This window comes from Thauera sp. WH-1 (assembly GCF_047806685.1).
Lineage (GTDB): Bacteria > Pseudomonadota > Gammaproteobacteria > Burkholderiales > Rhodocyclaceae > Thauera.
This window is the reverse complement of sequence record NZ_JBLQGP010000009.1, coordinates 57,100-156,143: the sequence shown is the minus strand read 5'-3', so window position 1 is coordinate 156,143 and position 99,044 is coordinate 57,100. Positions and strand designations below refer to the sequence as shown.

The following is a 99,044-nucleotide window of genomic DNA, read 5'->3' as shown; positions in this document are numbered from 1 at the left end:
GCGCTTCACTTCGTTCGCTGTGATCAACTTACGGCGGGACTTGCACCCGCAGGAGTGCGCCCATGCTGGGCGCACAAAAAAAACGGCGCCGAAGCGCCGCATCCCAAGTGGGAGAGTGGGGGGAAAGCGGATCGTGCTTACATGCTGCGACGGTACTGGCCACCGACCTTGTACAGCGCGTCGGTGATCTGGCCGAGCGAGCAGTAGCGAACCGCATCGACCAGCACCTCGAACACGTTGGTGTTGTCGATCACGGCCTGCTGCAGCTTCGCCTGCCACTTCGGCGCCTCGGCCTTGTTGCGGGCGTGGAAGTCGGCCAGCCGCTTCAACTGGCCCTGCTTTTCTTCCTCGGTCGAACGCGCCAGCTCGATCTCCTGCTGGGCCTGACCCTTCGGGTTAAGGAAGGTGTTTACGCCGATGATCGGGTAGGAGCCGTCGTGCTTCTTGTGCTCGTAGTAGAGCGACTCCTCCTGGATCTTGCCGCGCTGGTAGCCCGTCTCCATCGCGCCGAGCACGCCGCCGCGGCTGGCGATGGCCTCGAACTCCTTGAGCACGGCCTCTTCGACGAGGTCGGTGAGCTCCTCGATGATGAAGGCGCCCTGGTTCGGGTTCTCGTTCTTGGCCAGGCCCCACTCGCGGTTGATGATGAGCTGGATCGCCATCGCACGGCGCACGGATTCTTCGGTCGGCGTGGTGATCGCCTCATCAAAAGCGTTGGTGTGCAGGCTGTTGCAGTTGTCGTAGATCGCGATCAGCGCCTGCAGGGTCGTACGAATATCGTTGAAGTCCATTTCCTGCGCGTGCAGCGAGCGGCCCGAGGTCTGCACGTGGTACTTCAGCTTCTGGCTGCGCTCGTTGGCGCCGTACTTGTTCTTCATCGCCACCGCCCAGATGCGGCGGGCGACGCGGCCGATCACCGAGTACTCGGGGTCCATGCCGTTGCTGAAGAAGAAGGAGAGGTTGGGCGCGAAGTCGTCGATGTGCATGCCGCGCGCGAGGTACGACTCGACGTAGGTGAAGCCGTTGGACAGCGTGAAGGCGAGCTGGCTGATCGGGTTCGCGCCGGCCTCGGCGATGTGGTAGCCGGAGATCGACACCGAGTAGAAGTTCTGCACCTTGTTATGGACGAAGTACTCCTGGATGTCGCCCATCATCTTGAGCGCGAACTCGGTGCTGAAGATGCAGGTGTTCTGGCCCTGGTCTTCCTTCAGGATGTCGGCCTGCACCGTGCCGCGCACGGTCGACAGCGTCCACGCCTTGATCTTGGCGTACTCGTCCTCGGTCGGGTCGCGGCCGTTGTCGGCCTTGAACTTGGCGATCTGCTGGTCGAGCGCGGTGTTGAAGAAGAAGGCGAGGATGATCGGCGCCGGGCCGTTGATCGTCATCGACACCGAGGTGGTCGGCGCGCACAGGTCGAAGCCGTCGTACAGCACCTTCATGTCGTCGAGCGTGGCGATCGACACGCCGGAGTTGCCGATCTTGCCGTAGATGTCGGGGCGCAGGTCGGGGTCGCAGCCGTACAGGGTCACCGAGTCGAAGGCGGTCGACAGGCGGTGCGCCGGCATGCCCTCGGACACCTTCTTGAAGCGGCGGTTGGTGCGGAACGCATCGCCCTCGCCGGCGAACATGCGAGTGGGGTCCTCGCCCTCGCGCTTGAACGCGAACACGCCGGCGGTGTAGGGGAAGGAGCCGGGAACGTTCTCCTTCATCAGGAACTTGAGGGTCTCGCCCTCGTCCTCGAAGTTGGGCAGCGCCACCTTGCGGATCTTGCTGCCGGCCAGCGAGGTGTGCGTGAGCTGGGTGCGGATCTCCTTGTCGCGGATCTTCACCACGTACTCGTCGGCGGCGTAGAGCGCCTTCTCGGTCGGCCACTGCTCGAGCAGCTTCCTGGCCTGCGGGGTGAGCTCGCCGTCCTTCCAGTTGATCAGCTCGTCGAACGAGCCGGCGTCCTTGCCGCACTGCTCGAACAGACCCTTGGCAATCTTCAGCGACTGGCGCTCGCGCGCCACACGCGCCTGCTGCTCGACGTGCTTGTGGTAGCCGCGGACGGTGTCGGCAATCTCGGCCAGGTAGCGGGTGCGGTCGGCGGGGACGATGGCGCGGCCTTCGGACGAGGCCTTCACGCTCACCACCGGCAGCTTGCTCTTGGCGACCTTGAGGCCCTTGCCCACCAGCGCCGGCAGCACGGCCTGGTACAGCGCAGTGACACCGTCGTCGTTGAAGCGCGCGGCCATGGTGCCGAACACCGGCATCTCTTCGGGACGCTGGCTGAACAACTCGCGGTTGCGCTGGTACTGCTTGGCGACGTCGCGCAGCGCGTCCTGTGCGCCCTTGCGGTCGAACTTGTTGATGGCGACGAAGTCGGCGAAGTCGAGCATGTCGATCTTCTCGAGCTGGCTGGCGGCGCCGAACTCGGGGGTCATCACGTACAGCGACAGGTCGACGTAGGGCACGATCGCGGCGTTGCCCTGGCCAATGCCCGAGGTCTCGACGATGACGAGATCGAAGCCCGCCAGCTTGCACGCGGCGATGACTTCGGGCAGCGCGGCCGACACTTCCGAACCGGTGTCGCGGGTGGCGAGCGAGCGCATGTAGATGTTGTCGTGCTCGATCGCGTTCATGCGGATGCGGTCGCCGAGCAGCGCGCCGCCGGTGCGCTTGCGCGAGGGGTCGATCGACACGATGGCGAGCTTGAGCTTGTCGTCCTGATCGAGGCGGAAGCGGCGCACCAGCTCGTCGGTCAGCGAGGACTTGCCCGCGCCGCCGGTGCCGGTGATGCCCAAGGTCGGCACCTTGGTCTTGGCCGCGGCCTCGAGCAGCGCCTTCTTGACCTCGTCGCCGTAGCCGCCGTTCTCGAGCGCGGTGATGATCTTCGCCAGCGCACGGCGATCACCGGCGGCGAGCGCCTTCAGCACCGCGTCGGCCTTCTGCGGCGCGGACTTTGTGACATCGACGTCGCAGCGCTCGACCACGCTGTTGATCATGCCCTGCAGGCCCATCTTGGCGCCGTCCTCGGGCGAGAAGATGTGGGTGACGCCGTACTCGTGCAGTTCCTTGATCTCGGCCGGCACGATCACGCCGCCACCACCGCCGAAGACCTTGATGTGCTCGCCGCCGTTGGCCTTGAGCAGATCGATCATGTACTTGAAGAACTCGACGTGCCCGCCCTGGTAGCTGGTGATGGCGATGCCCTGCACGTCTTCCTGTAGTGCGGCATTGACGATCTCGCCCACCGAACGGTTGTGGCCGAGGTGGATGACCTCGGAGCCGGTCGACTGCAGGATGCGGCGCATGATGTTGATCGAGGCATCGTGGCCGTCGAACAGCGCGGCGGCGGTGACGAAGCGCACCTTGTTCTTCGGCTTGTAGGGCGAAAGCTTGTGCGCAACGCTCAGATCGGTCATGTCGGTCTCCCCCTGGGATGATGAATTTCAATATCTGAATGGTAGAAGCCACGCGACTGCATTGCCATTGCTCCGACGGACTTCAATCATGCAAAATCCGCCAATCACCCACTTCCTCTTTGCCTGCCCACCCGTCCCCACGCCATGCCAACCCGCGAGCCTGCCAACAGCACCGAAAACCGCCGCGACACGCGCAATCGCGCATCGGTCGCCATGGGTTTCGTCACCGGCATGCTGTCGGGCATGCACCGCCAGGGGCGCAACCCGGCGCCACTGCTCGCCGCCACCGGCATCGACCTTGCAGACACCGCCAGCCGCATTCCCTTGCACCGCTACGCGGCGCTCTACAACCGGGTCATCGCCGAACTGGACGACGAGGGTTTCGGACTGTTCAGCCGCAGCATGCCGCCGGGTTGCTTCGAATTCCTGTGCCGCGGCATGCTCGGCGCCCCCACCCTGGCCGAGGCGCTCGGCCGTGCCGGGCGCTTCATGCGCATCGTGCTGCCCGACCTGGAGGTCGCCGTCAGCAGCGCCGCCGACCGCGCCGAACTGCGCATCACCGAGCGCCTGCCGCTCGGCCACGGGCGCGACGATCCCGCGCGCGTGTTTGCCTTCGAGTGGCTGCTGCGCCTGCTGCACGGCGTCGCCAGCTGGTTCGTCGGCCGCGGCCTCGCGCTCGACGCGGTGGACTTCCCCTACCGCCGCCCGCCGCACGCGGACGACTATGCCCTCGTCTACACCGAGCATTCGCGCTTCGCAGCGGAGACCGACGCGCAGGCCGAAGGCGATACGCGCAGCCCCCTCGTTGCCCGCTTCCAGGCCAACCTGCTCGATCTGCCGATCCGGCGTGACGAAGCCGCGCTCGCGGCCTTCCTCGACGGCGCCCCGGGCAAGATCTCGATGCTCTACCGCCGCGACCGCGAGATGGTGTTTCGGGTGCGCGACCTGCTGCGCGACGCCCTGCCACGCAACCTCACGGTCGACGAGGTCGCACGCAGCCTGCACCTGTCCTCGCGCTCGCTGCATCGCCGGCTCGAGGAAGAAGGCTCCGGCTTTCGCATCATCAAGGACGCCATGCGGCGCGACATCGCCCTGTCCCGCCTCGCCAAGACGCGCCAGCCGATCACCCGCATCGCCGCCGAGCTGGGCTATGCCGACACCTCGACCTTCTATCGTGCCTTCGTGGCGTGGACCGGCGTCTCACCCGAACACTTCCGCCGCCGCCTCACCGGCGGGGATACGCCGGCCGCGACCGGCATGACTTGAGTGCGCGCAGGACAATGCACACGGCGCCTGCACGCACTTTGTGCAAACATCACCATATCCCGCCACGCACATGCCGACTGGCCGCCCCAAGACGATGACGACACCCGCGAGCCCAACGCCGGAACTCCCCACGCTCACGCCCGAACTGCGGCGTCGGCACGACCTGCTGCTGGCCGGGCTGGACCTGCTCGATCAGGCCATCGCGGTGTTCGACACCACGCCCAAGCTGGTCACCTGGAACAAGGCCATGGTGCGCCTGCTCGACTTCCCGGAGTCGATGATGCGGGTCGGCACCCCGTTCGAGGATTTCGCCCGCTTCAACGCCGAGCGCGGCGAATACGGACCCGGCGACATCGACACCCTGGTGCGCGAGCGCGTCGCCGCGGCGCGCAGCTTCCAGCCCCACTACGCCGAACGTGCGCGCCCCAACGGCCGCCTGCTCGCCATCCGCGGCGTCCCCATCCCCAACCTCGGTTTCGTCTCGCTATGGACCGACGTCACCGAGCAGCGGCGCTATGAGGCGGTCATCGAGCAGCAGAACGCCCAGCTCGAGGAGCGCGTGCGCGAGCGCACCGCCGAGCTCGAGGCGGCCAACGCCCGGCTCGGGCAGGCCAACATCGAGATCGACGATATCGCCGCCGCCCTGCGCCGCAGTGAGAACCGCCTGCAGCTCATCATCGACTCCATCCCCGCGCTGGTCGCCTACGTCGGCAGCGACGACATCTACCGCTTCGCCAACAAGGGTTACGCCGACTGGTTCGGCTTCGCCAAGGACGAGATCGTCGGACGCAGCATCCTCGACGTGTTCGGCCCGGACAGCTACGCCCAGATCCTGCCGCATCTCGAGCGCGCGCGCGCCGGCGAGCGCGTCAGCTACGAGTACGCCCGCCACCTCGCCGATGGGCGCACCGTGCATGCACGCAGCGTCGTCGTACCCGAGACGGACAGCGCCGGTCGCACGGTGGGTTTCTTCGTCATGTCGATCGACATCACCGAGCAGAAGGCCAGCCAGGCCGCCCTGATCCAGGCGCAGAAGATGGAGGCGGTCGGCCAGCTCACCGGTGGTCTCGCCCACGACTTCAACAACCTGCTCACCATCATCATCGGCAACCTGTCGACGCTGCAGAGCCGCATCGGCGGCGGCTCGAGCGCCGAGTTCGTCACCCCTTCGCTGCAGGCCGCCCGTCGCGGCGCCGAACTCATCCGCCGCCTGCTCACCTTCTCCCGTCGCCAGTCGCTCGAGCCGACGGCCGTCGAGGTCAGCGCCCTGGTACACAACATGACCCACCTGCTGGTGCGCACGCTGGGCGAAACCATTCGCGTGCGCCTGCGCCTGCCCAGCAATCCGCTGTACGCGCTGGTCGACCCGCACCAGCTCGAGAACGCCATCCTCAATCTCGCCATCAATGCCCGCGACGCCATGCCCGAGGGCGGCGAGCTGACCATCACCGTCAAGGCGCGCAGTCTGGAAGCCAAGGTCGCCGCCGTCGGCGAACTCGCCCCCGGCAACTATGTGCAGATCGACGTCAGCGACACCGGCAAAGGCATCGATGCCGCCCTGCTGCAGCGCGTCTTCGAGCCCTTCTTCACCACGAAGCCTTTCGGCAGCGGCAGCGGTCTGGGCCTGTCGATGGTGTATGGCTTCGTGCGCCAGTCCGGTGGCAACATCCGCATCCGCAGCACGCCGGGCGAAGGCACCCACGTGCGCTTCGTGCTGCCGACGACGAACGCCCCGCAAGCCATGGCGCAAGCCGCTGCCGCGGCCGCACAGCCGCAGCCGGTGCTGGACGGCCCGGTGCTGCTGGTCGAGGACGAGCCGGAGGTGCGCAAGGTGGTCCGCATGCAGCTCACCGCCTGCGGCTACCCGGTGATCGAGGCCAGCAACGGCGTGGAGGCCCTGCAATTGCTGGAGAACGTGGACGACATCGCCCTCCTCGTCAGCGACACGGTGATGCCCGGCGGCATCGGCGGGCGCGAGCTCGCCGATGCCGCCCGCCTGCGGCGCCCCACGCTGCCGATCCTGCTCGTCACCGGCTACGCCAGCGAAAGCGCCGCCACCGGCACCGCCGCGGCCGACGTGCCCACGCTGCGCAAACCCTTCGACCAGGCGACGCTGCAGGCCTGTCTGGCAAACCTGCTCGCCCCACCTAAACCGGAGACCGGCCCACGATGACAACGACGCCCGCCGAGGCCACCCCGCCCGCGATCTTCGTCCTTGAGGACGACCCCGAGATCGCCCGTCTGATCTGCATGAGCCTGGCCGAGTACGGCTTCCGCTGCGAACACCTGAGCACCGGGCGCCAGTTCCTGACGCGCGCCCGCCAGGCCGCCCCCGACCTGTGCATCATCGACCTCGGCCTGCCCGACATGGACGGCATGCAGGTCGTGCGCGAGCTGCAGGACGGCAGCCCCTGCGCGGTGCTCATCCTCACCGGACGCAACGACGTCACCGACCGCGTGCTCGGGCTGGAACTCGGCGCCGACGACTACATCGTGAAGCCCTTCGAGCCGCGCGAACTCGTCGCCCGCGTGCGCTCCATCCTGCGCCGCTACCAGCGCTCCGCCGCCCCCGAGGCGAGCGCCGAGCGGAACCTGGCACGCTTTGCCGGCTGGACCTTCGACGCCAGCCGGCACGCGCTGACCGCCGCGGACGGGCGCGAGATCGGCCTTTCCGCGGCCGAAGCCAGCCTGCTCGGCACCTTGCTGCGGCGCCCGAACAAGATCCTGTCGCGCGAGCAATTGCTGGGCGAACGCGACGTCGACCCCTTCGACCGCAGCATCGACGTGCGCATCTCGCGGCTGCGGCGCAAGCTCGACGACGACCCGCAGAGCCCACGACTGATCAAGACCGTGTACGGCGCCGGCTACCTGTTCGCCGCCCAGGTGAGCTGGGAATGAGCACGCGCCACCGCGGGCTCACCCCGCGCACTGCATCTGTCGCTATAATTATGGATTATTAATCCACTAACGCGGAGAACCGCCATGTCGCAGCGCCCCTTCAAGATCCTCGGCATCCAGCAGATCGCCATCGGCGGTCCGAGCAAGGACAAGCTCAAGACCCTGTGGGTCGACATGCTCGGCCTGGAGGTCACCGGCAACTTCGTGTCCGAGCGCGAGAACGTCGACGAGGACATCTGCGCCATGGGCGCCGGCCCGTTCAAGGTCGAGGTGGACCTCATGCAGCCGCTCGACCCGGAAAAGAAGCCGGCGGTGCACACCACACCGCTAAACCACGTCGGCCTGTGGGTGGACGACCTGCCAAAGGCGGTCGAGTGGCTCAGCGCCAATGGCGTGCGCTTCGCCCCGGGCGGCATTCGCCGCGGTGCGGCGGGCTTCGACATCACCTTCCTGCACCCGAAGGGCAACGAGGACTTCCCCATTGGGGGCGAAGGCGTGCTGATCGAACTGGTTCAGGCGCCGGCCGAAGTGGTCGATGCCTTCGCCCGCCTGGTCGGCTGAGGCGCGATCGCCCTGTGCCTACAGGGCGGACGCCGAGAAGGTGTCGCAGGCGCCGAGTTCGCCCTGCTGCAAGCCGATGCGGAACCAGCGCACGCGCTGCGCGGCGCTGCCATGCGTGAAGCCGTCGGGCACCGCGTAGCCCTGCGCCTGCTTCTGGATGCGGTCGTCACCGATCGCACTCGCGGCCGCAAGCCCTTCCTCGACATCGCCCGCTTCGAGCACCTGGCGGCTGCGCTGGGCGTGATGGGCCCACACGCCGGCAAGGCAATCGGCCTGCAGTTCGAGGCGCACCGAGAGCTGGTTGGCCTCGCGCTCGGACACGCGCTGGCGTGCTTGCTGCACCTTGTCCGAAATGCCGAGCAAATTCTGCACATGGTGGCCGACCTCGTGCGCAATCACATAGGCCTGGGCAAAGTCACCCGGCGCGCCAAAGCGGTGGTGAAGCTCGTCGAAGAAGGACAGATCGAGGAAGACCTTGCCGTCGGCGGGACAGTAGAAGGGTCCCATCTGCGCCTGGCCCACACCGCAGGCGCTGCGCGTGGCACCGGTGAAGAGCACCAGTTGCGGCTCCTGGTAGCGCGCGCCCCCGGCACGGAAGATCGGCCCCCAGGTGTCCTCGGTATCGGCCAGGACCATGGACACGAAGCGCGCCGCCTCATCCTCGGCCGCAGGACGTGGCCCGCCCGGCGCGCGGGATTCGATCGCCGGCGGCGCCATCACGCCGCTGTTGAGCACCACGCTCGGGTCGATGCCGAAATACATCGCCACCAGCACCAGCACGACCGTACCGATCCCGATCCGTCCGCCACGTCCGCCCAGCCGCGGCCCGCTCTGCCCGCGCCGGTCCTCGACGTTCCGGCTTTGCCTGCCGTTGCGAAAATCCATGGGACCGCCTCCCTGCGCCGATCGATGATCCAATCTTAGCAGCCGCACTCAAGAAAAAGAGCCCGCTTGCGCGGGCTCTTTTTCTTGAGTGCGGCGGGCTGTTCAGGCTGCCGCGAGACGCTCCCGGCGGATGGCTTCGTAGTCATCCTGCCAGAACCACTTCTGCTCACCGAACGCCGGGACGAGCTGATCGAGCCAGGTGGCCTTGTCGTCGTACTTGGCGAAGAAGGGGCGCTGCACCCAATCGGGGTTCCGCCCCTGGATGAAGCGCAGCACGAAGACCTTCTCGCCCGCGATCTCGGTGATGCCCTGGATCTCCACCTTGCCGGGGCTGGCGCTCATGCTCGGGCCGCGCGCGGTGCGGGCGAGGCCGGAAACCTGCTGGATCGCCTGCTGGTAGATCTCCCACGCGCGCACCAAAGGCACCTCGAAGTAGTTGCGCGCGCCAGTATCGCGCTCGACGAACATGTAGTAGGGCACCAGGCCGAGCTTGACCTCCATCTTCCACAGCTTGGCCCACACCGCCGGGTCGTCGTTGATGTGAGCGATGAGCGGACCCTGGGCGCGGATGACGGCGCCGGTCGCGCGCACGCGGCGGATCGCCGCCTGGGCGGCCTCGGTGTCGAGCTCCTTCCAGTGGTTGTAATGCGCCATCAGGGCAACGTGCTTGCCCGACTCGACGAGTTGGCTGAGCAGGCGCATCAGGTCGTCGGCGTCCTCGGCACCGAGGAAGCGGTGCGGCCAGAAGGTGAGCGCCTTGGAGCCGATGCGGATGGTCTGGATGTGATCGAACTCGGGCTGCAGCAAGGGCTCGAGGTAGTCGCGCAGATGGCGGGTCTTCATCACCATCGGGTCGCCGCCGGTCACCAGCAGATCGGTGACTTCGGTGTGCTGGCGCAGGTAGCTGTGCAGCGCCGAGGCCTCGGACGAGGCGATGCGCAATTCCTTGTCGCCGACGAACTGCGCCCAACGGAAGCAGAAGGTGCAGTAGCTATGGCAGGTCTGGCCCTGACTGGGGAAGAACAGTACAGTTTCGCGGTACTTGTGCTGCATGCCGTCGAGGCGATGACCTTCGTCATCGAGCGGCATGTTCATCTGCATCTGGTCGGCCGGATGCGGATTGAGGGCGTGACGCACCGCGTCGATGGCGCGCTCGAGCTCGTCCTTCGGTGCGTCGCGGCGCAGCAGCTCGGCGATGCGCTCGTAGTGCTCGGGGGCAAGCATGCCGCGCTGCGGAAAAGTGAGCTGGAACAGCGGGTCTTCGGGCACCTTGTCCCAGTCGATGAGCTCATCGATCACGTACTGGTTGACGCGGAAGGGCAGCACCGACGACACCACCTTCATCTCGAAGCGCTGCTCGACCGAGAGCTTCGCGAGCTGCGGGATGCGTTCGAGGTCGCGCTGCGTGTAGACCTTGAAGGGCACCGGATCGAATAGCTCGGCGCCGGAATGGGCCTCCGCTGGGCGCGGGCTCAGGGGCTTGAGGGCATGCACTTGTGCGCTCATGGAACGTCCTCCTTGTGTGCGACTGCTTTATGTATGGCGGGCGACGACGTGTGCGCCGCCCACAGCCCTGCCCCGGATGTGCGTGCATCAGGTGTGGCAATCAGCAGGGGTAAGCTCGTAGGCCAGGCCGCGGGACGCGACGACTGGCAGTTTCATCGCCCGGCGCGCGAAGGCCGGGTTCATGCGGCCTTTGAGGCGCGCCCGCCGGCTGCGGGGCGATGGGTGCGGGGCCGCGTTCGCGGCCCGCTTTGCAGCTCGGCGAGGCGCATCATATGTCACCAAGTTGTTTTGCGCAAATACGACTGAACGAAGCGCGGGAAAGTTCCGGCGCGCAGTGCACAAAAAAAGGGCCTGCTTGCGCAGGCCCCCGCCGACAGGCACCCGGGCACATGGCCCGGGTCTCCCTCCCCATCGATCAAAACGGATAGCGGTTGATGATCACTCGAACTCGATGATGACTTCGTCCACCGACAGGCTGACGCCCGGCCTGGCGACGATCTTCTTGACCTTGCCGTCCTGCTCGGCCTTGAGCACGTTCTCCATCTTCATCGCCTCGATGATCGCCAGCTTCTCGCCGGCCTTGACCTCCTGGCCCTCGGCCACAGCCACCTCGCGCAGCAGGCCCGGCATCGGCGACAGCAGGAACTTCGACAGGTCGGGCGGCAGCTTCTCGGGCATCAGCGACAGCAGGTGGGCGGCGCGCACCGTCATCACCATCGGCTCGACCTGCAGGCCGAAGTGCGAGATGCGGTAGCGCAGGCCCCGACGCTCGATCTGCAGGCAGATCGGCGCGCCATTGACGGTGCCGGTAAACAGCAGGTCGCCGAACTTCCAGTCGGACACGATGTTGTAGCTGCGGCCCTCATGGGTGACGGCGAGACCGCCCGGGATGGGCTGGGTGTGCACCGCGTACTGTTTGCCGCCCATCACCACCACCCAGTCGGAGGCCACCTTGCGGCCGTGCCCGGCAAGCTGGCCCTCGATCTGCACCGCGCGCTCGATGTAGCGGCTACGGGCGAAGGTGGCCACCGCGGCGAGCAGCGCCGGGTCGTCGTGCGGCACCATCGAGGCGTCGAAGCCCTGCGGGTACTCCTCGGCGATGAAGCCGGTGTTAAAGTGGCCCGAGCAGAAGCGCGGGTGCTGCAACAGCGCGGCCTGGAAGGGGATGTTCGAGCTGATGCCGCGGATCACGAAGGCGTTGAGGGCGTCGCGCATGCGCTCGATGGCGTCCTGGCGGTCCTTGCCGTGCACGATGAGCTTGGCGATCATCGAGTCGTAGAACATCGAGATCTCGCCGCCTTCATACACGCCGGTGTCGACGCGCACGCCATTGCCTTCGGCCGGCGCCTGGAACTTCACCAGGCGGCCGGTGGAGGGCAGGAAGCCACGGAACGGGTCTTCGGCGTTGATACGGCATTCCATCGACCAGCCGTCGATCTTCACGTCGGCCTGGCTGAGCGGCAGCTTTTCGCCGTAGGCCACGCGAATCATCTGCTCGACGAGGTCCAGCCCGGTGATGAGCTCGGTCACCGGGTGCTCGACCTGCAGGCGGGTGTTCATCTCGAGGAAGTAGAACTCCTTGGTCGCGCCGGAGACCACGAACTCGACCGTGCCGGCCGATTCGTAGTTCACCGCACGCGCCAGGGCCACCGCCTGCTCGCCCATGGCCTTGCGCATCGCGGGGTCGACGAAGGGGCTGGGCGCCTCCTCGATGACCTTCTGGTGGCGGCGCTGGATGGAGCAGTCGCGCTCGTTCAGGTAGACGTAGTTGCCGTGCGAGTCGCCGAGCACCTGGATCTCGATGTGGCGCGGCTCCAGGACGTACTTCTCGATGAACACGCGGTCGTCGCCGAAGGCGTTGCGCGCCTCGTTGACGCAGGAGGCAAAGCCTTCATGCGCCTCCTTGTCGTTGAAGGCGACGCGTAAGCCCTTGCCGCCACCGCCGGCGGAGGCCTTGATCATGACCGGATAGCCGATCTTCCTGGCGATCTCGACCGCCTCGTCGGGGCCGGAGATGGCGTCGTTGTAGCCGGGAATGGTGTTGACGCCGGCTTCGATCGCGAGCTTCTTGGACTCGATCTTGTCGCCCATCTTGGCGACCGAGTAGTGCTTCGGGCCGATGAACTTGATGCCCTCTTCTTCCAGACGGCGCGAGAACTCGGCGTTCTCCGACAGGAAGCCGTAGCCCGGGTGGACCGCCTCGGCGCCGGTCTGCTTGCAGGCGGCAATGATCTTGTCCATCACCAGGTAGGACTCTTTGGACGGCGCCGGGCCGATGCACACGGCTTCGTCGGCCATATCGACGAAGAGCGCGTCCTTGTCCGCCTCGGAGTGCACGGCGACGGTGGCGATGCCCATCTTGCGGGCGGTCTTGATGACGCGGCAGGCAATTTCCCCGCGGTTTGCGATCAGGATCTTTTTGAACATGTATGTATTCCTCGTGCGCGGATCAGAGCGGGATGTTGCCGTGCTTGCGCCACGGGTTCTCGAGCTGCTTGTCCTTGAGCATCGACAGCGAGCGGCAGATCCGCTTGCGGGTCTCGTGCGGCATGATCACGTCGTCGATGAAGCCGCGCGCGCCGGCCACGAAGGGGTTGGCGAAGCGCTGCTTGTACATGGCTTCGCGCTCGGCGATCTTCTCGGGGTCGTTCTTTTCTTCGCGGAAGATGATCTCGACCGCACCCTTGGGGCCCATGACCGCGATCTCGGCGCTCGGCCAGGCGAAGTTCACGTCGCCGCGTAGGTGCTTGGACGACATCACGTCGTAGGCGCCGCCGTAGGCCTTGCGGGTGATGAGGGTGACCTTGGGCACGGTGCACTCGGCGTAGGCGTAGAGCAGCTTGGCGCCGTGCTTGATGATGCCACCATACTCCTGCGCGGTGCCGGGCATGAAGCCGGGGACGTCGACCAGGGTGACCACCGGGATGTTGAAGGCGTCGCAGAAGCGCACGAAGCGCGCGGCCTTGATCGAGCTCTTGATGTCGAGGCAGCCGGCCAGCACCAGCGGCTGGTTGGCGACGATGCCCACCGGCGAGCCTTCCATGCGCGCGAAGCCGATGATGATGTTCTTGGCGTAGTCGGGCTGCAGCTCGAAGAAGTCGCCGTCGTCGACCATCTTGACGATCAGCTCCTTCATGTCATACGGCTGGTTGGGGTTGCTCGGCACCAGGGTATCGAGCGAGTGGTCGAGGCGGTCCGCCGGGTCGACGCAGGGCACGACCGGCGGCTTGTCGCGGTTGCTGCCGGGAATGTAGCCCACCAGGCGGCGGGTCATCATCAGCGCTTCGACGTCGTTCTCGAAGGCGAGGTCGGCCACGCCCGACTTCGTCGTGTGGGTCACCGCTCCGCCGAGCTCCTCGGCGGTGACTTCCTCGTGCGTCACCGTCTTCACGACTTCGGGACCGGTCACGAACATGTAGGACGAGTCCTTGACCATGAAGATGAAGTCGGTCATCGACGGCGAATACACCGCACCGCCGGCGCACGGCCCCATGATCAGCGAGATCTGCGGCACCACGCCCGAGGCCAGCACGTTGCGCTGGAACACGTCGGCGTAACCGCCGAGCGAATCGACGCCTTCCTGGATGCGGGCGCCGCCCGAATCGTTGAGGCCGATGACCGGCGCGCCGACCTTCATCGCATGGTCCATGACCTTGCAGATCTTCTCGGCGTGGGTCTCGGACAGCGAGCCGCCGAACACGGTGAAGTCCTGCGAGAACACGAACACCAGACGACCGTTCACGGTGCCGTAGCCGGTGACGACGCCGTCGCCCGGGATATGATCGGCGTCCATGCCGAAGTCGTTGCAGCGGTGCTCCTTGAACATGTCCCACTCTTCGAAGCTGTCGTCGTCGAGCAGCAGCAGGATGCGTTCGCGGGCGCTCAGCTTGCCCTTGGCGTGCTGAGCGTCGATGCGCTTCTGGCCACCGCCGAGGCGGGCCTTTTCGCGCTTTTCCTCTAGCTGGCGGATGATGTCGTGCATTGATGACCTCCTGTCGGATCTCTGTATTGCGTCGGGCCGGCCGCTACGACGGCCCCTTGTTTGTCAGGCTTGCAGATGGCCGAGCAGCCGCAGCGCGGCGACGGAGGGGGTGGTGCTGCCCTCCTCCACCGCCCGCGACAGCGCCGGCAGTTCGTCCTTGACCCGGGGATGGCTGCGAAAGCGGCTGCGCAGCCCCGAGTCGATCATTTCCCACATCCAGGCCAGGGCCTGGTGGCGCCGCTTGGCGTCGAGCTCGCCGGACGCGGTGAGCGCCTGGCGGTAGTCGGTCACCGCCCTCCAGAATTCGGCGATGCCGTCCTTCTTCAGTGCCGACAGCGTCAGTACCGGCACCGTCCAGTTGGGGCTGGCCGGGCGCAGCATGTGCAGCGCGGTCTTGATCTGCGACTTCGCCCGCATCGCCGCTGCCGGGTCGATGTCGGCCTTGTTGATGACGATCAGGTCGGCGATCTCCATGATCCCCTTCTTGATCGCCTGCAGGTCATCGCCGGCATTGGGCAGTTGCAGCAGGCAGAAGATGTCGGTCATGCCGGCGACCGCGGTCTCGCTCTGCCCCACCCCCACCGTCTCGACGATGACCACGTCGAAGCCGGCGGCCTCGCACACCAGCAGGGTCTCGCGCGTCTTCTCCGCCACCCCGCCCAGGCTGCAGGCCGAGGGGCTGGGGCGGATGAAGGCGGCGGTGTTCTGGCTCAGCAGCTCCATGCGCGTCTTGTCGCCGAGGATGGAACCGCCGGTGACCGAAGACGACGGGTCGACCGCCAGCACCGCCACCCTCAGCCCCTGCTCGATGAGGTAGAGGCCGAGCGCTTCGATGAAGGTGGACTTGCCCACCCCCGGCACGCCGGAGATGCCCACCCGCATGGCCCCGCCGGTGTGCGGCAGCAGGGCTTCCAGCACGTGGCGGGCACGCTCCTTGTGATCCTCGCGCAGGGACTCGATGAGCGTGATCGTCTTCGCCAGCGGACGCAGCTGACGGCCGAGCACGCCCTCGACCAGCGCGCGGTCGGCGATGTCGAGCGCCGTCATCAGGCCTTGGCGCGAGCCGCGCGGATCTGCTTGAGCACTTCGCGCGCCGCGGCCGGAATCGGCGTGCCGGGCCCGAAGATGCCCTTGGCCCCCGCGGCGTAGAGCGCGTCGTAGTCCTGCGCCGGGATCACGCCGCCGACGAAGGTGATGATGTCGTCGGCGCCGAGGCGCTTGAGCTCATTCACGATCTGCGGCACCAGCGTCTTGTGGCCGGCGGCGAGGCTGGAGCAGCCCACCGCGTGCACGTCGTTCTCCACCGCGTGGCGCGCGGCCTCTTCCGGCGTCTGGAAGAGCGGGCCGATGTCGATGTCGAAGCCGAGGTCGGCGAAGGCCGAGGCGACGACCTTGGCGCCACGGTCGTGGCCGTCCTGGCCGAGCTTGGCGATCATGATGCGCGGACGGCGGCCTTCTTCGGCGACGAAGGCTTCGATGTCGGCCTTGAGGGCCTTCCAGTCTTCCTGTTCTTCCACAACGGCTCCATAGACGCCGGATACGGCTTGCGGGTTGGCGCGGTAACGGCCGAAGACCTTCTCCAGCGCATCCGACACCTCGCCGACCGTGGCACGCAGGCGGATGGCCTTGACCGACAGATCGAGCAGGTTGCCTTCGCCAGTCTCGGCGCACTTCGTCAGCGCATCCAGCGCAGCCTGCACTGCTGCCGCGTCACGGGTGGCACGGACCTGCTTGAGACGGGCGATCTGGGCTTCGCGCACGGCGTGGTTGTCGATATCGAGGATGTCGATCGGGTCTTCCTTGGCGAGCTTGTACTTGTTCACGCCGACGATGACGTCCTTGCCCGAATCGATGCGCGCCTGCTTGTCGGCGGCGCACTCCTCCACCTTCATCTTGGCCCAGCCCGACTCGACCGCCTTGGTCATGCCGCCCATGGACTCGATCTCTTCGATCAGCGCCCAGGCCTTGTCGGCCATGTCCTGGGTCAGCTTTTCCATCATGTAGGAGCCGGCCCAGGGGTCGACGACGTTACAGATGTGGGTCTCTTCCTGGATGATGATCTGGGTGTTGCGCGCGATGCGGGCGGAGAACTCGGTGGGCAGCGCGATCGCCTCGTCGAGCGCGTTGGTGTGCAACGACTGGGTGCCGCCGAACACCGCGGCCATGGCCTCGATGGTGGTGCGGACGACGTTGTTGTAGGGGTCCTGCTCGGTGAGCGACCAGCCCGAGGTCTGCGAGTGCGTGCGCAGCATCATCGACTTCTGGCTCTTGGGGTTGAACTGCTTCATCAGCCGCCACCACAGCAGACGCGCGGCGCGCATCTTGGCGATCTCGAGGTAGAAGTTCATGCCCACCGCCCAGAAGAAGGACAGGCGGCCGGCGAAGGTGTCGACGTCCATGCCGGAATTGATGCCGGTGCGGACGTACTCGAGGCCATCGGCAAGCGTGAAGGCGAGCTCGATGGCCTGGTTGGCGCCCGCTTCCTGGATGTGATAGCCGGAGATCGAGATGCTGTTGAACTTCGGCATGTGCTGCGCGGTGTAGCCGAAGATGTCGGCAATGATCTTCATCGACGGCGTGGGCGGATAGATGTAGGTGTTCCGCACCATGAATTCTTTGAGGATGTCGTTCTGGATCGTGCCCGAGAGCTTGTCCTGGCTGACACCCTGCTCTTCGGCGGCGACGATGTAGCCGGCGAGGATCGGCAGCACGGCGCCGTTCATGGTCATTGACACCGACACCTTGTCGAGCGGGATGCCGTCGAAGAGAATCTTCATGTCCTCGACCGAGTCGATCGCCACGCCGGCCTTGCCGACGTCACCCGTCACCCGCGGGTGGTCGGAGTCATAGCCACGGTGGGTCGCAAGGTCGAAGGCGACCGACACACCCTGGCCGCCGGCGGCGAGCGCCTTGCGGTAGAAGGCGTTGGAGGCCTCGGCGGTGGAGAACCCCGCGTACTGACGGATGGTCCACGGCTTGACCGCGTACATCGTGGGCTGCGGGCCGCGCAGGAAGGGCTCGAAGCCCGGCAGCGTGTCGGCATGCCTGAGGTCGGCGGTGTCGGCCTTGGTGTACAGCGGCTTGACGACCAGCCCCTCGGGCGTAATCCAGTTGAGCTTGCTGATGTCGCCGCCCGGGGAATGCTTGGCGGCGGCCTTGTTCCAGGCCTCGAGGTCGGGCTGCGGATAGATGGGCTCGTTGGCGTCGTTGGTCTGCGACATGAAAAACCTCTTTGCTTCGGCAGCTCACGGAGCCGCGGGTCGATGAGTGAATCCGGGCCAACCTGATGGGACCAGGACAGGAACAAGCCAGCGCGTGCGGGCACTGGACCCCATGCGCCAACGAGGCCGCTCATGGCATGCCACGAGCGGCCGTCGACGCTCCAACGGGCGACGTGCCCCCTCTGCTGCACCGGGTGCATGCCCGGCGCCTCCCATGCCACGTCGCACACTGGAAGTTGACTTGTTCAACAGAGGTAATAATACTTTATCCATAATTATGAACGCAATGGGCGCGCGCATCGTTTCCTTCTGCGCCTGCCCTGCCCGCCTCTCGCGCCGGAACCATCACACGACACCACATGAACGCGTCCCGAATCGCGCCGATGGCGCTCTACCAGGAAGTGGCCGAGCGCCTGCGCCAGCGCATCTTCTCGCATGAACTGCCCCCTGGCACCTGGGTGGACGAGCAGGCGCTGGCCGAGCAGTACGGGATTTCGCGCACGCCGCTACGCGAGGCGCTGAAAGTGCTCGCCTCCGAGGGCTTGGTGACGCTCAAGCCTCGCCGCGGCTGCTACGTGACCGAGATTTCCGAGCGCGACCTGGACGAGGTCTTCAGCGTCATGTCGATGCTCGAGGGCGAATGCGCACGCGCCTCGACCACACGCGCCACCGATGCCGACCTCACCCGGCTGCGCGCCATTCACGCCGACCTGGAGAAGGCGGCGGCGGCCAACGACATCGACGGCTTCTTCGAGGCCAACCAGGCCTTCCACCGCAGCCTGCAGGAAATCGCTGACAACCGCTGGCTGCTGCACGTGATCGAGGATCTGCGCAAGGTGATCAAGCTTTCGCGTCACCACTCGCTGTTCTCCGAAGGCCGACTGGAGCAATCGCTGGCCGAGCACCGGGACATCCTGCAAGCCTTGCTCGCGCGCGACGGCGAAGGCGCAGAACGCCTGATGCGCCACCACATCCTCAGCGGCCGCGCCGCCCTCGCCCGCATCGCCGACGCAAAGCTGGAAACAAGCGCCTGAGGCTGCCCGCCCTCACTCCTGAGCAGCGACGACGACCATGCCGCCCTCGCGCGTGACCAGCACCTGATCGATGCGGTGGTTGTCGATGTCGACCACCTCGAACTTGTAGCCGGCATACACCACGAAATCGGTGCGCTTGGGCACCTTGCGCAACCGGTACATCAGGAAGCCGGCGACCGTCTCGTAGTTCTGGAAACCCTCGAACACATCGATGTCGAGCGCCTGCATGACGTCCTCGATCGGCGTGACGCCGTCGATCAGCCAGGAGTTGTCGTCGCGACGCACGATGAGTTCCTCCTGGAAGGGGCTCACCAGGTCGCCCATCACCGTGCTCATGACGTCCTGCAGCGACAGCAGGCCGACGACCAGCGCGTACTCGTTGAGCACCAGGGCGAAGTCTTCCTTCGCGTCGCGAAAGCGTTCGAGCGCCTCGAACAGGGTCAGCGTGTCCGGCAGCATCAGCACCTTGCGCACGATCGGCTGGGTGCGCAGCGACAAATCCTTGCCATGCAGGATGCGCGGCAGGATGTCCTTCGCGTCCACATAGCCGATCACGCTGTCGATACCGTCCTCGCACACCGGGAACTTGCCATGCGGATGCTCCGCGATCTTGCGCCGGATGCTCTCTTCCGACTCGCTGAGCGTGAGGAAGACGATGCTCTCGCGCGAGGTCATGGCCGAGGGCACGATGCGCGAGTCGAGCTCGAACACATTGCTGATCAGGTGCTGCTCCTGGCGCAGCAACGCACCCGCCTGGGCGCCGGCATCAGCCATGGCGACGATGTCGGCGGGCGTGATGTCCTCGGTGCGCACGCTGGGAATCTTCAGCACGCGGAAGATGCGGTCGGCCAGGCCGTTGAATACCCACACCACCGGCGCCAGGATCCAGGTGCACACCTGCATCGGCTGCACCAGCGCCACCGCCACGCGCTCGGGCTGCACCAGCGCGAGGCGCTTGGGCATCAGGTCGGCGAACAGCACGAACAGCGCGGTGACGAAGCTGAAGGACAGCACGAAGCTCACCGTGCCCAGGCTCGGCCCGTCGTATAGCGGTCTCAGGAAGGCCGCGACATAGGGCGACAAGGCCTGTTCGCCGACGATGCCACCGAGGATGGCGACCGCATTGAGGCCAATCTGCACCACGGTGAAGAAGTTGCCCGGACTGTCCTGCAGCGCGAGCACGCGCTGGGCATTGGCGTGACCGCCTTCGGCCATCAAGCGCAGCTTGATCTTGCGCGACGCGGCGAGCGAGATCTCGGACATCGAGAAGAACGCACTCGCCGCGATCAGCACGAAAATGATGAACAACTCGTTGACCAGCACGATCACTCCTTTGGGAAAGGCCCCGCCGGAAGGCAAAACCACAGGGGATACGGCGCCGAGTCTATCACTTCGCCATGACACGCCCTGCGCCGCGGCGCCTCACAGGGCCGGCGCCATAAAGGCGAAACCCCGCGCGGCACCGGGCCGCAGCGGGGTTTCGGGGCAGCGCCGTCAGGACCTGCGTCCGCGGCCCTCGCGCGTCAGACGACGATCAGTGGGCAGACGCGGTGGCCGCGCCGACACCGGTCTGCGCACGCACGTACTGGTCCTCGAACGCTTCCTTCTCGTCCTTCGCAGCCTGGCTGCGGTCCAGCGTGGAGAACAGCCAGGTCATGAAGAAGGCGATCGGCATCGAGAACAGCGCCGGCTGGGTGTAGGGGAAGATGGCCGACTCGAAATGCAGCACATCGACCCACACCGACTTCGACAGCACGACGAACAGCACCGCGCTGATCAGACCGGAGTAGCCGCCCCACAGCGCGCCCCGGGTAGTGAGGCCCTGCCAGTACATCGACAGGATCAGCACCGGGAAGTTGGCCGAGGCGGCGACGCCGAAGGCCAGCGCCACCATGAACGCGATGTTCATGTTCTCGAAGGCGATGCCGAGCAGGATGGCGACGATGCCCAGCCCGATGGTGGCGAACTTCGACACCCGCAGCTCGGTGGCCTCGTTGGCCTTGCCCTTCATGATCACGCGCGAATAGATGTCGTGCGAGATCGCCGACGCACCGGCCAGCGCCAGGCCGGCCACCACCGCGAGGATGGTCGCGAAGGCCACCGCCGACAGGAAGCCGAGCAGCAGGTTGCCGCCGACCGCCTGCGCCAGGTGCATGGCGATCATGTTGCCGCCGCCGACCACCTTGCCGCCGATCTGGCCGCCCTCGAAGAACGCCGGGTTGGTGCCGACGATCAAGATCGCGCACAGACCCATGATGGCGATGACGTTGAAGAAGTAGGCAACGATGCCCGACGCGTACAGCACCGACTTGCGCGCTTCCTTGGCGTCGGTCACGGTGAAGAAGCGCATCAGGATGTGCGGCAGGCCGGCGGTACCGAACATCAGGCCGAGGCCGAGCGAGATGGCGGTCACCGGATCGGCCAGCAGGCTGCCCGGCGCAAGCAGGTTCACACCCAGACGATGCACTTCCATCGCGCGGTTGGTCAGCTCGTCGAAGCTGAAGCCGAACTGGCTGAAGGCCAGCAGACCCACGGTGGTGCCGCCGATCAGCAGCATGCAGGCCTTGATGATCTGCACCCAGGTGGTGGCGACCATGCCGCCGAAGGTGACATAGATCATCATCAGCGCGCCGACAACGAACAGCGCGACGGTGTAGTCGAGGCCGAACAGCAGCTTGATGAGCTGACCGGCACCGACCATCTGCGCGACCAGGTAGAAGCACACCACGGTCAGCGAGCTGACTGCCGCCATCGTGCGCACCTTGCCCTGGTTGAGGCGGTAGGCGGTGATGTCGGCGAAGGTGAACTTACCCAGGTTGCGCAGGCGCTCGGCCATCAGGAACAGGATGATCGGCCAGCCGACGAAGAAGGCGATCATGTAGATGTAGGCATCGACGCCCTGCATGTACATCATCGCGGTGAGGCCGAGCAGCGTGGCTGCCGACATGTAGTCACCGGCAATCGCCAGACCGTTCTGGAAGCCGGTGATGCCGCCGCCGGCGGTGTAGAAATCGGCGGTCGACTTGGTGCGGCTCGCTGCCCAGTAGGTGATGCCCAGGGTCAGCAGCACGAACACGAAGAACATGCCGATGGCGTGGAGGTTGAGCGGCTGCTTCTCCATCTGGCCCATGTCGCCCTTGGCCAGCGCGAGCGCGGGCAGAGACATGACCAGCAGGCCGGCGCCGAGGCGCGAAAGGAGCTTGGCGTCCATCATTTCTCCTCCTTCCAGGCGGCCTGGACGATTTCCTTGTTGATGTCGTCGAACTCGCCGTTGGCGCGCCGCACATAAACGAAGGTCAAGACCCAGAAGAAGATGAACTGGAACAAGCCGGCCGCAATGCCGAAGGTGAGGTTGCTGCCCTCAATCAGGCGGCTGCCGATGAGCCCGGGCGCGAAGGCGACGAGCAGCACGAAGCCGTAGAACATGATCAGGACGATCGCCGCGAGGATGCCCGCAAAGCGGGTCCGCTTGGCCACCAGCTCCTGGAAGCGTGGGTTGCGCCGGATGTGCGCATACATTGAGACAGACACTTCTCCCTCCTCATGGATAAGCAACGTAAAACCGCATTGCCCTCCACCCTCCTCTGGCCGAGCGCTCCGTCTGACGCGGGGTATCGGCAGCGCGGATGATATATCATCCATAAGAGTCCATACCACCCCGTATGGAAAAATTTAATCGCCGATAGCCCTGCTTGCCGATGAACTCGAGAATCGATTGTGAAATCAATGCCGGTGTCGCCACCGTGACCCTGCACAACCCCGCCAAGCTCAATGCGGTCAACGCCGCCATGTGGCGCGGCCTGTCCGCTGCGATGCAAGGCATCGCCGCCGCCGACGGCGTGCGCTGCGTGATCCTGCGCGGCGCCGGCGACGAGGCCTTTGCCGCCGGCGGCGACATCGAGGAATTCCGCACCGTGCGAGCGACGGTAGACGGCGCCCTGCACTATCACGACGACCTCGTCGCCAGCGCGCTCGACGCCATCCGCAACTGTGCCGTGCCGACCGTGGCGGCGATCCGCGGCGCCTGCGTCGGCGGCGGGCTGGAGATCGCCGGCTGCTGCGACATCCGCATCGGCGGCGAGTCCGCGCGCTTCGGGGCGCCGATCAACCGTCTGGGGTTCTCGATGTATCCGGGCGAGATGGCCGGCCTGCTCGCCTTGGTGGGGCCGGCGGTGGTGCTCGAGATCCTGCTCGAAGGCCGCATCCTGGGCGCACGGGAGGCGCTGCAGAAGGGTCTGCTGAGCCGGGTGGTGGACGACGAGCGGGTGTTCGAGGAGGCCGCTGCCACCGCGGCCCGCATCTGCGCCGGCGCACCGCTGGTGGCACGCTGGCACAAGCAGTGGGTGAGGCGCCTGATGGCGGGCGGCGCGCTGAGCGAGGAGGAAAAGCGCCAGGCCTTCGACTTCCTCGCGACCGAGGACTACCGCGAGGGGCTCAGCGCCTTTCTGGAGAAGCGCACGCCGGTGTTCAAGGGTCGCTAGCGCCACAGGTGACGCGGACCAAGTGCTTCCGCCCGGGTGTTGCGCCTCAGTCGGGCAGCGGCTCGGTATCCACGTACTCCTCCACCCCCATTCCGCGCAACTGATAGCCCGCCACGCCCATCTCCGAATCCACCCGGCCCACCGCCATTACGCCCTCCACCCACACCGGCAGCATGTTCCAGCCCGCGGGCACCGGCTTGTCCGGGATCACATGAATGAGCTGGTTGGCGGGTGGCGGCGGCACATGCACGCAGGCGCCGAAATAGGGCACGAGCAGGAACTCGCTGATCTGCTCGCCGCTGGTCTCGAGCGGCACCAGAAAACCCGGGATACGCACGCGCTCGCCCGCCAGGCGCTCGACCACGGGCGCGCGGTCCCATTCCTCGCGCATGCGCTGCAGCGCATCCATGGCACGCGGATCGTTGTCGCCGAGCTCGTCGAGCTTGAGGTCGGCGAAGAAGGCCTCCGGGTTCCAGTCTGCCGGGATCAGGTCGTCCCAACTGATCTCGCGGAACGCGCCGACCGCGCCACCGGCTGGTGCGGCGAGGCGATCGCCGACCTGATACTCGCCGCCACGGGCCGCCGGGGCCTGGGCGAAGGCCGGTGTCAGCGCCGCCGCCAGCAGCACGAAGGATGCGCCGATCGCGGCGCGCAACACGCTTGCATTGATCATTGAAGAATCCGTCTCGATAGGTTCGACATCCGCTCGCCCGGTCACACCCGGATGGTCATGCCGTCGGCGAGCGAATAGCGGTAGGCGCGCAGCGCCGGCACCAGGCTCGCCAGCACGCTGGCGGCGAACACCGCTGCCAGCAGGCGCCACTCTCCCGACGCCGGCCAGCCCAGGCTCAGTTGCAGGCCGTGATTGGCACTCAGCCAGGGCGCCAGCGCAGCGCTCGCACCATACAGCAGCGCGAGGCCGAGCGCGATCCCGCCCAGCGCCAGCAACACGCTCTCGAGCGCGAGCAGCGCGAACACCTGGCGCGGACTCGCCCCGAGGGCACGCAGGATGGCCAGCTCGCGGCGGCGCTCGCCCAGGCTCGCCACCACCACCGCGACCATGCCGGCCAGCCCCACCACGACCACCAGCGCCGACACCGCGAGCAGCGCCTGCTCGGCAATGCCGACCAGGCTCCAAAGCTCTTGCAGCGTGGCGCCGGGCAGGATGGCGGTCAGCGCCTCGTCACCATACGTGTTGATCTGGCGCTGCACGCGGAACACCGCGGTCCGGCTCTGTAGCCCGACCAGGGCCGCGGTGACCGACTTGGGCTGCAGATCGAACTTGCGCACGTGCTCGGGCGCGATGCTCAGGCCCGGGACGGGCGCGCCAGCGTGCCAGTCCAGGTGGATGGCCTCGATGCCCTCGAGACCGACCAGCAGCGCGCGATCAACCGGCGTGCCGCTGCGCGCGAGGATGCCGACGACGGTGAAGGGCTTGTCGTCGTGGTCGGCGAAGCGCGGCCCACCCTGCCCGCCGAGACTGCCATGGCTGAGGACGATCTGCTGTCCGATGCGGTAGCCGAAGCGAGCCGCCACCTCGGCGCCCAGCACGACCTCGAAGATGCCGCTGGTCTCCGCGGGGGCATCCGCGAACGAGCGGCCCTGCTCAAAACGCAGCGCACGCCGCTCGCCATGCCGGTAGTGCTCGAAGAAGCCCGCCGTGGTGCCGATGACACGATGGCCGCGGTGCGCGTCGCCGAGCGAGATCGGCACCAGCCACTGCACCTGCGGCAGCGCGGCAATGTGCTCGATGCTGGCCCACGACACGTTGTTGGTGGCGCTACCGAGGTGAAAGACCGAATACAGCAGCAGCTGCACCGGTCCGCTGCGCGCGCCCACCACCAGGTCGGTCCCGGAGATCGTCTGTGCAAAGCCGGCGCGGGCGTCGTTGCGCAGACGCTCCACGCCCAGCAACAAGGCCACGGCGAGCGCCACCGCGACCACCGTCAGCACCACCGACAGGCGGCGATTGGCGATGCTGCGCAAGCTCAGCGCCAGCACCGGCGTCATGACAGCTGCCCCGCCGGCAGCCGCGTGCGCGCTGGCCGCGTCTGCAGTGGCTGCGCAGCCGCGCGGTTGAGACGGTCGAGCTCGAGCACGCGGTCGAAATGGGCTGCCAGGCGCTGGTCGTGACTGACGAAGAGCAGCGCAGCGCCGGCTGCCGCGCACTCTTCGAGCAGCAGCTCGATGAAAGCCTGCTGGCGGTCGGCATCGAGCGCCGAGGTCGGCTCGTCGGCCACGACCAGGCCGGGGCGTCCGATCAGCGCGCGCGCCGCCGCCACGCGCTGCTGCTGGCCGACCGACAGCGCCGCCGCCGGGCGTTCGAGCAGCGCCGCATCGAGGTCGAGCCGCGCGGCCAGGCGCGCCACCTCGGCTGCGGGCGTGCTGCCGGCGGCGGCCACCCGGGCGCGCCGCTGCCGCGAGAAGCGGCACGCAAGCTGGATGTTGTCGCGCGCCGAAAGCCAGGGCAGCAGGTTGAAGAGCTGGAACACGAAGCCGACATGATCGGCGCGAAAGCGGTCCCGCGCCCCTGCCGACAACGCACCGAGCGCCTGACCGGCAACGCTGACCGAGCCCGCCTGCGGCAGGACCACGCCACCGACCAGCGACAGCAGGGTGGTCTTGCCACTGCCGCTGGGACCGCGCAGGAACACCCGCTCGCCAGCCGCGATCTCGAGCGCGTCGAGCGCAAGGCAGTCGGCGGGCGCGCCCGGCCAGCGATAGCGCACACCCTCGAGGCGTACGGCCGCCGCCGCAGGGGCGCTCACCGTCGTCGCGCCTGCAAGGCCCGAGGCGTCGCTCACAGCGACAGCACCGCTGCGCCGGGCTTGAGCACCGCCGCCCCCTGCCCGCCTTCCGCCGCGCGTACTGCTCGCAGTTCGCGCAGGCGTGGGAAGGCATCGAACAGCTCGACGCGGAGGGCGTCGAGTGCCGCGGGACGGGCACACTCGAAGCGGTAGGTGGCGATCAGGTCCGCATGGCCCTCACGCGCGCCAGCACCGTGGTCGTGGTCGTGGTCGTGGTCGTGGTCGTGGTCGTGGTCGTGGTCGTGGTCGTGGTCGTGGTCGGCAGGCTGTTCCTTTCCGGCCTGCCGCGGCCAGGGCGATTCGAGCACCGTCCCGGCGAGCACGCAGCCCGCCGCCGCAGGCAACACGAAGAGCTCGGCGCCCTGGCCGAGGCGGGCCTCCGCATCCGCCAGTGCGGCGCGCTGTGCGGCGGTGGCCGGCGCATGCTCGAAGCCGACCAGATTGTCGAGCGGCGTGCTCAGTTCGATGACAAGCTCAGGCCCCTCGATGGCGACACTCAAATGGGCGACGCCATGTTCATGGGCGCCGTGGGCGTGCTGGGCGTGGGCCGTCGACATCAAGGCACCGGCACAAGCGGCAAGCACCGCCAGGCGAGAAACGGCGGCAAGCGGGGGGTCCATCGTGATTCGAGTGATCATGCGCGTTCAGGGCTCATTGATTGACTGTAGGCCGGAGGGCGGCGGCGAGGTTTCGACGCCCGGCTGCGCCCGAGGTTCTTCTAATGCTACAATGTTGCATCAAAGAAGCGCCAGTCAGTTGCCTGCCTCCACTCGTCCCACGCTCATGTCCGCCCACGTCCCCAGCTCCGCCCGCGAACTGATCGCTGCCCATGGCGGCCGGGTCACACGCACCCGCGTCGCGGTCATCGAGGCCCTGCGCGCCTCCGGCCATCCGCTGTCGCATGACGAGATCGGCGCCGAGCTCGCCGCAGCCGCCATTCCGCACGACCGCGTGACCCTCTATCGTGCGCTCGAGTGGCTGGTCGAGCAGGGCATTGCGCAGCGTATCGCCGGCGGCGAGCGTGCCTGGCGTTTCGAGATCCGGCGCGAGGATGCCCATCGCCACGCCCACTTCCATTGCGACCGCTGCGGCCAGATCCTGTGCCTGGAAGACGTGCCCGCCACGGCCAGCCCCGCGCTGCCGGCCGGCTTCGAACTCGACCGCGCCGAGCTCGTTCTGCACGGCGCCTGCGCCGACTGCGGCCGCCGTGGCGTGGCGGAGGGCTCGCGATGAGTCGCCACGATCACGGGGTAGTCACGGCGCCCCAGCAGGCGCAACCGCAGGCTCACTCGCCCTCGCCGCCGCACGGCCAGGCCGCCGCTGCGTCGACCACCCGCCATCGTCACGCCGAGCGCGGCGGCGATCGCCCCTTGCCCGCGCGCAGCCTGCTCGGCGCCGGCCTGGGGACACGTCTCGGAGTCGCGGCGGCTGCGCTCGCGCTGCTGTGGGTGACCATTCTGTGGGCCTTGGGCTGACATGGATCTCGCGTTGCCCCCCATGATCCGCCTCGACAATCTGACCCTGGGCTATGACCGCCACCCGGCGGTGCACCACCTGTCGGGCGAGATTCCCGCCGGCGCGCTGGTGGCGGTGGTCGGCCCCAATGGCGCTGGCAAGTCCACCTTGCTGAAGGGTATCGCGGGCGAGTTGCGCCCGATCGGCGGCCGCATCGTCATGCCTGCGCTGCCTGCCGGCGGCGTGGCCTACATGCCGCAGCGCGGCGAGATCGACCATAGCTTCCCGGTGTCGGTGTTCGAAGTCGTCGCCATGGGCCTGTGGCACGAAATTGGCGCCTTCGGCGGCCTCGCGCGCGCGCAGCGCCAGCGTGTGCGCGAGGCCTTGTCCGCCGTCGGCCTGTCGGGCTTTGAGTCGCGACCGATCGGCTCCTTGTCGGGCGGCCAGTTGCAGCGGGCGCGCTTCGCACGGCTGATCCTGCAGGATGCGCCGCTGATCCTGCTCGACGAACCCTTCGCCGCCATCGACAGCCGCACCGTGGACGACCTCGTCGCCCTGATCCTGGGCTGGCACGCCGAAGGCCGCACGATCCTCACCGTGGTGCATGACCTCGAGCAGGTCCGCCGCCACTTCCCCACTGCGCTGCTGCTGTCGCGCGAGCCGGTCGCCTTCGGCCCCACGGCCCAGGTGCTGACGCCCGAACTGCTGGCGCGGGCCCGCCGCCTGTCCGAAGCCTTCGACGAGCACGCGCCCGAATGCCACATCGAGGACCTGGCCGTGCTGCCGCCACCGACCGGGCCCGGACACGACCACGGGCACGCGCATGCTCACGCCGCGCACGATCATCGCCAACGCTCGTAAAGGGCCTCACTCCGCCATCGCGCCCCTTCCCCGTGACCGAATTCCTCCTGACCCCCTTCACCGAGTTCGCCTTCATGCGCCGCGCGCTTGCCGGCTGCCTGGCGCTCGCGCTTGGGGCCACGCCGGTCGGCGTGTTCCTGCTGCTGCGCCGCATGAGCCTGATGGGCGACGCCATGAGCCACGCCATCCTGCCCGGCGCCGCACTCGGCTATCTGGCCTTCGGCCTGTCGCTGGGCGCGATGACCGTGGGCGGCATCATCGCCGGCCTGGTGGTGGTGCTGGCAGCCGGTCTCGTGACACGCGCCTCCATCCTCAAGGAGGACGCCAGCCTGGCGGCCTTTTACCTGCTGTCGCTGGCGGCCGGGGTGATGATCGTGTCGCTGCGCGGGCGCAACCTCGACCTGCTGCATGTGCTGTTCGGCTCGGTACTGGCGCTCGACGATGCCTCGCTGCTGCTCATCGCCAGCATCGCCAGCGTCACCGTGGTCTGCCTCGCCATCCTGTTTCGCCCGCTGGTGATGGAGTGCTTCGATCCCGCCTTTCTGCGCGGGGTCAGTCGCTGGTCGCCGGTGGCGCATTACGGCTTTCTGATGCTGGTGGTGATCAACCTGGTGAGCGGCTTCCACGCCCTCGGCACGCTGATGGCAGTGGGCATCATGATCCTGCCCTCGGCCGCCGCCCGCCTGTGGGCGAAGGGGCTGCCGCTACTGTTGCTGCTTGCGGTGCTGTTCGCCTTCGGCAGCGGCGTCGCCGGCCTGCTGCTGTCCTTCCATGCCGACGTCCCGGCCGGGCCTGCAATCGTGCTGGTGTGTGGCGTGGTGTATTTCGTATCACTGCTGGCCGCGCCGGGCGGCCTGCTCGCCGGACGGCTACCGGTACGCCACCACCTCGAATCCTGAAAGTTGAATCCTGCAATGACGATGATGACCAAGACCCGCTTCTCCGCCGTCGGCCGCAGCCTGCGCGCGCTGGCCACCGCCTGCACTGCCTTGCTGCTCGGCACCACCGCCCACGCCCAGGCGCTCGAGGTGACGACGAGCTTCAGCATCCTCGGCGATCTCGTGGCGCAGGTCGGCGGCGAACGCGTCGCGGTGCGCACCTTGGTGGGCGCGGACGAGGACGCACACGCCTTCCAGCCCCGACCGTCAGACGCACGGGAGATCGGCGGCGCGGCGCTGGTCGTGGTCAACGGACTGGGCTTCGACGACTGGATGGTGCGCCTGGCGCGTGCCGGCGGCTACAAGGGCCCGGTCGTGGTCGCGAGCGACGGCATCGCCACCCTGACGATGGCGAAGGACGACGGCCACGGTCATGGTCACAACCATGGCCATGGCGGCAAGGCAGTCGATCCACATGCCTGGCAGGACGTCACCAACGTGCGCCGCTACGTCGCCAACATCGCCGATGCGCTGGCGCAGGCCGATCCGCAAGGCGCCGCCCTCTATCGGCTCAACGCCGAGCGCTACGACGGCGAACTGAAGGCACTCGATGCCGAGATCCGCGCCGCCTTCGACGCGCTGCCCGCCGAGCGGCGCAAGGTGGTGAGCTCGCACGATGCATTCGGCTACTTTGGCCGTGCCTACGGCATCCGCTTCCTGTCCCCGGTCGGGGTGGCAAACAACGCCGAGCCCACCGCCCAGGGCGTCGCCCGCCTGATCCGTCAGATCAAGGCCGACAAGGTGCCAGCGGTGTTCATCGAGAACGTCGCCGACCCGCGCCTCATCGAACGCATCCGCAGCGAGAGCGGCGCCCAGGTTGGGGGCACGCTGTATTCGGATGCACTGTCGAAGGCAGACGGTCCAGCGTCCAGCTACATCCGGATGATGCGTAGCAACCTGGATGTGCTGCTCACTGCACTGACCGCGCCGGCAGACAGGTAAGTCCCGGCGCCGGCCGGGCGGCGCAGCCAGTGGGCGCCGTCAAACGCCCTCAAGCCGTGAGTCTCAGCCGAAAAGACTGTGCAGCATTTTCGCCGAGAGCAGCACCAGCACGCCGGCGAAGACCTTCTTCAGCGTCGCCACCGGCAAGCGATGGGCGAGCTTCGCGCCAAGCGGTGCGAAGAACATGCTGGTCGCGGCCACCACCACCAGGGCAGGCAGGTAGATGAAGCCCAGCGTGAGCGGCGGCATGTCGGGCGCCCCCCAGCCATTGACCAGATAGCCGACCGTACCCGCAATCGCGATCGGCAGCCCGATCGCGGCCGAGGTCCCGATCGCGTTCTGCATCTTCACGTTGCACCAGCTCATGAACGGCACCGACAGCGACCCGCCGCCGATCGCCACCAGCGCCGAGAACCCGCCGATGCCAAGGCCGGCTGCGCTCATCCCGACCGGCCCGGGTAGCTCGCGCGAGGGCTTGGGCTTGATGTTGAGCAACATCTGGGCCGACACGTAAGCCATGAAGAGCGAGAAGAAGATCGCCAGCGGCACCGTATCGACGCGCGAGGCGATGAAGGTGCCGCCGAAGGTGCCGAGCAGGATGCCGGGGGTGATCAGGCGCACCACGTCCCAGCGCACCGCACCGTGCCGATGGTGGGCCCGCAGACTCGACACCGAGGTCAACACGATCGCGGCCATCGACGTGCCGAGCGCCAGATGCATCACCTGGGCCTGCGGAAACCCCTGGGCGAGGAACAGGGAGGTCAGCATCGGCACCATGATGCCACCGCCACCCACACCGAGCAGACCCGCAAAAAAACCCACCGCGGCCCCGAGCAAGGGGTAGGCGAGCCACCAGACATTCACATCCATGCGCTTCTCTCTTGTTTTGAAACTGCCCCCGCTGACCGATCCAGGCCGGGCGGCGAAACCCTGAACTATCAACCACGCCGCCGCCTGCCCGCAAGCCGCCACGCGTGCGCGGCCCGCGAATCCGCCACTCCGCCGCGACCGAAGCATCTCGATGCAATCTTCCCGAGCGCATCACCACACCTGCCGCATGCGCCTCGCCTATAGTCTACGGCCGCCGCCGCGGCTGACGGCGGGCGTCCCGCAACCAATCGAGGAGAAAACAATGAAACGAATCCAGCGTCTGCTCGCCATCGTGCTCAGCGCCAGCGTCCTCAACGCCACTGCCCTCCACACCGCGCATGCCGCGTTGGTCCCCACCGAGGAAGCTGCCCGGCTGGCAAGCGTGACCCAGGCAGAATCCGGACATGCCCGCCTCAGCGCCGCGTTCGCGCGCGAGGATGTCCGTGCCGAACTGCTGCGCCAGGGTGTCGACCCGGCCCTCGCGCAGGCGCGCATCGCCGCCCTCACCGACGCCGAGGCGACCCGTCTGGCCGATCAGATCGACAGCGCGCCGGCCGGCGGCATCATCGGCGCCATCCTGCTGGTGTTCTTCGTGCTGCTGTTTACCGACATCCTGGGCCTGACCAAGGTCTTCCCCTTCACCCGCTCGATTCGCTGAGCGCCCCATGCCGGTCGGCGCTCTTGCAGTTGCCCTCATGCCGGGCGGCCACGCCCTGGTGCGCACGCGAAGGCGGCCCTGCGCGCCCCTCTTCGCCTTCGTCCTGCTGTTGGCCGCCCTGCTCGCAGGCGGCTGCGCCACGCCCTCGGCCAGGCTGCTGGCGCAGCCGAGCGCCGGGCTGCCGAGCCGCGTCGAACTCGCCGACACCCCCTTTTTTCCTGACGACAGTCATTTCTGCGGACCCGCGGCGCTTGCCACCAGCCTGTCGGCCGCCGGCCTGCCAACCCGGCCGGCGGATCTCGTCGACCATGTCTTCCTGCCCGGCCGCGAGGGCTCGTTGCAGATCGAAATGCTGGCCGGCGCGCGCCGCAGCGGTGCGGTCGCCACCCTCATCCCGGGCACGCTCGAGGCGCTATTGCGCGAGGTCGCCGCCGGTCATCCGGTGATCGTGCTGCAGAACCTCGGCCTGTCGTGGGCGCCGTCCTGGCACTATGCAGTGGCCGTCGGCTACGACCTCGATGCCGGCGAGATCCTGCTGCGCTCCGGACCGATGAAGCGTCAGGTCCTCGGCCTGCGCACCTTCGAACACACCTGGAAGCGCAGCGCGCACTGGGCCTTCGTCACCCTGCCCCCCGGCCGCTTGCCACTGAGCGTCACCGAGGCCGACGCGAGCGATGCCTTGATCGCCTTCGAGCGCTCGGCGCCCCCCAGGTCGGCAGCCCTGGCCTATCGCAGCGGCCTGCAGCGCTGGCCGCACAGCTATGCGCTGGAAATGGGACTGGGCAATGCCCTCCATGCGGCGGGCGACCTGCCCGGTGCCGAAGCGGCCTTTGGCCGCGCCGCCGACACCCATGATCAGGCGGCCGCGCACAACAATCGCGCACGCGTGCTCCTCGAACTCGGCCGCCCCGCCCAAGCACGGCAGGCGGCGGAACGAGGCCTGGCCGTCGCCGGCCCCCTGCGCGCCACGCTGCTCGACACCCTGCGGGCGATCGACACCGCCATGCCCGCGCACTGACCCGCGCCCGGCGCAAACGGGAGAAGGGTCAGGGAGGCGGAATGTGAAGAAGGCGCGGTGATCACTCACCGCGCCTTCTCTGTTGGCCCCCCGCCTGTGCCGTTTCCATCGGGCATCCTGAACCTAGGGTTCAGGGAGGTCGCATCCCTTCCGCTTCAGGATCACCCGACTAGGGGCATTCACACCAGCGGCATCAATGGTCAGCGACCGAGTCTCTCGACTATTGGTTCAAGGAATCTACGACTTCAACGAACACTGCAGGGGATTGATCTTGCGTGCCCGACAGACTGCCCGGATCGCCGGAGAACGTCTCCGAAAAAGCTCGATCAGGATTCAAAAGAGCTTTTCTTGCTGGCCGAGCACCCCGTCGAGGCGCGCTTTCATGAGCCCGATTCTACGCTTCATCCCCGGCATGTCAAACCCATTACCACGCTGGAACTGCAGGAATTCGTGGGCGATGTTGAGCGCGGTCATGACCGCCAGCTTCTCGCCGTTCGAATTGGTCTTCTGTCCCAGTTCACGGAACTTGTCGTCAAGATAGGCGACGGTTGCAAGCAGTTCATCGCGGTTTTCCGGCGCGCAGGAGACCCTGTACTCCTTGCCCAGCAGCATCACGTCCAGATGGTCCATCGACACGGTTTCAGGCCTCCGGCAGGCTTTCTAGCAAGCGCTCGACACGTTCGGCGGCGAGCCGAACCTTGTCGGAGAGCTGGCGGTTGTCGGCTTCGAGCCGCACGATGCGTCCACGCAGCCCGGCATTGTCGGCCTTGAGGCGTTCGTAGTGGCCGATCAGTTGCTCGAGCTGGGCTTCGAGTTGCGCGAGTTCGGTATCCATGGCGTCGATGGTAGTGAGCGACCGAAGACCGGTCAATCAGCGCTGGACCTGGGTCACGTCACGCACCGCGCCGGTGTCGGCCGAGGTCGTGAGCGCTGCGTAGGCCTGCAGCGCAGCCGACACCACACGCTCGCGGGTGACCGGCTTCCATGCGGCGGAGCCCTTCGCCTCCATCGCGGCACGGCGGCGCGCGAGCTCATCGTCGGAGATGGCCAGGTGGATGCGGCGATTGGGGATGTCAATCTCGATCGTATCGCCGTCCTCGACCAGTGCGATCGCGCCGCCCAGCGCCGCCTCGGGCGAGGCGTGGCCGATCGACAGGCCGGAGGTGCCGCCAGAGAAGCGACCGTCGGTGAGCAGCGCGCACTGCGCACCGAGGCCGCGACTCTTGAGGTAGGAGGTGGGATACAGCATCTCCTGCATTCCCGGACCACCCTTCGGGCCCTCGTAGCGGATCACCACCACGTCGCCCGCCTGCACCTGCTCGCCGAGGATGCCGTCGACCGCGTCTTCCTGACTCTCGTAGACCCGCGCCGAGCCGGAGAACTTCCAGATCGACTCGTCGACGCCGGCGGTCTTCACGATGCAGCCCTTCTCGGCGATGTTGCCGTAAAGCACGGCGAGGCCGCCGTCGGCGGTGAAGGCGTGGGCCTTGCTGCGGATGATGCCCTTCTCACGATCGGCATCGAGCTCCTTCCAGCGTCGGTCCTGACTGAAGGCGACCTGCGTCGGCACACCGCCGGGCGCGGCGCGATAGAAGGTGTGAACCGCCTCGTCATCGGTGCGCTTGATGTCCCACTTGTCGAGCGCCTCGGCCATCGAGGCGCTGTGCACGGTGGGCACGTCGGTGTGCAGCAGGCCGGCGCGGTCGAGCTCGCCGAGGATGGACATGATGCCGCCGGCACGATGCACGTCCTCGATATGCACGTCGGCAATGGCCGGCGCGACCTTACACAGGCAGGGCACGCGGCGGCTGATGCGGTCGATGTCCTTCATGGTGAAATCGACGCCGGCCTCGCGCGCCGCGGCGAGCAGATGGAGCACGGTGTTGGTCGAGCCGCCCATCGCAACGTCCAGGCTCATCGCGTTCTCGAAGGCCCGGAAGCTGGCAATCGAGCGCGGCAGCGCCGAGGCGTCGTCCTTTTCGTAGTAGCGGCGGGCGAGATCGACGATGCGGCGACCCGCCTCGCGGAACAGCCGCTCGCGGTCGGCATGGGTGGCAAGCGTCGTGCCGTTGCCAGGCAGCGACAGGCCGAGCGCCTCGGTGAGGCAGTTCATGGAGTTGGCGGTGAACATGCCCGAGCACGAACCGCAGGTCGGACAGGCCGAGCGCTCGATGGCCTCGACTTCCTCGTCCGAGCAGCTCTTGTCGGCGGCCTTGACCATGGCGTCGACCAGGTCGAGCGAGATGACCTTGGCCTCCCACTTGACCTTGCCGGCCTCCATCGGCCCGCCGGAGACGAAGATCGCCGGGATGTTCAGGCGCAGCGCGGCCATCAGCATGCCCGGAGTGATCTTGTCGCAGTTCGAGATGCACACCAGCGCGTCGGCGGTATGGGCGTTCACCATGTACTCGACGCTGTCGGCGATGAGCTCTCGCGAGGGCAGCGAGTACAGCATGCCGCCGTGACCCATGGCGATGCCGTCATCGACCGCGATGGTGTTGAACTCCTTGGCGACGCCGCCCGCGGCCTCGATCTCGCGCGCCACGAGCTGGCCGAGGTCCTTCAGGTGCACATGGCCGGGCACGAACTGCGTGAAGCTGTTGGCGATGGCGATGATCGGCTTGCTGAAGTCCTCGTCCTTCATGCCGGTAGCGCGCCACAGGGCGCGGGCGCCCGCCATGTTGCGGCCGGCGGTGGAGGTGCGGGAACGGTACTGGGGCATGAAGGCGCTCCGGAAAATCTGCAGAGAGGGCTGCGATTCTAACGCGCGCAACGAAGCATGCGTATCATCTTGGGTCTCGTCACCCGCCAGGAGCGCTCATGCAAGACTCGAACCCCGCTGCCGACAACGCCGGCGAACCCGGCTTCGACCTGGATGCGGCCGAGATTCGCGTGCTGGGTGTGCTGATCGAGAAGGCCTTCATCACGCCCGATGCCTACCCGCTATCGATCAACGCCATCACCACCGGCTGCAACCAGCTCACCGCGCGCGAGCCGGTGATGAGCCTGTCCGAGGCCGAGGTGCAGGCCGCCGTCGACAGCCTCATCGGACGCCGCCTGGTGTCGAAGCGCGACCAGGCCAGCGCACGCGTCCCGAAGTATGAACACCTGGTGCGTCTGCGCCATTCGCTGCCCCCGCCCGAGCAGGCGGTACTGGCCATCCTGCTGCTGCGCGGAGCACAGACCGCAGGCGAACTGCGTCAGCGCTGCGAGCGCCTGTACCGCTTCGACGACGTCGCGGCGGTCGACGCGGTGCTGGAGCACCTGGCCGAGAAATACCCGCCCCTGGTTGCCGCGCTGCCACGTGCTCCCGGCACCAAGGAGACGCGCCACGTGCACCTGCTCGGCGGCGAGGTGGCCGTGCAGGAGATGGCCGAAGCCCAGGCCGGCGGGGCGACCGGCGGCCGGGGACGAATCGCGGAACTCGAGGACGAGTTGCGCCGTCTGCGTGAGGACTTCGACGCGCTGCGGCGCGAATTCGACATCTTCCGCCAGCAGTTCGACTGACGGCGCCGGCGCCCCGGGCGCCCGACGCTACAGGCAATCCACCCCCGCCCCGCCCATGCTGATCCACCCGCAGTTCGACCCCATCGCCTTCTCGCTCGGCCCGCTCTCGGTGCGCTGGTACGGCCTGATGTACCTGATCGCCTTCGTGCTCTTCGTCGTGCTTGGCCGCCTGCACGCCAGGCGCCGGCCCGAGCTGGGCTGGAGCGCGCAGATGATCGACGACCTGCTGCTGTACGGGGTGATCGGGGTGATCGTCGGCGGACGCCTGGGCGAAGTGCTGTTCTTTCAACCCACTTACTACCTGCAGCACCCGGGCGAGATCCTCGCCGTGTGGAAGGGCGGCATGAGCTTTCATGGCGGCTTTCTGGGCGTCCTGGTGGCCATGTGGCTGTACGGCCGCCGCCACGGCAAGGGCTTCTGGCAGGTCACCGACTTCATCGCGCCCCTGGTACCAACCGGACTCGCAGCCGGGCGCATCGGCAACTTCATCAACGGCGAACTGTGGGGCCGGCCGGCCAGCACAGAGCTGCCGTGGGCGATGGTCTTCCCCTGGGTGGACGCGGCGCCGCGCCACCCCTCGCAGCTCTACCAGGCCGCGGGCGAGGGACTGCTGCTGTTCGTGATCCTGTGGCTGTATGCCGCCAGCCCGCGTCCGCTGCGCGCCGTGTCTGCGGTGTTTCTCATCGGCTACGGCAGTCTGCGATTTGTCGCCGAGTTCTTCCGAACGCCCGACCCGGGCATCTTCGGCACGCTCGCCCTCGGCCTGTCGACCGCGCAGTGGCTCTGCGTGCCGATGGTCGTTGCCGGCGTGTCGCTGCTCGCGATGACCCGCCACACCCCGTCTTCATCGAACTGAACGGGCCGGCTCAGAACATCAGCGACGGCGCACGGCCGACGAGCAGAGCGGGAATGTCCGCGGGCGCACTGATGGCATCCGCGCCGAGCGCGCGGGCTGCGCGCGCGGGCATGGAGTCGAGCGCCGGCACGGCGACGACGATGAAGCTGCCAGGCGCCATGCGCTTGAGAAGACCGACGAAGCGCGCCGGCTCGTCAGGCGCGACGCGCCAATCGAGCACCACCGCGTCGGGCAGGGCCTGGAAATAGAGTTGCAGCGCATGGCTCTCGCTCGATGTCTGTCCGACGATGTCCATACCCGTCAAATCGAGCGCCTGCCGCAACAGACGCACGTCCCCGCGCGCCTGCTCGTCGGGCACGACGAGCAGCACTCGCAGAGATGGGTTGGAGCGGCGCATCGTGAAGGTCACCGGAGAATAAGCTTATGCCGAAGATGACATAGCCATTTGGTATGCGCAAGCACAAAAGCGGAAAATTGTCACGATGTGCCCGACTTGGGCGCGAGCAATTCGCGGCTTGCACGTTATGATCGGTGCAATTATTCAGCACGGGTCAGGACATACGCTGACAAGACCCGGCAGGAGGAGAACATGACTGGCTCGGGACTCGTATCACGCGGCATCTCCAAGGTTCGCGAACTGGTGGCAAACGCCGCGCATTTCGGCAAGGCGCCAGAGGGCGATGACCTCGACCGTATCCGCACCCAGCTGACCGAGTGTGCAGAGGGGCGTGGCGGCGAGGTGTCGACGCGCCAACGCGCGGCACGCCTGGCCGAGACCTACCTGCGCCTTGACGACGCGGGGCGGCATGCCTTCCTCAAACTGATCGCGCACGAGTTCGGCCCCGATCCCGAGCGCGTGGCCGCGGCCCATCAGGACTACCAGGACGCGATCGGTACGCCGACGCAGTGGGATGCCGAGGCCCGCCTGCGGGCGGCGATGCGCTCGCGCCGCCTGCGCATCCTGACCCAGTTCAATGCCATCCCGCAGGGGGTCAAGTTCCTCGTCGACCTGCGCGCCGACCTGCTGCGCTTCCTGCCCGAAGACCCCTTGCTCAAACCGCTCGACCGCGAGCTCGAGGCGCGCCTGTCGGCCTGGTTCGACGTCGGCTTCCTCGAGCTGCAGCGCATTACCTGGAATTCGCCGGCGGCACTGCTGGAAAAATTGGTCGAGTACGAGGCGGTGCACGAGATCCGCTCGTGGAAGGACTTAAAGAATCGCCTCGACTCCGACCGCCGCTGCTACGCCTTCTTCCATCCGCGCATGCCCCTGGAGCCGCTGATCTTCGTCCAGGTCGCCCTGCTCGAAGAGCTCGCCGACGACGTCCAGCGCCTGCTCGACATCGAGGCGCCGCTGGCCGATGCGAGCAAGGCGACGACGGCGATCTTCTACTCGATCAGCGCCACCCAGGCCGGCCTGCGCGGCGTCAGCTTCGGCAACTTCCTGCTCAAGCGCGTGATCGACGATCTCAAGCGCGACTTCCCGCGCCTCAAGAGCTTCGCCACCCTGTCGCCCATCCCCGGGCTGGTGCGCTGGGTCCAACGCAATCCCGAAGAGCTCGCCGAAGCCATCACTGCGGCGGACTGGAAGCGCCTCGCGGCCTTCGGCGTCAGCGACACGGACATCAACGAGCCGCCGCTCGGCGGCCTGCTCAGCGACGACAATAGCTGGACCAAGGACGACAAGCTCGTGCAGGCCCTGCGCGAACCCCTGCTGCGACTGGCCGCCCGCTACCTGCTCGAGGCACGCCGCGGCGACCAGCCGATCGACACGGTGTCGCGCTTCCATCTCGGTAACGGTGCCCGCATCGAACGCCTCAACTGGCTTGCCGACACCTCCGAGAAGGGTCTGCGCCAGTCCTGGGGAATGATGGTGAACTACCTCTACGACCCTGACCGCCTCGAGACCAATCTCGAGGACTTCGCAAGCGAAGGGCGCATCGACGCCTCCTCGGCCGTCAAGCGCATGGCCAAACGCTGAGCGTCGCCCCCTGCCCATGCTGTTTCCACTGCACCACTCCTCGATCCGCATCCGCCTGCTGCTCGCCAGCACGGTGGTGCAGATCGTGCTGCTGAGCCTGCTGCTGGCCAACAGCGTGCGTCTGATGAACAACGCCGTATCGGCGAGCCTGGACACCACCATCGGCCAGAACGCCAGCATGCTCCATGCGATGAGCACGGCGTACGGCGACCAGCAGCGCTTCGACGCCATGCAGGATGTGCTCGGCGAACTGCTCGAGGGCGCCGAGGAAGGGCTGGTGTACGTGCGCATCGTGGGCGCCGACAATCAGACCCTGGTCAGCGCCGGGCTCGGCGAACTACAACAGCTCCCGGCACCGAGTGAGCACCGCCCCGGCTTAGTCGAACGGCTGCTGGGACACGAACTGGTCCATGTGCGCCGGCCCTTGCTGCTACCGCGCAACGAGGTCGGCTTCCTGCAGTTCGGGGTGTCGGTGGCGGTGCTCACCGATGCCCGCCGCGCGATCATGGAACAAGGCCTGGCGATCGCGCTGATCGAGATCGCGCTCACCTTCGTCCTGCTGTCCTCGCTCGGCTACCTGCTGACACGCAATCTTCGCCGCCTGCTCGACGGCAGCAAGGCGATCGCCGACGGCCAGCTCGAATATCGCGTCGCCGCCCGCGGCAACGACGAACTTGCGGTCATCGCCCGTCACTTCAACATCATGGCAGCGACCCTGCAGCAGCGCGTGCTCGAACTGCAGCAGACCGCACAACGCCTGCGCGCCAGCGAAGAACGCTACGCCATGGCCCTGCATGGCGCCAACGATGGCCTGTGGGACTGGGACATCCGGGCCGGCACGGCGTACTACTCCGAGCGTTTCTGCCAGATCCTCGGCCTGCCGCCGGAGGCGATGCCGACCGTACCCGAGGCCTTCCTCGAACTCGTCCACCCCGACGACCGCAACGCCTACCGCCAGCGCCTGGTCGCGCATCTCAAGGGCGAAAGTGCCCAGTTCATGGTTGAGCACCGCGTCCGCATCCCCAACGGCGAGTACCACTGGGTGCTGATGCGGGGCGTCGCCAGCCGCGACGACGACCTGCGGGCGATCCGCATGGCCGGTTCGCTCGGCGACATCAACCTGCGCAAGCGAGCCGAGCAGCAGCTCCTGCACGATGCCCTGCATGACGGCCTCACCGGCCTGCCCAACCGCGCCATGTTCATCGAGCACGTCGACCGCGCACTGGCGCAGCGGCGCCGCGGCAACGGACATCAGGTCGCCGTGCTCGCCATCAACCTCGAACGCTTCAGCCTGGTCAACGACAGCTATGGCCATGCCGCCGGCGACGAGTTGCTGCGCGCCGTTGCCGGCCACATTGCCTCGATCATGCGCGACGGAGACGTCTGCGCGCGGGTCGGCGGCGACCAGTTCGCCGTGCTGCTCAACGGCTTGAGCAACTCGACCGAGGCCCTGCGCATCTGCGAGGACCTGATTGCGCTCCCCGCCTTCGCCCCGAGCGCCACCGAGCAACTGCTGCACCCGCGCTGCCGGGTCGGCGTCGCCCTCAGCGACAATGACCGCGAGGACGCCGAGTCCATGCTGCGTGACGCCGACAACGCGCTCCACAAGGCGCGCCGCAGCGAGACTGCCGCGATCGAGTTCTTCCAGCCGTCGATGCACGCCCAGGCCCTGCGCGCCCTCAAGATCGAGACCGAATTGCGCAGCGCGCTCGCTCACGGCGGCCTCACGGTGTATTACCAGCCGATCATCAGCCTGTCCACGCGCCGGCCTGCCAGCTTCGAAGCCCTGGTCCGTTGGCCGCACCCGACGCTCGGCCTGTTGTCCCCGGCGGAGTTCATCCCCCTCGCCGAGACGCTGGACCTGATCCATCAGGTGGGCATGGCGGTGCTCGCAACCGCCTGCGCCGACATCCGCGACTGGCGCCAGCGCCTGCCCGATACGCCACCGCTGCCCATCAGCGTTAACCTCTCTGCACGCCAGCTCGCGCGCGACGGGCTCGCCGAGGAACTGCTCGCGGCCATGGATCGCGGCGGCGTGTCGCGCGGCGCGATCCGCTTCGAGGTCACCGAGAGCCTGCTCGCACGCCCCGACGGCCCGGCGATCCGCAACCTGCATGCGTTGCGCAATGCCAGCATCGACATCCTCATCGATGACTTCGGCACCGGCTTCTCGACGCTGAGCTACCTGCACACCATGCCCTGCAACCAGGTCAAACTCGACGGCTCCTTCGTGCATTCGATCACCCGCGACGAACGGCTGCGCGCGATTGTCCGCCACAGCATCGAGCTTGCTCACGATCTGGGCATGACGGTGGTGGCCGAATGCATCGAGGAAGAGGAGCAGCTCACCATCCTGCGCGAGATGGGCTGCGATTACGGCCAGGGCTACCTGTTCTCGCGTCCGCTCGACCGCGAGGCGACCTTTGCCAGCCTGCAAGCCCTTTCGGGAGACCTATGTTCATGAGCAAATGGCCGCTTGCAGCACTGGCCGTGCTGGCCCTTCCCGCGGCCGCCCAGCCCGCGCCGGACTGGCAGTTCTCGGGCTTCGCCACCCTGGGGGCGGTCTACACCCGCTCGGACGACCTGCAGTTTGCGCGTGTCGGCATCGACGCACCGGGCGGCAACCGGGTCGACACCGGTCCCGACTCGGTGCTCGGCCTGCAGGCCGGCCTGCGTTTCGGCGAGCGCAGCAATGCCGTGCTGCAGATCGTCACCCGCGAGACCCAGCGCGGCGACCATCGCCCAAGGCCGGCGCTCGCCTTCGTGAGCCACGCGCTCACGCCCGCTCTCACTGTCCGTGCCGGTCGCCTGCGCAGTCCCTTCTTCATGCTGTCGGACTCGGTCGACATCAACTACAGCCACGCCTGGGTACGCCCACCGGTCGAGGTCTACGGCCTGAACCCGTTTTCAGACCTGGATGGCATCGACCTGCTGCATCGCAAGACCTACGGCGACACCCACATCGAGTTCCACCCCTACCTCGGTCGCAGCAAGATCCCGGTGATCGGCGGCGGTGATGCGGAACTGTCGCGGCTGCTTGGCTTGAACGTGACCGTCGAGTTCGGCGAGTTCAGCCTGAGCCTTGGCCACGCCACCGCAGACCTTTCGGTGCGCCGCAGCTCGCAGGGGTTTCGCGACTTCGTGGCACCGCTGCCAATCGAGCTGCAGGATCGCCTCAGCGGCAGCGATGCCCGCGCCAGCTTCAGCTCGATCGGACTGCAATGGGACGACGGGCGCTGGCGCTTCAGCGCCGAACTGGCACGCAACACGGCCAAGGCCTTCTCCAACAGCGCCTCGGGTGCTTACGCCTCCCTCGGGCGGCGGATCGGCAACTTCATGCCTTATGTGACGCTCGCCCGTCAGCGCGAGGACGAGCCAGTCATCCGACCCGAGGAAGCGGGCATCCATGCGCCGCGCATTGCGCTCTTCAACCGCTCCCGCAATCAGTCCCAACGCAGCGCCACGGCCGGCCTGCGCTGGGACTTCACGAGCGAGGCGGCGTTCAAGGCCGAACTGAGCCATGTCCGTACCGACCGCGGCGCCTACGGTACCTTCATCGCACGCGGCGACCCCTTCGCACCGGGTCTGGACCATCGCGTGATCAACGTGCTGAGCGTGTCGGTCGATGTGGTTTTCTGATCTGCCCCGCGCTCGCCCCCTGCACGCCACGCTGTTGCTGGTGCTGCTGCTCGTCCTGTGCGTCCCGGTGTTCGCGCAGTCGGCGTCGATCGTGGTGGTGACCGCGGCCGACGGCCCGCTCACCGAGCTCGACCGCAGCACGACCGAGCAGCTGTATCTGGGCCGGCGCGGCAGCCTGTTCCAGGGCCAGGGCGTCCTCCTCGTTGACCTGCCGTCGGGTCCGGTCCGCGATGAGTTCTACCTGCGCCTGACGCGGAAGAACCCTAGCCAGATCCGCGCCTACTGGTCGCGCCTGGTCTTCACCGGCCGCGCGCAGCCGCCGCGGGAGGCCGCGAGCACGGACGACGCACGTCGCATCGTGCTGCAGACCCCCGGCGCCGTGGCCTACCTGCCCCGCGCCGAAGCCGACGATCCGGCACTGCGCATCCTGTTCAGCCTCGACTGATGCGGAGGGCGCGGCAGCGCAAGCTGCCCTGCGCTCGGCCCCGCCGATCATCGCGGCCGTTGCCGGCGGTGTCGATCACGATCTCTCACGCCCCCTGACTGGCCTTGCGAGAAGCGAACTCGTCGCCGCCGTTCTCGCGCCGACGCTGACGAAGAAGATTGACCGCATCCTCAGCCAATGCTCTAATACGAATTATTATCATTCGTGTAATTTCAGATCATGGCCCATGGTCGCACTGCAAGCGCCCCCGCACCGGCTCAGGTCGAGTACGGGCCCCCTTCGGGACAGCCGCCTCGACCCGGGGCGGACGCGCTAGTCCGCAGCGAAGCGCTGTTCGCAGGGCGCAGCACCCTGACGATCGAGCACGAAGGCACGCATTACGTCCTGCGCGCGACGCGCAGTGGCAAATTGATTCTCACCAAGTGATCCCGCTCCGCCACCGGGGCAAAAGTCAAAAGGAAGGCTAGACTATGTACGTATGCGTTTGCCGCGCGGTCACGGAGCGTCATATCGATCAGGCGGTGCAGGCCGGTGCGCGCAACTTGCGTGACCTGCGCACCGGGCTGGGAGTCACGGTGGACTGCGCCAGTTGCGCACGCCATGCCCACCACTGCCTGCGCGCCGCCGTACAGGGTCGCTGCTCATCCCAAGACCCGGTCGTGCCGCCGGCCCCAACGCTACTCCCTGTCAACCTCTCCCTGGAGGCAGCATGAAAGGCGACAAGAAGGTCATCCAGTACCTCAACAAACAACTCACCATCGAGCTGACCGCAATCAACCAGTACTTCCTGCATGCGCGCATGTACAAGAACTGGGGCTTCGACCACCTCGGCAAGCACGAGTACGACGAGTCGATCGAAGAGATGAAGCATGCCGACCTGCTGATCGAACGCGTGCTTTTCCTCGAGGGGCTGCCCAATCTGCAGAACCTGAACAAGCTCCTGATAGGCGAGAACGTTCCCGAGTGCCTGCACGGCGACCTCAAGCTCGAACAGGCCGGTCGCGAGAACCTGATCGAGGCCATTGCTTATTGCGAGTCCTGTAAGGACTACATCTCGCGCGAGATCTTCGAGCACATCCTCGACGACACCGAAGAGCACATCGATTATCTCGAGACCCAACTCGGCCTGATCGACAGCGTCGGTCTGCAGAACTACCTGCAGTCGCAGATGAAGCCCGCCTCCTCCTAACAGCCACCCCGATTCACCCGCCCCGTCAAGGGGCGCAGCCCCGCCCCCTGACGATGCCTCCTGCCGCACGTGCCGCGCAACTGATCGACTTGCCCAATCTTGCCCCCGCCGACGCCCCTGCTCCGGATGCGCCCCACAAGGCGCACGAAGCGTCCACGCGCGGCGGCGCAGCGGCAGCGGCAGCGGCAGCGGCAGCGGCAGCCCAGTCGACCACGCTTGGCGCCGGCAGTCGCATCGGCCTTGCGACCCTGGTTGCGGCCTTGCATCTGGGCGGACTCGCCACCCTCGCCTCCCTGAGCCAGGACCCCGTCATCCCGCCGCAACCCGAGCCGATCCAGGTCTCCTTGCTGGCCGCCGACCCGGTCCCGGCGCCGGTCATCGAAGCACCACAGCCCCCTGTCCCCGAACCGGCGCCCGCGCCCCCGCCACGCATGGCGCCGCCTCCGGAGCCGCCGCCCGAGGTGCGCCGGCCGCAGCCACCACCGCCCAAGCCGGTGGTGCGCAAACCGCCACCCCCGAAGCCGGTCGCAGAGCAACCGCCCCCCAGGACGGTCACCGAGTCCCCCACGGCCCTGCGCACAGCCGACGACAGCCCGCCCGCCGTCGCCGAACCCAGCCCCGCGCCGCCGGTCGCGCGCCAGGAGGCGACCCCTGCGCCCGCCGCGCCCGCGCCGGCCACCGCCGGCGCCCCGACCGCCGCGCCGATCACCGCCGCCCGCTTCGATGCCGCCTACCTCAACAACCCGGCGCCGGCCTATCCGATGGTGTCGCGCCGCATGCGCGAGGAGGGCCAGGTCATGCTGCGCGTGCAGGTATCGCCCGACGGCCGCCCCAATCGCATCGAGCTGCGCACCAGCTCCGGCTCCGAACGCCTCGATCGCGCCGCACAGGAGGCCGTGTCGCGCTGGCGCTTCGTGCCCGCCCGCCAGGGCGAGCGCGCCATCGAATCCTGGGTGCTGGTACCCATCGTCTTCAAACTCAAGGGAAACTGAACATGGACAGTTCGCAGGCCTTCGGCCTCGCCCACCTGTGGGCGCAATCCGACTTCATCATCCGCGCCGTGGGCCTGATCCTGCTGCTGATGTCGATCACCAGCTGGTACCTGATCCTGATGCGCGCGCTGCGCCAGCTGCGCGCGCGCCGCCACGCCGAGGCGGTCGAGGCCTTCTGGGCCGCCCCCGACCTGGACAGCGGCCTCAAGCGCCTCAATCACCAGGCCCCCGGCTCGCCCTTCGAGGCCCTCGCCGAGCAAGGCGCAGCCGCGGCGCAGCACGTGCGCCGCCACACCCGCAACGACACGCTCGGCGGCACCCTCGATGCAGACGAGGTGATCACGCGCGCCTTGCGCAAGTCGATCGCGCTGTCGACCGCAGCGCTCGAGTCAGGCCTCACCGTGCTCGCCTCGATCGGCTCCACCGCGCCCTTCGTGGGCCTGTTCGGCACGGTCTGGGGCATCTACCACGCCCTGGTCAACATCAGCGCCTCGGGCATGGCCACGCTGGACAAGGTCGCCGGACCGGTGGGCGAAGCGCTGATCATGACCGCCTTCGGCCTGTTCGTCGCCATTCCCGCGGTGCTCGCCTACAACGCGATCACGCGTGCCAACCGGGTGGAGCTGTCCGAGCTGGACGCCTTCGCTCATGACCTGCACGCGGCCTTCTCGACCGGCTCGCGCATTGCCTCCGCGACCGCACGCCACGACCATAGGGACAATGGCGCCAAGCTCGCGAGCGTGGGCGCCACGCCTGCCGCCAACCACGGAGCGGCATGATGGCCTTCGGCGGATTCAGCCAGGGCGACAACCGCCCGCTGCAGAGCGAGATCAACATGGTCCCGCTGATCGACGTCATGCTGGTGCTCTTGATCGTGTTCATGATCACCGCCCCGCTCCTGACGCACTCGGTCAAGATCGACCTGCCGCAGGCATCGAGTGCGCCGACCGAGCAGAAGCCGGAGACGATCGCGCTGTCGCTGGATGCCGAGGGCGGAATCTTCTGGAACAAGGACCAGATCGACGTGCTCACCCTGCCCGCACGCCTGGCCGCGGCCGCGGCACAAACGCCGCAGCCGGAACTGCACCTGCGCGCCGACCGCAACACGCGCTACGAGACGATCGCCGACGTCATGGCCAAGGCGCGCAGCGCAGGCATCGAGAAAATGGGCTTCGTGACGCTACCCGAGGGATGAGGGCCACCGCGCGGGCTCAGGCGCCGCAGTTGCGGACCCGGACGATCACATCGACCTCCTGCAGCTCCACCCCTTCGGGCAGGCGCGGCGCACCGATCACCTCGATCTCGTCGGCCGCGAGGTCGCGCACCTCGCCGGTATCCATGTTGTAGAGATGAAAGTGCGGCGTCGTCGTCGAGTCATAGACGATGCGCTGCGGGTCGACGAAGAGCTCACGCACGAGCTGCTTTTCGGAAAAGAGCCTGAGCGTGTTATAGACGGTGGCCCGCGACACCTCGGGCGCCGAACGCTTCACCTGCTCCCAGATCTGGTCGGCCGACATGTGCACCGGCGCAGAGAACAGCACGCGGGCAATCTCGATGCGCTGGTGGGTGACCGGCACGCCCGCCTTGCGCAGGCAAGCAATCGCGTCGGAGGGGCTGTACATGGCGGTCTCTCTGGTCAAAATCGGGCTTGCCGGGGTCTTGTACGTGCCTGCTGCGATCGCAGGCGGCCTGGAAATGCTGAACCTCTTCGCCCGTCAACGTCAACAGGCGCCCGCGGCTGATTGCACGGGCGCCTGTCGCCTTACCTGCCGTTTGTCCTTACTTGAAGGGATCCGGGCGCGGCGTGGCGTTGCTCGACGGCGGCAGGATCGGCATCGTGATCTGCGGCTGGTCACCGGTCAGCGTCTTCAGGAAAGCGACGATGTTGCCGATCTCGTCCTCGCTGTAGGTGTGGCCCAGTTGCAGGCGACCCATGATATCCACCGCCTGCTCCAGCGTGGCGGCTTCACCATCGTGGAAGTAAGGGTAGGTCATTTCCACGTTTCGCAGCGTGGGCACCTTGAAGTTGAAGCGGTCAGCATCCACGCCGGTCACCGCCGAGCGTCCCTCGGCCGGCGAGGTGGACTGGTAGGCCTCGACCACGCCCATGCGCTGGAAGGAGGTGCCGCCCGCAGCCGGGCCGTTGTGGCAGGCGACGCAGCCGCTTTCCTTGAACAGCGTGTAGCCGGCCAGTTCCTTGGCGTCGAGCGCCTTGTCGTCGCCCTTGAGCCACTGGTCGAAGCGCGCGTTCGGGGTGACCAGGGTCTCTTCGAAGGCGGCGATTGCGGCCGTCACCATGTCCATGTCGATCTGTTCCTTGCCGAACACGGTCTTGAACTCGCTGACATAGCCCGGGATCGACTGCAGCACGTCGAGCGCCAGCGTGTGCGGCATGTTCATCTCGACGTCAGCCTGGATCGGCCCCCCCGCCTGCTCCTGCAGGTTGGCGGCGCGGCCGTCCCAGAACTGGGCGATGGCGAGGCTGGAGTTCAGTACCGTCGGCGAGTTCACCGGGCCGGCCTTCCAGCCGTGACCGATGGAGGTCTTGAGGTTGTCAGTGCCGCCCCGCGACAGGTTGTGGCAGGTGTTGCACGAGATGATGCCGGACATCGACAGGCGGGGCTCGAACCACAGCTTCTTGCCCAGTTCGACCTTCGCTGGCTCGGTAACCTTGGCCGGTTCGATCGGCTTGATCGGCTCGTCACGGGCCGTTGCCGCCCACGCCCCACCGGCCACGGCCAGCGCCACCACCACTCCCACGGCTTTCAGCTTCAGCATCATGCTTCTCCTTGTTTGCACCATGAATTCCTCGCGCCAGGCACAGCACTGGCACATCGGGGGACACCCCGCTTAGAACTGTTCTAATCCACAGGACCGATTAGACGGGATTGAAGATGGTCGTATCTTGACTTTAATCAAGCTTTCATCCGATGAACGAAGTTGGAACTGCCGAGTCTTCCTGGCGCGAGGCATGCTTCAATCCGATACAAAGCCGAAGCAGGCCTGCCGCTATGCTTCCCCCGTCGAACACCTCTCCAGGCGGCCGCGCAGACGGTCGAGCCCCCACGTAACATGCCAAGCCCCCTCAGCCCCCACTCGAAACCTGCGCGCCCGCGCTGGCGTCTGCGCCTGTTACTGATCGCAGCCGCGGCCGCCGCCACCGGCGCCTGGTTCGCCTGGCCGCAGCTCTTCGGCGAGCGCGATCCGCTCGCCCCGTACCAGTTCGCCAACGTGCAGCGGGGTACGGTGGAAGACGTCGTCACCGCCACCGGCACGCTGCAGCCGCGCGACTACGTGGACGTCGGCGCCCAGGTCTCGGGCCAGCTCGAGAAAATCCATGTCGAGGTCGGCACCGAGGTGAAGGAAGGCGAGCTGCTCGCCGAGATCGACCCCACCGTCTACCTGGCGCGGGTGGACGCCTCGCGCGCCCAGTTGCGCAACCTGCGCGCGCAGCTGAAGGACCGCGAGGCCCAGCTCGCCCTCGCCCGCATCCAGTTGCGCCGGCAGCAGGCCTTGATGGCCGAGGACGCCACCACCAAGGAGAGCCTGCAGACGGCCGAAGCCTCGGCGAAGTCGGCCGAGGCCCAGCTCGAAGCCCTGCGCGCGCAGATCGAGCAGATCGAATCGACGCTGCGCGCCGACGAGGCCAACCTGCAGTACGCCCGCATCCTGTCGCCGATGACCGGCACCGTGGTGTCGATCACCGCGCGCCAGGGCCAGACGCTCAACACCAACCAGCAGGCGCCGGTGGTGATGCGCATCGCCGATCTCAGCACGATGACGGTGCAGACCCAGGTCTCCGAGGCCGACGTCAGCCGCCTCAAGCTCGGCATGGAGGCCTACTTCACCACCCTGGGCGGCGCCGGCAAGCGCTGGCATGGCACGCTCGAGAAGATCGAACCCACGCCCACCGTGACCAACAACGTCGTGCTCTACAACGCGCTGTTCGACGTGCCCAACCCCGACGGCCGGCTGATGACGCAGATGACGGCGCAGGTCTTTTTCATCGTCGCCCAGGCCAGGGACGCGCTGCTGATCCCGATGGGCGCGCTCAGCCAGGGCGCGCCGCGACCGCCGCAGACGGGCAGCGCCGGCCGCGGCCCGGGCCAGGGGCGTGGCCCTGCTGCGAGCGGGGTCCCCGCTGCGGGCGGCAAGGCCGCGGTTCGGGTCGTCGGCGAGCGTGGCGCACTCGAGGAGCGCGCGGTGGAGATCGGCGTCACCAATCGCGTCCAGGCGCAGGTGCTGAGCGGGCTGCAGGAAGGCGAGCGGGTGGTGTCCGGCCTCAGCACCGGCGGCGCCTCCGGCAGTCGTCCCCGGATGACGCCGCGGCTATGAAGGCCGAGCAGCTCCCCCCGCCGGCCGACATGGACGCGCCTGCGCAGGAGGCGGCGAGGCTGGCCGCTGCACCCCGCGAGGCACAGCCGGCGCCCGCCGCGGCGCCCCTGATCGCGCTCGCCGGCATCACGCGCAGCTTCATCACGGGTGAAGTCGAGACGCGGGTGCTGCACGGCATCGACCTCGAGATCTACCCCGGCGAGTTCGTCGCCATCGTCGGTGCCTCCGGCTCGGGCAAATCGACACTGATGAACATCCTCGGCTGCCTCGACCGCGCCAGCGGCGGCACCTACCGCTTCATGGGCGAGGACGTCGCCGGCTTCGACCGCGACGCGCTCGCGCGCCTGCGTCGCGAGGCCTTCGGCTTCGTGTTCCAGAGCTACAACCTGATCGGCGGCGCCACCGCGCGCGACAACGTCGAGGTGCCGGCGGTGTATTCCGGCATGCCGCCGGAAGAGCGCCACGCCCGCGCCGAGGAACTGCTCGCCACCCTCGGGCTGGCCGAGCGCATCCACCACCGCCCGAACCAGCTCTCCGGCGGCCAGCAGCAGCGCGTGTCGATCGCGCGCGCGCTGATGAACGGCGGCCGCATCATCCTCGCTGACGAGCCCACCGGCGCCCTCGACAGCAAGAGCGGCGCCGAGGTCATGAAGCTGCTGCGCGAACTCTCCGCCGCCGGCCACACCATCGTCCTGATCACCCACGAGCGCGAGGTCGCCGAGCAGGCTAGCCGCATCATCGAGATCCGCGACGGCCGCATCGTCGCCGACCCCGGTCCGCGCCCGCTGCAGGGCGAGGAGCCCGACTTCGCCCCCCACGTCGATCGCACCTCGCCGCTGTCCGACGTCATCGAGGCCACCCGCACCGCGCTGCGCGCGCTGCGCGCCAACCTGTTCCGCGCCATCCTGACCCTGCTCGGCATCGTCATCGGCGTCGCCTCGGTGATCGCCATGCTGGCGATCGGCGATGGTGCCAAGCAGAAGGTCATCGACCAGGTCAGCGCGATGGGCACCAACCTGCTCACCGTGCGCCCGGGCGCCCCCAATACGCGCGGGCGCGACGCCCCCGCGACCCTGGTGATCGAGGACGTGCAGGCGATCGCCGAGCTGCCCAACATCCTCGCCTCGGTGCCCGAGCAGGGCGCGACCATCACGCTTCGCGCCGGCAACGTCGACCACCGCAGCAGCGTCAACGCCACCTCGGCCGATTACGTGGTGGCGCGCACCTGGGCGCCGGCCAGCGGCACCTTCTTCAGCGCCGAGGACGAGGCGCGCTACGCCACCGTCGCGGTGCTGGGCCAGACCGTGGCCAATGCGCTGTTCCCGGCGGGCGACGCGGTGGGCGAGTTCGTGCTGGTGAACAACATCCCCTTCCAGGTCGTCGGCGTGATGTCGCCCAAGGGCGCCACGCCCTGGGGCCAGGACCAGGACGACATCGTCTTCGTGCCCTTCACCACCGGCAGCCTGCGCCTCACCGGGCAGCGCTTCCTGCGCAACGTCACGGTGGCGGTCGAGGACGTCAGCCAGATCGACGACACCCAGGCGGCGGTGCACAGCCTGCTGCTCGCCCGCCACGGCGTGGAGGACTTCCAGATCCGCAACATGGCATCGGTGATCGACACCGTGTCCGAGACGCAGAACACGCTCACCGTACTGCTCGGCACGGTGGCGGCCATCTCGCTGCTGGTGGGCGGCATCGGGGTCATGAACATCATGCTGGTGTCGGTGACCGAGCGCACGCGCGAGATCGGCATCCGCATGGCGACCGGCGCACGCACCAAGAACATCCTCCAGCAGTTCCTGATCGAGGCCCTGGTGGTGTCGGCGGTCGGCGGCCTGATCGGGGTCGCGGTCGGTCTCGGCAGTTCGGCGATCATCGAAGCCTTCGGCACCGCCGTGCAGTACTCGCTGACACCCGTCGTGCTCGCCTTCAGCTGCGCGTTCCTCACCGGCCTGGTGTTCGGCTACCTGCCCGCGCGCAAGGCCGCCCGCCTCGACCCGGTGGTCGCCCTCGCATCGGAATAAGGCTGTACATGCGCATTCAATCCGCCACACGCGCCCCCGCTTCCGTGAAGATAACCCGCACTGCCCACGAGAATCGCAGCCCGAACCGCCGCTTTCGCGGGCAAGCCAGCATGGTCGCCCCCCCCTTCCGGCGCACCCGCCTGCTGCCCGCCGTCCTGCTCCTCGCCATCACCGCCGGCTGTGCGTTCACCGAACCGGTCGTCCGCGCCGACCTCGACCTGCCGGCACAATGGGCCGAAACCGGCGGCGCGGCCACGCCGGCTGCGCCCATCCACGACGCCTGGTGGCAGGACTTCGGCTCGGCGCCGCTCGACGCCCTCGTCGCCGAGGCGCTGGTCGCAGCACCCGACCTGCGCATCCAGGCCGAGCGCGTCGTGCAGGCCGAACTCGCGCTGCGCCAGGCGGGGGCCTCGCTGTTTCCGACGCTCGACCTCAGCGCCGGCAGCGGCGCGCGCAATGTGGACAACAACGAAACGACCACGACCAGCCTCAGCATCGGCGCCAGCTACGAGCTCGACCTCTGGGGCCGCCTCGCCGCCGGCGTGGACGCCAGCCGCGCCGGCCTCGCCGCCACCCGCTTCGACCACGACGCGGCACGCCTGTCGATCAGTGCAAGCGTGGCGACAACCTGGTTCCAGACCCTGGCCTTGCAGGAGCGCGTGGACATCGCCCGCCAGAACCTCGCCATCGCCGAACGCGTGCTGCGCGTGGTGCAGGTGCGCTATGACAACGGCGCCGCGTCGGCGCTCGAACTGAGCCAGCAGCGCACCACGGTGCTGAACCAGCGCCAGGCAATCGAACCGCTCGAAGTGCAGTTGCGCCAGACGCGCAGCGCGCTCGCCATCCTGATCGGCCGCAACCCGCAGGCCGGCTTCCCCACCGAGGAGCGCCTCGCCGCTCTGCAGGTGCCGGGGGTCGACGCCGGTCTGCCCTCCGAGCTTCTGCTGCGCCGCCCCGACCTCGCCGCCAGCGAAGCCCGCCTCGCCGCTGCGGCCGCCAACATCGCCGCCGCGCGCGCCGCGCTGCTGCCCGGCATCAGCCTGTCGGCGGGCGCAGGCGTCGGCAGCGTAGCGCTGCTGTCGCTCGCCGACACCACGCGCACGCTGTCGATCTCGGCCAACGTGTTGCAGAGCATCTTCGATGGCGGCCGCCTTCGCGCCGACGTCGACATCCAGCGTTCGCGCCAGCGCGAGCTGCTCGAAACCCACCGCCGCGCCATCCTCGTCGCGCTCAAGGAAGTCGAGGACGCCCTCGCCGACGGTGCCCGCGACGCCAACCAGGAGGCCGCCCAGCGCGAGATCCTCGCCGAGGCCCAGCGCAGCCTGCGCCTGGCCGAATTGCGTTACCGCGAAGGCGCCGACAGCCTGCTCACCGTGCTCGTTGCCCAACGCACGCTGTTCTCGGCGCAAGACCAGCTCGCCGCGTTGCGGCTGGCGCGGCTTACGGATGCGGTGGCGCTGTACAAGGCGCTGGGGGGTGGGTGGGCGGCCGAAACACCGCCTTCCTGACGCAAGCACCGCGAGGCCCATGGACACCTGCCAGACGGACAAGTGTGAGGCATGGACAAGTTGTAATAATGAGAATAATTCGTACTTGCGTTGACATTGTCTGCTGCCTTTCCGAGAATGAGCGCCATCTGCAACAGCAGGTAACAAGCGCGGACGTTTCCGGCCGATCGGAACATCCGCAATCAGGGAAGTAGCGAGCCACTCCGCAGCGACGGATCAGCCAGCCAAGCAGCCCAACACGCTTGAACCGGAGATCCGTCCCAGGTCCGCGCGCAGCGCACGACGCCCATCCCTCCGATGGACGTCGCACGCTCGCCTGCGGGGAACCACCCAAGCGCACCGCCCTGCGCACGCTCGACACCTCTCCAGCAAGCCGGGCTGATCACTTCAAAACAACTCGCAATACGTGATCAGGAAGACCGATGTCCTCGAAGAACCCGCACGCCAAGCAGCCTGCCTCGCTGCGCAAGCGCCCCGCCGCAGCAGCCATGGCCCTCGGGCTGTCGACCGCCGTCCTGGTGCCGATGGCCGCCGTCGCGCAGGAGCAGAAGCCTGCCGCCGAATCCACCCTGCAGACGGTCAACGTCATCGACACCGCGCTGGAAGCCAACCCGAACGCCGAACCCGGCGTGCCCTACAAGGCGAAATATTCGGGTGACGAGCGCCACAAGCGCGCGCTCGCCGACACCGCCCAGAACATCCAGGTACTGACCAAGGCCCAGATCGAAGACTCTGGCTACACCGATCTGCGCGAGATCCTCGACGCCCAGCCCGGTATCACGCTGGGCACCGGCGAAAACGGCAACGCCTTCGGCGACCGCTACATCATCCGCGGCCAGGAAGCCCGCAGCGACGTGTTCGTCGACGGCCTGCGCGACCCCGGCATGACCATCCGCGAGAGCTTCGCCACCGAGCAGGTCGAGATCTCCAAGGGCCCGAACTCCAGCTTCGCCGGCCGCGGCACCTCGGGCGGCGCGGTCAACTCGGTGACCAAGCAGGCCACCACCGCCTACGACTACACCCGCCTGTCCACCGGCTTCGGCACCGACAAGCACACCCGCTTGACGGTCGACACGAACCAGGTCATCAATGAAGACCTCGCCGTGCGCGCGAACCTGCTCTACGGCTACGAGGAAGTACCCGATCGCGACCCGGCGGACCGCGATCGCAAGGGCATTGCGCTGTCCACCTTCTGGACCCCGACCGACAAGCTCGACCTGACCTTCGACTACTATGGTCTCGACGCCGAAGACAACCCCGACATGGGCGGCTTCCTGGTCGGCACCGTGCCGAATCGCAAGCCGGCCAAGAATGTGCCGGTGTATGCGCAGTCGCAGGACTTCCTCGAATCCGACGTGGACATCGTCACTGCCCGCCTGCGCTATCAGTTCTCCCCCGACACCCGCGTGACCAACCTGACGCGCTTCGGCCAGACCGACAACGGCTATGTGGTCACCGGCGCCCGCGCCGCAGTCCGCGGTGCCAACGACCCGAACGCAGGTGCAGACACCATCACGCTGAGTACGCATCAGGGATGGCAGGAGGTCGACTACTTCGTCAATCAAACCAACCTGCACCTTGACCGCGAGATCGGAGGCCTGAAGCACGAGTTCATCTTTGGCCTCGAATACTCAGACCACAGCGTGCTGAACGGCGTCTATGACGTTGCAAACTCCGGCCAGAACTGCATCACGGGCAATGCCGCCGCCAACAACGCCTGGTGCGCGATCGGGGGCAACGGCCTCGCGGTGAACGGGCTGAACAGCCTGATGAACCGCCAGATCACCAAGGGTGACTGGGACATCGACTGGAACGTGAAGACGGTCTCCCTATCCGCAATGGATACAGTGGACCTCACCGACAAGTGGACCGCCTTTGCCGGCCTGCGCTGGGACCGCTATGACTTCGACACCACCACCATTTCGCGGGGCACCACCACCAACTACGACTACTCCGACAGCCTCTGGAACGGCCATGTTGGCCTGACCTACAAGTTCCTGCCCTACGCGAACGTATACGTCAGCTACGCTACCGCCAGCGACATCAACGGCGGCGAATCCGACGTCGGTTCCAGCTGCGGCTACGGCGGCATCTGCGTGGATAACAACAACGGCGTCGACATTGCCGACAGCAAGCCTGAAAAGACCCAGAGCATCGAACTCGGGACGAAGTGGAACCTGATGGACGAAAAGCTGTTGCTGTCCGCTGCGCTGTTCCAGATCACCAAGTCCGACGTGATGGAATCGGCGCCGAGCGGTAGCGGCTATGAGTCCACCGGCGCGCTCAACACCGGCAAGAACCGCGTCCGCGGTCTCGAACTGGCGTTGACCGGCATGATCACCCCCAAGCTGACCGGCCAGGCGGGCGTGGCCTTAATGGACTCCGAGGTCCTGCGTTCGAATGTGGCGGACAACGAAGGCAAGGTGCTGAGCAACTTCGCTGACAACACAGCGTTCGTGCAACTCAAGTACCAGGCGACCGACAAGTTCTCGTTCGGCGGCGCGGTCAAGTACGAAGGCAAGAAGTACGCCGGTCAACCGGACTCGGCCGCCGGCTATAACGCGAACGGCGAGTATACGCAGCCGATCCCCTCCTACACCGTGCTCGACCTGTTCGCGAACTACCGCATCAACAAGAACATGGACGTGCGTCTGAACGTGGGCAACGTGACCGACAAGGACTACTACCTGGCCGGCTACCGTTCGGGTTCGTTCCTGTACATGGGTGACGCGCGCAATGCCCGCGTGACCCTGAACTATGACTTCTAAGTCCTAGTGCTTTTCCCGGCCGGGCCGCGCCTCAGCGCGCAGCCCGGCCGTTTTCGTTTTGAACAATCATGCCTGACTGACTTTCCGCGCACGTGGTCGGCAAGCCGACCTTCGAAAGACGGAGCAACCATGCACGCCCAACCCACGCCTTACCTCGATCCCCCGCGTTTCAGCATCTCGCGTCGCCGCGCCCTTCAGACACTGGCCGCAGGCACGGCAAGCATCCTCATGCCGCGCGCGGCCCAGGCCGGACCGAGCGGGACGCGCGCGGTCGTCGGCGCCGCCTGGCGGGGTCCGCGCGCGAGCGACCCGAACTTCGCCGGCACCCTCGTCGCTGACTGGGAAGCGCGCAAGCTCGGCTTCGGCTATATGGTGCCGCTACCGAGCCGGCCTCACGGACTGATGGCCGAGCCCGGCGGCGAGCTACTGGTGTGCAGTGCACGCCCCGGGACCTGGATGCTGCGTTGCGATACGCAGGGCAAGGTGATGCAGCAGATCGACGTGCAGGAAGAGGGCATGTGCCGACTCGGCGGCCATGTCATCGCATCGGCGGATGGCGAGCACCTGTACACCACCGAAACCGATTTCCGCAGCGGCAAGGGCAGGGTTGGCGTGCGCGACCGCCGCAGCCTGCGCAAGCTCGCCGAATGGGATACCCACGGTCTCGACCCGCACCAGCTGCTGCTCGACGCCCAGGGCCACCTGTTCGTCGCCAATGGCGGCATCCCGCGCACACTGAGCGACAAGAAGGTCGACCTCCACCGCATGGACGCCTCGCTCGTGCGCATCGACACCGCCAACGGCGCCCTGCTCGGCCAGTGGCGCATCGACGACCCAAGGCTGAGCCTGCGCCACATGGCCTGGAGCCGCCCGCCGCAGGGTGGCGACGCCCTGCTCGGCATCGCGATGCAGGCCGAACACGACCTCGAGGCCGACCGTCGTCGCGCCCCGATCCTGGCCGTGTTCGATGGCGAGCACCTGAGCGTCCCGACGCAGGAGAACGACGGCATCGGCTACGCTGGCGACATCGCCCCGGCGCTGCATGACGGCTTCGCGCTCTCCAGCCACCAGGCCGACGTCACCAACCTGTGGCACCCCGGTCTGCCCGAGAAGATGCGGCCCATCGTGCAGCTCAAGGCGTCGTATGCACTGGCCGGCTGGCACGGCCCGCAGGACGGCGGCGGCGTGCTGGTCGCCACCGCCTACGGACTGGGTCGCTGGCATCCGAGCGCCCCCGCCAACCTGCTCGCGTGGCCGGAGCCGATGGCGCTCGACAATCACTGGATCCTGATCGAGGAAGCCTGATCCACCGGGTGCCGGAGCCTGCCGTCGGCTGAGCCCCGGTCACTGCAGGGCATATCGAATGAACGACACCGCAACGCCGCGCCCACCCCTGTCGCGGATTCCGCCCGAGATCCTGTGCGCACAGGATTACGAATCGCTCGCTGCGCACTTCCTGCCGGCCCCGCACCACGCCTACATCGCCGGCGGGAGCGGATTCGAAGCCACGCTGCGCTCAAACCGCGACGCCTTCGAGCGCGTGCAGATCCTGCCACGGCTGCTGCGGGACCTGACCGCCGGGCACACGCGCCTCACGCTCCTCGGCCACGAACTGCGTCATCCGATCCTGCTTGCGCCGCTCGCCTTCCAGACCCTCGCCCACCCGCAAGGCGAACTCGACACCGCGCGCGCCGCCGCAGCGACCGACGCCGGCCTGGTCGTCAGCACGCTGTCGGCCTGGCCGCTCGAGGACATCGCCGCCTGCAGCCGGGGCGAAAAGTGGTTCCAGCTCTACTTCCAGCCGCTGCGCGACAGCACGCTCGACCTTGTCCGCCGCGCCGAGGCCGCAGGCTATGGCGCACTGGTCGTGACACTGGATGCGGTCGTGCAGAGTCCCAGCCTTCGCGCACAGAGGGCAGGTTTCCGCATGCCTGACGCCGTGCGTCCGGGCAACCTCCTCCATCATGCAACGCCGCCACCAGTCGAACTCGAACGCGGCCAGAGCCTCATCTTCCAGGGCCTGATGCGGGAGGCGCCGACCTGGGATGACCTGGACTGGCTGATGCGTCACACCCGCCTGCCGGTCATCGTCAAGGGCGTGCTGCGTGCCGACGACGCGCTGGCGCTGAAGGCGGCCGGGGTTGCGGGGATCATCGTCTCCAACCATGGCGGCCGCGCCCTCGACGGCGTGCCAGCCAGCCTCGACGCGCTGCCCGCCGTGCGCGCCGCGGTCGGTGCTGACTACCCCATCCTGCTCGACAGCGGTATCCGCGCCGGCAGCGACGTATTCAAGGCACTGGCGCGTGGCGCCGACGCGGTGCTGGTCGGGCGTCTGCAGGTCTTCGCGCTGGCCGTTGCCGGCGCGCTCGGTGTCGCCCACATGCTGAAGCTGCTGCGCGAAGAACTGGAGCTGTGCATGGCACTCGCCGGCTGCGCCACACTGCAGGAGATCACGGCGGACTGCGTCACCCACCGCCCCGCCTGAACCTCAGTCCAAACCCTGTCCTGTACGCGATTCACATCATGCTCATTTCAATCGAGAAGGTCCTCACCAAGGACGAAGTCCGCCAGTTCCGCCAGCACCTCGACCAGGCGCAGTGGGAAGACGGGCTGAAGACCGCCGGCACGCTCGCCAGCCAGGTCAAGCGCAACCTGCAACTGGCGGACGGCTCGGATCTGGCCACCCGCCTCGGCAACCACATCCTGCGCAAGCTGGGGAGCCACCCGGAATTCATCTCCGCCGCCCTGCCGCAGCGCATCTACCCGCCCAAGTTCAACTGCTACCGCGGCGGTGGCACCTACGGCGCCCACGTCGACAGCGCCCTGATGACGGTGCCGGGCACCGACATCACGGTGCGTACGGACGTGTCAGCCACGGTGTTCCTCGCCGAGCCGGACGAGTACGAAGGCGGCGAACTGGAGATCGAAGGTCCGTTCGGCGTACAGACGGTGAAGCTCGAGGCGGGCGACATGGTGCTCTACCCCTCGACCAGCCTGCATCGCGTCACGCCAGTCACGCGCGGCGCGCGCATCGCCAGTTTCTTCTGGATTCAGAGCCTGGTGCAGGACGAAGGGGAACGCACGCTGCTGTACGACCTCGATCAATCCATCCGGGGTCTGACCGCCTCAGGGCGCCAGGACGACCCCGACCTGCTGCGCCTCACCGGCGTGTATCACAATCTGCTGCGGCGCTGGGCGAAGCCCTGAATCAGGGCAGCTGGGCCAAAAGCGCCCACTGTCCACCGTCCTACGCCTCGCGGAGCACTTCCTCGCAGCCCGTCCCCGAATCCGGCCGCGGACCAACGAACACCGTGCCGAGGTAGCGCGCTGCAAGACCGTAGCCCAGCACCCAGGCGGCCGCGCTCACCGCCTGCAGGCCGGCCAACGGCATCCCCGGCAGGCCGGATGCCGCGCGTGCCAGCGCGGCAGCCAACAGCCCGGCCGCGGCCACCAGCACCCACGGCCGCAGATCCAGTTCATAGCCCGCATGCGTGCGCCCGGCGATGCACAGCACGCCGAAGATCGACACGCCCATCGCACCGACCGTCAGCAGGTGCAGTCCCGCGCTGGGCGCCACCGGCGCGCCGAGCAAGGACAGGCCGATCAGCGCGTAGCCCGCTGCCTTGAGCCAATACACCGCGTAGAGCATGAAGGCCCAGCGCGACAGCAGGGCGCGGCCGACATGCCAGTCGTTCAGCAGGTTCAGCACCGCCGCCGCGGCCGCCAGCGCGACCCAGCCGGCTATGACCGAGCCGGGCAGCAAGAACTCGGCCACGGTGTACAGCGCCACGCCGAAGATGGCGAGATTGCGCCGCGGGGGGCGCGCACGATAGTCGGGCAGATCGTCATCCTCAGCGTGACGGCGAGCCGCGCCGGCATCGCGGCGCAGGCGCTCGGCATCCAGCGCATCGTTGACGATGCGCATCGAGATGCGGCTGAGCGCGACCACGATCAGCACCATCATCACGCCGACGCCGACCCGCACCCAGCGCATCGGATACGCGCCGCCGAGCGCATCGGCATGGAAACCCGCCAGCGCGATCCACATCGCACCCAGCCCCCACAGGAAGGCGAGATGGCGCCGCTCGGGGTCGCGCCACAGCCGTGGCGCGACGATCACGATCAGCGCACCTAGAAAACCCACGTTGAGCAACGCGGCCAGCACCTCCCCCGCCAACCCCAGGGTTCCCGACAACCAGAACGCCAGGCGTGCCGCCGTCCACAGCAGGACCATGCCGAGTGCGATGCGACGACCGAAGGCGGGCGTGGCGGTGAACTCGGGCACCGCCGTCAGCAGGAAACCCGCCACCGCCGCGAGCCCGAAGCCGAACATCAGCTCATGCGCGTGCCACACGACCGGGCCGCCGGGCACGGCCGGCACGCCCAGCCCCGCAGCGAGAAAGCCCTGCCAGATCAGCAGCAGGAGCACCGCATACATGGCGGTAGCGAGGAAGAAGGGGCGGAAGCCGCACATGAACAGCGGCCGTGCCGCCAGCCGGTCGAACAGCCGGCCGAACGGTTCGTGGTCGATGGGATGAGACATGGCTTCGCGCTCCTCAGCCGCCGCAACGCGCGCCGCCGCGCGCGCTCAGCACCGGCTCGGCCGGCACGACCAGGCGCAGACCCGACGCCGGACGCGCTGCCGCCCCGGCCTGCGGCGCGAGGCCGGCTGCAGGGGCCGCCACGGCAGGCGGCAATCCGAAGCTCTCGCGCACCGCCGCCGTCTGCAGCAACTCGGCGGTATGGTGATAGACCCAGGCGTCGTCGCGGGTCGCCGCCGGTTGGCCGAGCGCGAAGCGGCACACGATGCGCCCGGGCTCGGGCGCCATCACCAGGATCGCGTCCGACAGCCTCACTGCCTCCATCAGGTCGTGCGTGATCATCAACACCCCCATGCTGCGCTCCGCCTGCTGGGCCAGCAGCAGGCGGTAGAGCTCTTCCTTGAGGCCGACGTCGAGCGCCGAGAACGGCTCGTCGAGCAGCAACAGATCGGGCGCCAGCACCAGCGCGCGCGCGAGCGCCACCCGGCTCTGCATGCCGCCCGACAACTGGTGCGGAAACTTGTCGAGGTCGCGATGCGCCAGCCCCAGGCGCAGCGCCAGTTCGCGCGAGCGGAACTGGCGCTCGTCGCGCCCGACGCCGGCCGCCTTGAGGCCGAGCGCGATGTTGTCGATTGCCGTCTTCCACGGCAGCAGGCGTGGCTGCTGAAACATGAAGGCGGTGGTCCCAAAGCGGTTCGACACCTCGCCCTCCTGCACCGTCAGCAGGCCGGCCGCCAGATGCAGCAAGGTGGTCTTGCCGCAGCCCGAAGGGCCGACCAGCGCCACCACCTCGCCCGCGCACACGCGACAGTCGATGCCTGCCAGCACCTCGTCGCGCGCGAAGGCGTGCGACAGGCCACGAACGCGCAGTTCGCCGCTCATGCGCCCTGCTCCCGCCAACGCTCCACCTCGCGCTTGACCGGCTCCAGCACCAGGTACTCGACCGCCAGCAGCAGGCCGACCACCGCGGCAATCCAGGCCATCGTGGCCGCCGTATCGAGATGCGAGCGCGACACGGCCAGCGCCGCGCCCACGCCGTCCTGGGTGGCGAGCAGCTCCGCCATCACCACCACCTTCCAGGCCGTGCCGAGCGCAGCGATCCAGGCGGGGAACAGGTAGGACACCACGTGCGGCAGATAGACATCGAGGAACATCATGCGGCGCGGCAGGCGAAAGGCCTCGGCCATGCCGCGCAGCTGGTTGTCGAGCGTGCGCGTGCCCTGCAGCGCGCCGATGAAGATCACCGGAAAGGCGGCGACGAACACGGTGAACACCGGCGTGCCGTCGCTGGCGCCGAACCACAGCATCGCCAGCACCAGCCAGGCGATCGGCGGCGTGCCCATCAGCACGGTCACGAGCGGGCGCGACATCATCGACGCGGTCATCGACAGCCCCGCAACAAGACCGAGCACGCTGCCGGCCAGTACCGACAGGGCATAGCCCGAGAGCGCGCGGCGTGCGGTGGCGGCGAGCTCCGGCCAGGCGGCGCCGCTGTCGATCAGGCCCCACAGCGTGGCGAAGGCCGAGCGCGGGTCGGGCATCACCAGCGGGCCGTAAACCAGACTGACCGCCTCCCAGGCGGCCAGCAGCAGGAACAGGCTGGCGATCGCACCCCAGCCGCCCCACAGGTAGGCGGGCAAACCAGCGAACCAGGCACGCAACAGGCTCATGGCTTCGCGGCTCCGCCATAGAAGCCATCGTCGGGCAGCTTGCCGCCGACCAGCGCCGGATTCTTCTTCACCAGCTGGCCGAACATGAATTCGAGCTCGGCGCGCGCGGCCTGCACCGGCACCGCCTCCATCTGGCTGACGGCGATCGAGTCGGCCACCGCCTCGGGGGTCAGCAGGTCGATGCGGGCGGCGACGCCGCGGCCACAGGCCTCCGCGTTGGCGCGGCACCAGGCCAGCGAGCGGGCATATTCGGCCTCGATGCGTGCAACCACGTCCGGACGCTCGCGCAACGCCCCCATCACCGCGATGCCGGCCTGCGGGATGCGGGTGGCGCGCGCGAACACCCGCCCCCATTCCTGCTGCAGGTCAACGCTGCGATGCAGCTCCGGCGCAATGACGCTGATCGGGAAGGAGCCCGTCTTGCGCAGCGCCATCGACACCGCCGGCTCGGCCAGCAGCGCGTGGTCGACGCGGCGCATCACCAGCAACTGCATTGCGTCGATCGGGCTGGCGACGTAGCGCAGGCTCAGGTCCTTGCGGACGTCCACGCCCTGCTGCTCGGCGAGCAACTGGAACACGATGTCGGGCATGTCGCCGCGGAAGGGCATCGCCAGCTCCTTGCCGCGCAGGTCGGCAAGCGACTTGAGCGCCGGGTCGCGCGACACCAGCCACAGCACACCCCAGGTCGACACGTTGAGCATCCGCAGCTTCGCACCGCGGTTGTAGAGGTTGGCCGCGACGTTGGTCGGCATCGCCAGCACGTCGGCGCGGCCGTCGAGCGCCATCACGCGCAACTGGTCGGGGTCGCGCCAGGGCACGAACTCGACAACCTCGGCAACGTCGGCCAGCGCACCGGAGTCGACCATGTGGATCAGCGGATTCGACACCGCCGCCGAGGGCCCGGCGAGCGTCAACCTGGGCAGCTTCTGCGCGTCGGCGGTGCCGGTCACGACCAGGAATGCGAGCACCACGCACGCGTGCAACAGGAGCCGGCTCCAGCCGGGCAAGGGTGGGCGTGGTGTCTGCATGTCAGAAACTCCCGGAAAGACTCAAGGTGATGCCGCGACCCGGCGCCGCCAGTTCCTGGCCCGATACGCCATCGGTCAGGTGCTCGTGGTAGCGCTTGTCGGCCAGGTTGTGCAGGCCGACGGCCAGCGTGGCCGCATCGAAGGCGCCGACCGCGCCGAAACGCCAGCCCAGCTCGGCGTCGGCGGTGACGAAGCCGGAGGTCGCGTCCTCCGTGCCATTGGAGAACTTCGTCGCGATGCGATCCTGCTCGGCAACCGCGCGCAACTGCGCGCGCCAGTAGAAGCCGCGCTCGGCCGGCTGGCCGATGCCCAGCGTCAGCTCGGGCGCCGGCATCTGGTACAGCGGCTCGTCGTCCTGATGGTTCTTGCCACGCAGCCAGGTGAAGCCGGCATCGGCGACGTAGGCGCCCACCGGCGCGCTGAGACTGCCTTCGACGCCGTAGATCGTGACCTTGTCGAGGTTCTCGGTGCGCTTGAGCGGCAAGCCGGTGCCCGGATGGGACGCGCCGGTGATGCGTCCGGCGATGTAGTCGTCGATGCGCGTGTAGAAGGCCGCCAGCTGGTAGTTCAGCCCGGCACCTGCGCCCTTGAGGCCGAGTTCGAAGCTGGTCGAGACTTCCGGATCGAGTTGCGGGTTGCCGACGTGGTAGTAGCCGTCGCCGCGCGCCGAATCCTCGAAGCGCTCACGCATGTCCGCGGCGCGGTAGGCGCGGCCGACGTTGGCGTAGGCGTTGAGACTTTCGGTGAGGGGATGGCTCGCCCCGAGCGACCACGACAGGTTGTTGTCCGTGTTGTCCAGACCGGTCGTCTGGGCCGACGGCCCCGCCCCCTTCTGCGCCGCGTCACCGCTGACGCGGTCGTAGCGCAGTCCGGCAACGATGCGGGTGGCGCCAAGCGCGAATTCGTCCTGCACGAACACACCCACCGCCTCGATCTCGCCATCCGAGAACGGATCGTTGCGCACGTTGTTGTTGAAGAACGGCGCGTTGTTGTCCATGTAGCGCTCGGGATCGCCCTTCATGCGCCAGGTTTCGGCCCCGACCGTCAGCAGATGGTCCCCGCCGACCGGGAACACATACTTGGCGCGCGCGCCATCGGTCGTGAAGGAGACGTCGTTGCGTACGTAGTCGCGGCCGAGGTTTTCGGCGCGGGCACGGATCTGGCGAAACACTTCCTGGCGATAGATCTCGGCCGACAGCTGCCCTTCGCCAAGCTTCGCATCGACGCCCAGTTCGTAGAGCTCGCGGCGCTGTTTGGGCGAATGGATGGTCGCCACGCCGAGCGGACGCGGAATGCCCGCGCCGGTGCGGGCCGAGCCCGGATACCACACGTCCTCGTCCTCATGGCGCTGCAGATTCAGACGCAGGCTGACGTCGTCGGTCAGGCGATGGCGATACTTGGCCAGCAGGGTGTCGGACTGGTAACCGGTCCGGTCCTCGCGCCCGTCGGGGCTGCGGTAGTCATCCACGTCGCGCCCGGCCACACCCAGCACCAGCGCGTGATCGGCGTTCGAGCGCTGCACCAGCAGCGCACCGGCCACACCCTTGTCGACACCGCTGAAACGCACGCCGGCACGGCCGCCCATGCGCTCCTCCGCGGTGAAGGCCGCCTCGGGCGTGAGCAGGTTGACGACCCCGCCCATGGCTCCGCTGCCGTGCAGCACCGAGCCCGGCCCCTTGACGACCTCGACACGGTCGAGCAGCCCGAGATCCATGAAGGACGCAATCGCCCCCTGAGGCTGGGCCGAGTTCACACGCAGGCCATCGACCATGACGACGACGCTTTCCTTCTTGAGGCCGCGCAAGACCGGGTTCTGTCCCCAGGCTCCGTCGGACTGGGCCGCCAGCCCCGGCTTGCCTCGCAACAGATCGCCGACGACCGCCGCGCCCGCCGTGGCCGGACGCAGGACTTCGATCGCCTGGGGTGTCTCCTGCACGTCGGCGGCGTAGCCTTTGGCGGTCACAACCTGCTCGCCGAGCACGGTTTCACCTGCGGCGAGCAGGGATGGTGCGAAAGAGACACCCAGCAGTGCCAACGCCATTGCGCGCATGCGCAGTTCCATAAACAACTCCATCGAGTAGTCGAGCTGGCTGGCGACGGCTGGCTTGCCCGGGATGATTCGGATCAGGTGAGCCAACTTTAATTAAACGCGAATCATTCCTATTTGATTCCAATCAAATCTGCGTGCGCTCGCTTGCCGAAATCACTTCTTGAATCTCGGGCAGCCCTTGCAGGGCTTGTCCTTCTTGCAGCACTTCTCGCTCATCAGGATCTCCATAACGGTCCCGCCCCAGGCCGGAACCGTCTCAGTGCGAAACGCGCGAGGCTTCGAGCGCTCGCTGTTCGCTCAGCAAGACATACGCACGCCCGAAGCCCAACTCCACCTCGACGGTGTCGATCGGGCCGAAGCCCGCCGCACCCTCGTAGCCGCGCACCGCTTCGTCGGGGCTCCAGCCGAACTCGAGCTTGGCCCCGCCACGCTCAAGCGACCGGCGTCATCGACGGCCATCGCCGCTCGGCGAGGGCCGGGGCGGAGCAGCTGGCCGGCAGGGTGGCAAGCACGAGCGGGCGCAGCCCGGATTGCGGAGACGAGATGATCATTCCTTTGCAGGAACAGGGAAAAAATGAACGGGCTGCCTTGTGAGCAGCCCGTGAGGAGAATGCGGCAACGACTCGGCCCTGCGCAGCGCGCGCCAAGGCCGATCGGCCGCTGCGCCCCACGGCGCGATGCGCCGACCAAGGGCTTACTTCACGACCTCGTCGGCAACCGACAGATAGGCGCGCCCATGCTTGATCACCGCGTCGCGATCGAGCTTCTCGGACGCCTGATGAACCTCCTCGAGTGTGACCGCGAGCGTGGACATTTCCTCGTTGATCTTCTTCAGTGCGTTCTCGAGCGTGTAGGTGAGCTGGTGCACGTCGGCCATGTCCGAGTCGGTGACCTTGCCCTCCAGGATCGCGCGCAGCTTGTCGTTGTACTCGGCGAAGTTGGCCACCGCCTGGGTCAGCGTCTCGGCCGGCTTGGCCTCGAAGTGGGCGGTTTTCGGCCCGCCGCCGGAAGCCCATGCCGGGCTGGCGAAGGCGGCGAGGACGACCGTGGCGGTCAGGATCAGACTTTTCATGTGCGCAATTCCTGTCTTTTCGATGCCCTGCCCGCCTGCCCCGAACCGGGACCGACCTGAGCGAGGGCTGAACATGCAGAATAGTAGCAGCAATGACAATCATTCCTATTTGCGAATTGTCAATGCCGCTGCTTTCCAACCCCTTACTTGTTGCGTCGCGGACATCCCTTGCAGGGCTTGTCCTTCTTGCAGCATTTCTTGCTCATCCTTGCCTCCTCGTCGATGCTCGGGATGTCATGACTTCAGCCTCAATGCAGCACGCCGCCGGCGCGCTCCTCGGACGCGGCCTCGCCGAGCAGCGCATACGCCTGCCAGTCGCCCACCAGCCGCTCCGCGCACTCGCGCACGCACGCGGGGATGCGGGGGTCGCGACCGATCATGTCGAAATGGCGTGCGATGGCCTGCGCGAGCACCGGCGATCGGCGTGCCGGAAAGCGCGACAGCATCTGCAGCACCGCGGCCAGCGCGAGCTCCGGGTGCGTATCGTACTCGGCGCCCTCGGCAGGCACCGCTGCCGGCCGGCTGGCGAAGACGTGCGCGCTCACAGCCGCACCGCGTAGTACTCGACGACCTGCTGCACGTCGACCGGGAACGGCACTTCGTCGGGCGAAGGCGTACGCGTCACCGTCGCCGCCACCGCGGCCTCATCAAAAGCCAGCCACTCTGGACGGCGCAGGGCCGGCTCGGCGAGCGCCTCGACGACGATTGGAATGCTGCGCGCACGCTCGGAGAGCTGGATGCGATCGCCCGGCCGCACGCGGATCGACGGGATGTTCACCGCCCGCCCGTTGAGCAGCACGTGCTTGTGACGCACGAGCTGGCGCGCCGCCACGGTGGTGGGCGCGAAGCCGGCGCGGAACACGAAGTTGTCGAGGCGGCGCTCAAGCAGCTCGAGCAGCTTGTCGCCGGTCGGCCCGCGGTCGCGCTTGGCCTCGCGGAACAGGCGCTGGATCTGGCGCTCGGTGAGGCCGTAGTTGAAACGCAGCTTCTGCTTCTCGATCAGCTGCACGCCGAAGCCGGATTTTCGCTTCGGACGCTGGCCGTGCTGGCCGGGCGGGTAGTTGCGCTCACCGAGCGGTTTGCGCGACAGGCCCGGCAGCTCGGTGCCGAGGGCACGCATCACTTTCAGGCGGGGACCGGTGTAACGGGACAAAATGTTCTCCTTCGATCAATTCGGTGACGGGAGGCCTGCAACGCAGGCGCGCAAAGAGCGCAAGCGAGGCCGCCTCGAAGTCGAGGACGCCGCTGGCGCGCCAGCGCTGCCGGGGATGTGCGGGCGGGAGATCGCTCGGTCGAGTGCTTCGCACGATGTCATCAACTCCTGATCCATGACGCTGGCGTCGAGATGGCGCAGTAGCAGCCCCGCCCGCTCGGCGGCGCGCGGACAGCCGGTCTCGAGGTAGCGAGACAGATGAGCGATCACCCCGGCGAGCAGCCGGGTTTGCTCCACGCTCGTATTCGGGCTCATGACGATCTCCGTTTTGCGAATCGTTCTCACTATTATTTAAGGTACAGACGATGTCAAGCCTCCCATCGGCGCCCCGAGAAGCTTCGCGAGACAGGCGCGATCACCAAGGCTTTTGAGCTAAATCAGTAAATCTAAACATGCGACCGATTATCATTCTCTGAGCAAACTCGTTTCCGGACCCCCGCCCCCATGGACTGCGCATCTTCGCTTTCCCCCGCCAGTGCTGCTCGCCGAGCTCGGGGTGCCGATGGTGATGGCGCTCAACATGACCGACGAGGCCAAGGCGCACGGGGTGACGGTAGACGCGCCGGCGCTGGCCGAGGCGCTCGGCGTGCCGGTGGTGGCCACGGTGGCAACCGGCGGCGAAGGCGTCGGCGCGCTCACCGATGCCCTGGCGCGCGCCGCGGTGCCGGCGCCGCTGCTGCGCTACGACCCGGCACTCGAGCGCGACATCGCCCGCCTGGAAGCGCTCATCCGCAGCGACTGCCCGCATCCGCGCCTGGCAGCCCGCGGGCTGGCGATCCTGGCCATCGGCCGCGACCCGAGATCGAGGCCTGGCTGGCCGCGCAGGCCAACAGCCAGCACGTGCGCGCCGTGCTCGCCGAACTCACCGCCGCCAGCGGACGCGATTCGCTCCCCCGCGCGCCTCGCGCGCGAACGCATCCGCCTCACCGCCACCCCCGCGGGCCGAATGGTGCGCATCACCGACTTCGGCGACGCGATCGACGCGCTGCAGCGCGAGCAGCTCCACGCCTATGGCCTGTCGGCCGCGCACGCGGTGAAGGTGCTGCAGCAGACCCCGATGACGGTGCTGCTGTGCGAGCACGTCGAGCTCGCCATCGAGCATGCGGTGGCCCGCCACATCTGGGCGGAACCGGCCTGAGTCGGAGACTCCGCGCGCCGGCCGCCGCGTGCGAGCAGGCTCGCCCGACGCCGCGACCTTCGCCGGCAAGCCCGCCCCTACAGGCGGGTGCGCCCGCGGACTGTTGCGGCCACCTCGGCCTCAGCTCCAGCTGACGGTGGCCGCCAGCAGGTAACCCGCCCCATACACCGTCTTGATGAACTTGCCGCTGTGTCCGCCCTGCTCGAAACGCTTGCGCAGGCGCGACACGCGCAGGTCGATGCTGCGGTCGAGCGCGCACACGTCGCGCCCGGCCAGCAGCTGCTCGCGCGACAGGATCTGGTTGGGACGCTCGAGGAAGGCGATCAGCAGTTGCGACTCGGCCAGGCTCAGCGTGTCTTCCACGCCCTCGGGCGACACCAGGCGATGGGTGGCGCGCTCGAAGGTCCAGCCGGCGAAGTGCGCGGTGTCCGGCGGCTGGGCGCCGGTGGCCGGCTCGGGCTGGTAGCGGCGCAGGATGCTGCGCACGCGGGCGATCAGCTCGCGCGGCTCGAAGGGCTTGACCACGTAGTCATCGGCGCCCAGCTCCAGGCCCATCACGCGATCATGCGTGTCGTCGCGGCCGGTGGCGATGAGCAGGCCGAAGCGGTGGCGGCTGCGCAGCTGCTGCAGCACCTCCATGCCATCCATGTCGGGCAGACCGAGGTCGAGAATGGCGAGATCAGGGGCCTGGGTGCGCAGCTGGCGCAGGAACTCGCCGCCGGTCGGGAACACGGCGCTGCGGTAGCCGAAGCGCTCCAGCGTGCTGCTGATCAGCCGTGCCACCGCGGCATCGTCCTCGACCACGTGAACCAGGGCCCGTGCCTTGTCGCTCAAATCCCAACCTCCGCGCATTCCGCTCTGGCCACGCTGGGCCTGCCCCTCGACGGGCGCACCGCGCCGGCTTCCAGCCGACGCCCCCGGACAGCAGCCGACGCCAGCCGCGCGATCAGGCGAGTACGGCGTGCAGCACCTCGACCAGGCGCGCCTGGGTGAAGGGCTTGTCGAGTACCGGCACCTCGGCGTCCTCGCGCCCGGCCTCGGCCCGCTCCGCATAGCCGCTCATCAGCACCACCGGCACCTCGGGCCGGAAGCGGCGCACGAAGCGCGCCAGCGCCCGCCCATCCATGCCACCGGGCATCACGATGTCCGACAGCACGAGCCCGATCGCGGGGATATTCTCGATCATGTCGGCCGCCTCGTGGCCACTTTCGGCCTCGAGCACCGCGCAGCCCAGGATCGAGAGCTGCTTGCGCACCACGTCGCGCACCTTGTCATCGTCCTCGACCAGCAGCACCAGGCGCCCCTCCAGCGACACCGCGGGCGGCGCCGCGCTCGTCGCTGGCACGGCCGCGGGCGCGGCCGCGCGCGGCGCCTGCGGCAGCAGCAGCGACACCGTCGTGCCCACCGCCTGCCGGCTGCGGATGCGCACCCCGCCGCCGGACTGCTTGATGAAGCCGTAGACCATCGGCAACCCCAAGCCGCTGCCGCGACCGAAGGTCTTGGTGGTAAAGAAGGGCTCGAAGACGCGCGCCAGCGTGGCGCCGTCCATGCCGGTGCCGTTGTCGGCGACGGCGATCTGCACGTAGCAGCCGGGCGGCAGTTCGATATCGTCCGCAGCCCGGCCCTCGAGGCACTCCAGCGAGCATTCGATGCGCAGCTCGCCGCCGTTCGGCATGGCGTCGCGCGCGTTGAGGGCGAGATTGAGCAGCGCGCTCTCGAGCTGGTTGGGGTCGACCAGGGCACGCAGGTCCAGGTCGCGCGAGGCAACCGAGATCGCGATCGTACTCGGCAGGGAGCGGCGGATCATGCGCGCCATGTCGAGCACGAGCTCGTTGACCTCGACCACCACCGGCGCGATCGGCTGCTGGCGCGAGAAGGCGAGCAGGCGCCGCACCAGGCCGGCCCCGCCCTCGGCCGCCGCCAGCGCCGGCTCGACGTACTCCGCCACCGCGGGATGATCGCCGAGCGCCTCAACCAGGCCCTGCAGGTTGCCCATCACCACGGTCAGCATGTTGTTGAAGTCGTGCGCGAGCCCGCCGGTGAGCTGGCCGATCGCCTCCATCTTCTGCGCCTGGGCGAGCGCGGTCTGGGTGCGGCGCTGCTCGGTGACGTCGACCGCGTGCACATAGCAGCCGATGACCTCGCCGTCCGGGCCGAAGTCGGGCACCAGGGTGCTGCGGGTGAACAGGATCTCACCGCCTGGGCCGGGCATGCTGTACTCGTAGCTCACCTGTTCGCCGGCGAGCGCGCGGCGCACCTTGTCCTCGACCTGGGCGAACACATGCGGGCCGATGACCTCGAGGATGGGGCGATCCTTCATCGCCTCGCTGGTGGTGCCGAACCACTGCGCGTAGCGCTTGTTGCCGTAGCGGAACACCCAGTCGTGGTCGAAATAGCCCACGTGCGCCGGGATGGTGTCGGTGATCTGGCGCAGGCGCAGCTCGCTGTGGCTGAGCCGCTCTTCGCCCGACGTGTGCTGATCCCGACTCATGTTCCTGCCGCTCCCCCCGCCCGCCGCCGCAGGCCCAAAACGCCCCATTCTATGTCCGCCCGCTGCGCCGGCAAGCGCAGGACAAGATTCAGTACATTCCCACGCAATTACAGACAAGATCTTTTGCCATTCTCCATACCCGACGGTATGGATGCCGGGCCCTGCCCGTGCATGCCCGCCCGATCACCAACCTGTTGCACATCTGGGAGTGGAGAAGGATGTCGAAGACTGCATACGAACAAGGACTGGACAAGAATCCGGCGAACTACGTGCCGCTGTCGCCGCTGAGCTTCATCGAGCGCACGGCCATGGTGTACCCCACGCGCACCAGCATCGTGCATGGCGCGCGCAGCGATACCTGGGCACAGACCTACGCGCGCTGCCGCCGCCTGGCGAGCGCGCTGGTCGCCCATGGCGTGGGCAAGGGCGACACCGTGGCGGTGATGCTGCCCAACGTGCCGCCGATGTTCGAGGCCCACTTCGGCGTGCCGATGACCGGCGCCGTGCTCAACACGCTCAACACCCGGCTCGACGCCGAAGCCATCGCCTTCATGCTCAAGCATGGCGAAGCCAAGGTGCTGATCACCGACCCCGAGTTCGCCGGCGTGATCCGCGCCGCGCTCGCGCTGCTCGACGGCGACAAGCCGCTCGTCATCGACGCGCTGGATTCCGAATATCCGGGCAGCGAGCGCGTCGGCACCCTCGAATACGAGGACTTCCTCGCCGGCGGCAACCCCGACTACCAGTGGCGCCTGCCCGCCGACGAGTGGGACGCGATCGCGCTCAACTACACCTCGGGCACCACCGGCAACCCCAAGGGCGTGGTCTACCACCACCGCGGCGCCTACCTGAATGCCGCCTCCAACATCATCAGCTGGGGCATGCCGCAGCACGCGGTCTACCTGTGGACACTGCCGATGTTCCACTGCAACGGCTGGTGCTTCCCGTGGACCCTGGCCGCCAACGCCGGCGTCAACGTCTGCCTGCGCAAGGTCGATCCGGCGCTGATCTTCGAGTTGATCCGCAGCCACAAGGTCAGCCACATGTGCGGCGCGCCGATCGTGTACGGGATGCTGATCAACGCCCCCGACGCGCTGCGCGCCGGCATCGAGCACAGCGTCGCCGGCCTCATCGCCGGTGCCGCGCCCCCGGCGGCGATCATCGAGGGCGCCGAGCGCATCGGCTTCGACATCACCCACGTCTATGGCCTGACCGAGACCTACGGCCCGGCCTCGGTGTGCGCCAAGCACCCCGAGTGGGACGCGCTGCCGATCGACCGCCGCGCCGAGCGCAACGGCCGCCAGGGTGTGCGCTACCACATGCAGGAAGCGATCACCGTGCTCGACCCGGTCACCATGGAACCCGTCCCCGCCGACGGCGAGACCATGGGCGAGATCATGTTCCGCGGCAACCTGGTGATGAAGGGCTACCTCAAGAACGAGAAGGCCACCAACGAGGCCTTCGCCGGCGGCTGGTTCCACACCGGCGACCTGGCGGTGATGCACCCGGACGGCTACGTCAAGATCAAGGACCGCTCCAAGGACGTCATCATCTCGGGCGGCGAGAACATCTCCTCGCTCGAGGTGGAAGAGGTGCTGTACCGCCATCCGGCGGTGATGACCGCCGCCGTGGTCGCCCGCCCCGACGCCAAGTGGGGCGAGGTGCCCGCCGCCTACATCGAGGTCAAGGACGGCGCCGGCGTCACCGCCGACGACATCATCGCCCACTGCCGCGAACACCTGGCGCGCTACAAGGTGCCCAAGCACATCGAGTTCTGCGTCCTGCCCAAGACCTCGACCGGCAAGATCCAGAAGTTCGCCCTGCGCGAGATGGCCAAGTCCGCTTCGGCCATCGAATAAGCATCCTGCAAGACCCCCGAGACCCGGGCGGCGACCAGCGTGCCGCCGTCCGGGCCTCCCCCGCATAACGACAATCAAGGAAGACAATTCATGCTGATCCAGCGCGAACACGGCGCCGAGCACCCGTACTGGCCGCTCGGCCCCTTCAAGGTCCGCCTGCCCTTCATCCACTATCGCTGGGAATTCCCGGAGATGATGCAGGGCCTGTTCATGTTCGTCGTCAGCCTGGCGATGATCCCCCTGCTGCAGAAGTACCTCGGCATGCCCTACGAGGCCGCGCTGGCCGGCTGCGTCATCGCCGGCATCGGCTACATGCTGCCGGCCCTGCTCGGCGTCCCGCTGGTACCGGGCTGGATCACGCCCGCGATCCCGGTCGTGCTGCTCTACCTGCAGAACTTCGAGCCCGGCCCCGACGCGGTGCGGGCGATGTTCGCCCTGCAGCTGGAGGTCTTCATCATCTTCCTGTTCCTGGGCGTCACCGGGCTGGGCAACAAGCTGGTCAAGATCATCCCCAACTCGCTCAAGAGCGGCATCATCATCGGCGCCGGCATCGCAGCGATGATGGGTGAGCTCAAGGCGGGCGGCCGCATCGACGCCACCCCGATCTCGCTGCTGATCGGCTCCATCGTGTCGGCCTACATCCTGTTCTCGCTGTCGTTCAAGCACATCGTCGAGACCAGCAGGATCGCCAAGATCATCTCCAACTTCGGCATGATCCCCGGCCTGCTGCTGGCGATGATCGTCGGCTGGGCCGTCGGTGAGTACCCCTTGCCGACCATCGAGTGGGGCATCACCCAGCCCGACTTCGGCCTGCTCGCCAAGCACCTGGTGTTCGAGGCCGGCGCGCCCAGCCTGGACATGTACCTGCTGGCGATCCCGACCGCGATCATCGCTTACGTGATCGCCTTCGGTGACATCCTGGTCGGTTTCACGCTGTGCAAGCGCGTCGACCACCTGCGTCCCGATGAGAAGATCGAGCTCGACGTCACCCGCGTACACCTGGTGACGGCGCTGCGCAACGGCCTGCATGCCCTGCTCGCGCCCTGGCCCGGCCTCGCCGGCCCGCTGTGGACCGCTGCCCACGCCACCGTCGCCGAACGCTATGCACTCGGCCGCAAGGCGATGGACTCGATCTATTCCGGTGGAGGCACCTTCTGGATCACCGGCATGATCGCCATCTTCATCCTCCCGCTGGTCACCATCTTCAAGCCGGTGCTGCCGATCGCGCTGTCGCTGACCCTGGTGCTGACCGCCTACATCTGCATCATGGTGGGCATGGAGGAGCTCAAGGGCTCGACCGAGCGTGGCGTGGCCGGCATCGTCGCGGTGACGCTGGCGATGCCCGACCCGAAGGCGACCGTGTACGCGGTGGTCGTCGGCCTGGTGCTGTACTGGCTGATCGAGCGCCCCAACGCTGCCCAGCGCGCCAAGACCGACCTGTCGATCATCGGCGACAACACCGCCGACATCGAGGCCGGCGACGAGCACGGCGTGGCACGGAAGTAAATCGCCGCATCGAACCGCGCGCTGCGCAGGGGCCAAGCCCCGGCGCAGCGCGACGACGAGGGGCTGGGCCGGTAGCCGACGCTACCAGCCCAGCCCCTTTCTCATGATCAGCAGCACCGACATGCCGAGGATGAAGGGCAGCCACGGGCTGCGCCAGCGCAGCGCCACTACGATCACCACCACACCTGCGGCCAGCTTGGGGTTGAGCGGATCGAAGCTACCGCCGTCGAGCAGCAGGTCGGGCATCACCAGCGCCGACAGCGCCGCCGCCGGTGCATAGCGCAGCGCCCGCTGCAGGGCGGGCGGCAGGCGGCCCTTCTCGCCGGCGAGGATGAAGCTGCCGCGGGTCAGGATCGTCGTCGAGCCGATCACCAGCAAGGTCAGCCACAACCACAGGCCTTCGCTCATCACGCCCGCGCTCATCGTGCCGCCCTCCGCGCCAGGACGCGCTCAGCCATGAAGCCGGCGCCGATGCCGAGCGCGATACCCGCGATCAGACCAAGGCGCAGCGGCAGCTCGCGCAGCAGCACCGCCCCCAGGCCGCCGACCAGCGCCGCCACCCACATCGGCCGCTCGCGCAGCATCGGGATCATCATCACCATCAGCGCGATCGTGGTCATGAACTCGAGCGACCAGTCGCGTGGAATCACCCCCGCCCCGAGCACGCCCACCAGCACGCAGCACTGCCACAGGCCCCAGCCGTACAGCGAGGGCACGATGTAGTAGCCCCAGCGCCACTGCGCATCGTCGGCGCGGCGCAGCTTCTCGGCGCCGATCGCGAACATGCCGTCGACCAGCAGGTAGCTCGAGGCCAGCCGGCGCATGAAGCGGTGGCCGTGGAAGGCCGGCGCCAGCGCCGCGCTGAAGATGACGAAGCGCAGGTTGAGCACCAGCGCGGTGAGGAAGATCAGCCACAAGGGCGCCCCGCTGGCGATCAGCGGCAGGGTGCCGAGTTGGGCGGTGCCGGCATACACCAGCAGGTTCATGCCCATGGCTTCGAGCGGCGACAGGCCGATCGAGCGCATGGCGATGCCGGTCACCATCGCCCAGGGGACGAGACCGACCGAGATCGGCAGAAAATCGCGCATGCCCTCGCGGGCACCGCAGCGGAAGGACGATTCCATGAGGCCGGGCTGCAAAAGCGCTCGAGCATAGCAGCCCGCCCGCGTGTCTGTCCGCCGGACCCGCGGGGAGAGGCTCAGAAGCCGAGGGACTCGCCGGCGCCGAACAGGGTGGCGATGCCCAGGCCGAGGAAGATCGCCGCGGCGATGCCATGCACCAGCTTCACCGGCATGCGCGCCGCCGCGCGGTCGCCGAGCAGCACCGCCGGCACGTTGGCGATCATCATGCCCAGCGTGGTGCCTGCGACCACCGCGACCAGGGCCTGGTACTGCGCCGCCAGCGCCACGGTGGCGACCTGGGTCTTGTCGCCCATCTCGGCGAGGAAGAAGGCGATCACCGTCGCGCCGAACACGCCGAAGCGCGGCAGTTTGGCGTCGTCCTCGTCGAGCTTGTCGGGGATCAGCGTCCACACCGCCATCGCGATGAAGGACAGACCCAGCACCCAGCGCAGTGTGTGCGGCCCCATCAGCGTGGTCAGCCAGGTGCCGACGGCCCCGGCAAAAGCATGGTTGGCCAGGGTGGCAACCAGGATGCCGGCGATGATCGGCCACGGCCGGCGGAACTTGGCGGCGAGGATGAAGGCGAGCAGCTGCGTCTTGTCGCCGATCTCGGCGAGGGCGACGATGGCGGTGGAGATGAGGAAGGCGTCCATTCGATTCGGTTCCTGGCCGGTTGACAACCCATGACCCCGCGCCACCCCGGCCATCGACGGCAGCAGCAGGATCAAAGGTCTTGCCAGGTCCATGAACCCGTGCGCACCACGGCCTGACGGCCGAGCATGTTGACACGCACCCCTCCCGCACTCCGGAGGGCGGCTACTCCCCAATGACGGCGCGGATTCTAGCCGAGCCCGCTCACAGGGTCAAAGCGAAGTCGCCAAGCAGCCAACAAACCAATGCGCCGATTCGCCAATCCGCCGATTCGCCGATTCGCTCCCCGGACAAGCCACATCGCACCGGCCCCAGCCCGGCTTGCCCAGCCGCGGGATATACTTGCGCCGTATCCCACATATCAGGGCGTCGCTGATGACCACGAGCACCGTCTTTACCAACAACCGCAGTCAGGCCGTGCGCCTGCCGGCCGACATGCGCCTGCCCCCCGACGTGAAGCGGGTGGATATCCGCGCGCGCGGCGTGGAGCGAATCATCGCGCCGGTGGGCCATACCTGGGACTCCTTCTTCATCGACGGCCCGCAGGTTGCCGACGACTTCATGGAAACCCGCGCCAGCCAGGAACAGCAGGAACGCGAGGCGTTTTGATGTTGCGCTACCTGCTCGACACCCACATCGTGATCTACGTGATCAAGCGCCGGCCGCTCTCTGCGCTGGCCTTGTTCAACGAGAACGCGAGTCACATGGCGATCTCGTCGATCACGCTCGCGGAATTGATGCATGGCGCCGAGAAAAGCAATGCGCCGACGCGCTCGCTGGCCGCGGTCGAGGATTTCTGCAGCCGCCTTGAAGTGCTGGCCTACGGGCTCAAGGCGGCAATGCACTATGGCAACATCCGCGCCCAGCTTGAATCCCGCGGCCAGACGATCGGCGTCAATGACCTTCACATCGCCGCTCACGCACGCAGCGAGGGTCTGACGCTGGTGTCCAACAACCTACGCGAGTTCGAACGCGTGGAAGCGCTGCAACTGGCGAACTGGGCGATTTGAGTGGAACTGGAGGCCAAGTGGGAACGCCCCCTTGACGATTTGACGGCGCGCTGCAGGGACACGCACGGGCTGTTCCTTCCGGGGCTGCGGAACTCGCTGCGCTCGGACAGGCCTCGTCTCTCCAGCAATACCCCCCGCCTCCCCTATCGCCTGCGCTGCATCGCCATCCGATACACCAGCGGCACCGCGAACAGCGTCAGCACGGTCGAGAAGCCCAGCCCCCACACGATGCTGGCCGCCACCGGCCCCCACATCAGCGACTTGCCGCCCAGCCCGATGGCGAGCGACAACAGCCCGCCGATGGTGGTGGTCGAGGTGATCAGGATCGGCACCACGCGCCGGCGCGCGGCATAGATTGCTGCGTGCTGCACGCTCATGCCGGCCTCACGGCGCTCGTTGGCGGCGTCGATCAGCACGATCGCCGAATTCACTGCGATGCCGGTCAGCGCGATCACCCCGTACAGGGTGTATAGCGACAGCGGATTGCCCGACGCCAGCAGGCCGAGCACCACGCCGGTGAAGGCCAGCGGCACGGTGACGAGGATGATGAAGGGCTGCCAGTAGCTGCGGAACTGGGTGGCGAGGATCAGGTAGATCAGCCCCAGGCCGAGCAGGAAGAGCTTGCCCATCGAGTCCAGGCTTTCCTGGATGTCCTCCAGCTCGCCGGAAAAATCCAGCTCGACGCCGGGGTATTGCGGCTGCAGCCGCGTCCACGCCGCCTTCAGGCGATTGTTCGCGTCCACGGTATCGATCTGCTCGCGGTCGAGCTCGGCCTCGACGGTGATCGCGCGCGTGAGCTGGTAATGGCGGATGTAGCCCTTCGACAGCCGCAGCTCGTGGTCGACCAGCTCGCCGAGCTGCACGCTGCCGCCCTGCGCCAGCGGCACCACGCGCTGCAGCAGCTCGGTGACGTCGGCAAAGGACTCGCTGCGCGCGCGCACCACCACCTCCACCTTCTCGCCCGCATCACGCGTGGTGGCGACGATCTCGCCCTCGCCGTACAGGCGCAGCAGGCGCGACACCTCGTGCGGGCTCACCCCGGCGCGGGCCAGCTTCTCGCGGTTGAGCAGCAGGCGCATCTCGTTGCGCCCGGGCACGTCGTCGTCGGTCAGGTCCGTCACCCCGGGCAGCCGCGCCGCCTCCTCCATCAGGGCATCGGCGGCGGCGCGCAGCACGGGATAGTCGTCCGATTTCATCTTCACCGAGATCGGCTTCGCGGTCGGCGGCCCGCCCTTCATCTCCATGAAGGAGTAGCTGGCCTCGCCATCGAGCGCCACGATCAGCGGCCGCAGCTCGGCGATGATGTCACCGGTGTCGCGCATGTCGCCATTGCGCGGCAGCAGCGACACCAGCACCTGCGCGTACTGGTCGCCATACACCGGCTCGGTGTCGGTGAACTTGAGTCCGGCGTAGCTCACCACCGATCGCAGCTCTTGCTCGCCGATCGCGCCCGCGACCACCGCGGCCGCGCGCTCGGCGGCGGCCAGCGTGCGCTCGGGCGTGACGCCGGCCGGCATGTCCACGCTGACGTAGAACAGACGCATCGAGTCGAAGGCAAAGAACTGCACCTTCACGAAGCCGCCCGCCACCGCGCCACCGGCGCCCGCCATCACCAGCAGCAGCACGGCGAGCGCGCTGCGCGGCCGGCGCAGCACGCCGACCAGGCCGAGTGCGTACTTCACCCTCAGCCAGTGGGTGAAGCGCTCGCGCAGCCGCTGCGCCCGCGTCGGTCGCAGCGAGGACTGCAGCCCCAGCGCCAGGATGTGCGTGGGCAGGATCCAGAAGGCCTCGGCCAGACTCACCAGCAGGCCAACGGTGACGACGAAGGGCACGATGAACATGAAGCTGCCGAGGATGCCGGGCAGCAGCATCAGCGGCAAGAAGGCGGCGATCGTGGTCAGCACCGCGGCCAGCACCGGCAGGCCGACCTCGCGCACCCCGGCCACCACCGCCTCGCGCGGCGCCTCGCCGCGCTGCAGGCGGTAGTAGATGGCCTCGACCACCACCACCGCATCATCGACCAGCATGCCGAGCGCGATCACCACACCGAGCAGCACGGTGAGGTTGAGGGTGGAGTCGATCAGGTCGACCGCGATGAAGGTGCCGGCGAGCGAGAACGGCACGCCCAGCGCCACCAGCAGCGCCAGCCGCGAACCGAGGAAGATCCAGCACATCAGCAAGACCGCAACAAGGCCGAACAGCGCGTTGGACTCCATCACCCCGATCGCATGGCGGGTGGCGTGCGTCTGGTCATCCACCACGGCAAGCTGCAGGCCCTGGCCGGCGAGCAGCAGGTTGCGCTCGGCAGCGAAGCCCTGCAGGCGCTCGACCAGTTGCAGCGTGTTGGTGCCGGCCTGCTTGGTCACCGACAGCATCACCGCCGGCCGGCCGTTGTAGCTCACCAGCTGGTTGGCGCGCTCATGGCCGCGTACCACCGCCGCCACCTCATCGACCGCCACTCGCCCCTGCGGCGTCACGATTGCCGCCTGGGCGAGCGCCTCGGGGTCGGGCGTCTTGCCCTCCAGGCGCACCAGCCACTCCCGGTCCTGCACGCGGATACGCCCGGCCAGGGTGTTGCGGAACCAGGTCGCGACCCCGTCCGACAGTTGCACCGGCGACAGCCCGGCGGCCGCCAGGCGCGCAGGATCGAAGTCCACCTGCAGTTGCGGATCGTCGAAACCGGCAGCGATCACCTGGTCGACGCCGGCCAGTCCCTCGATGTCCTTCTTCATCACGAAGGCCGCCCGACGCAGGTTCTCGCCGCCGCTGCCATGCAGCACCAGGATGGCGGTGGGAAAGCCGTTCGAGCTCGTGATCTCCAATACCACCGGGTCGGTGGCATCGGGCGGCAGCTCGGCGGCGGCCTTGTTCTGGATCTCGCGCCGCAGGTCATTCACGCGCTTGTCGAACACGCGCTCGGAGAGCTCCTCGAAGCGCACCAGGATGGAGGACACGCCCTCGCGGCTCGATGAGGACACGAAGCGGATGTTCTGGACCTGCTTGATCGCATCCTCGAGCGGACCGGTCAGCTCGCGCTCGATGTCCTCGGCCGAGGCGCCGGGCAGCGTGGTGATGATGCTGACCCAGTTGAAGTTGATTTCCGGGTCCTGCGCCCGCGGCATGGTCAGGTAACTGAACAGGCCGCCGAGCAGCACCATCAGGAAGGCGATGTTGGCAAGCGGGTGGTTGTCGATCAGCCGCCCGTAGAGCGCCTTCACTGCGCGCCTCCACCCGCGCCCTCGGGTGTGCCGGCACTGCCGAGTCCGAGCGCGAAGCGCCCCTCGTCGATCACCGCCGTCGTCGGCGGCCAGTCGACCGCCACCGCGCGCCCAGCCTGGGCCTGCGGCAAGGGCACGAAGACCGCCACCCCGTCACGCGCGACCCAGGCGCCGAGCATGCCCTCGTGCTGCTGCACGTAGCCCGGCGGCAGGTGCGGCACGCTGCTGCGCCAGCGCAACTCACCGGCCAGGCCCGGCGGCAGCGCCGCACCCCCGTCCAGGATCACCTCGCGCGCCTGGCCGGCGGCCTCGAGCACCGGCGACACGCGACGCAGCGTCAGCGCCTGCACGGCTTCGCCCGCTACCAGTTGTAGCTCGACCGCGGCGCGCAGGCTGTCCACCTGCGCCGCCGGCACCCGCGCCCGCACCTCGGCGTCGGCGCTGGCGGCAAAGCTCAGCAGCGCCATGCCCGCTGTCGCCAGATCGCCCACGCTCGCCAGCCGCTCGCGCACCACCCCGGCGAAGGGCGCGCGGATTACGCAGCGCGCCAGCGCCAGCTCGGCCGCCGCCAGCGCGGCGGCGGCGGCGGCACGCTCGCTCTCGAGCACGCCCACCTCGGTCTCGCGGATGCGCAGGCCGTCGGCGCTGATGAAGCCGCGCCCCGCCAGCGCCCGTGCCTGCTCGAGCTGGGCACGCGCCAGGCGGATGCGGCTGTCGACGAGGTCGCGCTGGGCGCGGGCGCGCTCGACCTCGATGCGGTAGGCGGCGGCATCCAGACGCACGAGTTCGGCGCCGCGCGCCACCGTCTCGCCCTCGCGCGCCGGCATCGCAATGATGGGTGCCGACACCTCGGCCGCGAGCCTCGCCTCCTCGCGCGCATGCACGGCAGCCGGGGCGCGGAATTCGGGATACCACGCGATGTCGGCGAGCGGACGCTGCGTCCACTGGGCGGCGCCAACACCGGCGGGGGCGAGGATCGGCAGCAACAGCAGCAGGACGGTGAGGATTCTCATTGCAGATCGCGCGGTGGTTTGGCGAATGTGTTGCCGAGGCTGCGACCGCCCTTCGTCAGCAAGCCCTGCGCCGCTCAACCCTGGTCGATGACGCGAAAACCCAGTGTGGGCGCGGTGAAGTCGTCCGGCGTGGCGCCGAGCCCGATCTCGCCCTCACCGTACAGGGTGCAACTGTCGCGGCGCAGAATCACCGGCGCCGACGAGCCGGCGAAGCGGACCCAGCTGCCGTTGCTGCTGAAATCGGTGATCACGCACTGGCCACCCGCCCATTCCACGCGCGCATGGCGGCGCGACACCCGCGGATCGTCGATGGGAAAGCCCGCGCCCTCGCCACGACCGATGATCAGCGGCCCGTCGTCGGCGTGGAGTTCGACATGCTGGTCGAGGCGGTCGATATCGATGCGCTGGATCAGCGCCGGGCCGTCGATGAGCTCCTGATAGCCGAGCAGCGTGGTCAGGGTGGTTTCGGCGCTGCGCGCAAAATCCACCCGCCACACCCGCATCGGCTCGGCCTTGCCCTTGATAGTGATGCGATCGAGGCTGTGACAGGCGATGCGCATCGGTTCGGGCAGGCTGGCGAACACCGCCTCCCCGATCAGGGTCTCGCCGGCCTGGGCGCGATCACTCAGGCGCGCAGCGACATTGACCGCATCACCATAGCAATCGCCGTCGTGCTCGACGATGGAACCGCGATCGACGCCGGTCTTCACGCCCAGCGGTGCGCGCTGCAACTCGACGCTGGCCAGCTCCTCCAGCACTTCCTGCATGCGCGCCGCCGCCTGCACCGCGGCCATCGTGTCGTCGAACAGCACGAGCACGCCATCGCCCAGGTACTTGACGACACGGCCGCCGGCAGTGGCCAGGTGACGGCCGAGCGCGTGCGTGCACCGGGTGACGATCTGCGTCGCCGCCACGTTGCCCGCCTTCTCGAACAGTCCGGTACTCCCTGTCAGATCGGCAAATACCACAGTCCTGACCGATTGCTCCACGCGTCTCCTCGTTCTTGTCCCGTCCGCGCGCAAGAGGCCTGCCCACGGGCGGGTGGACTGGCGATTCGCTGCATCGCGGAAAACGAGATGCTAGCACTAAGCCCTGAGGACGTCATCGCCGGCACAGGGGCGCCGGAGCGGGCCAGGGCCTATGCAGACGGCAAAAGGAGGGGGCTCAGCTCACGCCGATCTCGCGCAACGCCTCGGCCAGCATCGGGGCCACGCTGATGGCATTGCTCGGGTGGGCGATGCAGTCCGTGCTCCACACCGCGCCCACGCCGGCGGCATGGATCAGCTCGAGCGCGTCGTCGGCGAACAGCGCGTGGGTGACGGCGACATCGACCGACACCGCGCCCGCCGCGCGCAGCACGCTGGCCGCACGCGCCAGCGTATGGCCCGAGCTGGCGACGTCATCGAGCAGCACCACCGCACGTCCGTGCACGGCCGCGCCGGCCGGCAGGGCGATGTCCACATTGCGGTCGTCGTGCCGGATCTTGTCGCACACCAGGTAGTCCAGGCCATGAGGCCGGGCCGCGGCCTCGACCCATTGGCGCGATTCGGCATCGGGCCCGACCAGCAGCGGGCGTTCGCGGCGCTCGAGCGCCACCTTGGCCAGCAGCGCGGCGCCCGACAGGGCAAGCGCATGCGGCACCGGGATCGCCTCGGCCAGGGAGTCGATGCGATGCAGGTGCGGGTCGACGGTGATCACCCCGTCGAACAGGCCCGCCAGGAACTCACCGACGATGCGCTGGCTGACCACCTCGCCGCTGCGAAAGGCCTTGTCCTGGCGCATGTAGGCGAGATAGGGCGCCACCAGGGTGAGGTGCTGCGCGCCCAGCCGGCCCGCGGTGCGCGCGACCAGCAGGAGTTCGAGCAGCTTCTCGTTGGGGCGGTGCAGGCTGCGATACAGCACCACGTTCGGTGGCAGCTCGGCCGGCAGGCGCAGGCGCAGTTCGTCATCAGGAAAGCGGTGGCGCTCGATCTCCGCCAGTTCCAGACCGACCGCCTGCGCCAGGCGCATGGCTTCCGCGGCCTCGTCCTCGAAATGCAGGAGCACGGTGTCTTTACTCATCATCGGCGCAAGACTACACCCCTGCCTGCCCCCCTTGAAGCGCCTGCAGTCGCACGGGCGCGAAGGATTTCACGCCTCGTGGGCGACCGTGCGCGGGGGCGGGCGCACGATGCCCGTGTGCCCGCCCTCAACGCAAGGGCACGGGTTCGTCCGCCTGCGCTTCGGCGAGGAAGTCGCTCACCAGCCGCGCGAAGCGGGCCGAGTGCTCGATCTGGGTCCAGTGCCCGCAGCGGCCGAAGACATGCAGCTGCGAGCGCGAGATCAGCTGCGAGAACTTGAGCGAGGTCGACAGCGGAATCACCTGGTCGTCGCGGCCGTGGATGATCAGCGTCTCATGCGGCAGCGCGGCGATGGCGGCCTCCGGGCTGGTCATCGCATCGACCCAGCGCTGGCGCGGCGCCGGGAACATCGCCGCGAAAGCTTCCTGGAAGCCGGGCTGGATGCTGGCCTCGTAGCGCAGCCGGGCAAGCTCGTCGTTCACCAGGCTGCGGTCCCAGGCGAAGTAGTCCATGATGCGGCGCATGTTGGCGATCGAGGGCGTGTAGCCCCACACCGCGTCCAGTCCCTCGGTAATCGGGAAATGCACGCCGACCGCGCCCATCAGCACCAGCCGGCGCACCCGCTGCGGATGGCGGATCGTCAGCGCCACCGCCAGCGCGCCGCCGAAGGAGTTGCCCACCAGGTCGGCCTGCTCGATGTCCAGCGCATCGAGCAGGCCGACCGCCTGATCGACCCAGGCGTCCATCGTGTACTGCTGGCCGGCAGGGCGCTCGGTGAAGCCGAAACCCACCATGTCCGGTGCAATCACGCGCGCCTGCCTGGCCAACTCCGGCATCACCAGGCGCCAGTTGGCCCACGCCGACACGCCCGGACCCGAGCCATGGATCATCAGCAGCGGAAAGCCTTCACCGACGTCGTGATAGTTGGTCCGAATGCCGCCAGCGACGACGCTGCGACCGATCTCGGGGCTGTTCATGGTCATTTCCTCCCGTCTGAAATGGGGGCGCTCGCGGACGAACGGAGCGCCGGGGACCCGAAGTGTCGCCGAGAAGGCAGCGCGAGACAAACGGCCCCACCAAGGATCGGTCGCGCACATGCCGGCAAGCGCGCACTGCGCGAACGCATCAGCGCCTTGCGTGCCTTCGTCCGCGCACGCGCCGGCACGATGCGCTGAGATTGCGAAGCCACGCAGACACGCGGTTTGACAAAGCCCCGCAGGGGAACTAAACCAAATAGCACAGAAGAATAAGGCGCCGCTCAGCGCCAGCCAGCGAGACGCACTCAACCAACCAAGCCGTGACTGCCCACGGGAGGCCTGCATGCCTGATGCCCTCTCCCAGGCCGCCCTCAATGCCCTAGGGCTTTCCATTCATGGGCTGCTCCCGGGCGACTCCCCCGCGGGCCTGAACCGCTCGCTGCTCATCGAGGCGCGGCGTGTGCGCCCGCTGGGGCTGGGGGGCTATGTCGGCAATCATGTCGAACCCGAAGGCGCCCTCCTCGGGCGACGCCTGGCCGCACGCGTGAGCATCAGCATCGGCGGCGGCAACGAGGCCAATGCGCGCGCCCATGCCGGCAGCCTGGCGGAGCAGTTGCTGTGCCTGTCGCGCGGCGAACGGCTGGCGGCCGGCATCCTTCGCCTCGAGCGGGCGGACAGCAGCGATGCGCGCGTCATCATCTTCGACATCGACTACGAGTTCATCAGCACCCCCACGACAGCGGAGGGCGTGATCAGCGATCTCGTCCTCGACATCGCGCCCGACGGCTGAGCACCCGGACGCCAACAGCGCACCACGCGCCCCGGCGCGCCGTGCGATCGAGAATGCCCCGCGCGGGGCGCCTACACCCCCAGCGGGGAACCAAGGAGCGGGCGATGGAAGAGAACTTTGCGGAACAGATCGTTCCGGGATCATTCATCCGGGTACAGGCAGAGGGACTGATCGCTCCCAAGGGCGTCAGCTTCGGCAACGTCGGCATCGTCGGCACGGCGGCGGCGGCCGAAGGGGTGGCCGACGCCATCGGCCAGACCCACATCCTCGGCAGCATGGAGGACGCCGCCAAGCTGTATGCCGCCGCCGACGCGCTCAGCGCCGGCACACTCAACCTGATGCGCGGGCTCGCCCTGCTGTTCGCCAACGGCGCGCGCACCGTGTATGCCCATGCGCTCGCCGCCGGCGCCGACCAGGCCGCCTTCGCCAATGCCACGGCCGAACTGCTCAAGGACACGGTCAACATCCTGGTCGCGCCCGAACTGGCCACCGCGACCGCGCTGCAGGTCCTGCCGGCAGCGGTCAACAGCGCCGAGGGCGATGGCAAGGACGTGATCACCGTGATCGGCTCGGACGCAAGCACCGTGACCGCCGTCACCGATCAGGTCGCCGCCAACAAGCGCGTGGTGCTGGTCACCCCGGGCCTGCGCACCTACGACCCGGCCGCCGGCGCCATGGTCAGCCTGCCGGGCAACTACACGGCGGCCGCGATGGCGGGCCTGATCGCCAGCCTTGCGCCACAGGCCAGCCCCACCAACAAGGTGTTCGCCGGCGTCACCGAGCTCACCACCCGCTACAGCTACGGCCAGCTCAAGGCCCTGCTGCAGGGCAACGTGTGCGCGCTGGAAGACCGCCAGGGCATCCGTGTCGTACGCGGCATCACCACCGAGGGCGAGGCCTTCGCGCAGATCACCACGCGGCGCATCGTCGATTACGCCAAGGCCGGCATCCGCCAGGTCGCCAACCCCTTCGTCGGCCGGCTCAACAACGAACGCGTGCGCACCGCCCTGCACGGTGCGCTCGACAGCTTCCTGACCACCATGGTGGTGGACGAGGCCCTCACCGGCTACCAGCTCGAGGTCAAGGCCACGCGCGCCGACGAGGTCGCCGGCCGCTGCATCGTCAATGTCGCCATGCAGCCGACCTTCAGCATCGACTACATCCGCGTGACCCTCGCGCTGTCCTGAACGCGCAGGAAAGGAGACCGACATGCCATCCGCCGCCAACACCCGTGTTTTCACCGGAGCCGACGGCTCCATCCTGCTCGCGCCCGCCGGCGAAGGCCCCGAGGGCGCCGCCGCGGGCGCGGTGATCGAGGGCAACGACCTCATCCAGGTCGGCCGCGTCACCGGTGTCACCGTCCAGGTCAGCTCGGCGATCCGCCCCTTCCACGAGATCGGTCAGCGCTACGCCAGCGAGCTGCGCTCGGGCAACGTCAGCGTGCGCGGCCACATCGACCGCGCCTGGCTCAACGGCGCGCTGCTGCGCCTGCTGCTCGGCGAAGCGAGCGAGCAGCGGCCGCGCAGCTCCTGGTCCCAGCCCGCCTTCAACATCACGCTGATGGCGGAAAACGCCGCGAACCCCGGCACCAAGTCGATCGTGACCCTGCACGAGGTCAAGCTCGAGCAGTGGAACCTGACCATGCCCGAGGACGACTTCGTCATGGAAGGGGCCGACTTCCAGGCGCTGTACGTGACCGTCCGCGACGAACGAGGCTGAGCCCATGAGCATGGCAGCAGAGGCGCGACTGCAGGCTGCCGGCGCGGCGCCCGAGGCCTACCTCGGCGCCGACGAGCTGCTCGCCGGGAGCGCCGCGACCTACGACATCGAGGTGCCCGCCGCGCTGATCGAGGCAGGCCGCAGCGGCTTCGCGGGACGGGTGCAGATCCGCCCGCTCACCGTGCGCGACCTGCAACTGATCAGCCGCGCCGCGCGCGACAGCGACAGCCTGGCCGGCGCGCTGATGGTGCACGCGGCGCTGCAGTTGCCGGCGCTATCCCTGCCGCAGGTGTCGGCGCTGCCCATCGGGCTGATGGAGTTCCTGCTCGCCGAGGTCAACCGCGTCAGCGGCCTCGCCGCCGCCCCCGCCGCGCTGGAAGAGGCCGCCGAGCAGCCGATCGCGCGCGCCGCCCACGTGCTCGCGCGCGAATTCGGCTGGACGCCGCAGCAGATCGGCGAGCTCACCCTCGGCCAGATCCTGCTCCACCTGCAGATGCTGCGCGCGGAAGGCGGGCGCCATGGCTGATCCGCGCCGCCTCGCGGCCGCTCTTGCGCCCTTCCATGAGGTCAGCAAGCACCTGCAGGCGACGCAGGCGCGGTTGTCCGCGCTGCTCGCGGCCGTTACGGGCGAGGCGGCGGCGCGCACCGGCAATCTCGAGCGCCTGCCCGCGGCGGCGCGCTTCAACCCCTTTTCCGTCGCGGTGCCCTTCAACCCCTTTGCCGTGCTGCCGAAAGTCGTCAACGCGGCGAACGCCGCGGACACCGGCGCCAAGGAGGGTGGACAGCGCGCCGACACGGTCAGGCGGGCGGCGGCGGCGGCCGCTGCGCGTCCCGCCGCAGCCGGAAGCGCCGCCCTGGCGGGCCTCGCCAGCGCCGCGGACAGCCTTCGTCAGGCGCCGGGCCGGGCGTCCGATCTCCCGCCGTCCGCCGCAGCGCTGACCCCTGCTGCCGCGGCCGCGCGCACTGAAGCCGGTTGCACGCTGGCGCGCACGGCCCCATCCAGCACAGCCGCTGCAGCGGCCGGCGCAGGCAGGGGTGCGGCCAGCGCACCTTCGGTCGGCGAACTCATCGAGGCCTTGCTCCAGGGCCACGCCGGCCCCGTCGCGCGCCCAAAGGCTGGCCGCACTCCCGCGCGCACGGCCCGATCGGGCGCCGCCGCAGCGGCCGGCGCGGCCAAGTCTTCGTCCAGCGTGCAGTCGGTCGGCGAACTCATCAATACCGTGCTGCAGGGCACCGCCTCTGCCACGCGCCCCGAGGCCGGCCGTACGCCCGCCAACGCGGCCCGCTCCGGCGCCGCCTCAGCGGCCGATGCGGGCAAGGCTGCGGCCAGCGCACAGTCGGTCGGCGAACTCACCGGCGACCTGCTGCAGCGCCACGCCGCCCCGCGCCCGGCAAGCCGCCCGACCGCGAACGCGCAGCCCACGGCGAGCGCTGCCGACGCCCGCGCTGACCTGCAACCCGCCACCGACACGCTGCGCACCCTGGTCGCGCCGCCGTTCCTGCACCCGCTCCCCGACCCCGGTGCCGGCCCTGCGGGGGCGGGCGCGCCGCGCGCATCCGAACGCCGGCCGCTGCTGCGCGCGCCGTCCCGGCTGCTCGGCACGCCAGCGCCCGGCGCGCAGGCCAGCGCCGCAGCGCCAGCCACTGCCAAGGCCTGGACAGCCGCCGCTGAACCCGCATCTGGCCAGCCCGCACTCGGCCAGCCCGCGGACCTCGCCGCCGGGCTCGAGCGCCTGCTGCGCGAACAGGCCTGGCTCCGGGGAGTGGACCTGACATGAGCCTCACGCCCATGCTCGCCGACTGGGAACTGCCGCGCGTGACGCGGCTGGAAACCCTCGAGACGCGTGACTTCCTCGAGCTTCCCGTCCCTGGACGGGCCGGCAGCCTGTTCCAGGACCTCGAGCGCCGCCCGGCGCGCATCGTCATCGAGGGCTCGGTGTTCGGCAGCGAGGCCGGGCTGGATCTGCTCAATTCGGTGCGAGAGAAGTACCTTGCCGGCGCGCCGATGACCTTCGTCTCCGACATCGTCACCGGCACCGACATCCAGCACGTGCTGCTGCAGCAGGTGCACATCCAGGCCGAGGCCAGCGCCCCCGACCAGATCGACTATGCGCTGTGGCTCATCGAGTCGCCACCCCCGCCGCCGCCGAGCGACATCCTCGGCGGCATCGACACCAGCCTGCTCGACCAGGCGGCCGGCCTGCTCGACGACGCCATGGGCGCGCTCGATGCGCTGCAGGCGCTCGGCAACATGCCCGAGCTGTCCGACCCGACCGGCCCGCTCACCGGCATCCTCGGCGACACCGGCCCCGCCATCGGCCAGCTCGGCAGCATCGGCGCCGGGCTGCGCGACCTGCTGGAGTAAGCGACCATGGCCGGACTGCTGGTTCAACTCGACCTGACAGTATCCGGCGCCGACCTGTCCGCCATCGCGGGCAGCATCGGCGGCGCCTACGGCGACCTCGGCCGCCTCATCGCCAGCTGGCAGAGCGGTCCGCCGGGCGATTTCGGCAGCGCGCTCGCCGGCCTCGCCGGCCTGCCGGTGCCGCAACTGTCGGGCGGCTTCGACTTCAGCGCCGGCTTCGGCAACCTGCTGCCCAGCCTGCAGGGCGAGCTCGGCGGGCTCGCGCAAGGCCTGCAGGCCGACATCGGCGCCCTGCCCGAGCGCCTCGGCGCCGAACTGCAGTCCGCCTTCGCGCCCCTGCTCGCGCGCATCGCACGGCTGCAGGCCCTGTTCGACACCGACTGGCGCTGCGGCCTCGGCGTGACCGCCGGACCGACGGCGGGGGCGGGCGGATCCGGCGGCGCAGGCGGCGGCACGGCTGACGGCAGTGGAAGTGGTGGAGGTGGAGGTGGCGGCAGTGGCAGCGGCACGGGATCCGGCGGTGGCGCGCCCACGGCGCCGGCGAACGATGCCGGTGCGCTCGACGCCGACCAGGTCGCCGCCGCGCGCGCATTGATCGACACCCTGCCCGCCGACCTCTCGGTCCCCAGCCTGCTGCGCTGGGTGCATGCGCGCGTCGGCACCTTCCGCCCCGGCTACTTCCAGTTGCGCTCGCTGCCCCTGCTCGACGACCTGCGCGACCCGCTCGACACGCTGATCCGCTGGGACGACGCCAGCGCCGCCAAGGTCGAGGCCGAACTGCGCCACACCATCGAGCAGCTCGCCGCGCTGATCGCCTTCAACACCAGCGCCTGCATCACCCGCGCCGTGCCCGCGGCCGAGCTCGCGGCCCAGCCCGGCGCTGCGCTCGGCACGGCAGGGGCGAACTTCGTTGCGGCGCTGGGCACACTCGCCACCGCCACCGCGGCCCAGCCCCCTGATGCCGTGGCCATCGCAGCCGCGCTGGCGAGCGCGCAAGGCCTGCGTGCGCCGCTGCTGGCGGCGCGCAACGCCGCCCTCGCACCGGCCAGCGCCGAGGCCCGCGACCGCCTGATGAACGCCCTGCTCGAGCTGCCCGGCACGCTCGACGCCGGCCTGTGCCGCAGCCTGGTGCTGCTGCTGCCGCGCGCCAGCTTCGCCGACCTCACCCAGTCCGCGCCCGGGCTCGCCGTCGCCAGCCTGCCGGCCAACGCCTTTGCGCCGCTCGAGGCCCTGATCGACGACATCCGCGCCCGGCTCGAGGCCGTGCTCGATCTGCTCGACATCAGCGCCGTCAGCGCGCCCGTCAGCGCCGCCCTCGACCGCGCCCGCGGCGCCATCGCCGCGGTGGAGGGCCAGCTCGCCGCCCTCGGCGCCAGCAGCGCGCGCGCCTTCGAGGAGGCACGCGGCCAGATCCAGGCGCTGGACCTCGCGCGCCTGCAGCAACAGCTCGAACAGGCCCTGGGGCACGCCGTGGCGGCGATCGAGACGGCGCTCACCACCGCCCTGTCGCCCGCCACCGCCGCCCTGGGCCAGGCCTTGCAGGCCGCCGACGCGGCGATGGACGCAATCGACCCCGAGGTGCTCACCGCGCCGCTGCAGCAGATCCTCCAGCCGCTTGCCAGCCTCAGCCAGCAGGACGGCGTGGTCAAGCTCATCCAGGTGCTGGAGCAGGTCAAGGCGCTGGCCGACTCGCTGTCGCGCATCTCCTTCGCCCCGGTGGCGGACGAGGTCATCGCCGCCATCGGCAAGCTCGAAGCCGTGCTGCGCGCGATCGACCCGGCCACCCTGCCCGCCCCCGGCCCCGAGCTGATCCGCTCCGCCATGAGCGTGCTGCCACCGTCGCTGGTGCCGCTCACCGACCCGCTCATCGTCAGCCTCGACACCCAGCTCGAGGCCAGCCCCACCGACCTGCTGCTCAAGCTCAAGGCCCTGCCCGAGGAGGCCCGCGCGCGCCTGCTCGAGTTCTCGCCGCGCGCTGCCCTCGGCCCGCTGCTGGCCGAACCCTTCGCCGCCGTGCGCGACGGCCTCGCCGCCTTCCAGCCCGCGCTGTGGCTCGACCAGGCCGAGCGCGCGCTGGCCGACACCCGCCAGCGCCTGGGCCGCCAGCTCGACGTCGGCGCCGCGCTCGCCGCGCCGGCGCAGGCCCATGCCGCGCTGGTGCGCGAGCTCGAGGGCCTGCGCCCATCGGCCCTGTTGCAGCCCCTCACCGACACCGTGCGCCAGGCCCTGCAGGGGCTGGACGCAGCCGTGCCGGCGGGCGAGCTCGGCGACGGGCTGAGCGCGGCACTCGACCAGGTGCGCAGCTTCGGCAATACGCTGGCGAGCGCGCTCGACGTCGCCGACCACGTGGTCGGGCGCCTCGACGCGCTCGGCGATGCCGGCAACGAGTTCGATGCCTGGCTCGACAGCGTCCTCGCCAAGGTCCCCGAAGCCGCCACCGCGGCGCAGCTCGAGGCTCTCGAGGCGCTGCGCCAGGCCGCCCTCGGCAGCAGCGCCGATGCGCTGCGCGCACAGTGGGCGACGCACCGCGATGCGCTCGCCGCGGCCCTCGCCAACACCAGCCCCGCCACCCAGTCCGAAGCGCTGCTGCGCGAGCTCGCACTCGCCCGCGCGCGCATCCGCGGCCGGCTCGGTGCGCTGCCGCCGGCGCTCGCCAACCCGATCGCCAGCTGGCTGGACGAGGCCGACACCCGCGCCGCCGAGGACGGCCTGCTCGCCTTCGCCGCGCTGTCGCGCCGGCTGGCCGAAACCGACGCACGCATGGCGACCCTGCTCGACCAGCTCGGCAGCCGCTTCCCGGCCGAACAAGGCCCCTTCGCCGCCTTGCTGCCGGGCCGCCCGGCACAGCTGCGGGCCTGGGTGCGCGAAGCCCTGGTGCGCCAGTTCGGCCGCCCGCTGGTGCTCTTCATCGACAGCCTGCAGGTGCTGGCCGCGCTGCTGCGCAGCGCCTCGGCCGCGCTGCGCCGGCTGGTCGATGCGCTGCAGTCAAAGCTCGACGAGCTGCTGGCCGCCCCGCAGGCGCTGACCGAGCTGCTCGCTGGCATCGAGTCGCTCACCGACCGCATCGCCGCACTCGACCCGGGGCTCTATGCGCAACAGGTCGACAGCTTGTACCGCGACCTGCTCGGCGAGCTGCGCGCCCTCGACCCCGCCGGGCTGCGCCAGCCGCTGGAAGCCACCCGCGACCGCCTGCTCGGGCGCATCTCGCTCGACGCGGTGATCCCACCCGCCCAACGCGCCCAGCTCGACGCCCTGCACCGCGAACTGCAGACCAAGGTCGGCGCGCTCGACCCCGACCCGCTGCTGCTGCAGCCGCTGGACGAGACCTGGCGGGCGACGGTGGAGCCGCTGGTCGCCGCGCTCGACATCAGCGCCTCGATCCAGCTCATCATCGCCTGGATCGACGGCCTGCCGCCCGAGCTGCGCCTGCACATCGGCCGCGTCGACACCGCCTACACCGCGCTCCTTGCCAGCGCCCCCGGCGGCAGCGGCGCGTCGGTGAGCGTGAGCGCCAGCGTCAGCGTGGGCACCTAGGAGAACCGCACGATGCTCGGCTCCCTGCTGATCCAGCCACAGATGCTCAGCCGCATGCAGGGCCGCGGCGCCGGCGACGAGATCGCCGACGAGATCGTCGCCCTCGCCCATCTGCTGAGCCTCAACCCAGCCGCGGCCGACGCCATCCGGCCCGCCTTCGAGGCCGCCGGACAGCGCTTTGCCGACAGCGTGCTGAGGCGGCTCGGCCCCCGCCTGCCGCAGGCGCTGACCGAGCTGCGCGGCCTGATCGAGCCGCTCACCACGCCCCTGGCCGCCTTCGCCAGCGGCCCGCCGCCGGCCTCTGCCGCCGACCTGCTCGAGCGCATCGCCGACGGCCTGGAGCGCCTCGCACCGCTCGCCGGGCTGCTGTCCGACGCCCAGATCCGCAGCATGCTGCAGCGCGCCAGCCGCATCCTCACCGACACGCTGGGCTTGAGCCAGGCGGGCTTTCGCGCCGACTTCCTGGTCATGCTCGGCGAGGTGCGCGCCGAACTGCGCACGCCTCCACAGGGCGCCAGCGCGGCCATGCGCGCCGTGCGCGAGAGCTTCGCCTGCCTGCTCACCCGCCTGGAAGAGGAGGTCTATCCGCGCTTCCCGACCCTGGACCTGGACGTCGACCGCCTCACCGCCCTCCTCATCCGCGCCTTGCGCGAGACGCCGCTGCCGGCCCTCTCCGGCCAGGCCCCATGCCTGCTCGGCCGCATCGAGGCGGTGCTGCGCCTGCTCGCCGAGATCAGCCGTGCGGCGGCCAGCAGCGCCCGCAGCCCCCAGCCGCGTACGGCCGCTCCCGCTGCCGCGTCCTCGGCCGGCCGTCGCGGCAGCCGCGCCAGCGCCCGCGCCGACGGCGCGCCGACGCGCGACCAGGACGGGGAATACTGCTGGTACGCGTCCTGGCTGTACGCGCGCCACCGCCAGGGTTTCTCCAATGGCGCCGGCATCGGCTTGCTGCAGCTTGTCACGCCCGGCTATCCCGGCGACGAGGTCTGGCTCAGCACCGACGGCAAGTGCCTCACGCTGCGCCGCGCGGGGCTGGATGACGCGGTGCTGCACCGCGCCGACACCCCCTTCGCCTGGCATGCGGCGCCGCAGTTCGCCGGCCCGCCGAGCCGCGAGCATTTCAGCTTCGGCGCATTCTCACCCGAGTTCCTGGAGGGCTGGACCCAGGCCAGCGCCATCCTGCAGAAGCTCGCCGCCGGCTTCTGGCATGCCGTTGAGATGGGCCAGGGCGAGCGCGAGTACGCCTGCAACATCCCGCTGTGGCTGTGGCACTGGACCGACGGCATCGCACGCGGGGCGGGCGGCGCGCCGCTGCCCTCGCTGATCAGCCGCTCGCTCGGCTGGGGCGTGGGCTCGACCTGGCTGTTCTCCTCGCTGCTGCCGATGCTCACCGTGCTCGGCGGCGCCTTCGAGGGCGTGCACACCAAGACCACGGCCGGGCTGGGCTTCCTGCAATGGCTCACGCTGATCGGCGGCGACGCGCTGTCGGCCTACACCATCAGCAGCGCCACCCAGGGCGTCAATGACCTGTTCCTGTCGCTGTTCACACTGATCAACCAGACCGGCGCGGGCGGCCCGCCGTCGGCGGGCGAGGACCTGCGTCCGGCCAACTGGCAGCGTGCCGACGCCGTCATCGGCCTCGTCAATCTGGTGATCGGCTTCGGCTTCCGCGGCCTGATCCCGCGCGACGACTATGGGCTGCCCTTCGGCAAGGACGGCGGCGCCGCCTTCGGTCCGCTCTACGTCCCCTGGATGTTTCCCTGCGCGCCCCTGGTCGGCGCCTTCGCCAACACCATCGGCACCCTGTTCGCCTGGGCCATCGCACGCACCCACAGCCCGGGCCAGCTCGGCGAGAAAGTCGCCTCCGGTGCCCTGTCCGGCTTCCTCACCTTCATCGTCGAGTTCTACGCCCAGCGCGACGGCAGCACCGACGACGGCCACTACAACCCGCGCATCGACCCTGCGGACAGGCCGTATGCGGACGCGGCGGGCAACCCGCGCACCGACTTCATCGGCTATCCGGACAAGGCCGGCTCGCCCTATCACCTGCCCTACGCGGCCGACACCGCGATGTACGTCGGCCAGGCCAATCTCGGCTTCTTCAGCCATGCGCGCTGGAACAGCTTCCCGCAGATCTACGCCTACGACTTCGCGCACGATTTCGGCGACGAGATCCTCGCCATCCGCGATGGCACGGTGGTCGATTTCTTCGACTGGATCCCGGACAACATCAATCCGGATGGCGCGCAGCAGACAACCGCACGGACCGCCTCGAACGCCGTGATGGGCGCGGCCTGGCGCAACGGCAAGCCAAGCTGGAACTACATCATCGTGCGCCACGACAGCCTCATCAACGACCAGGATCGCGACCAGGGCGGCACCCCGGTCACCACCTATGCCGTCTATGGCCACGGCGCCACCGGCGGTGTGCGCGAGCTGTGGAATGCCCTCTACGGCAAGGCCGCGCTCGACATCATCGGCACCCGCGTGCGCCGCGGCAATCCGGTCATGCGCGCCGGCAGCACCGGGGTGAGCTTCCACAACCACCTGCATCTGCACCTCGTGCCCGGTCCCGGCCCGGGCGCAGCCACCCACACCCCACCGCGCCCCATCCTGCAGGAGGGCGATCTGGGCAGTTACACCCTGCCCTTCGTGTTCGCCGACGCCCCGGGCGACGGCGTGCTGCGCAGACTGCGCTGGTACCGCTCGGCCAACACCCGCAGCACGGAGCTGCCGCCATGATCGGCGACGCGCTGATGGACACGCTCGGCGGTGCGCTTGGCCTGGGCGCGGGCAGCGCCGCCCTGCCGCCGCCGCGCGCCAAGGTCTCGCGCGGCGGCGGTGCGCCTGCGGCAGGCGGCTTCGGTGCCGAGCTCGTCGCCCTGCTCACCGGCCCCAGCCAGCCCGACCCGCTCAGCACCGCGCTGATCGGCGCCGAGGTCACGCTGCTGCCGGCGCCCGGGCTGTCCTGCTGCCGGCTGCGCTTCCTGCCGCGCACCGACTTCCCGTCGCTCGCCGCAGGCGATGTGCTCAAGCTGCAGCTCGGGGCGGGCGACGATCCGCCCACCGTCTTCAGCGGCCCGATCACCCTGCTCGGCGGCGCCAGCGGCGTGCTCGAGCTCGTGCTGGGCTCGGCGGCCACGCCGCTGGCGCGGCTGCGGCGCAACGCCGGCTACGAGAACCAGGGCTTCGCCGACCTGCTCAAGCTGTGGGCCGGCGAGGCGCCGCTCCGCGTCGGCGACCTCGACGCCGGGCCCCGGTTTGCCTTCCTCGCCATCGACGCCCAGTGCTCGCTGTGGGAGTGGATGGCCCGCCTCGGCGCGGCCGCCGGCGTGCCGGTATGGACCGACGCCGACGGCCGCCTCAACGCCCACGCTGCGCGCGGCCAGCCGGTGGCAAGCTGGGCCTGGGGGCGCGACCTGCTCGCGCTCGAGACCGACCTGCACGACCCCGCGATCACGCCCTTCGCCCCGGGCGCCACCGGGCGCGCGCACTCCGGCGCCTGGAGCGACGGCGAAAAACCGGCGCCGGGCACGGGCGGGGGCGGTGTCGCAGTGGGCGGGGAGGCGGCTGGGGCAGGCCCGGGTGGCATCGCCGGCGCGGCCGCGGCGCTGCTCGGCGGCGCGCCCGGCGGTGGCGGCAAGCTCGCGGGGCGGGTGCGCATCCGCGTGCCGGGCTGCCCGGCGCTGGACATCGCCAGCCCCTTCCGCCTCGAGAACTGCCCCGGCGGGCGCGGCGACGGCGACTGGGTGGCGGTCGCGGTGGCGCACCGGCTGGCGCCGGGCCAGGGCTTCATCACGCGGGCGACGGGAGTGCCGGCATGAGCGAGCTCTACGACACCATCCAGCAGATGATCCGGCGCGAACTCGCCAGCCGTCGCCAAGCCGAGATCGGCACCGTGCAGGCGGTGTTTCCGGGGGCCTCGGACGGCACCGCCTACAGCGCCGACGTGGTGCTGCGCGACACCGACCTGGTGCTGCGCCACGTGCCCGTCGCCACCCCGCGCAAGGGCTTCGCCAGCCTGCCCGAAGTGGGCGACCTGGTGCTGGTGAGCTTCGTCGGCGGCGCGCTCAACCGCCCGGTGGTGTGCGGCACGCTGTACAACCAGGCCGACACGCCGCCCGCCAACGCCGAGAACGACTGGGTGCTGCAGTTGCCCTCGGGCGCCGACGCCGGGGACGGCGGCGTGCGCATCGAGATCCGCCAGTCCTCGCCGCAAGGCTTCAGCGTCAGCCTGATGGGCGAGCGCTTCAAGCTCGAGGTGCAGGACGACGACCCGGTGATGCGGCTCAAGGTGGCCGACGCCACGATCAGCATCGACGGCGGCGGCGGCGTGAAGATCGACACCGCGGGCGACCTCGCGATCTCCGCGTCCGGCACGCTGAGCCTCAAGGCCGACGGCGACGCCACGGTCGAGGCCGGCGGCAACCTCGTGCTCAAGGGCACGATGGTCAAGATCAACTAGGGCCCACGAGGACACGCGACCATGAGCCTGCCAGCCGCGAAAGAAGGCGACCGCATCCTCGCCACCGACATCCACATCCAGATGGTGCCCAGCCCCGGCGGCCCGGTGCCGACGCCGCTGCCCAGCCCCTTCGTCGGCACGATCGACGGCGGCCTGTCGTCCGATGTGTTCATCGAAGGCAAGGCCGCCGCCACCAAGGACTCGACCGCCACCAACACGCCCAGCCACATTCCCAGCGCCGGCCCCTTCCAGAAGTCGCCTTCCAACAGCGCCACGATCCTCGCGGGCTCGGCCACGGTGCTCATCAACGGCAAGGCGGCCGCGCGCATGGGCGACATGGCGCAGACCTGCAACGACCCCGCCGACCTGCCCGCCGGCAGCGTGATCGCCAGCGGCAGCGTGCTGATCGGATGAACGCCATGCCCAGCTTCCGCCCCCCGCCCACCGAACACCTGCTGCGCGACCTCGCCATCCATGCGGTGCATCGCGAGCTGCGTCCGGTGTATCGCCCCACCGAGACGGCGAAGCAGCCGCGCGCGGCGTGGGACTTCGTCGCCCGCGAGGGGCTGGAGAACCTCGCCCAGGCGGTGATCCTGCGCCTGCTGACGCCACGCGGCGAACTGGCCGCGCTCGGCCACCCGGACTACGGCTCGCGGGTGCATGAGCTGATCGGGCGCGAGAACGACGGCCCACGGCGCAACCTGCTGCGGCTCTTCATCCTCGAGGCGTTGAAGGCCGAGCCGCGCATCGACAAGGTGGCCGAGCTGCGCGTCGAACCCTCGCCCGGCACCCGCTCCACGGTCGACGTCCTGCTGCGGGTGAAGCCGGTCGCCGCCACCGAGCTGGTGACGATCGGCCCCTTCTCCATCGAACTTGCCGTGTGAGGACGCCATGTCTTTCCGCCGCAAAACCTACCCCGAAGTCGCCGAAAGCCTGCTCAACCGCCTGCTGGGCGGGGTGAGCGGCGAGACCCACCCCTACCCGCCGGCGCGGGCCACGCGCGAACCCTACCGCCATGCGCTGGAGCGCCCGCCGGTCGACCGCATCACCGCGGTATGGGGCGCACGCAATGGCGACACCCACCGCTTCGCGCCCGATGCCGACTATGCGCTGTCGGCCGACGGCGCCGAGCTCGAATGGCGCACCGGCGGCGCGCGCCCCGACGAGGGCACGGCCTTCGAAGTGCATTACCTGCCGCGCCAGCGCGAGATGCGGGTCAATGACCTCTATCCCGGCTCGGTGGTGCGCACGCTGATGGAGGCGGTCGCGCTCGAGACCGCCGGCCTGTACGCGCAGATGGAGACGGTGTACCGCGCCGGCTTCCTCGACACCGCCAGCGGCGGCGCGCTCGACCATGTGGTGGGCCTGCTCGGCATCCGCCGCGTGCGCGCCGGGCGCAACAGCGGCGAGCTGCGCTTCAGCCGCGCGCGCAACACCGCGGGCGAGATCACCATCCCCGCCGGCACCCGGGTCGCCACCGCCGACGGCGCAATCGAATACGAGACCACCGCCGACCTCACCCTGGTCG

At 68.7% G+C, this 99,044-nt stretch carries 91 protein-coding genes, 1 other RNA gene and 1 riboswitch (1 of these 93 running past the window's edge); of the genes, 50 read left to right on the top strand and 42 right to left on the bottom strand.

The features are described from left to right. Window positions 1-137 precede the first annotated feature (137 nt). Window positions 138-3,404: a fused isobutyryl-CoA mutase/GTPase IcmF gene (gene icmF, locus ACMV5O_RS11160; protein ID WP_416163537.1), complete on the bottom strand. Its 3,267-nt coding sequence runs from the start codon at window positions 3,402-3,404 to the stop codon at window positions 138-140. Window positions 3,405-3,548: 144 nt separating this feature from the next. Here icmF and ACMV5O_RS11155 point away from each other — a divergent pair, with 144 nt between their 5' ends. From ACMV5O_RS11155 to ACMV5O_RS11140, 4 genes are all read left to right on the top strand, one after another. Further along, a complete protein-coding gene (locus ACMV5O_RS11155; RefSeq protein WP_416163536.1) occupies window positions 3,549-4,670 on the top strand; it encodes an AraC family transcriptional regulator in 1,122 nt (373 codons plus the stop codon). A 94-nt stretch (window positions 4,671-4,764) separates the two neighbouring features. Continuing rightward, window positions 4,765-6,843, top strand: coding sequence for a PAS-domain containing protein (locus ACMV5O_RS11150; protein ID WP_416163535.1), 2,079 nt, complete (start codon window positions 4,765-4,767; stop codon window positions 6,841-6,843). After that, window positions 6,840-7,568: a response regulator transcription factor gene (locus tag ACMV5O_RS11145; protein WP_416163534.1), complete on the top strand. Its 729-nt coding sequence runs from the start codon at window positions 6,840-6,842 to the stop codon at window positions 7,566-7,568. The genes ACMV5O_RS11150 and ACMV5O_RS11145 overlap by 4 nt, the downstream gene beginning before the upstream one ends. Window positions 7,569-7,652: 84 nt before the next feature. Next, a complete protein-coding gene (locus tag ACMV5O_RS11140) occupies window positions 7,653-8,129 on the top strand; it encodes a VOC family protein (RefSeq protein ID WP_416163533.1) in 477 nt (158 codons plus the stop codon). A gap of 18 nt (window positions 8,130-8,147) precedes the next feature. Here the strand turns inward: ACMV5O_RS11140 and ACMV5O_RS11135 are convergent, their stop codons facing one another. The 6 genes from ACMV5O_RS11135 to scpA form a co-directional block, all read right to left on the bottom strand. After that, the gene (locus tag ACMV5O_RS11135) at window positions 8,148-9,014 is read right to left on the bottom strand and encodes a neutral zinc metallopeptidase (RefSeq protein WP_416163532.1); all 867 of its coding nucleotides are present in this window, start codon (window positions 9,012-9,014) and stop codon (window positions 8,148-8,150) included. Window positions 9,015-9,116: 102 nt separating this feature from the next. Continuing rightward, on the bottom strand, window positions 9,117-10,520 hold the full coding sequence (locus ACMV5O_RS11130; protein WP_416163531.1) for a KamA family radical SAM protein: 1,404 nt from the start codon (window positions 10,518-10,520) through the stop codon (window positions 9,117-9,119). A gap of 438 nt (window positions 10,521-10,958) precedes the next feature. Further along, window positions 10,959-12,947, bottom strand: coding sequence for an acetyl-CoA carboxylase biotin carboxylase subunit (gene accC, locus ACMV5O_RS11125; protein ID WP_416163530.1), 1,989 nt, complete (start codon window positions 12,945-12,947; stop codon window positions 10,959-10,961). A 22-nt stretch (window positions 12,948-12,969) separates the two neighbouring features. Then, the gene (locus ACMV5O_RS11120) at window positions 12,970-14,502 is read right to left on the bottom strand and encodes an acyl-CoA carboxylase subunit beta (RefSeq protein WP_416163529.1); all 1,533 of its coding nucleotides are present in this window, start codon (window positions 14,500-14,502) and stop codon (window positions 12,970-12,972) included. A 63-nt stretch (window positions 14,503-14,565) separates the two neighbouring features. Beyond that, window positions 14,566-15,549 carry a methylmalonyl Co-A mutase-associated GTPase MeaB gene (gene meaB / locus ACMV5O_RS11115; RefSeq protein WP_416163528.1) on the bottom strand — a complete coding sequence of 328 codons (984 nt, stop codon included), beginning with the start codon at window positions 15,547-15,549 and terminating at the stop codon, window positions 14,566-14,568. Beyond that, the gene (gene scpA, locus ACMV5O_RS11110) at window positions 15,549-17,723 is read right to left on the bottom strand and encodes a methylmalonyl-CoA mutase (protein WP_416163527.1); all 2,175 of its coding nucleotides are present in this window, start codon (window positions 17,721-17,723) and stop codon (window positions 15,549-15,551) included. Before scpA ends, meaB begins: the two co-directional genes overlap by 1 nt. Window positions 17,724-18,082: 359 nt before the next feature. On the opposite strand from scpA, the gene ACMV5O_RS11105 reads away from it, so the two are divergent. Then, a complete protein-coding gene (locus tag ACMV5O_RS11105) occupies window positions 18,083-18,757 on the top strand; it encodes a GntR family transcriptional regulator (RefSeq protein ID WP_416163526.1) in 675 nt (224 codons plus the stop codon). A 12-nt stretch (window positions 18,758-18,769) separates the two neighbouring features. On the opposite strand, the gene ACMV5O_RS11100 is transcribed toward ACMV5O_RS11105, so the two are convergent. From ACMV5O_RS11100 to ACMV5O_RS11090, 3 genes are all read right to left on the bottom strand, one after another. Continuing rightward, window positions 18,770-20,080, bottom strand: coding sequence for a hemolysin family protein (locus ACMV5O_RS11100; protein ID WP_416163525.1), 1,311 nt, complete (start codon window positions 20,078-20,080; stop codon window positions 18,770-18,772). Between the two features lie 211 nt (window positions 20,081-20,291). Beyond that, window positions 20,292-21,968 (bottom strand): cation acetate symporter, encoded by a 1,677-nt coding sequence (locus ACMV5O_RS11095; protein WP_416163524.1) that lies wholly within the window; start codon window positions 21,966-21,968, stop codon window positions 20,292-20,294. Then, window positions 21,968-22,276: a DUF485 domain-containing protein gene (locus tag ACMV5O_RS11090; RefSeq protein WP_416163540.1), complete on the bottom strand. Its 309-nt coding sequence runs from the start codon at window positions 22,274-22,276 to the stop codon at window positions 21,968-21,970. Before ACMV5O_RS11090 ends, ACMV5O_RS11095 begins: the two co-directional genes overlap by 1 nt. A gap of 179 nt (window positions 22,277-22,455) precedes the next feature. Between ACMV5O_RS11090 and ACMV5O_RS11085 the strand changes: the two genes are divergently transcribed. Continuing rightward, the gene (locus ACMV5O_RS11085; RefSeq protein ID WP_416163523.1) at window positions 22,456-23,238 is read left to right on the top strand and encodes an enoyl-CoA hydratase/isomerase family protein; all 783 of its coding nucleotides are present in this window, start codon (window positions 22,456-22,458) and stop codon (window positions 23,236-23,238) included. Between the two features lie 46 nt (window positions 23,239-23,284). Here ACMV5O_RS11085 and ACMV5O_RS11080 read toward each other — a convergent pair whose 3' ends face one another. The 4 genes from ACMV5O_RS11080 to ACMV5O_RS11065 are packed head-to-tail and all read right to left on the bottom strand — an operon-like array spanning window position 23,285 to window position 26,683. Next, window positions 23,285-23,911 (bottom strand): DUF3299 domain-containing protein, encoded by a 627-nt coding sequence (locus tag ACMV5O_RS11080; protein WP_416163522.1) that lies wholly within the window; start codon window positions 23,909-23,911, stop codon window positions 23,285-23,287. 41 nt (window positions 23,912-23,952) lie between these two features. Then, window positions 23,953-25,248: an ABC transporter permease gene (locus ACMV5O_RS11075; protein WP_416163521.1), complete on the bottom strand. Its 1,296-nt coding sequence runs from the start codon at window positions 25,246-25,248 to the stop codon at window positions 23,953-23,955. Then, a complete protein-coding gene (locus tag ACMV5O_RS11070) occupies window positions 25,245-26,006 on the bottom strand; it encodes an ABC transporter ATP-binding protein (protein ID WP_416163520.1) in 762 nt (253 codons plus the stop codon). The genes ACMV5O_RS11075 and ACMV5O_RS11070 overlap by 4 nt, the downstream gene beginning before the upstream one ends. 32 nt (window positions 26,007-26,038) lie before the next feature. Continuing rightward, on the bottom strand, window positions 26,039-26,683 hold the full coding sequence (locus tag ACMV5O_RS11065; RefSeq protein WP_416163519.1) for a ZrgA family zinc uptake protein: 645 nt from the start codon (window positions 26,681-26,683) through the stop codon (window positions 26,039-26,041). Window positions 26,684-26,828: 145 nt separating this feature from the next. Between ACMV5O_RS11065 and ACMV5O_RS11060 the strand changes: the two genes are divergently transcribed. From ACMV5O_RS11060 to ACMV5O_RS11040, 5 genes are all read left to right on the top strand, one after another. Continuing rightward, a complete protein-coding gene (locus ACMV5O_RS11060; RefSeq protein WP_416163518.1) occupies window positions 26,829-27,278 on the top strand; it encodes a Fur family transcriptional regulator in 450 nt (149 codons plus the stop codon). Continuing rightward, window positions 27,275-27,520, top strand: a complete 246-nt coding sequence (locus tag ACMV5O_RS11055; RefSeq protein ID WP_416163517.1) for a hypothetical protein — start codon at window positions 27,275-27,277, stop codon at window positions 27,518-27,520. Before ACMV5O_RS11060 ends, ACMV5O_RS11055 begins: the two co-directional genes overlap by 4 nt. Window position 27,521: 1 nt before the next feature. Beyond that, window positions 27,522-28,361 carry a metal ABC transporter ATP-binding protein gene (locus ACMV5O_RS11050; RefSeq protein WP_416163516.1) on the top strand — a complete coding sequence of 280 codons (840 nt, stop codon included), beginning with the start codon at window positions 27,522-27,524 and terminating at the stop codon, window positions 28,359-28,361. A gap of 74 nt (window positions 28,362-28,435) precedes the next feature. Further along, the gene (locus tag ACMV5O_RS11045) at window positions 28,436-29,260 is read left to right on the top strand and encodes a metal ABC transporter permease (protein ID WP_416163539.1); all 825 of its coding nucleotides are present in this window, start codon (window positions 28,436-28,438) and stop codon (window positions 29,258-29,260) included. A 15-nt stretch (window positions 29,261-29,275) separates the two neighbouring features. Next, a complete protein-coding gene (locus ACMV5O_RS11040; protein WP_416163515.1) occupies window positions 29,276-30,241 on the top strand; it encodes a metal ABC transporter solute-binding protein, Zn/Mn family in 966 nt (321 codons plus the stop codon). 63 nt (window positions 30,242-30,304) lie between these two features. On the opposite strand, the gene ACMV5O_RS11035 is transcribed toward ACMV5O_RS11040, so the two are convergent. Continuing rightward, window positions 30,305-31,111, bottom strand: coding sequence for a sulfite exporter TauE/SafE family protein (locus ACMV5O_RS11035; RefSeq protein WP_416163514.1), 807 nt, complete (start codon window positions 31,109-31,111; stop codon window positions 30,305-30,307). A gap of 262 nt (window positions 31,112-31,373) precedes the next feature. On the opposite strand from ACMV5O_RS11035, the gene ACMV5O_RS11030 reads away from it, so the two are divergent. After that, a complete protein-coding gene (locus ACMV5O_RS11030) occupies window positions 31,374-31,769 on the top strand; it encodes a PA2779 family protein (RefSeq protein ID WP_416163513.1) in 396 nt (131 codons plus the stop codon). 7 nt (window positions 31,770-31,776) lie between these two features. Continuing rightward, the gene (locus tag ACMV5O_RS11025; protein WP_416163512.1) at window positions 31,777-32,787 is read left to right on the top strand and encodes a PA2778 family cysteine peptidase; all 1,011 of its coding nucleotides are present in this window, start codon (window positions 31,777-31,779) and stop codon (window positions 32,785-32,787) included. An 83-nt stretch (window positions 32,788-32,870) separates the two neighbouring features. On the opposite strand, the gene ssrS is transcribed toward ACMV5O_RS11025, so the two are convergent. The 4 genes from ssrS to ilvD all read right to left on the bottom strand — a co-directional run bounded on the left by ssrS (window position 32,871) and on the right by ilvD (window position 35,509). Beyond that, window positions 32,871-33,054: non-coding RNA, 6S RNA (gene ssrS / locus ACMV5O_RS11020), on the bottom strand. A 66-nt stretch (window positions 33,055-33,120) separates the two neighbouring features. Then, window positions 33,121-33,417 carry a cell division protein ZapA gene (locus ACMV5O_RS11015; RefSeq protein ID WP_324537495.1) on the bottom strand — a complete coding sequence of 99 codons (297 nt, stop codon included), beginning with the start codon at window positions 33,415-33,417 and terminating at the stop codon, window positions 33,121-33,123. 10 nt (window positions 33,418-33,427) lie between these two features. After that, a complete protein-coding gene (locus ACMV5O_RS11010; RefSeq protein ID WP_416163511.1) occupies window positions 33,428-33,622 on the bottom strand; it encodes a hypothetical protein in 195 nt (64 codons plus the stop codon). A gap of 36 nt (window positions 33,623-33,658) precedes the next feature. Next, window positions 33,659-35,509 (bottom strand): dihydroxy-acid dehydratase, encoded by a 1,851-nt coding sequence (gene ilvD, locus ACMV5O_RS11005; protein ID WP_416163510.1) that lies wholly within the window; start codon window positions 35,507-35,509, stop codon window positions 33,659-33,661. Between the two features lie 98 nt (window positions 35,510-35,607). On the opposite strand from ilvD, the gene ACMV5O_RS11000 reads away from it, so the two are divergent. After that, entirely contained in the window at window positions 35,608-36,294 is a 687-nt protein-coding gene (locus tag ACMV5O_RS11000) for a YceH family protein (RefSeq protein WP_416163509.1), read from the top strand. Between the two features lie 55 nt (window positions 36,295-36,349). After that, the gene (gene lgt, locus ACMV5O_RS10995; RefSeq protein WP_416163508.1) at window positions 36,350-37,150 is read left to right on the top strand and encodes a prolipoprotein diacylglyceryl transferase; all 801 of its coding nucleotides are present in this window, start codon (window positions 36,350-36,352) and stop codon (window positions 37,148-37,150) included. A gap of 10 nt (window positions 37,151-37,160) precedes the next feature. Here the strand turns inward: lgt and ACMV5O_RS10990 are convergent, their stop codons facing one another. Beyond that, complete coding sequence (locus tag ACMV5O_RS10990; RefSeq protein ID WP_416163507.1) at window positions 37,161-37,547, bottom strand: two-component system response regulator; 387 nt, start codon at window positions 37,545-37,547, stop codon at window positions 37,161-37,163. Between the two features lie 192 nt (window positions 37,548-37,739). Here ACMV5O_RS10990 and ACMV5O_RS10985 point away from each other — a divergent pair, with 192 nt between their 5' ends. From ACMV5O_RS10985 to ACMV5O_RS10940, 10 genes are all read left to right on the top strand, one after another. Beyond that, a complete protein-coding gene (locus ACMV5O_RS10985) occupies window positions 37,740-39,128 on the top strand; it encodes a malonyl-CoA decarboxylase (protein WP_416163506.1) in 1,389 nt (462 codons plus the stop codon). 16 nt (window positions 39,129-39,144) lie between these two features. Continuing rightward, the gene (locus tag ACMV5O_RS10980; protein WP_416163505.1) at window positions 39,145-41,592 is read left to right on the top strand and encodes an EAL domain-containing protein; all 2,448 of its coding nucleotides are present in this window, start codon (window positions 39,145-39,147) and stop codon (window positions 41,590-41,592) included. Next, window positions 41,589-42,767, top strand: a complete 1,179-nt coding sequence (locus ACMV5O_RS10975) for a hypothetical protein (RefSeq protein WP_416163504.1) — start codon at window positions 41,589-41,591, stop codon at window positions 42,765-42,767. The genes ACMV5O_RS10980 and ACMV5O_RS10975 overlap by 4 nt, the downstream gene beginning before the upstream one ends. Beyond that, the gene (locus ACMV5O_RS10970; RefSeq protein WP_416163503.1) at window positions 42,754-43,212 is read left to right on the top strand and encodes a hypothetical protein; all 459 of its coding nucleotides are present in this window, start codon (window positions 42,754-42,756) and stop codon (window positions 43,210-43,212) included. Before ACMV5O_RS10975 ends, ACMV5O_RS10970 begins: the two co-directional genes overlap by 14 nt. Window positions 43,213-43,431: 219 nt before the next feature. After that, window positions 43,432-43,638: a hemin uptake protein HemP gene (locus tag ACMV5O_RS10965; protein WP_416163502.1), complete on the top strand. Its 207-nt coding sequence runs from the start codon at window positions 43,432-43,434 to the stop codon at window positions 43,636-43,638. Window positions 43,639-43,682: 44 nt separating this feature from the next. Next, the gene (locus ACMV5O_RS10960) at window positions 43,683-43,925 is read left to right on the top strand and encodes a (2Fe-2S)-binding protein (protein ID WP_416163501.1); all 243 of its coding nucleotides are present in this window, start codon (window positions 43,683-43,685) and stop codon (window positions 43,923-43,925) included. Continuing rightward, complete coding sequence (gene bfr, locus ACMV5O_RS10955) at window positions 43,922-44,401, top strand: bacterioferritin (RefSeq protein ID WP_416163500.1); 480 nt, start codon at window positions 43,922-43,924, stop codon at window positions 44,399-44,401. Before ACMV5O_RS10960 ends, bfr begins: the two co-directional genes overlap by 4 nt. Window positions 44,402-44,454: 53 nt before the next feature. Continuing rightward, window positions 44,455-45,393, top strand: coding sequence for an energy transducer TonB (locus ACMV5O_RS10950; protein WP_416163499.1), 939 nt, complete (start codon window positions 44,455-44,457; stop codon window positions 45,391-45,393). A gap of 2 nt (window positions 45,394-45,395) precedes the next feature. Continuing rightward, window positions 45,396-46,172, top strand: a complete 777-nt coding sequence (locus ACMV5O_RS10945) for a MotA/TolQ/ExbB proton channel family protein (RefSeq protein ID WP_416163498.1) — start codon at window positions 45,396-45,398, stop codon at window positions 46,170-46,172. Further along, window positions 46,172-46,588, top strand: a complete 417-nt coding sequence (locus ACMV5O_RS10940) for an ExbD/TolR family protein (protein WP_416163497.1) — start codon at window positions 46,172-46,174, stop codon at window positions 46,586-46,588. Before ACMV5O_RS10945 ends, ACMV5O_RS10940 begins: the two co-directional genes overlap by 1 nt. A gap of 16 nt (window positions 46,589-46,604) precedes the next feature. On the opposite strand, the gene ACMV5O_RS10935 is transcribed toward ACMV5O_RS10940, so the two are convergent. Together ACMV5O_RS10935 and ACMV5O_RS10930 are read right to left on the bottom strand one after the other, a co-directional pair. After that, a complete protein-coding gene (locus ACMV5O_RS10935; protein WP_416163496.1) occupies window positions 46,605-47,015 on the bottom strand; it encodes a Fur family transcriptional regulator in 411 nt (136 codons plus the stop codon). A gap of 157 nt (window positions 47,016-47,172) precedes the next feature. Then, window positions 47,173-48,171, bottom strand: coding sequence for a cytochrome-c peroxidase (locus ACMV5O_RS10930; protein ID WP_416163495.1), 999 nt, complete (start codon window positions 48,169-48,171; stop codon window positions 47,173-47,175). Between the two features lie 294 nt (window positions 48,172-48,465). Here ACMV5O_RS10930 and ACMV5O_RS10925 point away from each other — a divergent pair, with 294 nt between their 5' ends. The 7 genes from ACMV5O_RS10925 to ACMV5O_RS10895 all read left to right on the top strand — a co-directional run bounded on the left by ACMV5O_RS10925 (window position 48,466) and on the right by ACMV5O_RS10895 (window position 59,235). After that, window positions 48,466-49,728: an efflux RND transporter periplasmic adaptor subunit gene (locus ACMV5O_RS10925; protein ID WP_416163494.1), complete on the top strand. Its 1,263-nt coding sequence runs from the start codon at window positions 48,466-48,468 to the stop codon at window positions 49,726-49,728. Further along, entirely contained in the window at window positions 49,725-51,752 is a 2,028-nt protein-coding gene (locus tag ACMV5O_RS10920) for a MacB family efflux pump subunit (RefSeq protein WP_416163493.1), read from the top strand. The genes ACMV5O_RS10925 and ACMV5O_RS10920 overlap by 4 nt, the downstream gene beginning before the upstream one ends. A gap of 110 nt (window positions 51,753-51,862) precedes the next feature. After that, window positions 51,863-53,260 carry an efflux transporter outer membrane subunit gene (locus tag ACMV5O_RS10915; protein WP_416163492.1) on the top strand — a complete coding sequence of 466 codons (1,398 nt, stop codon included), beginning with the start codon at window positions 51,863-51,865 and terminating at the stop codon, window positions 53,258-53,260. 422 nt (window positions 53,261-53,682) lie between these two features. Further along, window positions 53,683-56,028: a TonB-dependent receptor gene (locus tag ACMV5O_RS10910; RefSeq protein ID WP_416163491.1), complete on the top strand. Its 2,346-nt coding sequence runs from the start codon at window positions 53,683-53,685 to the stop codon at window positions 56,026-56,028. A 129-nt stretch (window positions 56,029-56,157) separates the two neighbouring features. Continuing rightward, a complete protein-coding gene (locus ACMV5O_RS10905) occupies window positions 56,158-57,333 on the top strand; it encodes a DUF1513 domain-containing protein (RefSeq protein WP_416163490.1) in 1,176 nt (391 codons plus the stop codon). A gap of 58 nt (window positions 57,334-57,391) precedes the next feature. Next, the gene (locus tag ACMV5O_RS10900) at window positions 57,392-58,513 is read left to right on the top strand and encodes an alpha-hydroxy acid oxidase (RefSeq protein WP_416163489.1); all 1,122 of its coding nucleotides are present in this window, start codon (window positions 57,392-57,394) and stop codon (window positions 58,511-58,513) included. A gap of 38 nt (window positions 58,514-58,551) precedes the next feature. After that, window positions 58,552-59,235, top strand: a complete 684-nt coding sequence (locus ACMV5O_RS10895; protein ID WP_416163488.1) for a Fe2+-dependent dioxygenase — start codon at window positions 58,552-58,554, stop codon at window positions 59,233-59,235. A 40-nt stretch (window positions 59,236-59,275) separates the two neighbouring features. Here the strand turns inward: ACMV5O_RS10895 and ACMV5O_RS10890 are convergent, their stop codons facing one another. The 10 genes from ACMV5O_RS10890 to ACMV5O_RS10845 all read right to left on the bottom strand — a co-directional run bounded on the left by ACMV5O_RS10890 (window position 59,276) and on the right by ACMV5O_RS10845 (window position 67,857). After that, window positions 59,276-60,571, bottom strand: coding sequence for an NnrS family protein (locus tag ACMV5O_RS10890; protein ID WP_416163487.1), 1,296 nt, complete (start codon window positions 60,569-60,571; stop codon window positions 59,276-59,278). 13 nt (window positions 60,572-60,584) lie between these two features. Beyond that, window positions 60,585-61,451, bottom strand: a complete 867-nt coding sequence (locus ACMV5O_RS10885) for an ABC transporter ATP-binding protein (RefSeq protein ID WP_416163486.1) — start codon at window positions 61,449-61,451, stop codon at window positions 60,585-60,587. Continuing rightward, the gene (locus ACMV5O_RS10880) at window positions 61,448-62,239 is read right to left on the bottom strand and encodes an ABC transporter permease (protein ID WP_416163485.1); all 792 of its coding nucleotides are present in this window, start codon (window positions 62,237-62,239) and stop codon (window positions 61,448-61,450) included. Before ACMV5O_RS10880 ends, ACMV5O_RS10885 begins: the two co-directional genes overlap by 4 nt. Beyond that, window positions 62,236-63,267 carry an ABC transporter substrate-binding protein gene (locus tag ACMV5O_RS10875; RefSeq protein ID WP_416163484.1) on the bottom strand — a complete coding sequence of 344 codons (1,032 nt, stop codon included), beginning with the start codon at window positions 63,265-63,267 and terminating at the stop codon, window positions 62,236-62,238. Before ACMV5O_RS10875 ends, ACMV5O_RS10880 begins: the two co-directional genes overlap by 4 nt. Window position 63,268: 1 nt before the next feature. Next, a complete protein-coding gene (locus ACMV5O_RS10870; RefSeq protein ID WP_416163538.1) occupies window positions 63,269-65,329 on the bottom strand; it encodes a TonB-dependent receptor plug domain-containing protein in 2,061 nt (686 codons plus the stop codon). A gap of 244 nt (window positions 65,330-65,573) precedes the next feature. Then, on the bottom strand, window positions 65,574-65,702 hold the full coding sequence (locus ACMV5O_RS10865; protein WP_416163483.1) for a hypothetical protein: 129 nt from the start codon (window positions 65,700-65,702) through the stop codon (window positions 65,574-65,576). 309 nt (window positions 65,703-66,011) lie between these two features. After that, window positions 66,012-66,389: a DUF6746 family protein gene (locus tag ACMV5O_RS10860; RefSeq protein ID WP_416163482.1), complete on the bottom strand. Its 378-nt coding sequence runs from the start codon at window positions 66,387-66,389 to the stop codon at window positions 66,012-66,014. A gap of 248 nt (window positions 66,390-66,637) precedes the next feature. Then, window positions 66,638-66,934: a hypothetical protein gene (locus ACMV5O_RS10855; protein ID WP_416163481.1), complete on the bottom strand. Its 297-nt coding sequence runs from the start codon at window positions 66,932-66,934 to the stop codon at window positions 66,638-66,640. Next, a complete protein-coding gene (gene rpsD / locus ACMV5O_RS10850) occupies window positions 66,931-67,542 on the bottom strand; it encodes a 30S ribosomal protein S4 (RefSeq protein ID WP_416163480.1) in 612 nt (203 codons plus the stop codon). Before rpsD ends, ACMV5O_RS10855 begins: the two co-directional genes overlap by 4 nt. 15 nt (window positions 67,543-67,557) lie before the next feature. After that, the gene (locus tag ACMV5O_RS10845) at window positions 67,558-67,857 is read right to left on the bottom strand and encodes a hypothetical protein (protein ID WP_416163479.1); all 300 of its coding nucleotides are present in this window, start codon (window positions 67,855-67,857) and stop codon (window positions 67,558-67,560) included. A gap of 220 nt (window positions 67,858-68,077) precedes the next feature. Here ACMV5O_RS10845 and ACMV5O_RS10840 point away from each other — a divergent pair, with 220 nt between their 5' ends. Next, the gene (locus ACMV5O_RS10840) at window positions 68,078-68,740 is read left to right on the top strand and encodes a FeoB small GTPase domain-containing protein (RefSeq protein ID WP_416163478.1); all 663 of its coding nucleotides are present in this window, start codon (window positions 68,078-68,080) and stop codon (window positions 68,738-68,740) included. A 120-nt stretch (window positions 68,741-68,860) separates the two neighbouring features. Here the strand turns inward: ACMV5O_RS10840 and ACMV5O_RS10835 are convergent, their stop codons facing one another. Then, window positions 68,861-69,592, bottom strand: coding sequence for a response regulator transcription factor (locus ACMV5O_RS10835; RefSeq protein ID WP_416163477.1), 732 nt, complete (start codon window positions 69,590-69,592; stop codon window positions 68,861-68,863). A 94-nt stretch (window positions 69,593-69,686) separates the two neighbouring features. Next, window positions 69,687-71,231: a PAS domain-containing protein gene (locus ACMV5O_RS10830; RefSeq protein ID WP_416163476.1), complete on the bottom strand. Its 1,545-nt coding sequence runs from the start codon at window positions 71,229-71,231 to the stop codon at window positions 69,687-69,689. Between the two features lie 218 nt (window positions 71,232-71,449). On the opposite strand from ACMV5O_RS10830, the gene ACMV5O_RS10825 reads away from it, so the two are divergent. Next, window positions 71,450-73,090 (top strand): acyl-CoA synthetase, encoded by a 1,641-nt coding sequence (locus tag ACMV5O_RS10825; RefSeq protein ID WP_416163475.1) that lies wholly within the window; start codon window positions 71,450-71,452, stop codon window positions 73,088-73,090. A 90-nt stretch (window positions 73,091-73,180) separates the two neighbouring features. Further along, complete coding sequence (locus ACMV5O_RS10820; protein ID WP_416163474.1) at window positions 73,181-74,596, top strand: solute carrier family 23 protein; 1,416 nt, start codon at window positions 73,181-73,183, stop codon at window positions 74,594-74,596. An 81-nt stretch (window positions 74,597-74,677) separates the two neighbouring features. On the opposite strand, the gene ACMV5O_RS10815 is transcribed toward ACMV5O_RS10820, so the two are convergent. From ACMV5O_RS10815 to ACMV5O_RS10805, 3 genes are all read right to left on the bottom strand, one after another. Next, complete coding sequence (locus ACMV5O_RS10815; RefSeq protein ID WP_416163473.1) at window positions 74,678-75,019, bottom strand: AzlD domain-containing protein; 342 nt, start codon at window positions 75,017-75,019, stop codon at window positions 74,678-74,680. Further along, window positions 75,016-75,720 carry an AzlC family ABC transporter permease gene (locus ACMV5O_RS10810; protein ID WP_416163472.1) on the bottom strand — a complete coding sequence of 235 codons (705 nt, stop codon included), beginning with the start codon at window positions 75,718-75,720 and terminating at the stop codon, window positions 75,016-75,018. Before ACMV5O_RS10810 ends, ACMV5O_RS10815 begins: the two co-directional genes overlap by 4 nt. Before the next feature lie 74 nt (window positions 75,721-75,794). Next, on the bottom strand, window positions 75,795-76,370 hold the full coding sequence (locus ACMV5O_RS10805; RefSeq protein ID WP_416163471.1) for a TMEM165/GDT1 family protein: 576 nt from the start codon (window positions 76,368-76,370) through the stop codon (window positions 75,795-75,797). Window positions 76,371-76,377: 7 nt separating this feature from the next. Continuing rightward, window positions 76,378-76,558: riboswitch (yybP-ykoY riboswitch) on the bottom strand. A 185-nt stretch (window positions 76,559-76,743) separates the two neighbouring features. Between ACMV5O_RS10805 and vapB the strand changes: the two genes are divergently transcribed. Next, window positions 76,744-76,977, top strand: a complete 234-nt coding sequence (vapB, locus tag ACMV5O_RS10800) for a type II toxin-antitoxin system VapB family antitoxin (RefSeq protein ID WP_416163470.1) — start codon at window positions 76,744-76,746, stop codon at window positions 76,975-76,977. After that, a complete protein-coding gene (gene vapC, locus ACMV5O_RS10795) occupies window positions 76,977-77,378 on the top strand; it encodes a type II toxin-antitoxin system tRNA(fMet)-specific endonuclease VapC (RefSeq protein WP_416163469.1) in 402 nt (133 codons plus the stop codon). Before vapB ends, vapC begins: the two co-directional genes overlap by 1 nt. 143 nt (window positions 77,379-77,521) lie before the next feature. Here the strand turns inward: vapC and ACMV5O_RS10790 are convergent, their stop codons facing one another. The 5 genes from ACMV5O_RS10790 to ACMV5O_RS10770 form a co-directional block, all read right to left on the bottom strand. Then, window positions 77,522-80,596, bottom strand: coding sequence for an efflux RND transporter permease subunit (locus tag ACMV5O_RS10790; RefSeq protein ID WP_416163468.1), 3,075 nt, complete (start codon window positions 80,594-80,596; stop codon window positions 77,522-77,524). Further along, entirely contained in the window at window positions 80,593-81,609 is a 1,017-nt protein-coding gene (locus ACMV5O_RS10785) for an efflux RND transporter periplasmic adaptor subunit (RefSeq protein ID WP_416163467.1), read from the bottom strand. The genes ACMV5O_RS10790 and ACMV5O_RS10785 overlap by 4 nt, the downstream gene beginning before the upstream one ends. 74 nt (window positions 81,610-81,683) lie before the next feature. Then, entirely contained in the window at window positions 81,684-82,598 is a 915-nt protein-coding gene (locus tag ACMV5O_RS10780; protein ID WP_416163466.1) for an adenylate/guanylate cyclase domain-containing protein, read from the bottom strand. A gap of 175 nt (window positions 82,599-82,773) precedes the next feature. Further along, window positions 82,774-83,670, bottom strand: coding sequence for a ribose-phosphate diphosphokinase (locus ACMV5O_RS10775; protein ID WP_416163465.1), 897 nt, complete (start codon window positions 83,668-83,670; stop codon window positions 82,774-82,776). Window positions 83,671-83,797: 127 nt separating this feature from the next. Next, entirely contained in the window at window positions 83,798-84,652 is an 855-nt protein-coding gene (locus ACMV5O_RS10770) for an alpha/beta fold hydrolase (protein ID WP_416163464.1), read from the bottom strand. Between the two features lie 337 nt (window positions 84,653-84,989). On the opposite strand from ACMV5O_RS10770, the gene ACMV5O_RS10765 reads away from it, so the two are divergent. The 13 genes from ACMV5O_RS10765 to ACMV5O_RS10705 form a co-directional block, all read left to right on the top strand. After that, window positions 84,990-85,436 (top strand): hypothetical protein, encoded by a 447-nt coding sequence (locus ACMV5O_RS10765; protein ID WP_416163463.1) that lies wholly within the window; start codon window positions 84,990-84,992, stop codon window positions 85,434-85,436. A 104-nt stretch (window positions 85,437-85,540) separates the two neighbouring features. Then, a complete protein-coding gene (locus ACMV5O_RS10760) occupies window positions 85,541-86,623 on the top strand; it encodes a phage tail sheath C-terminal domain-containing protein (protein WP_416163462.1) in 1,083 nt (360 codons plus the stop codon). Window positions 86,624-86,645: 22 nt separating this feature from the next. Further along, the gene (locus ACMV5O_RS10755; RefSeq protein ID WP_416163461.1) at window positions 86,646-87,155 is read left to right on the top strand and encodes a hypothetical protein; all 510 of its coding nucleotides are present in this window, start codon (window positions 86,646-86,648) and stop codon (window positions 87,153-87,155) included. A gap of 4 nt (window positions 87,156-87,159) precedes the next feature. Next, window positions 87,160-87,681 (top strand): hypothetical protein, encoded by a 522-nt coding sequence (locus ACMV5O_RS10750; RefSeq protein WP_416163460.1) that lies wholly within the window; start codon window positions 87,160-87,162, stop codon window positions 87,679-87,681. After that, entirely contained in the window at window positions 87,674-88,933 is a 1,260-nt protein-coding gene (locus ACMV5O_RS10745) for a hypothetical protein (protein WP_416163459.1), read from the top strand. Before ACMV5O_RS10750 ends, ACMV5O_RS10745 begins: the two co-directional genes overlap by 8 nt. Next, window positions 88,930-89,520, top strand: a complete 591-nt coding sequence (locus tag ACMV5O_RS10740) for a hypothetical protein (protein ID WP_416163458.1) — start codon at window positions 88,930-88,932, stop codon at window positions 89,518-89,520. The genes ACMV5O_RS10745 and ACMV5O_RS10740 overlap by 4 nt, the downstream gene beginning before the upstream one ends. Window positions 89,521-89,526: 6 nt before the next feature. Continuing rightward, window positions 89,527-93,054, top strand: coding sequence for a hypothetical protein (locus ACMV5O_RS10735; RefSeq protein ID WP_416163457.1), 3,528 nt, complete (start codon window positions 89,527-89,529; stop codon window positions 93,052-93,054). A gap of 12 nt (window positions 93,055-93,066) precedes the next feature. After that, a complete protein-coding gene (locus ACMV5O_RS10730; protein ID WP_416163456.1) occupies window positions 93,067-95,793 on the top strand; it encodes a M23 family metallopeptidase in 2,727 nt (908 codons plus the stop codon). After that, window positions 95,790-96,875: a hypothetical protein gene (locus ACMV5O_RS10725; RefSeq protein WP_416163455.1), complete on the top strand. Its 1,086-nt coding sequence runs from the start codon at window positions 95,790-95,792 to the stop codon at window positions 96,873-96,875. Before ACMV5O_RS10730 ends, ACMV5O_RS10725 begins: the two co-directional genes overlap by 4 nt. Continuing rightward, a complete protein-coding gene (locus ACMV5O_RS10720; protein WP_416163454.1) occupies window positions 96,872-97,516 on the top strand; it encodes a phage baseplate assembly protein V in 645 nt (214 codons plus the stop codon). The genes ACMV5O_RS10725 and ACMV5O_RS10720 overlap by 4 nt, the downstream gene beginning before the upstream one ends. A 21-nt stretch (window positions 97,517-97,537) precedes the next feature. Then, window positions 97,538-97,930, top strand: a complete 393-nt coding sequence (locus tag ACMV5O_RS10715; protein WP_416163453.1) for a PAAR domain-containing protein — start codon at window positions 97,538-97,540, stop codon at window positions 97,928-97,930. 5 nt (window positions 97,931-97,935) lie between these two features. Next, window positions 97,936-98,400, top strand: coding sequence for a hypothetical protein (locus tag ACMV5O_RS10710; protein WP_416163452.1), 465 nt, complete (start codon window positions 97,936-97,938; stop codon window positions 98,398-98,400). Window positions 98,401-98,407: 7 nt separating this feature from the next. Further along, window positions 98,408-99,044: the start of a baseplate J/gp47 family protein gene (locus ACMV5O_RS10705; protein WP_416163451.1), read on the top strand. Its footprint extends 1,115 nt past the window's final position; only the first 637 of its 1,752 coding nucleotides appear in the window; its start codon is at window positions 98,408-98,410; the stop codon falls past the right edge of the window.

Excerpts from the sequence above, each read along its gene's own strand:
- ACMV5O_RS10990 (WP_416163507.1), bottom strand. The coding sequence starts at position 37,547 with ATGCGCCGCTCCAACCCATCTCTGCGAGTGCTGCTCGTCGTGCCCGAC.
- ACMV5O_RS10920 (WP_416163493.1), top strand. The coding sequence starts at position 49,725 with ATGAAGGCCGAGCAGCTCCCCCCGCCGGCCGACATGGACGCGCCTGCG.
- ACMV5O_RS10720 (WP_416163454.1), top strand. The coding sequence starts at position 96,872 with ATGAGCGAGCTCTACGACACCATCCAGCAGATGATCCGGCGCGAACTC.
- ACMV5O_RS10875 (WP_416163484.1), bottom strand. The coding sequence starts at position 63,267 with ATGCAGACACCACGCCCACCCTTGCCCGGCTGGAGCCGGCTCCTGTTG.
- ACMV5O_RS11035 (WP_416163514.1), bottom strand. The coding sequence starts at position 31,111 with ATGGATGTGAATGTCTGGTGGCTCGCCTACCCCTTGCTCGGGGCCGCG.
- ACMV5O_RS10900 (WP_416163489.1), top strand. The coding sequence starts at position 57,392 with ATGAACGACACCGCAACGCCGCGCCCACCCCTGTCGCGGATTCCGCCC.
- ACMV5O_RS10835 (WP_416163477.1), bottom strand. The coding sequence starts at position 69,592 with ATGCGCGGAGGTTGGGATTTGAGCGACAAGGCACGGGCCCTGGTTCAC.
- accC (WP_416163530.1), bottom strand. The coding sequence starts at position 12,947 with ATGTTCAAAAAGATCCTGATCGCAAACCGCGGGGAAATTGCCTGCCGC.
- ACMV5O_RS11130 (WP_416163531.1), bottom strand. The coding sequence starts at position 10,520 with ATGAGCGCACAAGTGCATGCCCTCAAGCCCCTGAGCCCGCGCCCAGCG.
- ACMV5O_RS11075 (WP_416163521.1), bottom strand. The coding sequence starts at position 25,248 with ATGACGCCGGTGCTGGCGCTGAGCTTGCGCAGCATCGCCAATCGCCGC.
- ACMV5O_RS10970 (WP_416163503.1), top strand. The coding sequence starts at position 42,754 with ATGTGGTTTTCTGATCTGCCCCGCGCTCGCCCCCTGCACGCCACGCTG.
- ACMV5O_RS11045 (WP_416163539.1), top strand. The coding sequence starts at position 28,436 with ATGCGCCGCGCGCTTGCCGGCTGCCTGGCGCTCGCGCTTGGGGCCACG.
- ACMV5O_RS10735 (WP_416163457.1), top strand. The coding sequence starts at position 89,527 with ATGGCCGGACTGCTGGTTCAACTCGACCTGACAGTATCCGGCGCCGAC.
- ACMV5O_RS11085 (WP_416163523.1), top strand. The coding sequence starts at position 22,456 with ATGAACTCGAGAATCGATTGTGAAATCAATGCCGGTGTCGCCACCGTG.
- ACMV5O_RS11155 (WP_416163536.1), top strand. The coding sequence starts at position 3,549 with ATGCCAACCCGCGAGCCTGCCAACAGCACCGAAAACCGCCGCGACACG.
- ACMV5O_RS10935 (WP_416163496.1), bottom strand. The coding sequence starts at position 47,015 with ATGTACAGCCCCTCCGACGCGATTGCTTGCCTGCGCAAGGCGGGCGTG.
- vapC (WP_416163469.1), top strand. The coding sequence starts at position 76,977 with ATGTTGCGCTACCTGCTCGACACCCACATCGTGATCTACGTGATCAAG.
- ACMV5O_RS10760 (WP_416163462.1), top strand. The coding sequence starts at position 85,541 with ATGGAAGAGAACTTTGCGGAACAGATCGTTCCGGGATCATTCATCCGG.
- ACMV5O_RS11040 (WP_416163515.1), top strand. The coding sequence starts at position 29,276 with ATGACGATGATGACCAAGACCCGCTTCTCCGCCGTCGGCCGCAGCCTG.
- meaB (WP_416163528.1), bottom strand. The coding sequence starts at position 15,549 with ATGACGGCGCTCGACATCGCCGACCGCGCGCTGGTCGAGGGCGTGCTC.
- ACMV5O_RS10820 (WP_416163474.1), top strand. The coding sequence starts at position 73,181 with ATGCTGATCCAGCGCGAACACGGCGCCGAGCACCCGTACTGGCCGCTC.
- ACMV5O_RS10925 (WP_416163494.1), top strand. The coding sequence starts at position 48,466 with ATGCCAAGCCCCCTCAGCCCCCACTCGAAACCTGCGCGCCCGCGCTGG.
- ACMV5O_RS10765 (WP_416163463.1), top strand. The coding sequence starts at position 84,990 with ATGCCTGATGCCCTCTCCCAGGCCGCCCTCAATGCCCTAGGGCTTTCC.
- ACMV5O_RS10750 (WP_416163460.1), top strand. The coding sequence starts at position 87,160 with ATGAGCATGGCAGCAGAGGCGCGACTGCAGGCTGCCGGCGCGGCGCCC.
- ACMV5O_RS11030 (WP_416163513.1), top strand. The coding sequence starts at position 31,374 with ATGAAACGAATCCAGCGTCTGCTCGCCATCGTGCTCAGCGCCAGCGTC.
- ACMV5O_RS11060 (WP_416163518.1), top strand. The coding sequence starts at position 26,829 with ATGTCCGCCCACGTCCCCAGCTCCGCCCGCGAACTGATCGCTGCCCAT.
- ACMV5O_RS11080 (WP_416163522.1), bottom strand. The coding sequence starts at position 23,911 with ATGATCAATGCAAGCGTGTTGCGCGCCGCGATCGGCGCATCCTTCGTG.
- ACMV5O_RS11090 (WP_416163540.1), bottom strand. The coding sequence starts at position 22,276 with ATGTATGCGCACATCCGGCGCAACCCACGCTTCCAGGAGCTGGTGGCC.
- ACMV5O_RS10980 (WP_416163505.1), top strand. The coding sequence starts at position 39,145 with ATGCTGTTTCCACTGCACCACTCCTCGATCCGCATCCGCCTGCTGCTC.
- ACMV5O_RS10950 (WP_416163499.1), top strand. The coding sequence starts at position 44,455 with ATGCCTCCTGCCGCACGTGCCGCGCAACTGATCGACTTGCCCAATCTT.
- ACMV5O_RS10890 (WP_416163487.1), bottom strand. The coding sequence starts at position 60,571 with ATGTCTCATCCCATCGACCACGAACCGTTCGGCCGGCTGTTCGACCGG.
- ACMV5O_RS10880 (WP_416163485.1), bottom strand. The coding sequence starts at position 62,239 with ATGAGCCTGTTGCGTGCCTGGTTCGCTGGTTTGCCCGCCTACCTGTGG.
- ACMV5O_RS11050 (WP_416163516.1), top strand. The coding sequence starts at position 27,522 with ATGGATCTCGCGTTGCCCCCCATGATCCGCCTCGACAATCTGACCCTG.
- ACMV5O_RS10715 (WP_416163453.1), top strand. The coding sequence starts at position 97,538 with ATGAGCCTGCCAGCCGCGAAAGAAGGCGACCGCATCCTCGCCACCGAC.
- ACMV5O_RS10895 (WP_416163488.1), top strand. The coding sequence starts at position 58,552 with ATGCTCATTTCAATCGAGAAGGTCCTCACCAAGGACGAAGTCCGCCAG.
- ACMV5O_RS10775 (WP_416163465.1), bottom strand. The coding sequence starts at position 83,670 with ATGAGTAAAGACACCGTGCTCCTGCATTTCGAGGACGAGGCCGCGGAA.
- ACMV5O_RS11065 (WP_416163519.1), bottom strand. The coding sequence starts at position 26,683 with ATGATCACTCGAATCACGATGGACCCCCCGCTTGCCGCCGTTTCTCGC.
- ACMV5O_RS11120 (WP_416163529.1), bottom strand. The coding sequence starts at position 14,502 with ATGCACGACATCATCCGCCAGCTAGAGGAAAAGCGCGAAAAGGCCCGC.
- ACMV5O_RS10805 (WP_416163471.1), bottom strand. The coding sequence starts at position 76,370 with ATGGACGCCTTCCTCATCTCCACCGCCATCGTCGCCCTCGCCGAGATC.
- ACMV5O_RS10985 (WP_416163506.1), top strand. The coding sequence starts at position 37,740 with ATGACTGGCTCGGGACTCGTATCACGCGGCATCTCCAAGGTTCGCGAA.
- ACMV5O_RS11000 (WP_416163509.1), top strand. The coding sequence starts at position 35,608 with ATGCAAGACTCGAACCCCGCTGCCGACAACGCCGGCGAACCCGGCTTC.
- ACMV5O_RS11140 (WP_416163533.1), top strand. The coding sequence starts at position 7,653 with ATGTCGCAGCGCCCCTTCAAGATCCTCGGCATCCAGCAGATCGCCATC.
- ACMV5O_RS10815 (WP_416163473.1), bottom strand. The coding sequence starts at position 75,019 with ATGAGCGCGGGCGTGATGAGCGAAGGCCTGTGGTTGTGGCTGACCTTG.
- ACMV5O_RS10965 (WP_416163502.1), top strand. The coding sequence starts at position 43,432 with ATGGCCCATGGTCGCACTGCAAGCGCCCCCGCACCGGCTCAGGTCGAG.
- ACMV5O_RS10870 (WP_416163538.1), bottom strand. The coding sequence starts at position 65,329 with ATGGAACTGCGCATGCGCGCAATGGCGTTGGCACTGCTGGGTGTCTCT.
- scpA (WP_416163527.1), bottom strand. The coding sequence starts at position 17,723 with ATGTCGCAGACCAACGACGCCAACGAGCCCATCTATCCGCAGCCCGAC.
- ACMV5O_RS10945 (WP_416163498.1), top strand. The coding sequence starts at position 45,396 with ATGGACAGTTCGCAGGCCTTCGGCCTCGCCCACCTGTGGGCGCAATCC.
- ACMV5O_RS10730 (WP_416163456.1), top strand. The coding sequence starts at position 93,067 with ATGCTCGGCTCCCTGCTGATCCAGCCACAGATGCTCAGCCGCATGCAG.
- ACMV5O_RS10830 (WP_416163476.1), bottom strand. The coding sequence starts at position 71,231 with ATGAGTCGGGATCAGCACACGTCGGGCGAAGAGCGGCTCAGCCACAGC.
- ACMV5O_RS10785 (WP_416163467.1), bottom strand. The coding sequence starts at position 81,609 with ATGAGAATCCTCACCGTCCTGCTGCTGTTGCTGCCGATCCTCGCCCCC.
- ACMV5O_RS10930 (WP_416163495.1), bottom strand. The coding sequence starts at position 48,171 with ATGCTGAAGCTGAAAGCCGTGGGAGTGGTGGTGGCGCTGGCCGTGGCC.
- ilvD (WP_416163510.1), bottom strand. The coding sequence starts at position 35,509 with ATGCCCCAGTACCGTTCCCGCACCTCCACCGCCGGCCGCAACATGGCG.
- ACMV5O_RS10755 (WP_416163461.1), top strand. The coding sequence starts at position 86,646 with ATGCCATCCGCCGCCAACACCCGTGTTTTCACCGGAGCCGACGGCTCC.
- ACMV5O_RS10770 (WP_416163464.1), bottom strand. The coding sequence starts at position 84,652 with ATGACCATGAACAGCCCCGAGATCGGTCGCAGCGTCGTCGCTGGCGGC.
- ACMV5O_RS11135 (WP_416163532.1), bottom strand. The coding sequence starts at position 9,014 with ATGGATTTTCGCAACGGCAGGCAAAGCCGGAACGTCGAGGACCGGCGC.
- bfr (WP_416163500.1), top strand. The coding sequence starts at position 43,922 with ATGAAAGGCGACAAGAAGGTCATCCAGTACCTCAACAAACAACTCACC.
- ACMV5O_RS10845 (WP_416163479.1), bottom strand. The coding sequence starts at position 67,857 with ATGAGCCCGAATACGAGCGTGGAGCAAACCCGGCTGCTCGCCGGGGTG.
- ACMV5O_RS10710 (WP_416163452.1), top strand. The coding sequence starts at position 97,936 with ATGCCCAGCTTCCGCCCCCCGCCCACCGAACACCTGCTGCGCGACCTC.
- ACMV5O_RS11150 (WP_416163535.1), top strand. The coding sequence starts at position 4,765 with ATGACGACACCCGCGAGCCCAACGCCGGAACTCCCCACGCTCACGCCC.
- ACMV5O_RS10910 (WP_416163491.1), top strand. The coding sequence starts at position 53,683 with ATGTCCTCGAAGAACCCGCACGCCAAGCAGCCTGCCTCGCTGCGCAAG.
- ACMV5O_RS11025 (WP_416163512.1), top strand. The coding sequence starts at position 31,777 with ATGCCGGTCGGCGCTCTTGCAGTTGCCCTCATGCCGGGCGGCCACGCC.
- ACMV5O_RS11015 (WP_324537495.1), bottom strand. The coding sequence starts at position 33,417 with ATGGACCATCTGGACGTGATGCTGCTGGGCAAGGAGTACAGGGTCTCC.
- ACMV5O_RS11145 (WP_416163534.1), top strand. The coding sequence starts at position 6,840 with ATGACAACGACGCCCGCCGAGGCCACCCCGCCCGCGATCTTCGTCCTT.
- ACMV5O_RS10860 (WP_416163482.1), bottom strand. The coding sequence starts at position 66,389 with ATGAAAAGTCTGATCCTGACCGCCACGGTCGTCCTCGCCGCCTTCGCC.
- ACMV5O_RS10725 (WP_416163455.1), top strand. The coding sequence starts at position 95,790 with ATGATCGGCGACGCGCTGATGGACACGCTCGGCGGTGCGCTTGGCCTG.
- ACMV5O_RS10905 (WP_416163490.1), top strand. The coding sequence starts at position 56,158 with ATGCACGCCCAACCCACGCCTTACCTCGATCCCCCGCGTTTCAGCATC.
- ACMV5O_RS11105 (WP_416163526.1), top strand. The coding sequence starts at position 18,083 with ATGAACGCGTCCCGAATCGCGCCGATGGCGCTCTACCAGGAAGTGGCC.
- ACMV5O_RS10810 (WP_416163472.1), bottom strand. The coding sequence starts at position 75,720 with ATGGAATCGTCCTTCCGCTGCGGTGCCCGCGAGGGCATGCGCGATTTT.
- ACMV5O_RS10745 (WP_416163459.1), top strand. The coding sequence starts at position 87,674 with ATGGCTGATCCGCGCCGCCTCGCGGCCGCTCTTGCGCCCTTCCATGAG.
- ACMV5O_RS10975 (WP_416163504.1), top strand. The coding sequence starts at position 41,589 with ATGAGCAAATGGCCGCTTGCAGCACTGGCCGTGCTGGCCCTTCCCGCG.
- lgt (WP_416163508.1), top strand. The coding sequence starts at position 36,350 with ATGCTGATCCACCCGCAGTTCGACCCCATCGCCTTCTCGCTCGGCCCG.
- ACMV5O_RS10825 (WP_416163475.1), top strand. The coding sequence starts at position 71,450 with ATGTCGAAGACTGCATACGAACAAGGACTGGACAAGAATCCGGCGAAC.
- ACMV5O_RS10915 (WP_416163492.1), top strand. The coding sequence starts at position 51,863 with ATGGTCGCCCCCCCCTTCCGGCGCACCCGCCTGCTGCCCGCCGTCCTG.
- ACMV5O_RS10740 (WP_416163458.1), top strand. The coding sequence starts at position 88,930 with ATGAGCCTCACGCCCATGCTCGCCGACTGGGAACTGCCGCGCGTGACG.
- ACMV5O_RS11010 (WP_416163511.1), bottom strand. The coding sequence starts at position 33,622 with ATGGATACCGAACTCGCGCAACTCGAAGCCCAGCTCGAGCAACTGATC.
- ACMV5O_RS10940 (WP_416163497.1), top strand. The coding sequence starts at position 46,172 with ATGGCCTTCGGCGGATTCAGCCAGGGCGACAACCGCCCGCTGCAGAGC.
- vapB (WP_416163470.1), top strand. The coding sequence starts at position 76,744 with ATGACCACGAGCACCGTCTTTACCAACAACCGCAGTCAGGCCGTGCGC.
- ACMV5O_RS11095 (WP_416163524.1), bottom strand. The coding sequence starts at position 21,968 with ATGGACGCCAAGCTCCTTTCGCGCCTCGGCGCCGGCCTGCTGGTCATG.
- icmF (WP_416163537.1), bottom strand. The coding sequence starts at position 3,404 with ATGACCGATCTGAGCGTTGCGCACAAGCTTTCGCCCTACAAGCCGAAG.
- ACMV5O_RS11055 (WP_416163517.1), top strand. The coding sequence starts at position 27,275 with ATGAGTCGCCACGATCACGGGGTAGTCACGGCGCCCCAGCAGGCGCAA.
- ACMV5O_RS10960 (WP_416163501.1), top strand. The coding sequence starts at position 43,683 with ATGTACGTATGCGTTTGCCGCGCGGTCACGGAGCGTCATATCGATCAG.
- ACMV5O_RS10885 (WP_416163486.1), bottom strand. The coding sequence starts at position 61,451 with ATGAGCGGCGAACTGCGCGTTCGTGGCCTGTCGCACGCCTTCGCGCGC.